This is a genomic window from Dactylosporangium sp. NPDC049525 (genome assembly GCF_040676755.1).
GTDB lineage: Bacteria > Actinomycetota > Actinomycetes > Mycobacteriales > Micromonosporaceae > Dactylosporangium.
Genome location: NZ_JBFAPO010000016.1, coordinates 113,475 through 203,466, shown reverse-complemented (window position 1 = coordinate 203,466; position 89,992 = coordinate 113,475). Strand labels below are relative to the sequence as shown.

At 71.6% G+C, this 89,992-nt stretch carries 83 protein-coding genes and 1 pseudogene (1 of these 84 running past the window's edge); 41 read left to right on the top strand and 43 right to left on the bottom strand.

Annotation, left to right across the window (positions count from 1 at the left end; all coding sequences use genetic code 11):
• Nucleotides 1–626: 626 nt before the first annotated feature.
• Entirely contained in the window at nt 627–1,118 is a 492-nt protein-coding gene (locus AB0K00_RS24035; protein WP_363523721.1) for a MarR family transcriptional regulator, read from the bottom strand.
• Nucleotides 1,119–1,168: 50 nt separating this feature from the next.
• Here AB0K00_RS24035 and AB0K00_RS24030 point away from each other — a divergent pair, with 50 nt between their 5' ends.
• Nucleotides 1,169–1,663, top strand: coding sequence for an SRPBCC family protein (locus tag AB0K00_RS24030; protein WP_363523720.1), 495 nt, complete (start codon nt 1,169–1,171; stop codon nt 1,661–1,663).
• On the opposite strand, the gene AB0K00_RS24025 is transcribed toward AB0K00_RS24030, so the two are convergent.
• The 7 genes from AB0K00_RS24025 to AB0K00_RS23995 form a co-directional block, all read right to left on the bottom strand.
• Nucleotides 1,626–2,405 (bottom strand): HAD-IIA family hydrolase, encoded by a 780-nt coding sequence (locus AB0K00_RS24025; RefSeq protein ID WP_033363003.1) that lies wholly within the window; start codon nt 2,403–2,405, stop codon nt 1,626–1,628. The genes AB0K00_RS24030 and AB0K00_RS24025 overlap by 38 nt on opposite strands.
• A gap of 31 nt (nt 2,406–2,436) precedes the next feature.
• Nucleotides 2,437–3,444 carry a ferrochelatase gene (locus AB0K00_RS24020; protein ID WP_363523719.1) on the bottom strand — a complete coding sequence of 336 codons (1,008 nt, stop codon included), beginning with the start codon at nt 3,442–3,444 and terminating at the stop codon, nt 2,437–2,439.
• A 22-nt stretch (nt 3,445–3,466) separates the two neighbouring features.
• Nucleotides 3,467–4,237, bottom strand: coding sequence for an enoyl-ACP reductase FabI (fabI, locus tag AB0K00_RS24015; RefSeq protein WP_363523718.1), 771 nt, complete (start codon nt 4,235–4,237; stop codon nt 3,467–3,469).
• Between the two features lie 26 nt (nt 4,238–4,263).
• A complete protein-coding gene (locus AB0K00_RS24010) occupies nt 4,264–4,968 on the bottom strand; it encodes a beta-ketoacyl-ACP reductase (protein WP_363523717.1) in 705 nt (234 codons plus the stop codon).
• Between the two features lie 631 nt (nt 4,969–5,599).
• Nucleotides 5,600–6,550 carry a VWA domain-containing protein gene (locus AB0K00_RS24005; RefSeq protein WP_363523716.1) on the bottom strand — a complete coding sequence of 317 codons (951 nt, stop codon included), beginning with the start codon at nt 6,548–6,550 and terminating at the stop codon, nt 5,600–5,602.
• Nucleotides 6,547–7,452, bottom strand: a complete 906-nt coding sequence (locus tag AB0K00_RS24000) for a DUF58 domain-containing protein (protein WP_363523715.1) — start codon at nt 7,450–7,452, stop codon at nt 6,547–6,549. Before AB0K00_RS24000 ends, AB0K00_RS24005 begins: the two co-directional genes overlap by 4 nt.
• Before the next feature lie 3 nt (nt 7,453–7,455).
• Entirely contained in the window at nt 7,456–8,553 is a 1,098-nt protein-coding gene (locus tag AB0K00_RS23995; protein WP_363523714.1) for a MoxR family ATPase, read from the bottom strand.
• 286 nt (nt 8,554–8,839) lie between these two features.
• Here AB0K00_RS23995 and AB0K00_RS23990 point away from each other — a divergent pair, with 286 nt between their 5' ends.
• The 3 genes from AB0K00_RS23990 to AB0K00_RS23980 are packed head-to-tail and all read left to right on the top strand — an operon-like array spanning nt 8,840 to nt 10,994.
• Nucleotides 8,840–9,046 carry a hypothetical protein gene (locus AB0K00_RS23990; RefSeq protein WP_363523713.1) on the top strand — a complete coding sequence of 69 codons (207 nt, stop codon included), beginning with the start codon at nt 8,840–8,842 and terminating at the stop codon, nt 9,044–9,046.
• Nucleotides 9,043–9,519 (top strand): PH domain-containing protein, encoded by a 477-nt coding sequence (locus tag AB0K00_RS23985; RefSeq protein ID WP_363523712.1) that lies wholly within the window; start codon nt 9,043–9,045, stop codon nt 9,517–9,519. Before AB0K00_RS23990 ends, AB0K00_RS23985 begins: the two co-directional genes overlap by 4 nt.
• Nucleotides 9,516–10,994 (top strand): PH domain-containing protein, encoded by a 1,479-nt coding sequence (locus tag AB0K00_RS23980; protein WP_363523711.1) that lies wholly within the window; start codon nt 9,516–9,518, stop codon nt 10,992–10,994. The genes AB0K00_RS23985 and AB0K00_RS23980 overlap by 4 nt, the downstream gene beginning before the upstream one ends.
• 44 nt (nt 10,995–11,038) lie before the next feature.
• On the opposite strand, the gene AB0K00_RS23975 is transcribed toward AB0K00_RS23980, so the two are convergent.
• Nucleotides 11,039–11,776, bottom strand: a complete 738-nt coding sequence (locus AB0K00_RS23975; RefSeq protein WP_363523710.1) for a Sir2 family NAD-dependent protein deacetylase — start codon at nt 11,774–11,776, stop codon at nt 11,039–11,041.
• A gap of 53 nt (nt 11,777–11,829) precedes the next feature.
• Here AB0K00_RS23975 and AB0K00_RS23970 point away from each other — a divergent pair, with 53 nt between their 5' ends.
• On the top strand, nt 11,830–12,234 hold the full coding sequence (locus AB0K00_RS23970) for a hotdog domain-containing protein (RefSeq protein WP_363523709.1): 405 nt from the start codon (nt 11,830–11,832) through the stop codon (nt 12,232–12,234).
• Here the strand turns inward: AB0K00_RS23970 and AB0K00_RS23965 are convergent.
• Together AB0K00_RS23965 and AB0K00_RS23960 are read right to left on the bottom strand one after the other, a co-directional pair.
• Nucleotides 12,231–14,243: a catalase gene (locus AB0K00_RS23965; RefSeq protein WP_363523708.1), complete on the bottom strand. Its 2,013-nt coding sequence runs from the start codon at nt 14,241–14,243 to the stop codon at nt 12,231–12,233. The genes AB0K00_RS23970 and AB0K00_RS23965 overlap by 4 nt on opposite strands.
• Before the next feature lie 29 nt (nt 14,244–14,272).
• Nucleotides 14,273–14,848, bottom strand: coding sequence for a TetR/AcrR family transcriptional regulator (locus tag AB0K00_RS23960; RefSeq protein ID WP_363523707.1), 576 nt, complete (start codon nt 14,846–14,848; stop codon nt 14,273–14,275).
• A gap of 66 nt (nt 14,849–14,914) precedes the next feature.
• On the opposite strand from AB0K00_RS23960, the gene AB0K00_RS23955 reads away from it, so the two are divergent.
• On the top strand, nt 14,915–15,967 hold the full coding sequence (locus AB0K00_RS23955; RefSeq protein ID WP_363523706.1) for an alpha/beta hydrolase: 1,053 nt from the start codon (nt 14,915–14,917) through the stop codon (nt 15,965–15,967).
• Here the strand turns inward: AB0K00_RS23955 and AB0K00_RS23950 are convergent.
• Together AB0K00_RS23950 and trmB are read right to left on the bottom strand one after the other, a co-directional pair.
• Nucleotides 15,964–18,480, bottom strand: coding sequence for a DUF3516 domain-containing protein (locus AB0K00_RS23950; RefSeq protein WP_363523705.1), 2,517 nt, complete (start codon nt 18,478–18,480; stop codon nt 15,964–15,966). The genes AB0K00_RS23955 and AB0K00_RS23950 overlap by 4 nt on opposite strands.
• Nucleotides 18,477–19,124, bottom strand: coding sequence for a tRNA (guanosine(46)-N7)-methyltransferase TrmB (gene trmB, locus AB0K00_RS23945; protein ID WP_363523704.1), 648 nt, complete (start codon nt 19,122–19,124; stop codon nt 18,477–18,479). The genes AB0K00_RS23950 and trmB overlap by 4 nt, the downstream gene beginning before the upstream one ends.
• A gap of 60 nt (nt 19,125–19,184) precedes the next feature.
• Here trmB and AB0K00_RS23940 point away from each other — a divergent pair, with 60 nt between their 5' ends.
• Nucleotides 19,185–19,667, top strand: a complete 483-nt coding sequence (locus tag AB0K00_RS23940; protein WP_363523703.1) for a cupin domain-containing protein — start codon at nt 19,185–19,187, stop codon at nt 19,665–19,667.
• A 60-nt stretch (nt 19,668–19,727) separates the two neighbouring features.
• On the opposite strand, the gene AB0K00_RS23935 is transcribed toward AB0K00_RS23940, so the two are convergent.
• Nucleotides 19,728–21,170 (bottom strand): aminopeptidase P family protein, encoded by a 1,443-nt coding sequence (locus AB0K00_RS23935; RefSeq protein WP_363523702.1) that lies wholly within the window; start codon nt 21,168–21,170, stop codon nt 19,728–19,730.
• A 112-nt stretch (nt 21,171–21,282) separates the two neighbouring features.
• On the opposite strand from AB0K00_RS23935, the gene asnB reads away from it, so the two are divergent.
• The 7 genes from asnB (at nt 21,283) to acnA (ending at nt 30,972) form a co-directional block, all read left to right on the top strand.
• On the top strand, nt 21,283–23,235 hold the full coding sequence (asnB, locus tag AB0K00_RS23930; RefSeq protein WP_363523701.1) for an asparagine synthase (glutamine-hydrolyzing): 1,953 nt from the start codon (nt 21,283–21,285) through the stop codon (nt 23,233–23,235).
• Between the two features lie 53 nt (nt 23,236–23,288).
• A complete protein-coding gene (locus tag AB0K00_RS23925; RefSeq protein WP_363523700.1) occupies nt 23,289–24,395 on the top strand; it encodes an ATP-binding protein in 1,107 nt (368 codons plus the stop codon).
• 12 nt (nt 24,396–24,407) lie between these two features.
• The gene (locus AB0K00_RS23920; protein ID WP_363523699.1) at nt 24,408–25,331 is read left to right on the top strand and encodes a PfkB family carbohydrate kinase; all 924 of its coding nucleotides are present in this window, start codon (nt 24,408–24,410) and stop codon (nt 25,329–25,331) included.
• Between the two features lie 647 nt (nt 25,332–25,978).
• Nucleotides 25,979–26,728, top strand: coding sequence for a hypothetical protein (locus AB0K00_RS23915; protein WP_363523698.1), 750 nt, complete (start codon nt 25,979–25,981; stop codon nt 26,726–26,728).
• A gap of 77 nt (nt 26,729–26,805) precedes the next feature.
• Entirely contained in the window at nt 26,806–27,333 is a 528-nt protein-coding gene (locus AB0K00_RS23910; RefSeq protein WP_363523697.1) for a YbhB/YbcL family Raf kinase inhibitor-like protein, read from the top strand.
• A gap of 113 nt (nt 27,334–27,446) precedes the next feature.
• Entirely contained in the window at nt 27,447–27,890 is a 444-nt protein-coding gene (locus tag AB0K00_RS23905; RefSeq protein WP_363523696.1) for a hypothetical protein, read from the top strand.
• A gap of 313 nt (nt 27,891–28,203) precedes the next feature.
• Entirely contained in the window at nt 28,204–30,972 is a 2,769-nt protein-coding gene (acnA, locus tag AB0K00_RS23900) for an aconitate hydratase AcnA (RefSeq protein WP_363523695.1), read from the top strand.
• 73 nt (nt 30,973–31,045) lie between these two features.
• Here acnA and AB0K00_RS23895 read toward each other — a convergent pair whose 3' ends face one another.
• Nucleotides 31,046–34,087, bottom strand: coding sequence for an Hsp70 family protein (locus AB0K00_RS23895; RefSeq protein ID WP_363523694.1), 3,042 nt, complete (start codon nt 34,085–34,087; stop codon nt 31,046–31,048).
• A gap of 101 nt (nt 34,088–34,188) precedes the next feature.
• Here AB0K00_RS23895 and AB0K00_RS23890 point away from each other — a divergent pair, with 101 nt between their 5' ends.
• Nucleotides 34,189–35,142 (top strand): quinone oxidoreductase, encoded by a 954-nt coding sequence (locus tag AB0K00_RS23890; RefSeq protein WP_363523693.1) that lies wholly within the window; start codon nt 34,189–34,191, stop codon nt 35,140–35,142.
• 85 nt (nt 35,143–35,227) lie between these two features.
• Entirely contained in the window at nt 35,228–36,790 is a 1,563-nt protein-coding gene (locus tag AB0K00_RS23885; protein ID WP_363523692.1) for an MFS transporter, read from the top strand.
• Nucleotides 36,791–36,892: 102 nt separating this feature from the next.
• On the opposite strand, the gene AB0K00_RS23880 is transcribed toward AB0K00_RS23885, so the two are convergent.
• Nucleotides 36,893–37,789: an RIO1 family regulatory kinase/ATPase gene (locus AB0K00_RS23880; RefSeq protein ID WP_363523691.1), complete on the bottom strand. Its 897-nt coding sequence runs from the start codon at nt 37,787–37,789 to the stop codon at nt 36,893–36,895.
• Between the two features lie 138 nt (nt 37,790–37,927).
• A complete protein-coding gene (locus tag AB0K00_RS23875) occupies nt 37,928–38,575 on the bottom strand; it encodes an HAD family hydrolase (RefSeq protein ID WP_363523690.1) in 648 nt (215 codons plus the stop codon).
• A 125-nt stretch (nt 38,576–38,700) separates the two neighbouring features.
• Here AB0K00_RS23875 and AB0K00_RS23870 point away from each other — a divergent pair, with 125 nt between their 5' ends.
• The 9 genes from AB0K00_RS23870 (at nt 38,701) to AB0K00_RS23830 (ending at nt 48,294) form a co-directional block, all read left to right on the top strand.
• Nucleotides 38,701–39,300 carry a helix-turn-helix domain-containing protein gene (locus tag AB0K00_RS23870; protein ID WP_363523689.1) on the top strand — a complete coding sequence of 200 codons (600 nt, stop codon included), beginning with the start codon at nt 38,701–38,703 and terminating at the stop codon, nt 39,298–39,300.
• Nucleotides 39,301–39,378: 78 nt separating this feature from the next.
• Entirely contained in the window at nt 39,379–40,320 is a 942-nt protein-coding gene (locus AB0K00_RS23865) for a TIGR04222 domain-containing membrane protein (protein WP_363523688.1), read from the top strand.
• Nucleotides 40,317–41,177, top strand: a complete 861-nt coding sequence (locus AB0K00_RS23860) for a DUF692 domain-containing protein (RefSeq protein ID WP_363523687.1) — start codon at nt 40,317–40,319, stop codon at nt 41,175–41,177. Before AB0K00_RS23865 ends, AB0K00_RS23860 begins: the two co-directional genes overlap by 4 nt.
• Nucleotides 41,174–41,581, top strand: a complete 408-nt coding sequence (locus AB0K00_RS23855; RefSeq protein ID WP_363523686.1) for a hypothetical protein — start codon at nt 41,174–41,176, stop codon at nt 41,579–41,581. The genes AB0K00_RS23860 and AB0K00_RS23855 overlap by 4 nt, the downstream gene beginning before the upstream one ends.
• Nucleotides 41,562–42,323 carry an SDR family oxidoreductase gene (locus tag AB0K00_RS23850; RefSeq protein WP_363523685.1) on the top strand — a complete coding sequence of 254 codons (762 nt, stop codon included), beginning with the start codon at nt 41,562–41,564 and terminating at the stop codon, nt 42,321–42,323. The genes AB0K00_RS23855 and AB0K00_RS23850 overlap by 20 nt, the downstream gene beginning before the upstream one ends.
• Before the next feature lie 114 nt (nt 42,324–42,437).
• On the top strand, nt 42,438–44,123 hold the full coding sequence (locus tag AB0K00_RS23845; RefSeq protein ID WP_363523684.1) for a S8 family serine peptidase: 1,686 nt from the start codon (nt 42,438–42,440) through the stop codon (nt 44,121–44,123).
• Between the two features lie 6 nt (nt 44,124–44,129).
• Entirely contained in the window at nt 44,130–44,579 is a 450-nt protein-coding gene (locus AB0K00_RS23840) for a hypothetical protein (protein ID WP_363523683.1), read from the top strand.
• A 53-nt stretch (nt 44,580–44,632) separates the two neighbouring features.
• Nucleotides 44,633–47,437 (top strand): CHAT domain-containing protein, encoded by a 2,805-nt coding sequence (locus AB0K00_RS23835; RefSeq protein WP_363523682.1) that lies wholly within the window; start codon nt 44,633–44,635, stop codon nt 47,435–47,437.
• 71 nt (nt 47,438–47,508) lie between these two features.
• Nucleotides 47,509–48,294, top strand: coding sequence for a caspase family protein (locus tag AB0K00_RS23830; protein ID WP_363523681.1), 786 nt, complete (start codon nt 47,509–47,511; stop codon nt 48,292–48,294).
• A gap of 2,228 nt (nt 48,295–50,522) precedes the next feature.
• Here AB0K00_RS23830 and AB0K00_RS23825 read toward each other — a convergent pair.
• The 3 genes from AB0K00_RS23825 to AB0K00_RS23815 are packed head-to-tail and all read right to left on the bottom strand — an operon-like array spanning nt 50,523 to nt 53,478.
• The gene (locus AB0K00_RS23825) at nt 50,523–52,460 is read right to left on the bottom strand and encodes an ABC transporter ATP-binding protein (protein ID WP_363523680.1); all 1,938 of its coding nucleotides are present in this window, start codon (nt 52,458–52,460) and stop codon (nt 50,523–50,525) included.
• A gap of 56 nt (nt 52,461–52,516) precedes the next feature.
• A complete protein-coding gene (locus AB0K00_RS23820; RefSeq protein WP_363523679.1) occupies nt 52,517–53,257 on the bottom strand; it encodes an enoyl-CoA hydratase/isomerase family protein in 741 nt (246 codons plus the stop codon).
• On the bottom strand, nt 53,254–53,478 hold the full coding sequence (locus AB0K00_RS23815) for a helix-turn-helix domain-containing protein (RefSeq protein ID WP_033359767.1): 225 nt from the start codon (nt 53,476–53,478) through the stop codon (nt 53,254–53,256). The genes AB0K00_RS23820 and AB0K00_RS23815 overlap by 4 nt, the downstream gene beginning before the upstream one ends.
• A gap of 714 nt (nt 53,479–54,192) precedes the next feature.
• Between AB0K00_RS23815 and AB0K00_RS23810 the strand changes: the two genes are divergently transcribed.
• Nucleotides 54,193–54,948, top strand: coding sequence for a hypothetical protein (locus AB0K00_RS23810; protein WP_363523678.1), 756 nt, complete (start codon nt 54,193–54,195; stop codon nt 54,946–54,948).
• A gap of 4 nt (nt 54,949–54,952) precedes the next feature.
• On the opposite strand, the gene AB0K00_RS23805 is transcribed toward AB0K00_RS23810, so the two are convergent.
• Nucleotides 54,953–56,551 carry an ABC-F family ATP-binding cassette domain-containing protein gene (locus AB0K00_RS23805; RefSeq protein WP_363523677.1) on the bottom strand — a complete coding sequence of 533 codons (1,599 nt, stop codon included), beginning with the start codon at nt 56,549–56,551 and terminating at the stop codon, nt 54,953–54,955.
• A 211-nt stretch (nt 56,552–56,762) separates the two neighbouring features.
• On the opposite strand from AB0K00_RS23805, the gene AB0K00_RS23800 reads away from it, so the two are divergent.
• The 5 genes from AB0K00_RS23800 (at nt 56,763) to AB0K00_RS23780 (ending at nt 60,184) form a co-directional block, all read left to right on the top strand.
• On the top strand, nt 56,763–57,710 hold the full coding sequence (locus AB0K00_RS23800; RefSeq protein WP_363523676.1) for a neutral zinc metallopeptidase: 948 nt from the start codon (nt 56,763–56,765) through the stop codon (nt 57,708–57,710).
• Nucleotides 57,707–58,381: a DNA alkylation repair protein gene (locus tag AB0K00_RS23795; RefSeq protein WP_363523675.1), complete on the top strand. Its 675-nt coding sequence runs from the start codon at nt 57,707–57,709 to the stop codon at nt 58,379–58,381. The genes AB0K00_RS23800 and AB0K00_RS23795 overlap by 4 nt, the downstream gene beginning before the upstream one ends.
• Nucleotides 58,382–58,523: 142 nt before the next feature.
• On the top strand, nt 58,524–59,123 hold the full coding sequence (locus AB0K00_RS23790) for a LysE family transporter (RefSeq protein ID WP_363523730.1): 600 nt from the start codon (nt 58,524–58,526) through the stop codon (nt 59,121–59,123).
• 30 nt (nt 59,124–59,153) lie between these two features.
• Nucleotides 59,154–59,642, top strand: coding sequence for a sigma-70 family RNA polymerase sigma factor (locus tag AB0K00_RS23785; protein WP_363523674.1), 489 nt, complete (start codon nt 59,154–59,156; stop codon nt 59,640–59,642).
• Entirely contained in the window at nt 59,639–60,184 is a 546-nt protein-coding gene (locus AB0K00_RS23780; protein WP_363523673.1) for a permease-like cell division protein FtsX, read from the top strand. The genes AB0K00_RS23785 and AB0K00_RS23780 overlap by 4 nt, the downstream gene beginning before the upstream one ends.
• Here the strand turns inward: AB0K00_RS23780 and AB0K00_RS23775 are convergent.
• From AB0K00_RS23775 to AB0K00_RS23740, 8 genes and pseudogenes are all read right to left on the bottom strand, one after another.
• Nucleotides 60,181–60,495: pseudogene (locus tag AB0K00_RS23775) on the bottom strand (metal-sulfur cluster assembly factor); the annotation flags it as partial. The gene AB0K00_RS23780 and the pseudogene AB0K00_RS23775 overlap by 4 nt on opposite strands.
• Before the next feature lie 8 nt (nt 60,496–60,503).
• Complete coding sequence (gene sufU, locus AB0K00_RS23770) at nt 60,504–60,968, bottom strand: Fe-S cluster assembly sulfur transfer protein SufU (RefSeq protein ID WP_363523672.1); 465 nt, start codon at nt 60,966–60,968, stop codon at nt 60,504–60,506.
• The gene (locus tag AB0K00_RS23765) at nt 60,965–62,212 is read right to left on the bottom strand and encodes a cysteine desulfurase (RefSeq protein WP_363523671.1); all 1,248 of its coding nucleotides are present in this window, start codon (nt 62,210–62,212) and stop codon (nt 60,965–60,967) included. The genes sufU and AB0K00_RS23765 overlap by 4 nt, the downstream gene beginning before the upstream one ends.
• A 7-nt stretch (nt 62,213–62,219) precedes the next feature.
• A complete protein-coding gene (gene sufC, locus AB0K00_RS23760) occupies nt 62,220–62,996 on the bottom strand; it encodes a Fe-S cluster assembly ATPase SufC (RefSeq protein WP_363523670.1) in 777 nt (258 codons plus the stop codon).
• Nucleotides 62,993–63,319 (bottom strand): non-heme iron oxygenase ferredoxin subunit, encoded by a 327-nt coding sequence (locus tag AB0K00_RS23755; RefSeq protein WP_363523669.1) that lies wholly within the window; start codon nt 63,317–63,319, stop codon nt 62,993–62,995. Before AB0K00_RS23755 ends, sufC begins: the two co-directional genes overlap by 4 nt.
• Nucleotides 63,316–64,458, bottom strand: coding sequence for a Fe-S cluster assembly protein SufD (sufD, locus tag AB0K00_RS23750; protein WP_363523668.1), 1,143 nt, complete (start codon nt 64,456–64,458; stop codon nt 63,316–63,318). Before sufD ends, AB0K00_RS23755 begins: the two co-directional genes overlap by 4 nt.
• A 168-nt stretch (nt 64,459–64,626) precedes the next feature.
• Entirely contained in the window at nt 64,627–66,033 is a 1,407-nt protein-coding gene (sufB, locus tag AB0K00_RS23745) for a Fe-S cluster assembly protein SufB (protein WP_363523667.1), read from the bottom strand.
• Nucleotides 66,030–66,761 (bottom strand): ArsR family transcriptional regulator, encoded by a 732-nt coding sequence (locus tag AB0K00_RS23740; protein ID WP_363523729.1) that lies wholly within the window; start codon nt 66,759–66,761, stop codon nt 66,030–66,032. Before AB0K00_RS23740 ends, sufB begins: the two co-directional genes overlap by 4 nt.
• Before the next feature lie 250 nt (nt 66,762–67,011).
• Here AB0K00_RS23740 and AB0K00_RS23735 point away from each other — a divergent pair, with 250 nt between their 5' ends.
• Nucleotides 67,012–67,989, top strand: coding sequence for a COX15/CtaA family protein (locus AB0K00_RS23735; protein ID WP_363523728.1), 978 nt, complete (start codon nt 67,012–67,014; stop codon nt 67,987–67,989).
• Here AB0K00_RS23735 and AB0K00_RS23730 read toward each other — a convergent pair.
• The 3 genes from AB0K00_RS23730 to AB0K00_RS23720 all read right to left on the bottom strand — a co-directional run bounded on the left by AB0K00_RS23730 (nt 67,956) and on the right by AB0K00_RS23720 (nt 69,592).
• On the bottom strand, nt 67,956–68,489 hold the full coding sequence (locus AB0K00_RS23730; RefSeq protein WP_363523666.1) for a GNAT family protein: 534 nt from the start codon (nt 68,487–68,489) through the stop codon (nt 67,956–67,958). The two genes, AB0K00_RS23735 and AB0K00_RS23730, sit on opposite strands and share 34 nt — an antisense overlap.
• Complete coding sequence (locus tag AB0K00_RS23725; protein ID WP_363523665.1) at nt 68,440–69,150, bottom strand: DUF4184 family protein; 711 nt, start codon at nt 69,148–69,150, stop codon at nt 68,440–68,442. Before AB0K00_RS23725 ends, AB0K00_RS23730 begins: the two co-directional genes overlap by 50 nt.
• Nucleotides 69,151–69,214: 64 nt before the next feature.
• Nucleotides 69,215–69,592, bottom strand: coding sequence for a VOC family protein (locus AB0K00_RS23720; protein WP_363523664.1), 378 nt, complete (start codon nt 69,590–69,592; stop codon nt 69,215–69,217).
• A 108-nt stretch (nt 69,593–69,700) separates the two neighbouring features.
• On the opposite strand from AB0K00_RS23720, the gene AB0K00_RS23715 reads away from it, so the two are divergent.
• On the top strand, nt 69,701–70,015 hold the full coding sequence (locus AB0K00_RS23715; protein WP_363523663.1) for a hypothetical protein: 315 nt from the start codon (nt 69,701–69,703) through the stop codon (nt 70,013–70,015).
• 4 nt (nt 70,016–70,019) lie between these two features.
• Here the strand turns inward: AB0K00_RS23715 and AB0K00_RS23710 are convergent, their stop codons facing one another.
• From AB0K00_RS23710 to AB0K00_RS23690, 5 genes are read right to left on the bottom strand one after another with little or no spacing between them, the layout of a single operon-like run.
• Nucleotides 70,020–71,444, bottom strand: a complete 1,425-nt coding sequence (locus AB0K00_RS23710) for a benzaldehyde dehydrogenase (RefSeq protein ID WP_363523662.1) — start codon at nt 71,442–71,444, stop codon at nt 70,020–70,022.
• Nucleotides 71,437–72,195 carry an ABC transporter ATP-binding protein gene (locus AB0K00_RS23705; protein ID WP_363523661.1) on the bottom strand — a complete coding sequence of 253 codons (759 nt, stop codon included), beginning with the start codon at nt 72,193–72,195 and terminating at the stop codon, nt 71,437–71,439. The genes AB0K00_RS23710 and AB0K00_RS23705 overlap by 8 nt, the downstream gene beginning before the upstream one ends.
• On the bottom strand, nt 72,195–72,947 hold the full coding sequence (locus AB0K00_RS23700) for an ABC transporter permease subunit (protein WP_363523660.1): 753 nt from the start codon (nt 72,945–72,947) through the stop codon (nt 72,195–72,197). The genes AB0K00_RS23705 and AB0K00_RS23700 overlap by 1 nt, the downstream gene beginning before the upstream one ends.
• Entirely contained in the window at nt 72,944–73,693 is a 750-nt protein-coding gene (locus AB0K00_RS23695; RefSeq protein ID WP_363523659.1) for an ABC transporter permease, read from the bottom strand. The genes AB0K00_RS23700 and AB0K00_RS23695 overlap by 4 nt, the downstream gene beginning before the upstream one ends.
• Nucleotides 73,690–74,667 carry an ABC transporter substrate-binding protein gene (locus tag AB0K00_RS23690; protein ID WP_363523658.1) on the bottom strand — a complete coding sequence of 326 codons (978 nt, stop codon included), beginning with the start codon at nt 74,665–74,667 and terminating at the stop codon, nt 73,690–73,692. The genes AB0K00_RS23695 and AB0K00_RS23690 overlap by 4 nt, the downstream gene beginning before the upstream one ends.
• A gap of 161 nt (nt 74,668–74,828) precedes the next feature.
• On the opposite strand from AB0K00_RS23690, the gene AB0K00_RS23685 reads away from it, so the two are divergent.
• The 4 genes from AB0K00_RS23685 to AB0K00_RS23670 all read left to right on the top strand — a co-directional run bounded on the left by AB0K00_RS23685 (nt 74,829) and on the right by AB0K00_RS23670 (nt 78,423).
• Nucleotides 74,829–75,623, top strand: coding sequence for a CoA transferase subunit A (locus AB0K00_RS23685; protein WP_363523657.1), 795 nt, complete (start codon nt 74,829–74,831; stop codon nt 75,621–75,623).
• A complete protein-coding gene (locus tag AB0K00_RS23680; RefSeq protein ID WP_363523656.1) occupies nt 75,620–76,369 on the top strand; it encodes a CoA-transferase in 750 nt (249 codons plus the stop codon). Before AB0K00_RS23685 ends, AB0K00_RS23680 begins: the two co-directional genes overlap by 4 nt.
• Nucleotides 76,370–76,495: 126 nt before the next feature.
• The gene (pcaB, locus tag AB0K00_RS23675; RefSeq protein ID WP_363523655.1) at nt 76,496–77,641 is read left to right on the top strand and encodes a 3-carboxy-cis,cis-muconate cycloisomerase; all 1,146 of its coding nucleotides are present in this window, start codon (nt 76,496–76,498) and stop codon (nt 77,639–77,641) included.
• Nucleotides 77,638–78,423, top strand: a complete 786-nt coding sequence (locus AB0K00_RS23670) for an IclR family transcriptional regulator C-terminal domain-containing protein (protein WP_363523654.1) — start codon at nt 77,638–77,640, stop codon at nt 78,421–78,423. The genes pcaB and AB0K00_RS23670 overlap by 4 nt, the downstream gene beginning before the upstream one ends.
• 61 nt (nt 78,424–78,484) lie before the next feature.
• On the opposite strand, the gene AB0K00_RS23665 is transcribed toward AB0K00_RS23670, so the two are convergent.
• The 6 genes from AB0K00_RS23665 to AB0K00_RS23640 form a co-directional block, all read right to left on the bottom strand.
• Nucleotides 78,485–79,243, bottom strand: a complete 759-nt coding sequence (locus AB0K00_RS23665; protein WP_363523653.1) for a TIGR03089 family protein — start codon at nt 79,241–79,243, stop codon at nt 78,485–78,487.
• A gap of 24 nt (nt 79,244–79,267) precedes the next feature.
• The gene (locus AB0K00_RS23660) at nt 79,268–79,894 is read right to left on the bottom strand and encodes a hypothetical protein (RefSeq protein WP_363523652.1); all 627 of its coding nucleotides are present in this window, start codon (nt 79,892–79,894) and stop codon (nt 79,268–79,270) included.
• 71 nt (nt 79,895–79,965) lie between these two features.
• Entirely contained in the window at nt 79,966–80,802 is an 837-nt protein-coding gene (locus AB0K00_RS23655; protein ID WP_363523651.1) for an undecaprenyl-diphosphate phosphatase, read from the bottom strand.
• Complete coding sequence (locus tag AB0K00_RS23650; RefSeq protein WP_363523650.1) at nt 80,799–81,728, bottom strand: hypothetical protein; 930 nt, start codon at nt 81,726–81,728, stop codon at nt 80,799–80,801. Before AB0K00_RS23650 ends, AB0K00_RS23655 begins: the two co-directional genes overlap by 4 nt.
• Before the next feature lie 19 nt (nt 81,729–81,747).
• The gene (locus AB0K00_RS23645; RefSeq protein ID WP_363523727.1) at nt 81,748–82,071 is read right to left on the bottom strand and encodes a hypothetical protein; all 324 of its coding nucleotides are present in this window, start codon (nt 82,069–82,071) and stop codon (nt 81,748–81,750) included.
• Nucleotides 82,072–82,371: 300 nt separating this feature from the next.
• Entirely contained in the window at nt 82,372–83,286 is a 915-nt protein-coding gene (locus AB0K00_RS23640; protein ID WP_363523726.1) for a heme o synthase, read from the bottom strand.
• 590 nt (nt 83,287–83,876) lie between these two features.
• Here AB0K00_RS23640 and tkt point away from each other — a divergent pair.
• The 4 genes in view from tkt to zwf are tightly spaced (at most 54 nt apart) and all read left to right on the top strand, a layout consistent with a single transcriptional unit that may run on beyond the window.
• Nucleotides 83,877–86,018 (top strand): transketolase, encoded by a 2,142-nt coding sequence (gene tkt / locus AB0K00_RS23635; RefSeq protein WP_363523649.1) that lies wholly within the window; start codon nt 83,877–83,879, stop codon nt 86,016–86,018.
• 32 nt (nt 86,019–86,050) lie between these two features.
• Nucleotides 86,051–87,160 (top strand): transaldolase, encoded by a 1,110-nt coding sequence (gene tal / locus AB0K00_RS23630; protein ID WP_363523648.1) that lies wholly within the window; start codon nt 86,051–86,053, stop codon nt 87,158–87,160.
• A gap of 54 nt (nt 87,161–87,214) precedes the next feature.
• The gene (locus tag AB0K00_RS23625; protein WP_363523647.1) at nt 87,215–88,891 is read left to right on the top strand and encodes a glucose-6-phosphate isomerase; all 1,677 of its coding nucleotides are present in this window, start codon (nt 87,215–87,217) and stop codon (nt 88,889–88,891) included.
• 5 nt (nt 88,892–88,896) lie between these two features.
• On the top strand, nt 88,897–89,992 hold the 5' portion of the coding sequence (gene zwf, locus AB0K00_RS23620; RefSeq protein WP_363523646.1) for a glucose-6-phosphate dehydrogenase. The gene runs 422 nt beyond the window's last position; the window shows 1,096 of its 1,518 coding nt (coding positions 1–1,096); the start codon lies at nt 88,897–88,899; its stop codon lies beyond the right edge, outside the window.

Below are 89,992 nucleotides of genomic sequence, written 5' to 3'. Positions count from 1 at the left end.
GCGCCCCCCCTCTCCCACTGCCCGGGAGCGGCGATCCCGCCCCCGCAATGCTGCCGCGCCTCCGGCGCGGCGGCGGGGGTTCCCACCCGCGGCCCCCATGCGCCGCTCCGCGACGCACTCCCCGGCCAGCGCGAGTGGTCGGGTCGGGGCGCTGCGCTTCCTAGGCCCGCCGGGGTCACCCTCTCGCACGGGCTGGAGCGGGGCAGCCGCCGCTGCAATGCTGCCGCGCCTCCGGCGCGGCGGCGGGGGTTCCCACCCGCAGCCCCCATACTCGCTGCGCTCGCACTCTCGTAGCCAGCCCAAGTGGACGGGTCGGGGCGCTGCGCTTCCCAGGTCCGTCGGGGTCACCCTCTCCTACGGGGCTGGATTTGGGCGGCCGCCGCTGCAATGCTGCCGCGCCATCGGTGCGGCGGCGGGGGTTCCCACCCGCGGGGCCATGCGCCGCGGAGCGGCGCACTCTCCGGCGAGCGCAAGGGGTGAAACGCGTTCGGGTTTCGTTGTTTTCTGGAGCGGAATGGTGTTCGGCGGAAGGCCTGTCCGCTTCAGGAAAAACTGCGGAAAGGGCGTTGGTTCGGGTTGTGGCACGCTGGGTGGCCGCGCGGTGGCATGCGCGAGGGGTGGGTGGGTTATTCGAAGCGGGCGAGGAGTTTGCGGGCGATTGCGTCCAGGTGGTGGCGTTCGTCGGGGGTGAGGTCTGACAGGAGGGTGGACTCGTTGGCGACGTGGATTGTTGTCACCTCGTCGGCCAGGGCGACGCCCTGGGGGGTCAGGGCGATCAGCATGCTGCGGCGGTCCTCGTGGTTGGCGCGGCGTTCGATCAGGCCCGCGGCTTCGAGGCGGTCCAGGCGGTTCGTCATTCCGGCGCGCGACAGCATGAGGACGTCCGACAACGCCGACGGGGTCAGGACGTAGGGTGCGCCGGAGCGGCGGAGGGCGGCCAGGACGTCGTACTCGCCACGCTGCAGGCCGAAGCGGGTGAACGTCTCGTCGACGGCGCGACCGAGGTGCGCGAAGAGCCTGCCGAGCCGGCCGAACGTCTCCATGGCGGCCAGGTCGAGCTCGGGGCGTTCACGGCGCCACTGCGCCATGATGCGGTCCACGTCGTCGGGCGTCGCCATGCCGACATTCTATGGATCTCCAGATAGTTCGACGTCGTATTATCAGACGCATGACTACTTTTCAGCAGCAGGCGCTGCGGCTGCATGCCGAGATCGTGATCGAGCGGCCGGCGCAGGTCGTGTGGGATGTGCTCGCCGACTACGGCAACGACGCGGCGTGGCGGCGGGGCGTCACGTCGATGGTGCCGACGCCCGCCGGGCCGGTGCACGTGGGCACGACGACCGACGAGCACATGCGGGTGGCCGGTGGGAGGTACCACAACCTCGGCGTCGTCACGGCGGTCGGGCCGGGGCTGCGGTTCGCGTGGCGCACCACCAGCGGGGCGGACGCCGACGGCTCCCGCACGGTCACGCCCACCGCCGCCGGCGCCTGCCTGGTGCACCTGGAGCTCAACGTCCGCCTGCACGGCGCGCAGCGTCTCGCGGCACCGCTGTTCCGCGCGACGCTGCGGCGCAACCTCACCGCGGACGTCGAACGCCTCCGCGGGCTGGTGGAATCGGAGGCGGTTACACCTCGTCGATCAGGTGCGCGACCGACGGGATGATGCGCGACGGCCGGTAGGGGTAGCGCTCCACGTCCGTCACCGTCGAGATGCCGCTGAGGACCAGGATCGTCTCCAGGCCGGCCTCGAGGCCGCACAGGACGTCGGTGTCCATGCGGTCGCCGATCATCGCGGTGGTCTCGGAATGCGCGTCGATGCTGTTGAGGGCGGAGCGCATCATCATCGGGTTGGGCTTGCCGATGAAGTAGGGCTCGATGCCGGTCGCCTTGGAGATCAGGGCGGCGACGGCGCCGCACGCCGGCAGGGCGCCCTCGTTGGAGGGGCCGGTGGCGTCGGGGTTGGTGCAGATGAAGCGGGCGCCGTCGTTGATGAGCCGGATCGCCTGCGTTATCGCCTCGAAGCTGTAGGTGCGGGTCTCGCCCAGCACCACGTAGTCCGGTTCGGTGTCGGTCAGGATGTAGCCGACCTCGTGCATGGCGGTGGTCAGGCCGGCCTCGCCGATGACGTAGGCGGTGCCGCCGGGGCGCTGGGTGTCCAGGAACTGGGCGGTGGCCAGGGCGGAGGTCCAGATCGCGGACTCGGGCACGTCGAAGCCGATGCGCCGCAGGCGGGCCTGCAGGTCGCGGGCCGTATAGATGGAGTTGTTGGTCAGGATCAGAAACGGCTTGCCGGACGAGCGCAGCCGGTTGACGAACTCCGGTGCGCCGGGCACGGGCTCGCCCTCGTGCACGAGGACCCCGTCCATGTCGGTGAGCCAGGACTCGATGGGCTTGCGTTCTCTCACGCGTCCATGCTCCCTCAGAAACGTTTCGGCACTATACGCGTTTCGGTGACACGCAGCAGTCGGATGGGCAGAAGTCCCAGGTGGGGACGGTTCCGAGGGCGTGACGAACGTTACTGTGAGCAAGCACGCGCTCATCGACGAGCTGTCGGATCATCGTCACGAACCGGGGGTCCACGCCAGGGGTGGCGGCGCGGGCGAAGGCCAGGTCGAGCTTCGCGGCGGTGTCGCGGGCCTCGTTGTCGAGGTCCCAGATCACCTCCAGGTGGTCGGAGATGAAGCCGATCGGGCTGACCACGACCTCCTTCACGCCGGCCTCGGCCAGCCGCGCGAGATGGTCGTTGACGTCCGGCTCGAGCCACGGCACCTGCGGCGGCCCGGAGCGGCTCTGCCACACCAGCTCCCACTCGAGCTCGGGGGCGGCCGCGGCGGCGACCAGGGACGCCGTTTCGAGCAGTTGCGCGCGGTACCGGCCGACCCCGCCCGGCCCGGACGCGTCGTTCATGGCGGTCGGGATCGAGTGGGCGGTGAAGACCAGCCGCGCGCTCAGGCGGGACGGCAGGGAGTCCAGCGCTGCGCGTACCGCGGCCGCATGTGACTCGACATACAACGGGTGGTCGTGGAAGTGGCGGATCTTGTCGATCACCGGGGCGTCCGCGCCGACGGCGTCCCGGGCCCGCGCGATGTCGTCCTGGTATTGGCGGCACGAGGAGTTCGAGCCGAACGGGCTGGTGACGAACGCGAGGGCGTGCCGGATCCCGTCGTCGCGCATCTGCCGCACGGTGGCTTCCAGGAACGGGTGCCAGTTGCGGTTGCCCCAGTACATCGGGAGATCCATCGCGGGGCGCAGCGCGTCCAGCAGCGCCCGGTTCTGCGCGTTGATCGGCGACACGCCGCCGAAGTGCCGGTAGTGCCCGGCGACGGCCTCCAGCCGCTCGGCCGGGATGCCACGCCCCCGCGTCACGTTTTCCAGGAAGGGCAGGACGTCCTCCTGCCCTTCCGGACCGCCGAACGAGACGAGCAGAAACGCGTCATAAGCCACGCGTCCCATTGTTACAACAGGGTCAGGACGATCCGACCGCGTGGTACCCGCCGTCGACGTGCACGATCTCGCCGGTCGTGGCCGGGAACCAGTCCGACAGCAGCGCACAGCACGCCTTCGCGGCGGCGACCTGGTCGTTGAGGTCCCAGCCGAGCGGCGCGGTCTTCGCCCATGACTCCTCGAACACCGCGAAGCCCGGGATGGACTTCGCCGCCATGGTACGAAGGGGACCCGCCGCGACCAGGTTCACCCGGATGCCACGGGGGCCGAGGTCCCGCGCCAGGTAGCGCGAGGTGGACTCCAGGCCCGCCTTGGCCACGCCCATCCAGTCGTAGACCGGCCACGCCTTGGTCGCGTCGAAGTCGAGGCCGACGATCGAGCCACCGGTGCCCATCAGCGGCAGGCACGCCACCGCGAGGGACTTGTAGGAGAACGTCGACACGTGCAGCGCGGTCGCCACGTCCTCCCACGGCGCCTCGAGGAACCCGCCGCCGAGGCAGCTGGCCGGGGCGAACCCGATCGAGTGCAGGACGCCGTCGAGGCCGTCGACGTGTTCCCGTACCTTGCCTTCCAGGCCCGCGAGGTGCTCGGGGTTGGTGACGTCGAGCTCGATGACCGGCGCCTCCTTCGGCAGCCGCTTCGCGATCCGCTCGACCAGCGAGAGCCGGCCGAACCCGGTCAGCACGACGGTCGCGCCCTGCTCCTGTGCGAGCTTGGCAACGGAGAAGGCGATCGACTGGTCGGTGATGATCCCGGTGATCAGCAGCCGCTTACCTTCGAGCAGTCCGCTCATGGTTCTCCTCTTGGGTTTCGGTGGCCTCAGTGGCCCATGCCCAGGCCGCCGTCGACGGGGATGACGGCGCCGCTGATGTACCCCGCCGAGTCGCTCGCGAGCCAGGTCACCGCGCCCGCCACCTCCTCGGGTTTCGCCATCCGGCCGAGCGGGATGGCCTTCTTGTACTCGGCCTGCGTCGCCTCGGGCAGCACGGCGGTCATGTCGGTCTCGATGAACCCGGGCGCCACCACGTTGGCGGTGATGTTGCGGCTGCCGAGCTCCCGCGTGATCGACCGGGCCATGCCGACCAGACCTGCCTTGCTCGCGGCATAGTTGACCTGGCCGGGCCCGCCGTACAGGCCGACGACGGACGAGATGAAGATGATCCGCCCCCACCTGGCCCGCAGCATCTTGCTCGAGGCGCGCTTCGCGACCCGGAACGAGCCGGTGAGGTTCGTGTCGATCACCCGGGTGAACTGGTCCTCGCTCATCCGCAGCAGCAGCGTGTCGTCGGTGATGCCGGCGTTGGCGACGAGCACCTCGACGGGGCCGAGCTCAGCCTCCACCGTCGTGAACGCGGCGTCCACGGCGGCATTGTCGGTGATGTCACACTGCACGCCGAACAGGCCGTCGGGGGCGCCGGAGCCCCGGTGGGTCACCGCGACCCTGTCGCCCTGCGCGGCGAAGGCCTGCGCGATTGCCAGCCCGATTCCTCGGTTACCGCCGGTGACCAGCACGGTCCTCGCCACGTTGCCGCCCTTCTGCGATGCCTGCGATTAGCTGTACGGAGATTAGGTGTTACTGACGGGTACCCGCCAACTCGCCGGTCGGCTGATGTGGGCTGTGAGGCGTGGCGCTACCATGAGCGCGTCTGCTCGTGATTCTTGCTGACCGCCCGGTGCGGCTGCTGCTCCCTGGAGGTGATCGCTGTGCGAAGTAGCGATCCTTCCAGTCGTGACTCGGTGTAGTCCCCTCCCCGGTCACGGCTCCGCGTGTCTGTTCTCTGTTCTTCTCGAGACACACCGTTGGGAGCACGTCATGAGCCGCTTCATCGCGCCCATTGGATTCTTCCTGGCCGCAATGTGGGTCGCCGCGCTTTTCTACATGGTAGGGGCGCACTAATCTTCCGCTGCGGCCTTCGGCCGTTAAGAGCAGTGGGGGATTCTCACCCCACACCCCCAATGCTCCCGCTGGTCGCACGCCCTGCGTCCTGAAGGGCGCGGGCGACTCACACGCATGCGCGTGGCGATTGAAGACCGGTGGTTCAGGTTGCGGGTCGTGCCAGGTCTGTCGTCCTATTCGCCTGCCCTGCGCCCGAGACGCGAAGGCAGGCCCATCCGCGAAGGGCCCGCACCGCGCCGTCGTCTTTGTTCTTGGCGGTTACGGCAGGCGGCTGCCCCAGAGAAGGCTCAGGCCGCCGGCTAGCAGGGCCAGGAGGAAGCCGGCGCCGAGGTACCACTGGGTGATTTCGCGGGGCTTGGTCTTGTAGCCGATGGAGCTGCCCATGTCGGTGTAGACGCGCTTGAGTTCTTCCTTGCTGGCGGCCTCGTAGAAGTAGCCCTTGGTGGTCTCGGCGACCTTCTGCAGCGACGCCCGGTCGACCGGGACCCGCTGGGGGGTGTTGCCGATGCGGACCACGCCCTCGTCGGTGCCGAAGGCGATCGTCGACACGGGCACGTTGGCCGCGGTGGCGGCGGCGGACGCGTCCTCCAGGGAGCGGCCGGCGGTGCGGAAGCCGTCGGACAGCAGCACGATGCGGGCCGGCGGCGGGCCTGAGGCGCCGTCCGCGGGGACGGTGCGGATCGCGTCGAGGCTGGTGAAGACGGCCTCGCCGGTCGCGGTCGACTCCTGCAGGGTGAGGCCGTCGATCGCCTGGAGCACCGAGTTGCGTTCCTTCGTCGGCGAGACCAGGACGCTGGCGGTCTTCGCGAAGGAGACCAGGCCGACGTTGAACGAGGCCGGCAGCTGCCTGACGAAGTCGGTGGCCGCGGACTTGGCGGCCTCGATGCGGGTCGGCTCCACGTCGGTGGCCTGCATCGACAGTGACACGTCGATGGCGAGCATGATGGTGGCCCGCTCGAGAGGTTCCTTCGTGTCGACGGATGGGCGGGCCATGCCGAAGCTGAGGATGAGCAGGCTCAGCAGGAACGCGGCGGCGCTGACATGGCGCCGGGCGCCGATGCCCTTGGGCACCAGGCTGCTGAGCAGGTCCACGTTGGTGAACTTCACGGCGAACGCGCGGCGGTGCAGTTGCCGCCAGACGTACACGCCGATGACGGCGAGGACGGGCAGCAGCGACAGCAGCCACCACGGTGAGAGCAAACGAATCATCGGGTCGTCCCCCTCGTCCGGGCGTGCCGCTGGGCGGCGACGAACCGGACGATGTCGAGCAGCCAGTCGGAGTCGGTGCGCAGTCTCAGGTGCGCGGCGTTGGCACCGCGTAGTGCCGAGGCTATCTCGGCGCGCTGGGCGGCGGCCGCGTGTGCGTAACGGTGGCGCAGCTTCGGGTCGGCGGTCTGTACCTCGTGCATCCGGCCGCTCTCGGGGTCCACGAGGGCGATCACGCCGACGTTGGGCAGTTCCAGCTCGCGCGGGTCGACGATCTCCACGGCCAGGAGGTCGTGGCGGACGCCGAGTTTGCGCAGCGGGCGGGCCCACTGGGCGACCGGGGTCATGAAGTCGGAGATGACGACCGCCATGCCGCGCCGGCGTGGTGGCCGGTTGAGCATGTCGACGAGGGCGCCGAGGTCGGCGCGGCCGGGCTGTGGCGCCGTCAGCGCGATCGCCCGCAGCAGGCCCTGCGCGTCCTTGCGGCCGGGTCGCGCCGGCAGCCGGTGCGTGGCGCCGGCGGTGCCGACGACGGCGCCGATCCGGTTGCCGCCGCGCACGGTCAGGTGGGCGACGGCGGCGGCCGCGGCGATCGCCAGGTCGCGCTTGAGGTAGCGGGCGGTGCCGAAGTCGAGGCTCGCGGACAGGTCGACGGCGAGCCAGGTCTCCAGCTCCCGGTCGGCGACGGTCTGCCGGACGTGCGGCAGCGTGGTGCGGGCCGTGACGGGCCAGTCCATGCGTCGCACGTCGTCGCCCGGCCGGTACTCCCGGGACTCGCCGGCTTCCGTGCCGGGGCCCGGCAGCAGGCCCAGATAGTCACCCTGGAGCAGACCGTCGAGCTTGCGGGTGACGAGCAGCTGCATGCGGTTGAGCACGACCTCGGCGCGGGCATCGTCCGTGGCCATGGATCAGCGGCCCGGCCAGGTGGTGATCGTGGTCGGCGGCGGCGCGGGGGTGCCCGGCCCCTGGCCGGCGGCGACGGCCTGCTGGCGCGGCGCGACGGTCGGTGGCGGCACCGCGGCGAGGACCCGCTTGACGATGTCGTCGGCGGAGATGTCGTCGGCGAGCGCGTCGTAGGACAGCACCAGGCGGTGGCGCAGGATGTCGGGCGCGATGTCCTGCACGTCCTGCGGCAGCGCGTAGTCACGGCCGCGCAGCAGCGCCAGGGCCCGGGACGCACGGACGATGCCGAGCGAGGCGCGAGGGCTCGCACCGTACTGGATGAGCTGCGCGACGTCGGCGAGCCCGTGCTCGGCCGGGGCCCGGGTCGCCACCACGAGCCGCACCGCGTAGTCGACGAGCGCGTTGTGCACGAACACGTCGTCGGCCTTGTCCTGCAGCGCCATCAGGTCGGTGGGGGTGAGCACGGCGACCGGCTCCGGGATCTTCACGCTGACCCGGTAGACGATCTCGCGCTCCTCGCTGTCGGTGGGATATCCCACCTGGATCTTCATCAGGAAGCGGTCGCGCTGCGCCTCGGGCAGGGGATAGACACCCTCCTGCTCGATCGGGTTCTGCGTGGCCATGACCAGGAACGGCCGCGGCACCTCATAGGTCTCGCCGCCGACCGACACCTGCTGCTCGGCCATGACCTCCAGCAGCGCCGACTGCACCTTGGCGGGCGCGCGGTTGATCTCGTCGGCGAGCAGGAAGTTGACGAACACCGGGCCGAGCTCGACGTCGAACTTCTCGCTGGACTGCCGGTAGATCCGGGTGCCGACGATGTCGGCGGGGACGAGGTCCGGGGTGAACTGGATGCGCGAGAACGTGCCGCCGACGACCCGGGCCAGGGTCTCCACGGCAAGGGTCTTCGCCACGCCGGGCACGCCCTCGAGGAGCACGTGGCCACGCGACAGCAGCGAGACGAACATGCGCTCGATCATGCGGTCCTGGCCGACGATGACCCGTTTGACCTCGAACAGGGCGCGCTCCAGCACGGTCGCGTCCTGAGCGGGTGTCGAGACCTGCCCGCCTGGCGGCGAGACAGGGTTGCTCGGCTGGGTCACCGGTCCTCCACTCATGCTGGCATTCAGACGACTCCAAGCGTCGCACGCCGGACCAACCGAACGCGATCCGACGTCACTGGGAAGCTTCTGAGAGTCCGGGCAGTGACCGATTTTTACTGATTTTTCCGAAAACCGGCTAGTGATTCTCCGGGAATTTCGGATCGGACACCTCGGGTGACTGGACATCACCCGTACCCGGGTGGGTACGATTCACCCCGTCGCCGGGCGGCTTCCCCCGTGGCCGCCCGGCGCTCATCCTCTCCCCCACCGCTGGCACACTGGCCGCGTGGACCCCCTCATCTGCTCCGCCAAGGGCTGCCGCGCCCCGGCGACGTGGCAGCTGCGCTGGAACAATCCGAAGCTGCACACCCCCGACCGCCGCAAGGTATGGCTCGCGTGTGACACGCACCGCACCACCCTCGGTGACTTCCTGACCGCTCGCGGTTTTCTGCGCGACACGATCCCGGTGCCCCCGGCTACGCTCGAACCGTGACCGCGCCGCCTGACACCGTCTCATGGCGGTCGATCTCGCCCCGCTACTTCTGGCTGCGCCTGGGCGTCCTGGCCGCCTGGACCCTGGCGTTCGTGGTCGCGGCGGCGGTCGCCGCGCTTCTGGTCAGCGCATGGTTTCTCCTGATCGCGTTCGCCGGTGTGGCACTGGGCGGGCTCCGCGCCGTGTTCATGCGCCGCTCGATTCGCGCCTGGGGCTATGCGGAACGCGCCGAGGACCTCCTCGTGCGGCACGGACTGCTGGTGCGGCGACTGTCGATCGTCCCGTACGCGCGGATGCAGTTCGTCGACGTCACCGCCGGCCCGCTCGAGCGCGCCGCCGGCCTCGCCACCGTCACCCTGCACACCGCCGCCGCGGCCAGCGACGCCTCCGTCCCCGGGCTCGAGGCGGCCGAGGCGACCCGGCTGCGGGACCGGCTCGCCGCCCTCGGCGAGATCCGCGAAGAGGGCCTGTGAGGCAACGACTCCACCCGCTGACCCCACTGCTGAAGGGGGCCAAGCTGGTGGCGTTCGCCGCCGTCGCCGTCTCCTGGCGTGGCCTGAGCGACCTGGGCCCGCTGCACTGGCTCGCCGCGATGGGCGCGATCCTCGTCGTCGCGGTCCTCGTCTCCGCCGTCGTCTGGCTCGTCACCGGCTACGAGATCGTCGGCCGGGAGCTGCGGGTGCACGAGGGGCTGATCTCCCGGCGTACCAGAACGATCCCGCTCGAACGGGTCCAGGCCATCGACGTGGTCCGCCCTCTCCTCGCCCGCGTCTTCGGGCTCGCCGAGCTGCGCCTGGAGGTGATCGGCGCCGGCAAGACCGAGGCGCCGCTGGCCTACCTGACCGTCGCCGGCGCGGCCAACCTCCGGTCCGACCTCATCGGGCTGTCCACCGGCGTACCGCATGCACCCGCCGACGACACGGACGTGGCCGGTGTCTTCACCGTCGTGAACCGGCGGCTGCTGCAGGCCCAGCTGCTCACCCCGCAGGCCCTGGCGGTGCCCGTCGGCGTCGGTTTCGTCGCCTGGCAGGCGTCCCTCGACCCGGCCTGGACCCTGATCGGCGCCGCCAGCACGATCACCGCGTTCCTCGGCGTCTTCCAGGTCCCGGTGCGCCGGGTCCTGGACGAGTGGGACTTCACCATCGGCACCGACGCCGCCGCGCTGCGGGTGCGCCAGGGCCTGCTCAACAAGCGCAGCCAGACCGTCCCGCCGCGCCGCGTCCAGGGTCTCAAGGTGACGTGGCCGCTGCTGTGGCGCCCGGCCGGCTGGGCCCGGGCCCGCATCGACGTGGCCGGTTACGCCGGCCACGGCGAGGAGCAGCTGCGCGCCGGCACCCTCGTGCCCGTCGCCGCCTCCGCCGACACCCTCGCCGTGGCCGCCGGCATCCTCGGCGCCGCCGTGCACGCCACCGTGGCCGCGCCGCCGGTGGACGCCGGCGCCCTCGCGGTCGCCGGCCCGCCCCGCCGCGCCCGCTGGCTGGCGCCCCTGGCGTGGTCCCGCATCGGCATCGCCGTCACCGGCACGGTCGTCGCCGTCCGCGAGGGCGTCCTGACCCGCGAGCTGGTCGTGGTGCCCCTGATCCGCGTGCAGAGTGTCCGGGTCACGCAGGGCCCGCTGCAGCGCGCCCTCGACCTTGCCACCGTCCACGTGGACACGGCGGGTGGCCTGCACGCGGTCGGCCGGCACCGGGCCACCGCCGACGCGTATGCCCTCGCCGACCTGGTGGCCACCAGCTCCCGGGCCGCCCGCCGGGCCGCCGCCCGCCCCCGGATCTCCCTGCTGAAGCCGCCCGCCGCCGAGCCGGCCGGCGAACCGCCTGCCGCCGAGCCGGCCGGCGAACCGCCCGCCGCCGAGCCAGCCGGCGAACTGCCCGCACCCCCGCCGCCCGAACCTCCGCCGCCGGCCGGACCAGCTCCCACGCCCCCGCCGCCCGATCCTGGTCCGTGACGATCAACGCCGCGTGCGGGTGGAGCGAACGCCTGCCGTGACGGTCAGGCGGCGGCGTGGGCGAGGCTGGGGAGCACCTCGCCGATCGGGTCGCGGACGACCATGTCGGCGACGGCGTCATACGGGGTCTCGGCCGCGTTGACGATGACGACCATCGCGCCGGCCTTGCGGGCGACGTCGACCAGGCCGGCCGCCGGGTGCACGGTCAGGGACGTGCCGACGGCCAGGAACACGTCGCAGCCCATCGCGGCCTCGGCGGCGGCCTCCAGGGTCGCCAGGTTCATCGCCTGGCCGAAGGAGATCGTCGCGGACTTCAGCAGGCCACCGCAGCTCAGGCAGGCGGGGTCGGGGTCGCCGGCGGTGACCCGGGCCAGGGTGTCGGGCATCGGACGGCGCTCCTCGCAGCCCAGGCACTCGGTCTGCGACAGGGTGCCGTGCAGCTCGATGACGTTCGAGGCGCCGGCGCGCTGGTGCAGGCCGTCGATGTTCTGGGTGATCACGGCGGTGAGCTTGCCGGCTCGTTCCAGGTCGACGAGGGCGTGGTGCGCGGCGTTGGGCACGGCGGTCCAGGCCGGGTTGTGCAGCCGCTCCTGCCAGGCGCGGCGGCGGACCTGCGGGTCGGCGACGTAGTGCTCGATCGAGGAGAGTTTCATCGCCTCGGGGTCGCGGGTCCAGACGCCGTCGGGACCGCGGAAGTCGGGGATGCCGGAGTCGGTGGAGATGCCGGCGCCGGTGAGGGCGACGACGGCGCCGGCGTCGATCCAGGCCGCAAGGTCACGCATGCGCCCGACTGTAGCGGCGGTGTTTTCGCCTCGAAACTCATTACTGTGGGGCCATGGGCTTCTCTGTGGACGCGGCACCTTGGGTGGGCGCGGTCGCCCGGGTCGAGCTGACCGTCACCGACGCCGACACGGCGCAGTCGCTGGGGTCGGGTGACGTGCCGGTGCTCGGCACCCCGAAGGTGCTGGCGCTCGCCGAGGCGGCGACCGTCGGCGCGCTGGTCCGGCGGCTCCCGCCGGGGTGGACGACGGTCGGGACGCGGGTCGAGCTGGAGCACCGGGCGCCGACCCCGATCGGCGGCAAGGTCACCGTCGAGGCGCGGCTGGCGAAGGCCGACGGGCGCAAGCTGGTCTTCGAGATCCTTGCCCGGGACGGCGGCCAGGTCGTCGCGGAGGGCCGCGTCGAGCGGGTGCTCGTCGAGCGGCACCGGTTCCTGGAGAAGGCGCTCGGCAGCGCCTAGGCGGGGATCGCGGACACGTCCCGGTCGAAGTTGCGGTGGGTGGCGAGGGCGGCGAGCAGCCGCTCGCCCGGGTCGGCGTCGAGCACCAGCGCCGGGTCCGGGTCGTCCAGGGGGATATGGGCGCGGCGCAGCACGTCCTCGCCGGTGCCGGACGCCGCAACCGCCTTGCCGTGCTTGTAGGCCTCGGCCGCGAAGTTGACCGCGACGCCGTCGGCGGCCAGCGTCAGCGCGCCGTCGGGGACGGCGACCGCGTCGTAGAGCACCGAGGCGACGGTGTTCATCGCCCGGGTGACCTCCATCGGCAGGCCGTCGTCGGTGTCGACGGTGCCGTCGACGGGGGCGAGCAGCTCGACGGTCACGCCCTGCGCGCCGAGGACGTCGCGGAGCCGGACGACGGCCCGGGCCGAGACGCCGTCGCCGACGAGGACCGCGACCTTGCGGGTGGCGACGGCGTTGGGTGCGGTCACCGCCTGGCTCAGCGCGGCCGAGCTGCGGCCGTGGTTGTCGACGGACTTGACCGGTTCCTCGACGCCGATGCCGGCGGCGACCGCCACCGCCAGGTCGTGGTCGACGCGGTTGAGGTGCTCGACCATCCGGACCCGGATGGCCATGGTGTCGACCTTGCCGAGTTCGAAGCGGTACGCGGCGACGATGTGCGCCCGTTCCCACGTCGACATGCTGTTCCAGAACAGGGTCGCCTGGCTGTAGTGGTCGGCGAAGGTGACGCTGCGCTTGCGTTCCTTGGGGCCGTCGACCATCTCCGGCACGTGCCCGAACCCGGAGCCGCGGGCCGGCAGGTCGCCGCCGAGGGAGTTGGGCAGGTAGTTGGCCCGACCCACGGGCACCCGCTGCTGGTGCAGGCCGTCCTGCTGGTGGTTGCGGACCGGCGCGTGCGGCCGGTTGATCGGCAGCTGGGCGAAGTTGGGGCCGCCGAGGCGGGTCAGCTGGGTGTCGAGGTACGAGAACAGCCGCGCCTGCAGCAGCGGGTCGTCGGTGAAGTCGATGCCGGGCACGACGTTGCCGACGCAGAAGGCGACCTGCTCGGTCTCGGCGAAGAAGTTGTCCGGGTTGCGGTTGAGCGTGAGCCGGCCGACGGGGGTGACCGGCACCAGTTCCTCGGGGATGAGTTTCGTGGCGTCCAGCAGGTCGATGTCGTCGAACGCGAACGCCTGCTCCTGCGGGATGAGCTGCACGCCGAGCTCCCACTGCGGGAAAACGCCGGCCTCGATCGACTCCCACAGGTCGCGGCGGTTGAAGTCGGGGTCCTTGCCGGAGATCTTCTGCGCCTCGTCGAAGACCAGGGAGTGGGTACCGAGCGCCGGCGTCCAGTGGAACTTCACGAAGGTGCTGTGCCCGTGGCCGTTGACGAGGCGGAAGGTGTGCACGCCGAAGCCCTGCATCATCCGGTAGGAACGCGGCAGCGCCCGGTCCGACATGAGCCAGATCAGGTGGTGCATCGTCTCGGGCTGCAGCGACACGAAGTCCCAGAACGCGTCGTGCGCGGATGCGGCCTGCGGCATCTCGTGGTGCGGCTCCGGCTTGAGGGCGTGCACCAGGTCGGGGAACTTGATGCCGTCCTGGATGAAGAAGACCGGCATGTTGTTGCCGACGAGGTCGAAGTTGCCCTGCCGGGTGTAGAACTTCGTGGCGAAGCCGCGCACGTCCCGCGGGGTGTCGGTGGAGCCGCGGGAGCCCTGCACGGTGGAGAACCGCACGAAGACGGGCGTCTCGGCGTCCGGGTCGGTGAGGAAGTCGGCGGTGGTGTACTCGTCCAGGGGCTCGTAGACCTTGAACACGCCGTGCGCCCCGGCGCCGCGGGCGTGCACGACGCGCTCCGGGATGCGTTCGTGGTCGAAGCGCATGAGCTTCTCCCGGAGGTGGAAGTCCTCCAGGAGGCTCGGCCCGCGGGCACCGGCACGCAACGAGTTGTCGGTGTCGGCGATGGGGATGCCCTGGTCGGTGCTCAGCGCGCCGTCGTTGAACGCCCGGTGGTCCGATGTGGCGGTCATACTCCAAGGGCTACCGCGGTTCGCGGCTTTTACACACGTTCGGCGGCATCTTCACCGGTCCGGATCCGTGCTGCGACCTCCTGCAGCGCCGCCGCCAGCGCGGAGCCGTCGACGCCACGCCCCGGGGCGACGAGGTGCTGCACGACCACGCCGGTGAGCAGCGCCTGGTAGAGGGCACCCGTGCCGGGACTGCCGCCGAAAAGCTCGGCGAGGCCCTCCTGGGCGGCCGTCAGGGAGTGCTGCCACCGCTCGTGCAGCTCGGGCAGCACGGCGAGCTGCGCGACCACCTCGAACTGGAGCTTCCACAGCGCGGGCTGGGCCTCGACGGAGGCGATGATCCGGGTCCAGATCGCCACGAACCGGGTCCGCGGGTCGAGCGCGGCGTCGCCGTCGTCGCGCAGCGCGGTCTCGAGCGCGGTGCCCCAGGTCTCCATGGCCTGGTCGAGCGCGGCGTTGAGCAGCGCGTCGGTGGTGCCGAAGTGGTAGCCGATCGCGGCGAGGCTCACGCCGGCCGCCGAGGCGACGTCGCGCGCGGTGGTGCGCGCGTAGCCCTTGTCGAGCAGGCACTGCAGCGCCCCGTCCAGCAGCTTCTCCTTGTTGCCCATGCACTGATCATACGTCTCACACAAACGTCTTGCACATTTGTCTGACACGGGTGTACCGTTCGGGGCATGACAATCACACTGGTCGTTCTCGCCGCGCTCGCCCTCGTCGCCGCCGCCCCCCTCGCGGTCCGGGCCGTCCTCAAGCACCGGGTCGCCGCGAAGGCCCGCATCGACTCCCCGAACGGCATCGTCGAGGGGCGCTACGTGCGCATCGGCGGCGTCGAGCAGTGGCTGCAGATCCGCGGCGAGGACCGGGCCAACCCGGTGCTGCTGGTGGTGCACGGCGGCCCAGGCTCGCCGTATTCGGTGTTCACCGCCGCCCTGCGCGAGTGGGAGCGGCACTTCACGGTCGTGCACTGGGACCGCCGCGGCTGCGGCCGCACGCTGCGCCGCAACGGCAGGCCCAGCGCCGGGGAGCTGACCTTCGAGCGCATGGTCGCAGACGGCATCGAGGTCGCCGAGCACGTCCGCGCCCACCTCGGCAAGGACACGGTGATCCTGATGGCCGGCTCGATGGGCACGATCGTCGGGCTGCCGATGGCGCGGCAGCGCCCCGACCTGTTCAGCGCGTATGTCGGCAGCGACTTCTACGTCGACATGCTCGCCAACGAGCGCCAGGGCCGGGCCGACACCCTGGAGCGCCTGCGCGCCGCCGGTAACAAGCGCGGCGTGGCCACCCTCGAGGCACTCGACCCGGACCCCCGCACCTGGGACGTGAAGGCGTGGGGCCGGCGCATGCAGTGGTCGATGGGCACCGACCCGGCCAACCCCAACGGCGGGCTCAAGACCCTGTTCTCGCTGCTGCTGACGAAGCCCGACTACTCACTGCTGGACGTGATCGCCTGGCTGCGGGGGTTCGCCGCGGTCCGCGACGCGATGTTCGCCCAGTTCATGCAGTTCGACGCCCGCGCCGAGGGCACTCGGCTGGAGATCCCGTTCCACCTGTTCCAGGGCGCGCAGGACGTCGTCACCCTCACCGGGCCGGCGGTGGAGTTCTTCGCCGAGGTCGACGCCCCGGCAAAGTCCCTGGTCCTCATCGACGGCGCGTCGCACTTCGCCGCCTTCACCCACCCCGCCGAGTTCCTGGCGGCGCTGCGGACCGTGCCAGCGGCCCGCTAACCCTCCGACATGGGGCCGACGGCCATGACGCGGATCGCGGCGAAGCCCGTCGCGTCCGAATCGGCCAGGTCGACCTCGGCGGTGATCCCCCAGTCGCGGTCGCCCGCGGGGTCGTCGAAGATCTGGCGCACGAACCACCGGTCCGGCTTCTGCTCGATCACGAGCAGGGCCGGACCTCTGGCGTCCGGGCCGACGCCGAGGGAGTCGTACTCGTCGAAGTAGTCCTCGATCGCGTCCTGCCAGTCGTCGGCGCTGAACCCGTGCTCGCCGTCGAGGTCGCCGAGCTCGTCGAAGCGGCGCAGCGCGGCCAGCTCCACCCGGCGGAACAGCGCGTTGCGGACCAGGACGCGGAAGGCGCGCAGGTTTCGGGTGACGGCCGGCGGGCGGTCGTCCAGGACGGTCGGCTCGCCGTCAGCGGTGGGGTTGCGCAGCCGCTCCCACTCGTCGATGAGGCTCGAGTCGACCTGCCGGACGAGCTCGCCGAGCCACTCGATGATGTCGGTGAGCTCCTCGGTGCGGGCGTCCTCGGGGACCGTCTGGCGCAGCGCCTTGAACGCGTCCGCCAGGTACCGCAGGACGAGCCCCTCGGAGCGGGACAGGCTGTAGAACCCGACGTACTCGACGAAGGTCATCGCGCGCTCGTACATGTCGCGGACCACGGACTTCGGGTTCACCTGGTAGTCGGCGACCCACGGGTGGCCCTGCTTGTACAGGTTGTACGCGGCGTCCAGCAGCTCCTGCAGCGGCTTCGGGTGGGTGACGGAGTCGAGCAGGTCCATGCGCTGCTCGTACTCGATGCCCTCGGCCTTCATCGCGGCCACGGCCTCGCCGCGGGCCTTGAACTGCTGCGCCGACAGGATCTGCCGCGGATCGTCCAGGGTCGACTCGATGACGGACAGCACGTCGAGGGCGTACGCGGGCGCCTCACGGTCGAGCAGCTCGATCGCTGCCAGCGCGAACGGCGACAGCGGCTGGTTGAGCGCGAAGTCCATCTGCAGGTCGACGGTGAGCCGGACCCGCCGGCCCTCCTCGTCGGGCTCGGCGAGCTGCTCGACGACCCCACCGGCGAGCAGCGCCCGGTAGATGGCAATCGCCCGGCGGACGAGGCGGCGCTGCGAGTGCACGTCCTCGTGGTTCTCGGTCAGCAGGTGCCGCATCGCGGCGAACGCGTCGCCGGGGCGGCTGATCACGTTGAGCAGCATCGCGTGCGACACCTGGAAACTGGAGCGCAGCGGCTCCGGCTCGGCGTCGACGAGCCGGTCGAACGTCGGCCTCCCCCAGCCGATCGAGCCCTCCGGCGGCTTCTTGCGCACCACCTTGCGGCGTTTCTTCGGGTCGTCGCCGGCCTTCGCCAGGGCCCGCTCGTTGTCGATGACGTGATCCGGCGCCTGCACCACGACGGTGCCGATGGTGTCGAAGCCGGCCCGCCCGGCCCGGCCGGCGATCTGGTGGAACTCTCGGGCGTAGAGCAGCCGGGTCTTCTGCCCGTCGTACTTGGACAACGCGGTGAACAGCACGGTGCGGATGGGCACGTTGATGCCGACGCCGAGGGTGTCGGTGCCGCAGATCACCTTCAGCAGCCCGGCCTGCGCGAGGGTCTCCACGAGGCGGCGGTACTTGGGGAGCATGCCGGCGTGGTGGACGCCGATCCCGTGCCGCACCAGCCGCGACAGCGTCTTGCCGAACCCGGCGGTGAACCGGAACCGGCCGATCGCCTCGGCGATCATGTCCTTCTCCGCGCGGGTCGACACGTTGATGCTCATCAGTGCCTGCGCCCGCTCCAGCGCCGACGCCTGGGTGAAGTGCACGATGTAGACCGGTGCCTGCTTGGTGCTCAGCAGCTCCTCGATCGTCTCGTGCAGCGGGTCCGTGGAGTAGTTGAACATCAGCGGCACGGGCCGTTCGGCGTTCTTCACCACGGCGGTGGGCCGGCCGGTGCGCCCCGACAGGTCATCGACGAAGCGGGTGACGTCACCGAGGGTCGCCGACATGAGCACGAACTGCGCCTGCGGCAGCTCGATCAGCGGCACCTGCCACGCCCAGCCCCGGTCGGGCTCGGCGTAGAAGTGAAACTCGTCCATGACGACCAGGCCCGCGTCCGCCGCGGCGCCGTCGCGCAGCGCGATGTTCGCGAGGATCTCCGCCGTGCAGCAGATGATCGGCGCGTCGGCGTTGACCGACGCGTCGCCGGTGAGCATGCCGACGTTCTCCGCCCCGAACATCGCGACCAGGGCGAAGAACTTCTCCGACACGAGCGCCTTGATCGGTGCGGTGTAGAACGTGGTGCGGTCCGTGGCGAGCGCGGCGAAGTGCGCCCCGGCGGCGACGAGGCTCTTGCCGGAGCCGGTGGGGGTGGACAGGATCAGGTTCGCCCCGGAGACGATCTCCATGAGGGACTCTTCCTGGTGCGGGTACAGCTCCAGGCCCTGTTCCTTGGCCCACCCGGCGAACGCGTCGAAGACGGCGTCCGGGTCCCCGCCCCGCGGGACCCTGGCGGCCAGCCCCGCGCTCACGACTTCACGAACATCAGGTCGGCGGGCGTGCGCCCGGCGGCGAGGGCCCGCTGCTCGAACTTCGTGACCGGCCTGCTCTGCGGGCGCGGCGCGTAGCCGTCGAACCGGTTGCGCAGCGCCGGCTCGGCGGTCAGCGTCTCCAGCATCGACTCGGCGTAGCCGAGGTCGTCGGTCGCGCAGTGCAGCAGCCCACCGGCCCGCAGCTTCGCGCTGAGCAGCGCCACGTGCACCGGCTGGATGAGCCGCCGCTTGTGGTGCCGCGCCTTCGGCCACGGATCGGGGAAGAACACGTGGACCGCGTCGAGGGACGCGTCCGGGATGTGTTCGCGGCACAGGTCGAGGGCGTCCACGCTCACCACGCTCAGATTCGTCAGGCCGTGCTGCTCGATGTTGGCGAGCAGGTTCGCCACACCCGGGGTGTGGATCTCGACCGCGAGGTAGCGCCGCCCAGGGTCGGTGGCCGCCATCTCGAGGGTCGCCTCACCCATCCCGGACCCGATCTCCAGGACGTCGACGGCGTCACCCGGGGTGAACCCGTGCCGCTCGGAGAGCCGGTCGAGCGCGTCGAAGTGCCGACCACTGAGCCGCCCCCGGCGCGGATGAAAAGTCCGGATGGGCTTACGGGTGCGTTCGATGGTCTTCACGGGATCAACAGCCTACCCGGCGCAGGCCGGCTCCCCCTCTCGGCGCCGTATTGTGAAGGTATGTCCTATCCACCGCCGTACTATCTCGGGCCTACCGGCGAGCACTCCGCCACCTACCGTCCGGCGGCCACGCCACCGGACTTCACGTATGCCAACGGCAACACCGTGCACTACCTCGCCACCGGCGCGTCGACGCACGGGCAGTTCGGCCTGTACCGCTGGGAGATGGGTCCGCAGCCGAGCGGCCCCGATCCGCATTACCACCGCTCGATCTCCGAGTCGTTCTACATCCTGTCCGGCTCGGTGCGCATCTACGACGGCAAGGAGTGGATCACCACCGTCCCGGGGGACTGGGTCCACGTCCCCGAGGGCGGCATCCACGCCTTCCGCAACGAGTCCGGCGAACCGGCCTCGATGCTGCTGCACTTCTCCCCCGGCGCGCCCCGCGAGGCGTACTTCGAGGGGCTGCCGAACCTGTCGTCCCTGACCGAGCTGGAACGCGACGAGTTCATGCTGACCCACGACACCTTCTGGCTCTCCTAGCCGGGCAGGCTCCTGGCCGGGCATTTCCGTAGCCGGGCATTCTCGTAGCCGGGCAGGCTCCTAGCCGGGCAGGCGGGGGCCTGCCTCGCGCTGGGCGGCGAGCCACGACTCGACGGCGTCCGCGGAGCGGGGCAGCGCCTCCGACATGACGACGGCGCCGGTCGGGGTGACCAGGACGTCGTCCTCGATGCGGACGCCGATGCCGTGCAGCTCGGCGGGGACGAGCTCGTCGTCCGGCTGGAAGTACAGGCCGGGCTCGACGGTCAGCACGTAACCCGCCTCCAGGACACCCTCGCGGTAACGCTCCTTGCGGGCGGTGGCGCAGTCGTGCACGTCGAGGCCGAGCATGTGACCGAAGCCGTGCAGGGTCCACCGCCGGTAGAAGATGCACTGGGGGTCCATCGCCTCGTCCACGCTGACCGGCAGGATCCCCAGGCCGTGCAGGCCCTCGGCGAGGACCCGCATGCACGCCTGGTGCACGTCGTCGAACTTCGTGCCGGCCTTGATGACGTCGATGCCGGCCTGCTGGGAGTGGAAGACCAGGTCGTAGATCTGGCGCTGGAGCGGGCTGAACGTGCCGGAGACCGGGACCGTGCGGGTCACGTCGGCGGTGTACAGGTTGCGGTTCTCCACGCCCATGTCCAGCAGCAGCAGGTCACCGGGGCGGGTCCGGCCGTCGTTGCGGGTCCAGTGCAGGATCGCGCCGTGCGCGCCGTTGCCGACGATGGAGCCGTAGCCGACGGTGTTGCCGTCGTGGCGGGCGCGGAGGTTGAAGACGCCGTCGATGAGGCGCTCGCTGACGGGACGGTCGGCGGGCAGGATGCGGGCGACGTCCTCGAAGCCGCGGGTGGTCGCGTCGATCGCGTCCTGCAGCTGCTCCACCTCCCAGGCGTCCTTCACGAGGCGGAGCTCCCCCAGTACCGTGGCCAACTCGGCGTCACGGTCAGGTGCGGCGGACCTGATGCCGGCGTCGACCGCCGCGTCATAGCCCCGCAGGACCCTGGTGCGGCCGGGCGCGGCGTCGTCGAGGGCGGCCGCGAGGTCGTCGAGGTGCGCGGTCTGCAGCTGCAGCTCGGTGGCCTTCTCCGCGAGCGTGTGCCGCCGGCCGATCCACAGCTCGCCGTGGTTGCGGTCACGGAAGAACTCGTCGGTGTCGTGCGGTGAACGCGGCCGCAGGTAGAGGGTCGCGTCGTGCCCGCCGTCGGTGGGGCGCAGCACGAGGACGGCCTCGGGGTCGTGCTCGCCGGTGAGCCACACGTGCTCGGTGCCCGGGCGGAACGGGTGGAACGTGTCGTTGGAGCGGACCTTCTCCACACCGGTCGGGATGACCAACGTCTCACCGGGGAAAGCGGCGGACAGCTCGCCGCGGCGCTTGGCGTGATCCGGCGCCTCGGGGCGTGGGGCGACGTCGAGGGTCGAGTCGCGCCAGCCGGTGCGCATGAACTCGATGAACCGGTCCGGGAAGTCCGGATCGTGCGACTGGCCACCCGCTGTCTCGTCCATCTCCGCCCGTCCTATCGCTGCGAATTCGTGCTCCTCCTGCGACGGTACAGCGTGCGAGACTTTCTCCTGGAAAGCGCCTCAGCAAGCGAAGCGCGAGCGGAGCGGAGGACGGATGGCTGGTCTACTCACCTTCGTCAGCGCCCGTGGGCGCGCGGCAGGGCACCGGGACGCGATCGTCGACGCGCTGGAGCTGCTGCGGCACCGCGGGCCCGACGACGCCAACGTGGTCGTCACCGACGACGTCGTGTTCGGCGCCGACCGGCTCGCTGTGAAAGACCTCACCGGCGGGCGGCAGCCGGTGTCGTTCCCGTCGATGGGCGTGACCCGCGGGCGCTATCTCATCGTGTTCGACGGCGCGGTCTACAACGCCGACGCGCTGCGCGCGGAGCTGGTCGAGGACCGGGGCGCCGACTTCGCCACCGAGTCGGAGGCCGAGGTCATCCTCGCCGCGTATCACCACTGGGGCCCCAGCGCCGTCAGCCGGCTGCGGGGCATGTTCGCGTTCGTGATCTGGGACAGTTCGGCCCGCCGGGCGTTCGGTGCCCGCGACCCGTATGGGATCAAACCGCTGTACCAGCTGACCACCGGCGACGGCGTCTACCTCGCGTCGGAACGCAAGGCGCTGCTGCCTTTCGTCGCCGAGGACCGCCGCGGCGAGGTCGACCCGGCGAACCTGCAGCACTACCTGACGATGCAATACGTGCCCGAGCCGAGCACCATGCACCCCGACATCCGGCGGCTGGGCGCGGGCGAGTCGTTCGTGTACACCCCGGGCGGCCCGCTGGCGAACCGCCGCTACAGCCAACTGGACCTGCGCCCCACCCCGACCGGCGACGAGGACGGCCTGGTCCGGCGGATCACCGAAGGGCTCCGCGACAGCGTCCACACGCACCTGAAGGCCGACGTGCCGGTCGGGGCGTTCCTGTCCAGCGGCATCGATTCGACCGCGATCGTGGCGCTCGCCGCCGAGGTCAGGCCCGGCATCCGCACCTACACCGTGGGCTATGACCTCGCGCAGTTCTCCGAGATCGAGGTCGCCGAGCAGTCGGCCAGGACCCTCGGCGTGCCCAACACGGCGACCATCGTGACCCCCGCGGACCTGATGCGGGCGCTGCCGCGGATCGTGTGGCACCTCGACGACCCCGTCGCCGACCCGGCGCTCGTCCCGCTGTTCCTGCTCGCCGAGCGGGCCGCCCGCGACGTGACCGTCGTCCTCGGCGGCGACGGCGCCGACGAGCTGTTCGGCGGCTACCCGATCTACCGCGAGCCGCTGTCGCTGTCGAGCGTCAGCCACCTGCCCGACTCGATGCAGCGGGGGCTGCGGGCGGTGTCACGGGTCATCCCGCAAGGGGTGAAGGGCAAAAGCTTCCTGGAGCGCGGCACCACTCCGATCGAGGAGCGGTATTACGGCAACGCGCGGGTCTTCACCGAGGAGGAGAAGGCCGCGCTGCTGCGGCACTACGCGGCCGACATCCGGCACACCGACGTCACCGCCCCGGTCTTCAAGGAGGCCAGCGCGCTCGACGACGTCACCACGATGCAGTACATCGACCTGTACACGTGGCTGCGCGGCGACATCCTCGTCCAGGCCGACCGGATGACGATGGCGCACGGGCTGCAGCTGCGGACCCCGTTCCTGGACCGGGCCGTGTTCGAGGTGGCCTCGACGCTGCCGAGCGACCTGAAGGTGCCGCCGCGTTCCCAGGAAACCAAGGTCGCACTGCGCCGCGCCCTCGCCGGGATCGTCCCGGAGCCGATCGTGAACCGCAAGAAGCTCGGCTTCCCGGTGCCGATCCGGCCGTGGCTGCGCACCGAGATGCACGACTGGGCATATGGTGTCCTCGACTCCTCCGGCGCCGGGGACCTGATCGACCTCGACGTGGTGCGGGGCCTGCTCAAGGCGCACCGCAAGAAGGAGGCCGACCACTCCCGCAAGATCTGGACGGTGCTGGTCTTCTGCATGTGGCACGCCGTGTTCGTCACCGGCACGCTCAAACCAGTGATCCCCGACGCGGTGTCGCACCGCAACACGGTCCCCGAGGGGCTGGGGTTAGATCCCTGGTGATCTCCACGGCTTCGCCTGTCGCGGGGCTGACCGGCGCCTAGCGTCGGCAGGCGATGCTGCTCAAGTTCAGGCTCCAGAATCACCGCTCGGTCCGTGACATCCAGGAGCTGACCCTGCTCTCCGGCCCCGACGGCGGCTTCGGCGTGCCCCTCGGCCACGGCGGGACCCTGCGGGTGTCGCCACTGTGCGGCGTCTTCGGCGGGACCGCCGCCGGCAAGTCGACCGTCCTGCGCGCCATGTCGACGATGCGGTCGCTCGCAGTGTCCGGCAGTGACGTCCGCGACGCCACGCAACGCTTCGAGCCGTTCCAGCTCGACCCGGCCGCGCGGCTGCTGCCGACCCGGTTCGAGGTCGAGTTCCTGGTCGACGGCGTCCGCTACGTCTACGGCTGCGCCTACAAGCGCGACGAGATCGCCGGGGAGTGGCTGCACGCCACCGACCGCGACCGGCGGCGGGTCTGGTACGAGCGGGACCGCACCGGATTCCGCTGCCTGCCGGAGAGCCGCCTGGAGCACCTCGCAGCCGCCTGCGAGCCCGGCGTGACGCTGCTGTCCGTCGGCGCCGACGTCGAGCACCCGTGGCTGGCGCCGGTCGCGGCCTGGCTGCACGGCATCCGGACGGTGCGGCTGTCACCCGGCACCCGGCTCGCCGGCGGCCTGGCGCACCTCGCCGACCGGTGGAGCGAGCAACTGACGCTGCTCATCAGCCACGCGGACCTCGGCGTCGTCGGGGTCGACCGGGACCTGCTGCGGCTGGTGCACGCCGGCCGGTCCGGGCCCGTGGCACTCGGCGGCTGGGCCGAGTCGGACGGCACCATCGCCTGGCTGGACCTGCTCGCGGCGCTGCTGCCGATGCTGGACCGCGGCGGGGTACTACTCGTCGACGACCTCGACGGCGCCGTGCACCCCGACCTGGCCGCGGAGGCGCTGCGGCTGCTGCGCGACCGGGACCTCAACCCCGCCAGGGCGCAACTGGTGTTCACCGCCCGCGCCCCGTTCGGCCCCGGCAGCGACGGCCTGCCGGTCCTCGACCCGGAGCAGATCTGGTATGCGGCGAAGGATCCCGACGGCGCGACCACGCTCGGCCGCGACCCGTCCCCCAGCCATCTGGGCCCGGGCGACCTCGCCCGCGAACTGTGGCTGGCGCGTCAGCCGAAATGATGTACTGGCCGGATGACGGGACACGCGGTGGTCATCGGTGAGGCCCTGGTCGACCTGCTGGAGTCCGGCGACCCCATCGCCTACCACCCGGCCATCGGCGGGGCGCCGCTGAACGTGGCGGTCGGCATCGCCCGCCTCGGCTCGCCCGGCATCGTCGATTTTGCCGGGTCCGTGGGCGACGATCCGTGGGCGGGCCGGATCCTGGACTTCCTGGCCGCGTCCGGGGTCGGCACCAGCGGCGTGGTGAGCGTGCCCGGAGTCGCGACCACCCTCGCGGTCACCACGTTCCGCGGGATTGAGCCGACGTTCCGCTTCTACGGCGAACCGCCGTCCTACGGCCTGCTCGACGCCAGCAACGTCGACGTCGACCTGGTGGCCGCGGCCGGGCTGCTCTACTGCGGCTCGATGTGCCTGCTCAGCCCGCCCGTCCTGGCCGCGGCGCGCAAGGCGTGGTCGACACCGGGCCCGGTGCGGGTCTTCGACCCGAACGTGCGACCCGTCGTCGGCGTCGACCCGGCCGTGGTGGCCGAGTTCGCCGCGACCGCCGACCTGGTCAAACTCAGCTCCGCCGACGCGACCGCGCTGTGGGGCGAGTCGCCGGAGCGGGCCGCGGCGCGCCTGCTCACGCTCGGCGCCGGCGCGGTCGTGGTGACTATCGGCGCGGAGGGCGCCCTGGTCGCGCACGGCGCCGCCACGGCGCGGGTGGCCGCTCCGAATGTCGCCGCGATCGACGCCACGGGCGCGGGCGACGCGACCATGGCCGGCTTGTCGTGGGGGATTCTCGAGCACGGCCTGCCGAGCGATCTGGCGGGCTGGGAGCGGCTGACCCGGGTCGCGGTGCACGTCGCGGGGCTGGTCTGCGAGTCCCGCGGCGGCGCCGTGTCGATGCCGACGCTCGAAGCCTTGCGGGAGCGCTTCCCTTCGCTGGACCTGTGACCGGTCGCTGGTCGCTGGGTTTGGTGACCGGTCGCTGGGTCTGTGGCCGAGGCCAGGTCTGTGACCGGGGCGAGCGCCCTCGCTGACCCGGCGACCCCGGAACCCCCTCGCTGGACCCGCGACCCGAGGCGGCGGTGGATCTGCGACCCGCCGAGCGAAGGCAGCGCTACCCAGCGTCCGAAGGCGCAGCGTCCTGCTCTCCTCGCCGGCCCGTGCGACCGCTGCGTGCCCTCGCCGCGCTGTGACCCGGGGCAGCGTCTGCCAACCCTCGCTGGTCCTGCCACTTACCTCTCGCTGGTCCTGCGACCTCTGCGCTTCCCTCGCCGCCCTTGCGACGTAGCGCTGCCTTCGGACGCTGAGTAGCGCTGCCTTCGCTCGACTGGTCCTGCGACCCCGCCCGGCAGCGCCCTCTCTGCCTCGCTGGACGCGTGACCTGGGCTACGTCGCGCGTGACCCGGGCGGCGCTGCTTTCACCCCGCTGGCCCAGTGACCCGGGCATTGCCGTCGATCGCGTCCGTCGGCCGGGCTCCGGTGGCGGCGTTCTGCTTCACCAAACCGTACACCGGCCATCCAAATCGGCGGGTCATCCAGTAATTGCATCGTAACTCATGTCGGTGGATGGATGTGTGGTTCGTACACTTGCTGGTGTGACGCCGGAGCAGCTCGGTCGGTATGTGCGTGGCAGCCGGATCGCGGCCGCCGCCATTGCCGTGGTGCTCGTCGGGCTGCGGGTCGGCTACGAGTTCGGGGTGACCGAGGCGCACACGCCGGTGTGGCTGGCGATCACGCTGCTGTTGGCGCCGGTTGTGCTGCTCAGCGGGGCGTTCATCGGGTTCGGGATCGCGCTGCGGCCGGTCATGCAGCCGCCGCCGTCGGCGCTGCGGGTCCGCGGCGACGCGTTCGTGGTGCCCGGTTCCCCGATCTGGCTCGGCCGGGCGACGATGGCGTGGGCGCTGCTCGGCACCCTGTTCCTGGAGAGCGACCCGACCGCGCCGCTCGGCCTGCGGGTGACGTTGAACGCGCTCGCCGTCCTGCTCATCGCCCTCGCCGCCGTGCCGCTGCTGCGCGGGCCGCGGATCATCGTGAGCCCCGACGGCCTCACGATCCGTGCCGGCGGTAACCGCCGGGTGCGGTGGGACGACCTGGTCAAGGTGCCGCAGCAGCCGCTGCCGCTGACCGTGCGCAGTCCGAAGCTGGCGCTGAGCATCCGCCGGCCGGGCCGGGTGGAGCCCGGCTGGTTGCTGGTCCCCCTGGAGATGCTCGCCGTCGAGCCGGTCTTCCTCGGCTCGGTGGTCGAACACTATGTGGAGCATCCCGACCGGCGCGCCGCGATCGGCACCGAGGCGGAATACGCAAGGCTCACCGGTACCTCACCCGCATCCGAAGCAGGCTCTTGAACTGCGTCACTTGAGCGCTCTGGTCGTTGGGTAAGAGGATCTGGTTAGGAGCAAAGCCCAGCACTAGGAGCGTGCGCATGACCGACCGACCCCGCCCGCCGTCGCCCTATGACTCACTGCCAGCGGTGCCGGCGTTCGCGTTGACCAGCGAGGACCTCACCGACGGCGGCACGCTGCCCGACGCGCAGGTCTACGAGCGCGGCAACACCTCACCACACCTGAGCTGGTCGGGCTTCCCGGCCGGGACCAAGAGTTTCGCCCTGACCTGCTACGACCCGGACGCCCCGACGGGCGGCGGGTTCTGGCACTGGATCGTCTACAACCTGCCGGCGGATGTCACCGAACTGCCGACGGGCGCCGGCACCGGCGACAAGGACGGCCTGCCCGACGAGGCGATCCACGCCCGCAACGACTACGGCACCCGCGACTTCGGCGGCGCGGCGCCGCCGCCGAAGGACGACCCGCACCGGTACTTCTTCGCGGTGCACGCCCTGGACGTCGACGCCCTCGACATCGGCGCCGACGCCTCCGCGAACGTCGTGGGCTTCAACGTGGTCGCGCACACGATCGCCCGCGCGGTGCTGATCTCCTCGTTCGGGTTCTGACCCCCTGTTCGTACGGCCGGGGTCGGAACCCGGCCGTACGAACGGCGCCGAACACGGCCAGGTGGCAAATCGGCGGCAAGGGTCCTGCAAGGCCGGTCGCGCACAGTGGTGGAGTGGATCCCCTACTCCTCGTCCGGCGCGTGCCGGCGCATCGCCTCGCCGCGACCCGGCGCATCACCGCCCGCTGGGGCACGCCGGCCACGTCCGAGGGCGCGCCGGCCACGTCCGAGGGCACGCCGGCTACGACCGAGGACGCGCCGGCCACGTCCGAGGTGCAGTGGTGGGAGCTGGTCGACCCTGCCTGCGACGACGAACACCCCGCGGCCGCTCTCGCCGCCGTACGACCCGACGGGACCACGGTCACGCTCGTCGGTGTGGCCGCCCCACCCGGCCGCCACGACCTCGCCGTACAGGTCCTGCAGGGGCTCGTCGACGCGCTGCGGGCCGGGTCTGCGCTGCGGCTCGCGGCGGCGCTCCCGCCGCACGGTCACGAGGTGCTGCGCCAGGCGGGCTTCCAGCCCGGCCTCACCGACGTCTCGTGGGCCGTGGATCTCTGAGACCGGCCCGACTGTCCGCTTCTCCACAGCGAGCTGCAAGCGGCACTGCAAGCGCCAATGCAAGCGCCAATGCAAGCGCCAATGCAAGCGGCAACTGCAAGCGGTAACTGCAAGCGATCCGAACTCCACGCTGCGGCCCTAGGGGCTGCCCGCCGGGCGATTTCGGCGTGGGTGAATCATGTTTCACAGCTTGGTACACGCTTGCGGGTTTAACAAGACGGACGTACGGTTTTCTTGGTTGATGACGACCGGGCTGCCCGGTTGCGGAAGACTTGCCCTGACACCCGCCTGATTGACTTTAGGGAGCAACGCCGTGGCGAGCCTCGACACGTTCGGAGCCAAGAGCCAGCTGAGCGTCGGTGACGCCAGCTACGAGATCTTCAAGGTCGACAAGGTCGAAGGCGCCGAGCGCCTGCCCTACAGCCTGAAGATCCTCCTCGAGAACCTGCTGCGCACCGAGGACGGCGCCAACATCACCGCCGAGCACATCCGTGCGCTCGGCGCGTGGGACGCCACCGCGGAGCCCAGCGTGGAGATCCAGTTCACCCCCGCCCGGGTGCTGATGCAGGACTTCACCGGCGTGCCGTGCGTGGTCGACCTGGCCACCATGCGCGAGGCCGTGGTGGAGCTCGGCGGCGACCCGACCCGGGTCAACCCCCTGGCCCCCGCCGAGCTGGTCATCGACCACTCGGTCATCGCCGACCTGTTCGGCCGGCCGGACGCCTTCGAGCGCAACGTCGAGCTGGAATACGGCCGCAACAAGGAGCGCTACCAGTTCCTGCGCTGGGGTCAGACCGCGTTCAACGAGTTCAAGGTCGTGCCGCCGGGCACCGGCATCGTGCACCAGGTCAACATCGAATACCTCGCCCCGGTGGTCATGCCCCGCAAGGGCCAGGCCTACCCGGACACGGTCGTCGGCACCGACTCGCACACCACGATGGTCAACGGCCTGGGCGTCGTCGGCTGGGGCGTCGGCGGCATCGAGGCCGAGGCCGCGATGCTCGGCCAGCCCGTGTCGATGCTGATCCCGCGGGTCGTCGGGTTCAAGCTCAGCGGCGAGCTGCCGGAGGGCTGCACCGCCACCGACCTGGTCCTCGTCATCACGGAGAAGCTGCGCAAGCACGGCGTCGTCGGCAAGTTCGTCGAGTTCTACGGCCCCGGCGTCAGCGCGGTACCCCTCGCGAACCGCGCCACGATCGGCAACATGAGCCCCGAGTACGGCTCGACGGTCGCGATCTTCCCGGTCGACGACGAGACGATCAAGTACCTTCGCCTGACCGGCCGCGACGAGGCGCAGGTCGCCCTGGTCGAGACGTACGCGAAGGAGCAGGGCCTCTGGCACGACCCGGCCGCCGAGCCGGACTACTCGGAGCGTCTCGAGCTGGACCTGTCGACGATCGAGCCGTCCCTCGCGGGCCCGAAGCGCCCGCAGGACCGAGTGCCCCTGAAGACTGCCAAGTCGCTCTTCCGGGGTGTACTGGGTGACTACGTGGCTGACGGCGGCATCGAGGGTCCCGCCGACGAGGCGAGCGCGGAGTCCTTCCCGGCCAGCGACCCGCCCGCCAACCACGTGCAGTCCAACGGCGACAAGCCGCACGACCGCGTGTCCGCCGCGCGGGGCGCGAACGGCCGGCAGTCGAAGCCGGTGCAGGTCGGCGACTTCGAGCTCGACCACGGCGCCGTCGTCATCGCCGCGATCACCTCGTGCACGAACACCTCCAACCCGCAGGTCATGATCGGCGCGGGCCTGCTCGCCCGCAACGCCGTCGAGCGGGGCCTCACCACCAAGCCGTGGGTGAAGACGACCCTGGCACCCGGCTCGAAGGTCGTCACCGACTACTACGACCGGGCGGGCCTCACCGCATATCTGAACAAGCTCGGCTTCAACCTCGTCGGCTACGGCTGCACCACGTGCATCGGCAACTCCGGCCCGCTGCCGGAGGCGGTCAGCGCCGCCGTCAACGAGCACGACCTGAGCGTCGTGTCGGTGCTGTCCGGCAACCGCAACTTCGAGGGCCGCATCAACCCCGACGTGAAGATGAACTACCTCGCGTCGCCGCCGCTGGTGGTCGCCTACGCCCTCGCCGGCACGATGGACCTGGACCTCACCAGCGAGCCGCTCGGCACCGGCGCCGACGGCGAGCCGGTCTACCTGCGCGACATCTGGCCGTCGCCGAAGGAGATCGAGGACACCATCGCCGCGGCGATCGGCAGCGACCTGTACAAGTCGCGCTACGCCGACGTGTTCGCCGGTGACGAGGCGTGGCAGTCGCTGCCGACCCCGACCGGCAGCACGTTCGAGTGGGACACCCAGTCGACCTACGTGCGCAAGCCCCCGTACTTCGAGGGCATGGCCACCTCGCCGTCCCCGGTCACCGACATCAGCGGCGCCCGGGTCCTGGCGAAGCTCGGCGACTCGGTCACCACCGACCACATCTCCCCGGCCGGCTCGATCAAGGCCGACTCCCCCGCCGGGAAGTACCTCGCGGAGCATGGCGTGGACCGGAAGGACTTCAACTCCTACGGCTCGCGCCGCGGCAACCACGAGGTGATGATCCGCGGCACGTTCGCGAACATCCGGCTGCGCAACCAGCTCGCCCCCGGCACCGAGGGCGGCGTCACCGTCAACCACCTCACCGGTGAGCAGACCACCATCTACGACGCCTCCGTCGCGTACGCGGAGACCGGCACGCCGCTGGTGATCCTCGCCGGCAAGGAGTACGGCTCCGGCTCCTCCCGCGACTGGGCCGCGAAGGGCACCGCACTGCTCGGTGTCCGCACCGTGATCGCGGAGAGCTACGAGCGCATCCACCGCTCGAACCTCATCGGGATGGGCGTGCTGCCGCTGCAGTACCCGCAGGGTCAGAACGCCGAGTCGCTGGGCCTCACCGGCACCGAGACCTTCACGGTCACCGGCGTCGAGCAGCTCAACGACGGCGACACCCCCCGCACCGTCAAGGTCACCACCGACACGGGCGTCGACTTCGACGCCGTCGTGCGCATCGACACCCCCGGCGAGGCGGACTACTACCGCCACGGCGGCATCCTGCAGTACGTCCTGCGCAAGATGATCGAGGCGTAGCGGGTTTCGTTGCTCCGGCTGACGGGCCGGTCATCCTCCGCGGATGGCCGGCCCTCGCCTACTTGGCAGGGACCTACTTGGCGGGGACCCCGAAGCGGTACACGGTCCGGTTCTCCTGGTCGATCAGCACGATGGTGTCGCCGCTGAACGAGGAGTCGTATGCGCTGGCGTCGGTGGCGTAGTCGGCCGCGGCGGCGACCTTCCCGTCGCTGAGGTTGACCAGCGCGACGACCTGGATCGACGTGGTGCCGGAGTTTCGGATCGTCTGCATCACGATCCGCCCGCCGGCGCCGGCGTCCGACGACTGGTTGAGCAGCTCGCCGCCGAGCTTCGTCTTGTCGTTGCCGTTGGCCGGGTCGAGGATCACCGGCTCCTGCATGCCGGTGAAGGCGCCGGAGCCCATGACGAGCTTGCCGTCCAGGACATACCAGTTGGGCTCGTTCTTCATCGGCTTCGTCCAGCGCGTCTTGCCGTCGTCGGTGCCGACCGCGACCACCGCGTCCTTGTCGGTCTTGACGCAGACCAGCTTCTCGCCGCACGGGCGGAAGTCCTCGATCTTGGTGCCGGTGGAGGTCTTGAACTCCCATGCCTGGGCGAAGTTGTCCAGCCGGTAGGCGACGATCGAGGTATCGGAGTCCTTCTTCTTGAACATCGCCACCCCGCCGTAGACCAGCCAGGGCAGGTCGCCGTCGGAGGCGATGGTGCCGCTGGCCTTGACCGCGCCGCTGGCGGTGTCGATCGTGGCCGCCTTGCCCTCGGTCTGCATCTGCACGATCACCCCCGGGTCGGTGTCGATCGACTCCTGGAAGGGGATCGGATCCTGGAACGTCAGCCCGTAACTCGGCACGACCGCGCCGCTGGGCTTCGCGCCGGGCCAGGTCAGCACCGGCTTCACCAGGCGGTCACCGGTGGTGATGAAGCCGCCCTTGCCCGGGTGCGTCCACCGCGCCTTGCCGGTGAGCAGGTCGGTGCGCTGCACGGCGGTGTTGCCGTCGCGGATCTCGGTGATCGCGTCGGTGCCGATGTAGAACAGGTCGATCTTCTGGTCCCACTTGTCGATCCACTTGACCGAGTGGTCGCCGAGGTCAATCACGGCCCTGGAGTCGTCGTCGTCGCGCTGGGTGTCGCTCTCCCCGTCGACGATCAGCAGGTTGCCGACCTGGCGCAGGGCGATCTCCGTCGGGTCCATCGCCACGTTGACGATCCAGCGGGTCTTCCCGGCCGGCTCGAACGCCTCGACGTCGACCTTGCCCGCGTTGCCCACGGCGGTGAACACGACGCCGTTGCCGGCGAGGGCGGTGAACTTGCCGTCGCCGCCGATCTTCAGTGGCTCGCCCGGCGTGAGCCCGTCGATCTTCGCGTTCTTCGGCTTGCCGTCCGCGCCGGTGGTCGTGACGTCCGGGAAGTTGTCCTTCGCGGCCTCGAACTGGCCGCCGATCCAGCTGAAGATCTTGGTGCCGCCCCACAGGCAGCCGCCGATCAGGGACAGCACGATGACGAGCGCGATCCACGGACCGGTGCGCCGGCGCGGACGGACCGGCGGGGGCGGGGTGAACGCGGGCTGCCCGCCGGGCGGAAACGTCGTGCCGCTGAACCCGCCGGCGCCGAACGCCTGCCCGCCGATGCCGGCCGGGACGCCAGGGCGCGCGAGTCCGGGGGGCGGGCCGCCGGGCGTGCCGGAGCCCGGGGCGCCGAACGCGGACGGCTGGGATCCCGGCCTGACCCCGGGCGGCGCGGCGGCACCGAACGCCGCCGGGCCGGCCGGACCTGACGGACCGCCAGGGGCTCCACCCTGACCGGGGCCGAAGGTGCCGGGCGGCGAGGCGGGCGCCGTCGGGGACTGGGTGGCGAAGGTCTGTGACAGGCCCGCCGGCGAGCCATAGGCACCCGGGGACGTCGGCACGCTGGAGGGCTGGAACGGCACCGAGACGGGGAACGAGGTGGAGCCGCCGCCGGGTGAGACGGGCGTGCCGGACACCGGCCGGGGCGGCGGGACCTGGGCGCCCTCGAAGAGCTGCTGCGGCGGGGTGGCGATGGCGAGCATGCCGCCATAGGCGACCGGCAGCTCGGGCTGCTCCGGGACGACCGGCGCGACGCCGAAGCGGGCGTGCAGCCGGCTCGCGACGAGCGGGATGCGGGACGAGCCACCGACGAGGAAGATGCCCGCGAGCTGGCGGACGTCGACGCCGGCGCGCTCCAGGACGCGGCGGGTCTCGTCGACGGCACGGTCGATGAGCGGGCCCGCGACGCGCTCGAGCTCCTCGCGGGTGATGTGCAGCGCCTCTTCGGTGCCCGGCACATGGATCGGGGCGGAGGACGCGCGCGACAGCATCTCCTTGGCGGCGCGGACCTCATTCCACAGGGCGCGGCGGTCACGGTGGGCGGCGGTGCTGTCGGGGTTGGCGAGGCGCTGCCAGATCTCCGGGTTGCGCAGGTTGATCAGCTGGCCGAGGTGGCCGACGAGGGCCGCGTCGATGTCGACGCCGCCGAGGTCGTCGAGGCCGCCGACGCCGAGCACGCGCAGGCCACCGGCGTTGCCCGCGCCGGGCGCCTCGCGGCGGACCACGGACACGTCGAGGGTGCCGCCGCCGAAGTCGAACACGGCCAGGGACTGCAGCGGCGCGACCTGCTGGCCGAGGACGCGCAGGCAGTAGGTGGCGGCGGCGATGGGCTCGTCGACGAGGACGACGGGGCCGAGGTTGGCGGCGCGGGCCGCCTCGAGCAGGACGCCGCGGCGCTGGCCGCCCCAGTCGGCGGGGCAGGTGAGCACGGTGGAGCCGACCGGGTTGACGCCCGCCTGCAGCGACTCGTCGGCGACCCGCTTGAGCAGGGCGGCGAGCATCTCCACGACGGTGACCTCGGAGTCGCCGAGCAGGACCGCGCCCGCGTCGACGCTGCGCTTCGGATACGGCTCGAAGCGTGACGGGGCGAGCTGCGACAGCCGCTCCGCGTCCCGCCCGACGGAGAGCCGGCCGGTCTCGTCGGCATAGATGCCGGACGCCATCACCGGTGAGCCGTCGAACAGCAGCGCGCGGGGTGCCTCGTCGCCGCGGCGGACGACCGCGACGGTGTGACATGTGCCCAGATCGATCGCGAGACGATGGGTCGGCCCCACGTGCTCACCTCCAAAGACCCCGGGATCGTACGGCAGCGGTACGACATTTCCGATCGGCGGTTTGGGGTAGACAGGAAGCCGACACAGAAACGGGAGGGTCAATGCGCGCGGTGGTGTTTGAGGAGCACGGCGACCAGTCGGTGCTGAAGGTCAAGGAGATCCCCGAGCCGACTCCTGGGCCTGGTGAGGTGCTGGTGCTGGTTGAGGCCAGCGGGGTCAACTTCATGGACGTCTATCAGCGCACCGGCACCTATCAGGTCGCGCTGCCGTTCACGCTCGGCAGCGAGGGCGCCGGCACGGTGCTGCACCTCGGCGACGGGGTCGAGGGGCTCTCCCCCGGCGACCGGGTCGCGTGGACGGGCGTGCCCGGCAGCCACGCCCAGCAGGCGGTCGTCCCGGCGGACCGGCTGGTGCCCGTACCGGACGGGATCAGCACCGAACAGGCGGCCGCGGCGATCCTGCAGGGGCTCACCGCGCACTACCTGACGCACGACTCCTACGCGGTGCGCGGCGGTGACACCGTCCTGGTGCACGCCGCCGCCGGTGGGGTGGGCCGGCTGCTGACCAGGATCGTGACGCACCTCGGCGGCCGGGTCGTGGCGACCGCGGGCACCGACGAGAAGCGGCACATCGCCAGGGCCGACGGCGCCGTGCGGGCCGTGGCGTACGCCGACGCCCTCGCCGCCGTCAAGGAGGTCAGCGACGGCGCCGCAGCGGTGTACGACGGCGTGGGCAAGGACACGTTCGACACCAGCCTGGAAGCCCTGCGGCCGCGGGGCACGCTGGTGCTGTTCGGCGCGGCCAGCGGCAAGGTGCCGCCGTTCGACCCGCTGCGGCTGATGAAGGGCTCATATTCGCTCACCCGCCCCACGCTCGGACATTTCATCGCGGCTCGGCACGAGCTGCTGGAGCGCGCCGGGACGCTGTTCGACTGGATCGCCGACGGGGTCGTGGAGGTCGCCGTCACCGGGCGGTACCCGCTCGACGACGTCCGGGACGCCTATGCCGCCCTCGAAGGCCGCAGGACCACCGGGAAGGTGCTCATTATTCCGTGATCGTGATCTCAAGCGGCGGGCCTGCGTGAACCCGGGAAAAGTTCCCCGACTAGACCTTTGAATGGTCAGAGGAGGGGAGCACGCAATGAGCCATGTTTCGGCGGAGCCGCACGGCAGGCACGAGCAGCCGGCACCACCCGCACGCCACGAGGCCGCGGAGACGACACCGCTGCACGCCTACCCCCGCCGCTGGCTCGCGCTGGTGATCATCGCGGTGGCGCAGCTGATGGTCGTGCTGGACGCCACCGTGGTCAACGTCGCGCTCCCGCACGCCAAGACCGACCTGGGCATCAGCGACGCCAACCAGCAGTGGGTGGTGACCGCGTACACGCTGACGTTCGGCGGCCTGCTGCTGCTCGGCGGCCGGATCGCGGACTACTGGGGCCGCAAGCGGACGTTCGTGGTCGGCATCCTCGGCTTCGCGATCGCCTCCGCGCTCGGCGGCGGCGCGTGGGACGAGACGTCGCTGTTCCTGGCCCGCGCCCTGCAGGGCGTCTTCGGCGCGCTGCTCGCCCCGGCGTCCCTCGCCCTGCTCAGCGTGCTGTTCGTCGACGCGAAGGAGCGGGCGAAGGCGTTCGGCGTGTACGGCGCGATCGCCGGCGGTGGTGCCGCGCTCGGCCTGGTCCTCGGCGGGATCCTCACCGAGTACGCGAACTGGCGCTGGTGCCTGCTCGTCAACATCCCGGTGGCGCTGATCGCGATCGCCCTGGCGGTGCGGATCGTCCCGGAGAGCAAGGCGCACGGCAACACGAAATACGACATCCCGGGCGCGGTGCTCGCGACCCTGGGCCTGGGCCTGCTGGTGTACGGCTTCACCAAGGCCGGCGAGACCGACGCGCAGCAGCAGCTGAAGTACGGCTGGACCTCCCCCGTCACCCTCGGCCTGATCGGCGTGGCGCTGCTGTTGCTGGCGCTGTTCGTGGTCGTCGAGACGCGGATCAAGAACCCGCTGCTGCCGATGCGGATCGTGCTGCAGCGCACCCGCGGCGGCGCGTATCTGGCGTCCACGCTCATCGGTGCCGGGTTCATCGGCGCGGTGTTCTTCGTCAGCCTGTACTTCCAGATCGTGCTGCACTACACGCCGCTGCAGTCCGGTCTGCGGACGCTGCCGATCAGCGTCGGCGTCCTGATCGCCGCCGGCCTGTCCAGCGGGCTGCTGCCGAAGATCGGCCCGAAGCCGATCATGGCCACGGGCGGGGTCGTCGCGGCGGTCGGCATGATCCTGCTGACCCGCATCGGCGTGGACACCTCCTACGCCACCCACGTCCTGCCCTCGATGCTGATCCTGGGCTTCGGCCTGGGCTGCACGTTCGTGCCGCTGGGCAACATCGCGCTGGTCGGCGTCGACGAGCACGACGCGGGCGCGGCGAGCGCCGTGGTCAACGCCAGCCAGCAGGTCGGCGGGTCGCTCGGCACGGCGCTGCTGAACACGGTGGCGATCACCGCCGCCACGTCCTACTTCACCGACCACCCGCCGACGGCCCCCGACAAGGCGCAGGCCACGCAGCTGGAGTCGATGGTGCACGGCTACGTGACGGCGTTCTGGTGGGGCTCGGCCCTGCTGGTCGTCGCCGCCGTGATCGTCATCGTCTTCATCAAGGCGGGCAAGGACGACGTCCCTGCCGAGGGCGCCGTCCACATGGGCTGAGCAAGGTAGAAACCCTGCACAGACGGAAGCGGCGGAACGACCCTCCCCGCCGCTTTCAACCGCGGCCCGCCCGGTCACGAACCGGGCGGGCCACGCGTTTTCTCACACGCGCATTCCCGCGTCGTGCAGCAGCTCCACGATCAGCGGCTCCGGGTCGACGTCGAAGCCCTTGCCGGTGAACCACTTCGCCATGTTGGCGACGTCGCGGGCCAGGAACTCCGGCCCCTTCGGGTTGATCACCACGTCGACGATCTGCGGCAGGTCGATGATGACCAGCCGCCCCTCGTGGACGAGGGTGTTGTAGGGCGACAGGTCCCCGTGCGCCACGCCCGCGCGGGCGAGGACCCGCAACCCGTCGACCAGCTGCCACCACAGGTCGGTGAGCATGTCCTGGTCGGGCCGGGTCTGGGCGAGCCGGGGCGCGGCCGTGCCGTCGGCGTCGCCGATGAACTCCAGCATGAGCTCCGTGCCGAGCAGCTGCACCGGGTACGGGACGGCGACGCCCAGCTCCCACAGCTGCGCGAGCGCGGCGAACTCGGCCTGCGCCCACTGTCCCGCGATCGCCTCCCGCCCGAACGCGGTGCGCCCGGCCATCGCGCGGGTGACCCGGGACTCGCGGACCCGGCGGCCCTCGAGGTAGCCGGAGTCGCGGTGGAAGAGGCGGTGCTCGGAGGACCGGTACCGCTTCGCGGCGAGCAGCACCCGCCGGTCGGTGTCCGGAATCCCGCGCTCCACCAGGTGGACGTCGGCTTCCTTACCGGTCTTGAGCACGCCCCGGTCGGTGTCCTTGGCGGCGTGTTCGGTGATCACCCAGTCGGGGATCGGGGCGGGTCCGTGCTGCACGCCGGGCGCGCTCCACGAGGACCAGCCGGTCTCCTCCTCCACGACGTCCCAGGTGGCGTCGGTGGACGGTGAGGAGCGCTTTACGAAAGTCGGGTCGTCGTCGTCGAACTTGCGGCGGCGGCGAGTGGACGTGCCAAAAGAGTCGTTGTCACGCAACGCGAGGTCTCCAGGATTGAGATGAAGGCGGAAGTCGGCATGCGGAATCGCGCCGTGACGGCAGCCATACTTACCAACCCCCTCTCAATCCGAAGTTCCCGAGCACTCTCCCGCACCTGCGCGGGCCGCGCAACCCATTTACCGCGCGGCCATGACCTCGGCGATCGCGGCGATCACCCCGTCGGCGGTGCGGGTCGGCGCGTAGCGGGGCTCCGCCCACCGGCGCCCGCGGTGCAGCCAGACGCTGCGCAGCCCGACACCCGCCGCACCCCCTATGTCGGCCTCGGGGCTGTCGCCGATGAGCCACGCACCCCCGAGCCGCATCCGCGCCCGTTCTGCCGCGATTGCGAAGATTCGCGGATTGGGCTTGCGCACGCCGACGTCCTCGGAGATGACCCAGTCCGCGAGGTACCGGTCCAGCCCGGTCTTGCGCAGCTTCTCCTCCTGCTGGCGGGTCTCGCCGTTGGTGACGACGACCGGCACCCAGCCGGCGTCCTCGGCGATCGCCAGCGCGCACGCCGTGAGCGGGTCGAGCCGCACCCGGCTCATCAGCTCGCCACGGATCTCCTCGACCAGGTCGATCGCGGCCTCACGCAGCCCGTAGCGCTCCTTGACGGCCTCCGCGACGTCCCACGTGGACCCCATTCCGTCGGCGTCCACGGACAGCAGCCAGTCAAGGTCGTACTCGGGCGCGTCCACCCTGCCCAGGAAGTCACTGGCCCATGCGCGGAACGCCCCGGCCCTGTCCAGCAGGGTGTCGTCCAGGGAGAGCAACAACAGGGGCACGCGGGCAGGTTACGTGACCGGAATGACATCTAACAGATGCTGTTTTCACCGGATCTGCTCCGTGGGCCGTCGGCAACGGGCGGAGCAAGGTGCCAAACCGTATGTACGGCTTGCATAATCAGTGCGTGCCCAGGGTGAGTCAGGATCAGCTCGACGCGCGCCGGAAGGAGATTCTCACCGGCGCGCGGACCTGTTTCGCCCGTCACGGCTACGAGGGCGCCACCGTCCGCCGGCTCGAAGAGGAGATCGGCCTGTCCCGCGGTGCGATCTTCCACCACTTCCGGGACAAGGACTCGCTCTTCCTCGCCGTGGCCGAGGACGACGCCGCGACCATGGTAGCCACCGTGGCCCAGCACGGCCTGGTGCAGGTCATGCGGGACCTGCTGGACCGCGCCGCGGCGAACGGCAGCGGCGGCGCCGAGCACGAGACCGACGTCGCCGGGTGGCTCGGCAGCCAGCTGGAGGTGTCCCGGCGGCTGCGCACCGACCCCGAGTTCGCGAAACGGTGGGCGGCCCGCTCCGAGGCGGTCGCTGAGGCGACCCGCGAGCGGCTCCACCGCCAGCTGGAGGCGGGCGTGCTGCGCGCCGACGTACCGATCGGGATCCTCGCGCAGTTCCTCGAGCTCGCCTACGACGGGCTCGTGCTGCACCTCGCGACCGGCCGGCCGGTCCAGGACCTCGAGGCCGTCCTCAACCTGGTCGAGGCCGCGGTCCGAAGGTCGTGATGACATCGGTCACAAGGTTTCCTCAAGTGTCTTTCCGGTGACAAGCGTTCCTCGACATCCGGACCCACACTGAGCCCCATGAGGACATCGACCGTGGCGGGACCCGGGGACACCTGGGGCATCGCGGGCCCGGACTTCCTTTGGCTGTACGCCGGGCTCGCCGCACTCGCGATCATCACCGCGTTCATCTGGCGCCGCGGTTACCTGCGCGGCCCCTCACTGCGCCGGGCCCGGGACCTGACCGCGACCCAGGCCGCGCTGCTCAACGGCGACCGCCGGCTGGCCGTCTACAGCTCCCTCGCCGCCCTGCGCGCCGCGGGCGCCATCGACACCGACAGCCGGGGCACGCTCCGGCAGCTCGACCACCCCCCGGCCGGCGCCAGCGAGCTCGACCGGACCGTCCACGCCGCCGCCGGCCGCGGCCTCACCGCCCGCACCGTGCAGACCGACACCGCCGTCGTCCACGTGCTCAAGCGCACCGAGGAGCAGCTGACCCTGGCGGGCTGGCTGCTCGACGAGGACCGCCGCCGCGCCGTGCGGATGGCCGCGCTCATCGTCTTCGCCGTCGTCGCGATCGGGGTCGCCCGCATCGTCGCCGGCATCCTCAACGACCGCCCGACCGCCTTCCTGATGCTGCTGGTCATCCCGGTCGTCTTCATCGCGTTCCTGTTCCTGCGGGTCCCCCGGATCACCACCAACGCCAAGCGGCTGCTGAGCCGGATGCGGATGCAGGCGCTGCACCTGGCGCCGCGGCAGTCGCCGTCCTGGTCGACCTACGGCCCGGAGGCGGCCGCGCTCAGCATCGGGCTCTTCGGCGCCGGCGCGTTCTTCTTCGCCGACCCCGAGTTCGCCGAGGCGGCCGAGCTGCAGCGGCACGTCGCCTCCAGTGGTGGCGGCAGCGACTACAGCGGCTGGAGCTCCGGCTCCGACTCGAGCTCGTCCAGCAGCTGCTCGTCCAGCTCCAGCTCGTGCGGCGGCGGCTCGAGCTGCGGTGGCGGCGGCGGAGGGTGCGGGGGATGACCACCCCCGCGGCCGGCCCGGGCACCGCCGGCCCGCCCGCCGGCACGTCCACGGTCGGCATCGGCTGGCGGCCGGAGATCGCCGGATACGTCGCAGCCCTGCCTGGGCTGCGGTTCACCGAGGTCGTCGCGGAGTCCGTACACCTCGAACACCCGCCGCCACTGCTCATGCAGCTCGTCGAGCGCGGCGTGCGGGTCGTGCCGCACGGCGTGAAGCTGTCCCTCGGCGGGGCCGAGCCGATCGACGACGCCCGCGCCAGGCACCTGTCCCAGTGCGCGGAGCTGCTGCGCTCGCCGTTGGTCAGCGAGCACATCGCGTTCGTGCGGGCGGGCGGCGTCGAAGCGGGGCACCTGCTGCCGGTGCCCCGCACCCGGGCGGCGGTCGACGCGGTCGTCGCCAACGTCCGGCGCACCCAGGCGGCGCTCGGCGGCGTCACCCTCGCCCTGGAGCCGATCGCCGCGCTGTTCGACTGGCCCGACCCGGAGCTGACCGAGGCGCAGTTCCTCACCGAGATCCTCGACCGGACCGGCTGCGCGCTGCTGCTCGACGTCGCCAACGTGCACGCCAACGCCCGCAACCGCGGCTCCGTTGCCAGCGACCTGCTCGACGGACTGCCCCTCGAACGGATCGCCTACGTGCACGTCGCCGGCGGCGCCGAACACGACGGCTTCTACCACGACACCCACACCGACCCGACCCCGCCGGAGGTCCTCGACCTGGTCAAGGAGCTGTGCGCGCGAACCACCCCACCGGCCCTGATGCTCGAACGCGACGGCCACTACCCGCCCGCTGCCGACCTGACCCGCGAGCTCGACGCCCTCAGCGCCGCGGCCGGCCTGCCCCGGATCACGCCGTGACCTTGGCCGAGCAGCAGCGGGCATTGGTCGACGCGCTCGTCGCCGGCGGTGACGTCCCTGCGGGTTTCGCCGCGGCAGGTGTACTGGCAACGCGCGCCGCCCTCCGCCGCAAACGGGCCGGCGAGGTGGCCCGGGCATGGCCGTTCCTCGCCGCGTCCTTCGGCGAGCAGTGGTACGCGGCGTTCGGCGCCTGGGCCGCCGGCCGCCCGCCGCAGGGTTCGCTGCGCGACGGCTGGGACTTCGCCCGCACCGTCCAGGACACCCTGTCACCCCTCGCCCGCGACGAGCTCGCCGGCCGCGAGGCCGCCTTCAGCTACGACGGCACCTGCGCCCCGGTCCCCCGCAACCGGCTGGCGGCGAGGGTCCGGCTTCTACTATCGCGGCATGGATCTCGGCCTGCGTGACCGCGTCTACGTCCTGACCGGCGCCTCCCGGGGCCTCGGGTTCGCCACCGCCGAGGCCCTCGTCCGCGACGGCGCCAGGGTCGTCGTCTCCGGCCGCACCGCGGACACGGTCGACGCCGCCGTCGCCGCGCTCGGCGAGGACCACGCCGCGGGAATCACCGGCGACCTCGGCGACCCCGGCACCGGCCCGCGGCTCGTGGCGGCCGCCCAGGAACGGTTCGGCCGGCTCGACGGCGCGCTCATCTCCGTCGGCGGGCCACCCCGCGGCACCGCGACCGGCACCGGCGAGGACGCCTGGGTCGCCGCGTTCCACACGATCTTCCTCGGCACCGTCCGGCTCGCCCGGCTCGTCGCCGAGACCATCGGCAGCGTCCCGGCGGGCGGGGACGCCGCGATCGGCGTCGTGCTGTCGACGTCGGTCCGTGTCCCGCTCGGCGGCCTCGCGATCTCCAACGGGCTGCGGCCCGGCCTCGCCGGGTTCGCCAAGGACCTCGCCACGGAGCTCGGCCCCCGCGGCATCCGGGTCGTGTCGCTGCTGCCCGGCCGGCTGCTCACCGACCGTAACCTGGAGCTGCTGGGCAGCCCGGCCGCGCAGGCGGAGGCCGCGGCGGTGATCCCCCTGCGCCGGCTCGGCGACCCCGCCGAGTTCGGGCGGGTCGCCGCGTTCCTGCTGTCGCCGGCGGCGAGCTACCTGACCGGCGTCGCCGTGCCCGTCGACGGCGGCGTGATCAGCGCGTTCTGAAATTCTTGTATCAGGGGCCGTCCGGGCGCTCTCTAGTCAAGTGAGACGGCGCTGTCATCAGTCGGGCGGCGCCCCGCGGGGATGGAGAGCCACATGCAGTTACGCTGCCGACGGATGACGGGGGACGCGCTGCCCGATCTCGGCGACGACAGCGGTTCGCCGCCGTCGACGCCCTGGCTGCCCTCGGCAGCGGTGCTGCGCCGCCACGGCGCCCGCATCCTGCAGCCGGGCGACGGCGCGTCCGCGCCGACCGTGTATCGCGCCGGTGTGCTCCTGTCGACCGAGCCGGCGGAGCAACCCGATGCCCTCGAACACTGCAACCGGACGCTCGCCGCGACCGGCATGCGCCTCACCGCCGACCACGGCGGCCCGGACGGGCCGGTCAGGGAGCGGGCCGTCCGGCGGCGGGTGCGGGCCGTGCAGCTCGTCGCGGCGCACGGCGCCGACCCCGAGGCCATCGACGCGTGGGCCGCGCTGAAGGCGCTGCGGGCCAGCGGCCACGGCGCCCACCTGTCCCTCGACCACCTGCTCTTCGGTGCCTCCATCGGAGGGGTACCGATGACCGAGGGCTCGCCGATGACCGAGGGCTCGCCCATGACCGAAGGCTCTCCCATGACGGAGGGCTCTCCGATGACGGAGGGGTCCCCCATGACGGAGGGCTCGCCGATGACCGAGGGCTCCCCCATGACGGAGGGGTCCCCGATGACCGAGGGCAGCGCCTGGCGCTTCGCCGGCGGCGCCGGCCGCCAGCCGGTCGACCTGGTCCTCCAGCCGCCCCGCCGGCGCACCATCGACGAGCTCGGCGACCGGCGTCCCGTCGTCGCGATCCTCGACACCGGCATCGCCCCGCACGAGTGGCTCGACGTCCCCGCACCGGCCGGCTCGGCGCTGCCCGCGGACGGGTTCACCGCCGTCGACGCCGAGCTGCAGGCCACGATCCTCGCCGCGCAGGACCAGCTCATCGCCGACGGTCACCGGCTGCAGCGGCTCCGCGACGCGTGGGAGCGGCAGATCAGCACCGGCTCCGTCGCCGGCGAGCTCGGCAGCCACACCGGCCACGGCACGTTCATCGGCGGCCTCGTGCGGCAGGTCGCCCCCGACGCGACCGTCCTGCAGATCCGGGTCATGCACAGCGACGGCGTCGTCTACGAAAGCGACCTGCTCATCGCCCTCGACCGGCTCGCCGACCAGGTCGAAGCCGCCCAGGCCGGCACCGGCGGCGCGATGGTCGACGTCGTGTGCCTCTCCCTCGGCTACTACGTGGAGAACGCGGCCGACACCACGTACACCATCCGCCTGCAGGAACACGTGGACCGGCTGCTCGCCGCGGGGGTCGTCGTGGTCGCCGCCGCCGGCAACCACGCCACCTCCCGCGAGTTCTACCCCGCGGCCCTGCCCAGCGACGCGGAGCTGCCGGTGATGAGCGTCGGCGCGTTCCAGCCCAACGACGCCAAGGCCATGTTCAGCAACGACGGCCCGTGGGTCCGCTACTGGGCACCGGGGTCGGCGCTGGTCAGCACGTACCCGAAGATCCAGGGCAGCCGGGGCGCCGCCTTCGCGACCCCGGCCGGCAACGCCGGCGGCCGGCCCACGCGCCGCGAGACCCTCGACGCCGACGACTACACCCGCGGGTTCGCCTCGTGGAGCGGCAGCTCGTTCGCCGCCGGGCTCGGCGCCGCCGAGGTCGCCGCGCTGCTGCTCGCGAACGCGGCCGAGGACCCGCAGCTTCGCCTCGAGCAGCTCGACGCGAAGTCCACCGTGCAACGGGCGCTCCGGGCACTCGACGGGTTCCCGGGGTAGGGCCCGATGGACGACGACGCGCTCCTCGCCGACCTGCGCCGCATCGCCGGCCTGGTCGACCCTGTCCCCGCTGACCTGCTCTTCTCCCTCAGCGTCACCGGCTTCGACATCGAGGTCTGCCGTCTCGTCCCGCAACCCCCCGCCGGCGTGCTGGCGGGGGTCCGCGGCGACGAGGAGACGACCCGCGCCACGTTCGAGTCCGCCAGCCTGACGATCATGGTCGAGTGGACCGCCGCCGCGGGCGGCACCGTCCGCCTCGACGGCTGGCTCGCCCCGCCGTCACCCTGCCGCATCGAGCTGCGCACCGTGGACGGCCCGCAGACGATGGACACCGACGAGGGCGGCCGCTTCGCCGCGCAGCGCGTGACCCGGGGCGAGGTGCAGATCCGGGTACACCCGACCGACCAAGAAGCCGATGGCGGCCGGACGGTGGTGACGCCATCGTTCGTGGTGTAGCCGAGGAACCGCCCAGCCCGGTCGACCCGCGCGGACCCGCGCGGGCTACAGGCATGCCCGACGCCGTTCCCGACCCCAGGGTGGTGGCCCGGGCGGTGCGGCTGCACCGCTCCGCGGTGCGGGCCGGCGCCGCCGGGCAGCCCGCAACCGCCGCGAGACGCGCCACGGAGGCGCTCCGGCTCCTCGGCTGGCCGGGCGACGAGCCGTCGACGCCCGCCCTCGCCGCGCGGCTCCTGCTGACCCTCGCCCACGCCGAGGCCGAGCAGGGCCGCACCGACCTGGGCCTGGAGCTGCTCGACCGGGCCGAGTCCTTCGCCGACCTCACCGACGTCGGCACCGTCCTGCAGCAGCGCGGCCTGCTCCTGCTCCGCGTCGGCGAGATCGACGCCGCGCTGAAGCTGCTCGACGCCGCCGTCCCCGTCCTGCAGGAGCACGGCGAGCCCGCCGTCCTCGCCCGCACCCTGCTCAACCGCGGCGTCGTGCACCTCACCGCCGGCCGGGTCCGCCTCGCCCGCGCCGACCTGCTCCTCTGCCGCGACCTCGCCGGCGCCCACGGCCTGGACCTGCTCGCCGCCAAGGTCGAACACAACCTCGGCTACTGCGACCTCGCCGGCGGCGACGTGCCCGCGGCGCTGCAGACGTTCGACACGGCCGCCGACTCGCTGCGCCGGCTGGGCGCCGACGGCTTCCTCGCCATCTCCATGCTCGACCGGGGCCGCGCCCTCCTCGGCGCCGGCCTGGACACCGCCGCCGCCGAGGAGCTCGACCAGGCCATCGAGCTGCTCAAACGCCACCGCCTCAGCCAGGACCTCGGCGAGGCCGAACTCGCCCGCGCCCAGGCCGCCCTGGGCAGCGGCGACCTGGCCGCGGCGGCGGTGTGGAGCGCCCGCGCCAGGGCCCGCTTCACCCGGCGCCGCAACCGCGCCTGGGCCGCGTTGGCAGCCTCACTGCAGGTCCGCGTCGATTTGGCCGCCGCCGCCAGAACCCAGCTGCCACTGCCGCCACCCGCAGCCGCACCGCCGCCGCCCGCCACCGCACGGCCCGCCACCACGCCATCGCTGGTCCCCTCTGCGGCTGCCGTGCCTGCCGCGTCGGCGGCTGCGGGGGCGTCGTCCGAGGCACCCTCCCGGACGTCGTCTGAGTCGTCGTCAAACGGGGCGTCCGGTCTGCCGGCCGAAGCCGAAGCCACAATGGCCGCCGCCGAAGCCGCTGCGGCTGCCGAGGTCAGAGCCGCGGCCAGGGCGGCGCGGCGCAAGCTGCTCGCCGTCGCCAGGCGGGCCACCCGGCTCGCGGCGACGCTGCGGGAACTCGGCCTGCGCCACGACGCCGGCAGCGCCGAACTGCTCGCCCTGCGGGCCCGGGTCGCCGCCGGCGACATCCCCACCGTCGAGCAACGCGTCGCGGCGCGGCGGACCCTGCCGGCCGACGTCCCCCTCGACACGCACCTCCTGCGCCGCCTCACCCGCGCCGAACTGCACCGCGCCGACGGCCGCGCCCCCGCCGCCCTCGACGAGCTGCGCAAGGGCCTCGCCACGCTGCAGGAGCACCGGCGCCGGTTCGGCAGCCTGGAGCTGCAGAGCAGCGTCGCCGCGCTCGGCGCGGACCTCGGCACGTACGGGCTGGACATCTCCTGGTCCCTCGGCCCGCCGAACCTCGTCTTCAACTGGTCGGAACGCTCGCGCGCCCAGTCGTTCCGGATCCGCTCGGTGCTGCCGCCGCAGGACCCGCAGGCGGCGGAGGCCCTCGCGGAGCTGCGCCAGCTGCGCCGCGCGGTCCGCCTCGCCGAGCTCGACGGCCGCCCCGAGCCGCTGCTGCGAACCCGCTGCGCCGAGCTCGAGCAGCGCATCCGCCGGCAGGGCTGGTGGGCGGGCGACACCGAGGAGCGGCACGGCGCCGCCACCGACGCCGCGGTCCTGGCCGAGCTCGCCGGCGCCGGCCAGTGCATGGTCAGCTACCTCGTGCGCCGCGACCGGCTGCACGCCCTCGTCCTCGCCGGCGGGACGATCACGTCCGTCGAGCTCGGCGCCTACGCCCCCGTCGCCGAGTCGGTCCGGCGCCTGCTCAGCGACCTCGACACCGCCGCCGACCGGCGCCTGCCGGCGAAACTCGCGGCGGTGGTGCGGGCCAGCGCCGACCGGCAGGCCGCCACCCTCGACCAGGCGTTGATCGCTCCGGTACGCGCAGCGCTCGGCTCCCACGACGTGGTGCTCGTGCCAACCAGACAGCTCGCCGTCCTGCCCTGGGGTCTCCTGCCCAGCCTGCGCAGACGCCCCGTGGCGGTGGCGCCGTCGGCTTCGGTGTGGCTCGCTGCCCGTACCGTGGACAACGCCGGAGCGACAGGCGCGCCGCTGCTCGTCGCCGGTCCCGACCTCGTGCACGCCGACGCAGAGATCGCCGCGATCGCCGCGCTCTACCCGCAGGGCCGGGTCCTGCGAGGCGCCGCCGCCACCGCGACCAGCGTCCTGGCCGGCATGGACGCGGCGCCGGTCGTCCACGTCGCCGCGCACGGCTACCACGACACGCAGAACGTCCTGTTCTCCCGGCTCGAGCTCGGCGACGGCCCGCTCCTGGCGTACGAGCTGCAACGCCTCGGCACCGCCCCCAGCCAGGTCGTGCTCTCCGCCTGCGACGTCGGCCGCGCCGTCGTGCGGGCCGGCGACGAACTCGTCGGCTTCACCGCCGCCCTGCTGCACGCCGGCACCGCCAACGTCGTGGCCAGCGTCGCCCGGATCCCCGACGAGCTCGGCCCCAAGGTCATGGCGCACTACCACCACGCCGTCGCGGCCGGCGTCTCCCCCGCCCGCGCCCTGGCCGACCTGCCAGAGGCGACCCCGTTCGTCTGCTTCGGCGCCGGCTGAACCTAATCGCCTCCCTGTGACGCCTTCACTACAGAAGGTTCCATCGTTTCGACGTGTTCACGGGGGACACCATGAAACTCGCACTCTGCGTCGGCATCAACGACTACCCGGGCGTCTCCAACGACCTGTACGGCTGCCGCAACGACGCCGCCGACTGGACCGACGCCCTGACCGCCCGCGGCTTCGACGTGCGCACCCTGCTCGACAGCGCCGCATCCGGCGCCGCGATCCGCACCGGCATCGCCGACCTGCTGTCCCGCACGTCCGCCGGCGACGCGGTCGTCATCACGTACTCCGGCCACGGCACCTGGGTCCCGGACCTCGACGGCGACGAGCCCGACCACCGCGACGAGGCCATCTGCCCGCACGACATCGCCGCCAACGGCCCACTGCTCGACGACGAACTGTCCACGCTGTTCAGCACGGCCGCCCCCGGCGTGCGCACGGTGCTCATCTCCGACTCGTGCCACTCGGGAACCCTGACCCGGCTGAGCCGCCCCCTCGGCGACAGCCGCTGCTCGAGCCGCTTCCTCGCCCCGTCGACGTTCCTGCCCCCGCCCGCCATCCCTCCCGCCGGCCTCCCGGGCCGCGGCGCACTCCGGGCCCACCCCCGCTCCGCGGCGCTGCTGCTGGCCGCGTGCCGCGACACCGAGTACTCCTACGACGCCACGTTCTCCGGCCGCCCCAACGGCGCCTTCACGTACGTGGCGCTCACCGCCCTCGCAGACCTGCCGGCGGGTGCGACGTACCGGGACTGGCTCAGGGCGATCCGGGCACAACTGCCCAGCCAGAACTACCCGCAGACCCCGGCCCTGCAGGCCACCGCCGCGCAGTTCGCCTGGCCCCTGCTCGCCTGAGCACACCACCCCGCCAAGGCCGCACATTTTCCCGAAGAACCAATCGACAATCCCCCATCAAACGCGAGCCGTGGCTAACACATTGACCAATCTCGACGTCTGTCAAGTGTGATGATGAGCACCATCGATCGCATGCGCAGAACGCCCGGACACGCCGGAACACGCCCGAGAATGCCCATTGCATACTGTCGCTCCGCCACCCGGCACGACCGGACCACGTCGCCCGCGGCACTACCACGCCGAGCCATCAAGCGCGAACACTCCCAGCCGGACGCACGGCATGTCCGTTTCGCGCCGAACGTACGGATGCCGGCGCAGCACTCTGGCACGCGCACGGCTCGCAGGCCCGGGCGGGGGCGCACATCGACACCGTGTGATCTACCCGGGCTCTGAAGGTCCTCGGCTCATGCACTTCGCGCGGCGGTCGCCGGCGAACAGGGATCCACCGGATTGTGGGGATCCGGCGAGTGCTGGCGTCTGCGGGCGGTTCGGATCGGACCGGGATGCGTGCCGGGCCAGGCGCTCGTCACCATGATCGCGGAACTTCGGTGGCCGCCCAGGCCCAGCGAGTTTCCGCGCTCACACCGCCCGACTGCCGGCACGCCACCGCGGCACGCCAGCGGGCCGGCGCCGCGGCGGGAGGGAGCCACCTGAGTGCGGCGATGAGGACGAGGCGCCTGCGGGAGAGGCCGGCGCGCGCTCGCAGGCGGCCGGTCCTCGCGTTCCGGGATGGTGCCGGATCCCGCGACGCCGCAGCGCGTCCGGATGCAGTCGCAGGCGTAGCCCTGATCGGCCACGAGCACGTCCGACGTCTCCGAACCCCGCGCCGGGCCGGGGCAGGATGACCCTGATCGCGCCCGACGGGATGCGACAGCTGCGGGCTGGCGCCATCCTGACCAGGAGTGAGCCGGCCCGCACACCTGCGACGCACAGCCCCTTTCCGGGGCGTCGGCCGCATGCCGGTGCGCGCGGACGAGGAACCGCGCTGATCGTCCATCCACGGGCCGGCCGTCGTCACGAACTGGGCCACCGCAAGGAACCGTCCCAGGTCATGTACGCGCTCCGCCGTCGCAACCGTTCATGACAGATCGTCCATGACCCGTGCCGTTCCGGCCGATCCCCGCTGCGCAGCCCCGGCCCGCAACGTCCACGAGGACCCCGGCGATCCCCGACAGCACCCACCCGGCCCGAATACCTTCCGGCCTCGGGCAACAGCGGTCCGTTCACCGTCCTACGACGCGTCGACCCATCCGTCACGACGAACCGTCAACGATCGCCACCTACATGAGCGGCAGGGCACGCCCTGGGCGCTGCCGCCGGTTGACGCCACGTTGCCGGCCGGAGAGGTGACGGCGCGGCGTTGCCGGGGAGGTGACGGCACGTTTCCGGTCAGACGGTGGGGGCGGGCCGGAGAAGCGACGGCACGGCCCGCCCGGAGAAGCGACGACACGGCCCGCCCGGGGAGGTGACGACACGGCCGGAGAAGCGACGACACGGTCCGGCCAGGGAGGCGACGGCACGGCCCGCCCGGAGAAGCGACGACACGGCCCGCCCGGGGAGGCGACGGCACGGCCCGCCCGGAGAAGCGACGACACGGCCCGCCCGGGGAGGCGACGGCACGGCCCGCCCGGAGAAGCGACGACACAGTCCGGCCGGGGAGGTGGCGGCGCGGCGTTGCCGGGGAGGTGGCGGCACGTTTCCGGTCAGACGGCGGGAGCGGGCCGGAGAAGCGACGGCACGGTCCGGCCGGGGAGGTGGCGGCACGGCGTTGCCGGAGAGGTGACGGCACGGTCCGGCCGCAGAGGTGACGGCACGTTTCCGGTCAGACGGTGGGAGCGGGCCGCAGAGGTGACAGCACGGCGTTGCCGGGGCCGGAGAGGCGACGGCACGGTCCGACCGGAGAGGCGACGGCACGGCGTTGCCGGGGAGGTAGCGGCACGTTTCCGGTCAGACGGTGGGTGCGGCCGGGGAGGTGGCGGCACGGCGTTGCCGGGCAGGTGACGGACGGTGGGAGCGGGCCGGAGAGGTGACGGCACGGCGTTGCCGGCCGGAGAAGCGACGGCACGGTCCGGCCAGAGAGGCGACGGCACCGCGTTGCCCCGGCCGGAGAGGCGACGGCACGGTACGGCCGGGGAGGCGACAGCACGGCGTTGCCGGCCGGGGAGGTGGCGGCACGTTTCCGGTCAGACGGCGGGAGCGGGCCGGGGAGGTGACGGCGCGGTTCCGGGTCAGGCGGTGGGAGCGGGAAGGAGGGGGTCGGGCGGGAAGGGGGCGGCGTCGGGTAGCGGGGAGTCGGGGATGGCGAACTGGGTCCGGTACAGCTCCGCATACAAGCCGGCCGCCGCGACCAGCGAGTCGTGGGTGCCGTGCTCGACGATGCGGCCGTCGTCGACGACCAGGATCTGGTCGGCGTCGCGGATCGTGGACAGGCGGTGGGCGATGACGAGGGCGGTGCGCCCAGTGAGGGCCTCGGCGAGGGCGCGCTGGACGGCGGCCTCGGACTCGGAGTCGAGGTGGGCAGTGGCCTCGTCGAGGATGACGATGGACGGGGCCTTGAGCAGGAGGCGGGCGATCGCGATGCGTTGCTTCTCGCCGCCGGAGAAGCGGTAGCCGCGCTCGCCGACGACGGTGTCGAGGCCTTCCGGGAGGGAGTCGACGAGGTCGCCGACCTGGGCGCGGCGCAGCGCGGTGCGGATCTCCTCGTCGGTGGCGTCGGGCTTCGCGTAGCGCAGGTTGTCGGCGATGCTCTCGTGGAAGAGGTGGGAGTCCTGGGTGACGACGCCGATGGCGTCGCGCAGGGACTGCAGGGTGGCGTCGCGGACGTCGACGTCGCCGACGAGGACCGCGCCGCCGCTGGTGTCGTAGATGCGCGGGACGAGCATGGCGGTGGTGGACTTGCCGGCGCCGGAGGGGCCCACGAGCGCGACCATCTGGCCCGGCTCGACGGTGAAGGAGACGCCCTTGAGGACCTCGTCGGTGACGGTGCGGTCCAGCGACGCGACGTCCTCCAGGGACGCGAGGGAGACCTCGGACGCGCTCGGGTAGCGGAAGTGGACGTCGCGGAACTCGACCTTCGCGGCGCCGGGCGGCAGCGGGCGGGCGTCGGGGCGCTCGGCGATGCCGGGGGCGAGGTCGAGGACCTCGAAGACCCGCTCGAACGAGACCAGCGCGCTCATCACGTCGACCCGGACGTTGGACAGCGCGGTCAGCGGACCGTAGAGCCGGCTGAGCAGCAGCGCGAGGGTGACGACGGTGCCGGCGGTGATCTGGCCGTGCACGGCGAACCAGCCGCCGAGCCCATAGGTGAGGGCCTGCGCGAGCGAGGCGACGAGCAGCATGCTGACGAAGAACACGCGGCTGAACATGGCGGTCTGGATGCCGATGTCGCGGACTCGGCCGGCCCGGTCGGCGAAGCGGGACGCCTCGGTCTCCGGCCGGCCGAACAGCTTGACCAGCAGGGCGCCGGCGACGCCGAAGCGCTCGGTCATCGTCGCGTTCATGGTGGCGTCGAGCTGATAGGCCTCGCGGGTGAGCCCGGCGAGGCGCTTGCCGACGCGGCGGGCCGGGAGGATGAAGACCGGCAGCATGACCAGCGACAGCAGGGTCACCTGCCAGGACAGGGTGAGCATCACCGCGGCGGTGAGGACGAGCTGGATGACGTTGCTGACGACGCCGGACAGGGTCGAGGTGAACGCGCGCTGGGCGCCCTGCACGTCGTTGTTGAGCCGGCTGACGAGGGCGCCGGTCTGGGTGCGGGTGAAGAACTGCAGCGGCATGAGCTGCACGTGACCGTAGACCTGGGTGCGCAGCGACAGGATGATGCCCTCGCCGATGCGGGCCGAATACCACCGCTGGACGAGCGACAGCAGCGCGTCGACGACGGCGAGCGCGCCGATGAGCAGCGCGACCCGCACGATCGCCGCGCCGGCGTCGGGACCACCGGCGTTGATCTTGTTGATGACGTCGCCGGCGAGATACGGCGTGGCGACGCCGATGGCCGCGCCGAGCACGACGGTGACCAGGAAGACACTGATGTCACTGCGATAGGGCCGGGCGAAGGCGAGGATCCGCTTCGCCGTGCCGCGGGCCAGTCGCTTGCCCGCCAGCTCATCGGCCTTGCGCAGGGCACGCAGCGTCTCCCAGCCAGCCATGCCACTCGAACTCATCGCCACCCCCGGTCGGAACCTTGAGCACAAGCATGCCCCGGGGGTACGACAAAAACTTATTCGCCCGCGCCCGCCAGATCCTGGATCCGCCGGACCTGCGCGGCCCGCTCGACCGCCTCCTGCTGGGCGAAGGTGTGCCCGCCGGCCGCGGCGATCAGCGCCTTGATCTCCACGACCGCGTCCCGCGAACCCGCGAGGACGGCCGCGGTCAGGTCACTCACGGCGTCGGAGAGCGCGGAGAACGGCACCACCACGTTGGCGAGACCGATCTGCGAGGCCTCGGCGGCCGGCACGCGCCGGCCGGTCACGCACAGCTCCAGGGCTCGCGCATAACCGACCAGCTCGACGAGCCGCTTCGTGCCCCCGAGGTCCGGGACGAGCCCGAGCGTGACCTCGGCCATGCAGAACTTGACGTCCTCGGCCACGACCCGGAAGTCACAGGCGAGGGCGAGCTGGAAACCGGCGCCGATGGCGTGGCCGTGCACCGCCGCGATCGAGATGAGCGACGGCTGCCGCAGCCACGCGAACGCCTCCTGATATTGCGCGATCTGCGCTTCGGAGACGCCGCCGAGCATCGTCGCGGCCACCGAGGTGTCGAGCCCGGCTGAGAAGGCCCGCCCGGATCCGCGGACGATCACCACCCGCACGTCGCCCGGCAGTGACCGGCCGAACGCGCGGAGGTCGGTCCACAACGCTGGGGTCTGGGCGTTGAGGACCTCGGGCCGGTCCAACGTCACCGTCGCAACCGGCCCATCGACGTCGAAACGAGCCTCTCCCGACGTGGGAGTGGCGTTCACGCCTTCTTGCGGCGCCGGGCACCGCCACGCTGACGAAGCTGAACGCCAGATTCGGTCAGCACCCGGTGCACGAATCCATAGGAACGACCGGTGGAAGCGGCGAGCGCGCGGATACTCTCACCGTTGGTGTACCGCTTCACGAGGTCCTTCGCCAGTGTCTGCCTTTCGGCGCCGACGATCCGGCGACCCTTCTCGGTGCTGGTGGTGGCGGTGGCTGCCATGCTGATCCCTCACGTCCCAGACAGAGCGGTTGGTGCGGTCCCACCTATTAGACCGCCTCGAACGATCATGCGCTAGATATCGACGGCACGCCAACCGACACGCACAGCATTGTCGCCTACCCGATACCGTGATGCGCCGTGATGAGCGAACCCCCCACCGACCGACCATGGACTGCGCATCGTGAGCGTCGCGATGCGCTCTGTTGGGTTGTCCTCGGCCTGTGCGGACTCGCGCTCGCCGCGCTTGCGGTGCAGCTCGACGCCCGTCTGGGCACCGCCAGCGCCCCCTTCCTCGGCAGGTACAAGATCAGGGTCGGGCCGGGCAGCGTGCTGGCGCCACTGGTGGCCGCGGCGGTACTGTGGTCTGCGTCACGTGGCGCCATCCAGCGACGATCATGGCGAAAAATTCAGCTATTCGGGTACATCGCCGGCCTGACGTGGGCTATCGCTTTGGCGCTTGTCGATGGCTGGTCGGGTCTTACGAAAGCTCTGGGCTCGCCGGAGGAATACCTGGGTGATGTAAGGCGGGTGGGTGCCGATCCGCTGGCATACCTCAGACATTTCACGGCCGACGCACCGGCGCACTCCGTCGCCTCCCGGGGCCATCCGCCGGGTCCCGTACTGTTTTTGTGGCTGGCCGACCAAATCGGTGTCGACAACCACGTCGTCCTCGGATTCCTGATCACCGCCCTATCGGCGCTGACGATTCCGTTGGTGTTGTCGGCGGTCCGCGACTCGGTCGGCGAACCGGCCGCCCGGCGGTACCTGCCGGTGCTCGTGCTGGCCCCGTACGCGATCTGGGTGGCGGTGAGCCTCGACGGCCTGGTCGCCACGCTCGGCGCCGCGGCCATCGTCGCGGGCCTGCGCGCCAGCCGCACCAGGGTTCGCAGGCTGCAGGCCACGGCGTGGGCCCTCGCCGCCGGCCTGCTGACCGGTGTCGCGGCGCTGTTCTCGTACTCCGCGCCGTGGCTGGGCCTGTCGATCGTGTTCATCTACTTCGCCAGACGGCGGGCGTTCCTGAACGTGGTCACGGGCATCGGCGCACTCGCGCCCGTCCTGACCGCGCAGCTGCTCGGCTTCAGCTGGGCCGACGGCCTGGTCACCGCGGAGACCGACTACGCCAGCCGGGTCGCGCCCTACCGGTCGGTGCTGTGGTGGAGCGCGATCAGCGTGGTCGTGCTGCTGCTGGCCACCGGGCCGGCGATCGTCGCCAGCGCGCGCAAGGTCCGCAACACCGCCGCCTGGCCGTTCCTGGTGGGCGCCGGCGCGGCCGTGGTGTTCTCCATCGCGGCCGGCCTGGCCCGCGGCGGCGTCGAGCACGCCTGGCTGCCGTTCTTCCCGTGGCTGACCGTCGCCGCGGTGGCGCCCGAGAAGCCCGGCGGCGAGCTGCCCCCGACCCCGCTGCTGCTCACGGCAGTGGGGGCAGTCCTCGCGATCGTCGTGGAGGCCCTGCTGATAACACCCTGGTAAGGGCTCAGGCGAGCTCGACCAGTTCGAGGAGGTCGTCGCTCCACGCGTCCTCGACGCCGTCGGGCAGCAGGATCGCCCGGTCCGGCTTGAGCGCCGTTACCGCGCCCGGGTCGTGCGTGACGAGCACGATCGCCCCCGGGTAGCGCGCGATCGCGTCCAGGACCTGCTCCCGGCTGATCGGGTCGAGGTTGTTCGTCGGCTCGTCGAGCAGCAGCACGTTGGCGCCGGAGCAGACCAGCGTCGCCAGGGCGAGCCGGGTCTTCTCCCCGCCGGACAGCACCCCGGCGGGCTTGTCGACGTCGTCGCCGGTGAACAGGAACGCGCCGAGGATCTTGCGCAGCTCGGTGTCGTTCTGGTCCGGGGCGGCGGAGCGCATCAGCTCCAGGATGGTCCGGTCGACGTCGAGCTGCTCGTGCTCCTGGGCGTAGTACCCGCGCTGCAGGCCGTGCCCCTCGTGCACCTCACCGCTGTCCGGCGAGAGCTCCCCGGCCAGCATCCGCAGCAGCGTGGTCTTGCCGGCGCCGTTGAGCCCGAGGATCGCCACCCGGGAGCCGCGGTCGACGGCCACGTCGACGTCCATGAAGATCTCGAGCGACCCGTACGACTTCGACAGCCCGGACGCCGTCAGCGGGGTCTTGCCGCACGGCTTCGGGTTGGGGAAGCGCACCTTCGCGACCCTGTCGGAGACCCGGACCTCTTCGAGATCGCCCAGCATGCGCTCGGCCCGGCGGGCCATGTTCTGCGCGGCGATGGTCTTGGTGGCCTTGGCCCGCATCTTGTCCGCCTGCGCGAACAGGGCGCCGGCCTTCTTCTCCGCGTTGGCCCGCTCGCGCTTGCGGCGCTTCTCGTCGGTCTCGCGCTGCTGCTGGTACAGCTTCCAGTTCAGGTTGTAGAAGTCGATCGTGGCGCGGTTGGCATCGAGGTACCACACCTTGTTGACGATCGCGTCGAGCATGTCGACGTCGTGGGAGATGACGACCAGGCCGCCCTTGTGGCTGGACAGGAAGTTCCGCAGCCAGGTGATGGAGTCCGAGTCGAGGTGGTTGGTCGGCTCGTCCAGCAGCAGGATGCCGCCGCCGGTCGCGGCCGCGTCGCGGAACAGGATGCGGGCCAGCTCGATGCGGCGCCGCTGACCGCCGGACAGCGTGCCGATGGTCTGCGCGAGGACCCGGTCGGGCAGGCCCAGGTTGGCACAGATCCGGGCGGCCTCGGCCTCGGCCGCGTAACCGCCGAGCCCGGCGAACTGGTCCTCGAGCTGCCCGTACCGCCGGATCAGCCGGTCGTCATCGCCCAGACGAGCCTCGAGGGCCTTCATCTCGGCATAGATGGTGTCCAGGCCGCGGGCGGACAGGACCCGGTCGCGGGCGGTCACCTCAAGGTCGCCGGTGCGCGGGTCCTGCGGCAGGTAGCCGACGGGGCCACGGCTGTCCACCAGACCCGCGTGCGGGGTGCCCTCACCCGCGAGGACCTTGAGGGTGGTGGTCTTCCCGGCACCGTTGCGGCCGACGAGACCGATGCGGTCGCCGGGCTGGATGCGGAGGTTGATGTCGCTGAGGAGGATGCGCGCGCCCGCGCGCAGCTCAAGACCCGTGGTCGTGATCACAGGAAGGACTCGCTCTCGAAATATTCAAAGGGAAGGTGGACAGACTCCAGGTTCAGAACTGGGGTCACTCCCTCTGAGTACGAGTCACCCGCATATCGTACCGTGCGCACCGCGCAGGACCGCCACACGATTACGTCACAAGATCATCGGGTACCGGTCGGAGCAGACACCGGTCGATCCCGCAAGGTCCCCCCGTACGAAGAGGTGTGCCATGGAGTTCAACGACGATGCCGACCTCGACAGCAGCCAGGTCAACGACCTGCGCGGGTCGACCAGTGGTGGCGGCGGTGGCGGTGGCGGCGGTATCGGCGGCATCCCCATCCCCATCGGTGGGGGCGGCAAGATGGGCCTCATCATCACCCTGATCGTGCTCGCGCTGGTGATCTGCGGCGGCGGCGGCCTCTTCGGCAGCGGCATCCTCGGCGGCGGGGGCGGCGGCGACCAGCAGGCCGACAACTCCGACATCGAGAAGCGCTGCGACAAGTCCAACAAGGACCGGTTCAACGACGCCGACTGCCGCAACCTGCTCTACATCAACTCCGTCCAGGCGTACTGGAAGACCGAGATGCCGCTGGCGTTCGGCAAGGAGTACCAGCCGGTGAAGACGAACTACTTCAACGGCGCCGTCAACACCGGCTGCGGCCAGGCCGACTCCGGCGTCGGGCCGTTCTACTGCCCCACCGACAGCCAGGTGTACATCGACCTCACCTTCTACAACGAGCTCTCCAGCCGCTTCGGGGCCAAGGGCGAGTTCGCCGCGCCGTACGTGATCGCGCACGAGTACGGCCACCACATCCAGAACCTGCTCGGCACCAACGCCAAGGTCCAGCAGGGCGACACCGGCCCCACGTCGGGCTCGGTGCGCCTGGAGCTGCAGGCCGACTGCTACGCCGGGACCTGGGCCTTCCACGCCACGGAGACCAAGGACAAAGAGGGCGACGCGGTGCTCTTCAAGAGCATCACCCAGCAGGACATCGATGAGGCGCTGGAAGCGGCCCAGGCGATCGGCGACGACACCATCCAGAAGAAGTCCGGCAGCGGCGTGAACCCCGACGCGTTCACCCACGGCACGTCCGCGCAGCGCCAGAAGTGGTTCAAGATCGGCTTCGACAAGGGCGACCCGAAGCAGTGCGACACGTTCGCCACCAGCAGCCTGTGACGCAAGCACGTCTGATCGACGACCTCGCCGCGGTCTACCGGGAGCACGCAGCCCCCGGTCAGGCCGCGGCGATGCGCGCGTACATGCGGGACCAGTTCGAGTTCCTCGGCCTGCCGAGCCCGCTGCGGCGGCAGTTGGCCAGGCCGTTCCTGACGGCGCCGGGCGACCCCCTGGAAGTCGCGCAGGCATGCTGGGAGCTGCCGGAGCGGGAGTTCCAGTACTTCGCCTGCGATTTGCTGACCCGCCACGCGAAGACGCTCACCCCGGCCGCCCTGCCGACCCTGCGGACGCTCATCACCACGAAATCGTGGTGGGACACCGTCGACGCGCTCGCCGCCAACGTCGTCGGCCCCGTCGTCAGCGGCGATCAGACCCCGATGGACGCCTGGGCCGCCGACGACGACCTGTGGGTGGCGCGCACCGCGATCCTGCACCAGCTGCGGTACCGCGCCGCCACGGACGCCGAGCGGCTCTTCGCGTACTGCACCCGATGGCGGCACGAACAGGACTTCTTCATCCGCAAGGGGATCGGCTGGGCGCTGCGTGAATACGCGAAGACCGACCCTGCCGCGGTCCGCCGCTACGTCGCCGACCACCCGGACCTGTCCGGATTGTCCCAGCGGGAGGCGCTGAAAAATATCGGTCGCGACGGGGAGCAGCCGTCGGCATGATGCTCGCCATGAGCCGATGCCGACCCGCCGCAGTCCCCGCCCCCGCCGGCGAAGGGACCATGCGACAGGCCGGCACCCCGACGGAGGCGAGCCGCAAGCAGCGCTCGTGATCCCCGGCCTCGGCGAGATCATCCTCTCGGGGATGCTCGCCGGTTACGGGGTGGCGGTCCCGGTCGGTGCCATCGGCGCCCTGATCGCCGGCCTCGCCGCCCGCTCCGGCTGGAGGACCGGCGCCGGCGCCGCGCTGGGCGTCGCCACCGCCGACGGGATCTATGCGGTCGTCGCGGTCCTCGGCGGCGCCGCCCTCGCGGGGCTGATCGCACCGATCTCGACGCCTCTGCGTTGGGTCGCGGCGGTGGTACTCCTGGCGCTCGCCGCCAAGACCGCCGTCGACGCACTCAGGCACCGTCGCGACGCGGCGCGGGCCCGCGACACCGACGGCAGGATGAGCCGCCCGGCCGGCGCGTATTTCGCGCTGCTCGGCCTCACCCTGCTCAACCCGGCGACCATCGTCTACTTCGGTGCGCTGGTCCTCGGCCGGCGCGCCGACGACGGCCTGTCCGCCGCGGGCGAGACCGTGTGGGTCCTGGCCGCGTTCGTGGCGTCGGCGAGCTGGCAGCTGCTGATCGCCGGTGGTGGCACCCTGCTCGGGAAGGTGCTCACCAGCCCGCGCGGCCGGCTGTGGACCGCGCTGACGTCGAGCGCGGTCATCGCGGTTCTGGCAGTCATCCTGGTGCTGTGACCTTTCCCCGCCGTCGGACGTGATGTCTGCATGAGGGATGCCGACGGGTTCGCCGAGTGTTACGCGCTGCAGTTCCGGCCGATAGCCGCACAGCTCAGCGTGTACCTCGGCGACCTCGACGAGGCACGTGACCTGACCCAGGAGGCGTTCGTGCGCGCCTGGCAGCGCTGGGACCGCATCAGCCGATACGAGGAGCCCGCCGCCTGGATCCGCCGGGTGGCGTGGAACCTCGCCACGTCCCGCCTGCGCCGCCTGCGCACCGCGCTGCGGCACCAGGGCATGCTGCGGGTCGAGCCGATGCCCGAACCGGGCGAGCACGGCGTGGCGATCCGGGACGCGCTCACGGACCTGCCCGACGGGCAGCGTCGGGCGGTGGTGCTGCACTACCTGGTCGGGTTGCCGGTGGCCGAGGTCGCGGAGCTGTGCCGGGTCCGTGAGGGCACCGTCCGCACGTGGCTGTACCGGGCCCGGCACTCCCTCGCCGCCAGTCTCCACGACTATCGAGAGGTGCCACGGTGACACACGATCTGCGGGACGCGCTGCGTGCCGAATACGAACTGGCCCACGACGCGATCCGGCCCGACGGGGTGGCCGCGGTCCGCGCGACCGCGAGCCGGCAACGGCGCCGGCAGGCCCTCGCCGGGGCGGCCGCGCTGGCCGTAGCGCTGTCCGGTGGGGTGGCCGCGTGGCGGCTCGCGCCGGGCGACGACCCGCCGCAGGTGGTCGCCGACAGCTGCGGCCGGCCCGGCGTCGACGTGGCGGTGTTCCTCCGCATGAACATCACCGACGAGCAGGCCATCGAGCTCGACCGGACGCTGCGGAACTCCCCCGAGGTCTACTGCCTGGTCTTCGAGACCAAGGACGAGGCCTGGGAGCATTTCAAGCGCGCGTTCAGCGACGCGCCGGACCTCGTCGCGGCGACGAAGCCCGACCAGATCCTGGAGAACTACCGGTTCCGGGTCGCGAAGGCCGCGGAGTCCGACGTGATCGAGCAGAGGATCCGCGCGATCGGGGAGATCGTGGAGTACCTCTGCTCCTGCCCGACGGCCAAACCCCGCTAGACGTTGAAGCCGAGGGCACGCAGCTGGTCGCGGCCCTCGTCGCTGATCTTGTCCGGGCCCCACGGCGGCAGCCACACCCAGTTGATCCGGATGTCGCTGACCAGACCGCCGCCCGGGCCGGTGGTCAGCGCCTGACGGGTCTGGTCCTCGATGACGTCGGTCAGCGGGCAGGCCGCGGACGTCAGTGTCATGTCGAGGGTCGCGACGTTCTCCTCGTCGACGTGGATGCCATACACGAGGCCCAGGTCGACGACGTTGATCCCCAGCTCGGGGTCGACGACGTCCTTCATCGCCTCTTCGATGTCGGCGAGCACCGCGGTCATGCCTTCTCCTCGTCTGGGCCTTCTTCAGCAACAACTGCCCTGGTGAGCGCGTCCTTGTATGCCATCCATGGCAGCAACGCGCACTTGACCCGGGCAGGGTATTTCGCCACGCCGGCGAACGCCACCGCGTCCTCCAGCAACTCCTCGTCCGGCTCGACCTGGCCGCGGCCGCCCATGAGCTCGGCGAACGCCTCATGCCTGCGCAGCGAGTCCTGCACGGTGCCGCCCTTGAGCAGCTCGTGCAGGATGCTCGCGGAGGCCTGGCTGATCGAGCAGCCCATGCCCTCGTAGGAGACGTCCGCGACGGTGTCGCCCTTGATCGACACGCGCAGCGTCACCTCGTCACCGCAGGTCGGGTTGACGTGGTGGGCCTCCGCGTCGAACGGCTCGCGCAGGCCACGGCCGTGCGGCCGCTTGTAATGATCCAGGATGATCTCCTGGTAGAGCTGGTCGAGCTTCATGCGAAGACCTTCCGCACCCGCTCCAGCCCGCGCACCAGCGCGTCGATCTCGGCCGTCGTCGTGTACAGGTAGAACGACGCCCGCGTGGTCGCCGGCACGCCGAAGCGCACGCAGGTGGGCCGCGCGCAGTGGTGCCCGACCCGGACCTGCACGCCCTCGTCGTCGAGGATCTGCCCGACGTCGTGCGGGTGGATCCCGTCGACGGTGAAGGAGATCGTCGCCCCGCGGTCGGCGGTGTCCGTCGGCCCGATGACCCGCACGTCCGGCGTCGCGGCGAGGGCGTCGAGAGCGTAGGCGGTGAGCTGCTTCTCGTACACCTGGATCGCGTCCATGCCGACGGCCGTCAGGTAGTCCACGGCGGCGCCGAGCCCGACCGCCTCCGCGATCGGCGGGGTGCCGGCCTCGAAGCGGGCCGGGGGCGGCATGAACGTCGAGCCGGTCATCGCCACCGTCTCGATCATCGAGCCGCCGCCCAGGAACGGGGGCATGGCGTCGAGCAGCTCGAAGCGTCCCCACAGGGCGCCGATGCCGGTCGGGCCGAGCATCTTGTGCCCGGTGAACGCGACGAAGTCGGCGCCGAGCGCGGTCACGTCGACGGGGATGTGCGGCACCGACTGGGAGCCGTCCAGCAGCACCAGCGCGCCGACCTGCCGGGCCCGGGCGACGAGGACGTCGACGGGGTTGATCGTGCCGAGCAGGTTGGAGTAGTGCACCACCGACACGAGCTTCGTGCGCTCGTTGATCAGCTCCTCGAGCTGGGACAGGTCGAGCCGGCCCTCGTCGGTGAGCCCGAACCAGCGCAGCGTCGCGCCGGTGCGCTGCGCGAGCAGCTGCCACGGCACGATGTTGGAGTGGTGCTCCATCTCGGTGATCACGATCTCGTCACCGGGTCCGAGGCGCAGGCGCGGGTCCTGCGCACCGGCGGTGAAGGAGTGCGCGACGAGGTTGATCGCCTCGGTCGAGTTCTTCGTGAACACGATCTCGGCCGCGGTGCCCGCCCCGACGAACGCCGCGACCTTCTCGCGGGCGCCCTCGAACGCCTCGGTCGCCTCGGTGCCGAGCGTGTGCACGGACCGGGCGACGTTGGCGTTGTGCAGCTCGTAGTGTTCCCGGACCGCGTCGATCACCTGGCGAGGCTTCTGCGACGTGTTCCCGGAGTCGAGGTAGACGAGCGGGTTGCCGTTGACCTCCCGATCCAGGATCGGGAAGTCCTTGCGTACCGCGTCAACATCCAGCGCGTTCATAATTCCCCTATGCGTGGGTCGCGGGTCCCGCACCCGCCAGGTAGCGCTCGTAGCCTTCGGCCTCGAGCTGCTCTGCGAGCTCCGGCCCGCCCTCTTCGACGATGCGGCCACCGACGAAGACGTGGACGTGGTCGGGCTTGATGTACCGGAGGATCCGGGTGTAGTGCGTGATGAGCAGCAGGCCGGTGTCGCCCGACTCGCGGACCCGGTTGACGCCCTCGCTGACGACGCGCAGCGCGTCGATGTCGAGGCCGGAGTCGGTCTCGTCGAGCACCGCGATCTTCGGCTTGAGCAGCTCCAGCTGCATGATCTCGTGGCGCTTCTTCTCACCGCCGGAGAAGCCCTCGTTGACGTTGCGCTGGGCGAACGCCGGGTCCATCTGCAGCTTCTCCATGGCGCCGCGCAGCTCGCCGGCCCAGGTGCGCAGCTTCGGCGCCTCGCCGTCGATCGCGGTCTTCGCCGTGCGCAGGAAGTTGGCGACGGAGACGCCGGGGACCTCGACCGGATACTGCATGGCGAGGAACAGCCCGGCGCGGGCGCGCTCGTCGACGGTCATCTGCAGGACGTCCTGCCCGTCGAGGACCACGCTGCCGCCGGTGACCTGGTAGCGCGGGTGACCGGCGATCGAATACGCCAGGGTGGACTTGCCGGAGCCGTTGGGGCCCATGATGGCGTGGGTCTCCCCCGCCCGGACGGTCAGATCGACCCCGGCGAGGATCGGCTTCAGCTCGCCGTCGGGCAGCTTCACCGACACCTGCAGGTTGCTGATCTCCAGCGTGCTCACTGCGTCACTCCATTACTGGGATTCAAGTCGATGTACACGTCGCCGTCGCGGATCTCGACGGGGTAGACCGGGACCGGTTCGGTCGCCGGCAGGCCGCTCGGCTCGCCGGTGCGCAGGTCGAAGCGCGAGCCGTGCAGCCAGCACTCCAGGGTGCAGCCGTCGACCTCGCCCTCGGACAGCGCGACCGCGGCGTGCGAGCACTCGTCATAGGCGGCGTAGAAGTTGTCGTCATCGGCATGGACGAGCGCGATCTCGGTCCCTTCGACCTCGAACTGCTGCACCGTCCCCTTCGCCACGTCCGCGACCGCACATACTTTGATCACGTGCCGGCCGCCTCGAGCCGAGAGTCGATGACCTCACCCAGCCGGTCGCGCAGCGACTCGACCGGGATCTTGTGCAGCAGCTCGGCGAAGAAGCCGCGAACCACGAGCTTGCGGGCCTGGTCGTCCGGGATGCCCCGGGACATCAGGTAGAACAGCTGCTCGTCGTCGAAGCGCCCGGTGGTGCTGGCGTGACCGGCGCCGACGACCTCGCCGGTCTCGATCTCCAGGTTGGGCACCGAGTCGGCGCGCGCCCCGTCGGTCAGCACCAGGTTGCGGTTGATCTCATACGTGTCGGTGCCGGTCGCCTCGGCGCGGATGAGCACGTCGCCGACCCACACGGTGTGCGAGTCCTGGCCCTGCAGCGCGCCCCGGTAGGACACGAAGCTGCGGCAGTCCGGCACCGAGTGGTCGACCAGCAGCCGGTGCTCCAGGTGCTGGCCGGCGTCGGCGAAGTAGAGCCCGAACGCGTCGATCTCGCCGCCCCGGCCGGTGTAGTCGACGCTGGTGTACTGCCGCACGACGTTGCCGCCGAGCGTCACCTGGATGTGCGTGACCTTGGCGTCGCGGCCGAGCCGGAACCGGATGTGCTGCGCCTGGACGGCGTCGGTGTCCCAGTCGGTGACGGTGACCAGGGTGAGCCGGGCCGCGTCGCCGACGAGCACCTCGACGTTGTCGGCGAGGGTGACCGAGCCGACCTGCTCCAGCACGACGGTCGCCTCGGCGAGCCGGCCGACCTCGACCACGGTGTGGCCGAACGCGACCTCGGTGGTGGTGCCGACCAGCCGCACCACGGCGGCGGTCTCCAGCACGGCGTTCGCCGCGACGGACACGACCAGCGCGTCGGCGGCCGAGCCGGCGGCGAGCGCGCTGATCCGGTCGAACGGGGTCAGCGCCGAGCCGACCCGCGGGTCGGTGCGGTCGACGGTCACGACGGTCACGCCCGCGGGCAGCTCACCGGCCTCGACCTTCGGCGCCGCGACGCCCGCTTCGGTGACCGCCGTCGCGAGGCCGCGAAGGCGCTTGAGCGGGGTGAACCGCCACTCCTCCTCCCGGCCGGTGAGGGCCGGGAAGTCCGCGACGTCGAACGATCGGACCTGCTGCGCGCGGGTCTTCGGTGGAACCAGTACGGGGGCGCTCATTCCGCCGCCTCCGCTTCGCTCCAGCGTCGGCCTGAGCCAAAACTGACACACCATGAGCGGCCCGAGCCGCTTCGCTGGCCGCTCATTCCGCCGCCTCCGCTTCGCTCCAGCGTCGGCCTGAGCCAAAACTGACACACGATGAGCGGCCCGAGCCGCTTCGCTGGCCGCTCATCCGACCGCGCCCTCCATCTGCATCTCGATGAGCCGGTTGAGCTCCAACGCATACTCCATGGGCAGTTCCTTGGCGATCGGCTCGATGAAGCCGCGCACGATCATCGCCATCGCCTCGTCCTCGGTGAGGCCGCGGGACATCAGGTAGAACAGCTGGTCGTCGCTGATCTTCGAGACGGTCGCCTCGTGCCCCATCGACACGTCGTCCTCGCGGATGTCGACGTAGGGATACGTGTCGGAGCGGGAGATCGTGTCGACGAGCAGCGCGTCGCACTTCACCGTCGAGCGGGAGTGGTGCGAGCCCTCCAGGACCTGGACCAGGCCACGGTAGGAGGTGCGGCCGCCGCCACGGGCGATCGACTTCGACACGATGGTCGAGGACGTGTGCGGCGCGGCGTGCACCATCTTGGCGCCGGCGTCCTGGTGCTGGCCCTCGCCGGCCATCGCGACCGACATGACCTCACCCTTGGCGTGCTCGCCGATCATGTAGACCGCCGGGTACTTCATGGTGACCTTGGAGCCGAGGTTGCCGTCGATCCACTCCATCGTCGCGCCCTCGTGGCACACGGCGCGCTTGGTGACCAGGTTGTAGACGTTGGTCGACCAGTTCTGGATCGTGGTGTAGCGGCAGCGCCCGCCCTTCTTCACGATGATCTCCACGACCGCGGAGTGCAGCGAGTCCGAGGAGTAGATCGGCGCGGTGCAGCCCTCGACGTAGTGGACGTAGGCGTCCTCGTCGACGATGATCAGCGTCCGCTCGAACTGGCCCATGTTCTCGGTGTTGATCCGGAAGTAGGCCTGCAGCGGGATCTCCACCTTCACGCCCTTGGGCACGTAGATGAAGCTGCCGCCGGACCACACCGAGGTGTTGAGCGCGGCGAACTTGTTGTCGCCGACCGGGATCACGGTGCCGAAGTACTCCTTGAACACGTCCTCGTGCTCGCGCAGCGCGGTGTCCGTGTCGAGGAAGAGCACGCCCTGCTCCTCAAGGTCCTCGCGGATCTTGTGGTAGACGACCTCCGACTCGTACTGCGCGGCGACGCCGGCGACGAGACGCTGCTTCTCCGCCTCGGGGATGCCGAGCCGGTCATAGGTGCTCTTGATGTCGTCCGGGAGGTCTTCCCAGCTCGCCGCCTGCTTCTCGGTCGAGCGGACGAAATACTTGATGTTGTCGAAGTCGATGTGCGACAGGTCCGCGCCCCACGCCGGCATCGGCTTGCGGTCGAACAGGCGCAGGCCCTTGAGACGAAGGTCGAGCATCCACTGGGGTTCGCTCTTCTTCGCCGAGATGTCGCGCACGACGTCCTCGTTCAGGCCACGGCGTGCCGTGGCACCCGCGCTGTCCGAGTCGGCCCAGCCGTACTCGTACCGGCCGAGGCCGGCAAGCTGATCGGCAGTGGTCATCTCACGTTCCTTTGCCTATCGGGACGGACCCTATCGATTCGGCCACCGGGAACCGGTGCCGGAATGTGGGTGGTGCAGATGCCATCGCCGTTGGCGATGGTCGCGAGCCTTTGGACGTGCGTGCCGACCAGGCGGGAGATCACCTGGGTCTCGGCCTCGCACAGCTCGGAGAACTCGGCGGCGACGTGCGCCACCGGGCAGTGGTGCTGGCACAGCTGCCCGCCGGTCGCGATGGTCGTCGCGCCCGCAGCGTAGCCCTCGGCGGTCAGCGCCTTGGCGAGGGCCTCGGCCCTGGCGAGAGGGTCGTCGCCGGCCTCCGCCATCGCGGCCTTGCAGCGCTCCTCGAGCCCGGCGACCTGCGCCATGGCGAACGCGGCCACCGCGGAGGGCCCGTGGTGCTCGGCGATCCAGCGCAGCGCGGACGTGGCAAGATCGTCATAGGTGTGCGGCAGCGACTCGCGCGCCGCGGCGGTCAGCGTGAACACCCGCGCGGGCCGTCCGCGCCCACGGCGCCCACGGTCGGGGCGCTCCCGGCTCTCGACGAGCCCCTCGGCGAGCATCGCGTCGAGGTGCCGGCGGATCCCGGCCGCGCTCAGCCCGAGGGCTAGCCCCAGCTCGGTCGCCGTGGCCGACCCCTGCTGCAGCAGCAGCTCCGTGACCCGGTCACGGGTGCGCACGTCAAGCGGTGGGCACGCGTCAGCGGCGACAGACCCCTGCGCCACCTCCACGTTTTTCACAACACCAACGTTACGTAATTCGCCGGACCCTGGCAAACCGCCCCCCGGGTGATCCAACGCACGAAAGGTAAGCCTCGCCTTACTAACCTTGGGCAGCGCGGACGCGCACAGTCCTCGGCAAGCGAGCCGCCGGTCTGCCCGACGGCTCCGCGGAGCGCGAATCGCGGCCCGACCCCGCGGCCTGAGTGACCGTGGCGGGAGGGGATATGTAGCCGCGCGTAGTATCGGCCGCGTGTTGGGGATGTTGTCGTCGCTGCTCGATCGGCCTGTGGTGCTGCGCCGGGCGGCGCTGGCCACGCTGGTCGCCAATGTCGGGATCGTGTGCACGGGCGGGCTCGTCCGGTTGACCGGATCGGGGCTCGGCTGCCCGACCTGGCCGCGGTGCACCGAGGCGTCGTATGTGACGACCCAGGCCATGGGGCACCACGGAATCATCGAGTTCGGCAACCGGACCCTGACGTTCGTGCTCGGGCTCATCGCCGTCGTCGCGCTGCTCGCCGCGTGGCGCCAGCGCCGCCGGGTGCCGGGGCTCCTGGCCGCCGCGGTGTGGATGATGGCCGGGATCGCGTTCCAGGGGGTGCTCGGCGGGATCACCGTGCGGATGGCGCTCAACCCGTGGACCGTGATGGCGCACTTCCTGGCGTCGATGGCGCTGATCGCCCTGGCGTACGTCTTCTGGCACCGCACCCGGGACGTCCCGCCGCGCTGGACCGCGCCGGCGGCGATCCGCACCGCCGGGGTCGTGATCACCGCGGTGTCCGCGGTGGTGCTGGTGCTGGGCACGATCGTGACAGGTAGCGGGCCGCACTCCGGCGACACGAAGGCCGCCCGGACCGGCTTCGACCCGGCCACCGTCTCCCAGCTGCACGGCGATGCCGTGTTCGTGCTCGTCGGGCTGACCCTGGCGGTGTGGCTCGGGCTCCGCGCGCTCGGCGCGCCGCTACGGGTCACCCGCGCCGCGGCAGTGCTCCTGCTGGTCGAGCTGGGCCAGGGTGTCGTCGGGTTCGTGCAGTACTTCACCGGGCTGCCCTGGCCCGTCGTGCTGCTGCACATGCTCGGCGCCTGCCTGGTGTGGACCGCCACGCTGGGCCTGCTGCTGTCCACCCTGCCGGGCAAAGCACCGCATTCCGAAAAAGGCACAGCGGAAAAAGGCACCGCGGAAAAGGGCAACGAGCAGCCGCTGGTCTACGAGGGCCACTCCGAGGCGAGCACCGCGTAGAGCAGGTCGTCCGTCCACTCGCCCTTCCAGTAGCTGGCCCGCACCAGCAGGCCCTCGCGGCGGAAGCCGAGCCGTTCGAGGAGCCGGGCCGAGCGTTCGTTGCGGGCGTCGAGGGACGCGTGCACCCGGTGCAGACCCTCCTCCACCAGGAGGTGCCGCACGACCCGGTGGACGGCCTCGGTCGCGTAGCCGCGGCCCTGGAAGGCGGGCGCGAACGTGAACCCGATCTCCGCCTGCCGGCCGCCGTCGCCCCGGTTGACGCCGACGTCGCCGAGCAGGAGCCCGTTGCCGCGGCCCTCCACGGCGTACTGGAACCAGCCCTCCCGCTCCGGGTCGAGGTGCGCGCTCTCGGTGACGAACGCGAGGGCGTCGCCGAGCGGATAGGGGGCGTCCCACGACTGATACCGGGCGACGTCCGGGTCCGAACGGTAAGCGGCGAGCGCGGCGGCGTCACCCGCGTGGAACCGTCGCAACAGCAGCCGGTCTGTCTCCAGGAGCACCCACGAAGTGTAGTGCCACGGACGCCGCGAGCAGAGCGATCATCGCCGATACGATCAGCCGCACGACGAACACGTGCGGCCCGCCGTAGGCGAGGCTCGCGGTGATGAACGCGCCGGCCGCGAACGCCTCGACCGCCACCGACCAGAACAGCAGCGGCCGGCGGGGCACGACCGGGGGCGGCCCGTGCCACTCGCGGATGAGGTGCCGGCGCCCCACGTACCAGAGGAACAACGGCAACAACAGCAGTGCGGCATAGTCACTGAGGTCGCGGACGGTGCGCCACGACCCGATCACACCGGGGTGGGTGACCAGGTCCCACAGCAGGTGGCTGGCGTCGCCGAGCAGCGCCGACACCGCCGTGACCCACCACGGGTGCCGCACCCGGCGCAGGGCGCCGTACTCGCGCAACGACCCCGGCAGGTGCGCCGCGACGGTGGGCGCGCCGAGCCGGATCAGCCACGCGACGACCACCGTGACCGGCAGGCCCCACCAGAACATGGCCGCGACCGTGTGACTGCGGACGATGACCGCGCCGCCCAGCGCGTAGGCGATGTCGGGGGCGGTCGCGCCGACGGCGAGGGCGACCCCGTCGAACCAGCGCGGCCGCCACAGCTTCAGCGGCAGGACGGCCAGGGGATGCGTCGGGAGGGTCGCGGGCACGACGCCGACACTGCCGCACCCGGCGCCCGAACCGGCTGCCCTGCACCGGACCCCCACAACACCTTCACGGGTGCCGTTCGTCCTCGGACCGGGTCACGCAGAACTCGTTGCCGGCCGGGTCGAGCAGGACCGCCCAGCCGCCCCCGTCGGCCACCCGGTGATCCGCCGCGACGACGGCACCGAGCGTGACGAGCCGGTCGATCTCGTCGTCCCGGCTCCGGTCGCCGGGCTGCAGGCACACGTGCACCCGGTTCTTGAGCGTTTTCGGCTCCGGTACGGCCTGGAAGAACAGCCGGGGACCGCCGGACGGCTCGATCACGACCTCGTCGTCGCCCGGGGCACAGTCCGGATGGACGGGGTGGCCGATCACGCCCGCCCAGAAGGCCGCGAGCGCATACGGGTCGGCGCAGTCGAAGGAAACGTTGCGGATGAACGACACCATGGACTGCACCTTAAGCGTAGAAAATCCGTGAACTCCATCTCATTGCCGTGTTGTAAATTCATCTGCACGTTCTTTGGCCACAGATCTTTCATGTGTAACGATTCTGCAATGGGGCAACAGGAACCGCTCATCATGCAGATCTACTGCCGCCTGGAAGTCGCGGTCAATGACCCTGACGTCATCGCCAAGCTCGCCGGACAGCAGCTCCGCGAGGCGGATATCGACTGGTCACGCAAGGAGGAGGACCTCGAGGAGGCGGTCCACCAACTTGAGTCGGACCTGCAAGAGGCATTGGCCTGTGTCGTTGAGCAGAACCGCATGACCGAGCACCTGCCGGGGGTCGAGCCGCGCGGCGGTCTGGTGTTCACGGCGTTCGGCAAGCCGGACGACCGTTTCCGCCCGGGCTTCACCGACTTTCTCTGAGGCGCTAGAACGGGTAGGGGGCGATCGTGCCGCGGACCGTGATCCACCGCAGGTCGGTGTAGGCGTCCGCGTTCGATCCGCCCCCGGCCCGCGCCCCCGTGCCCGAGTCGCGGACCCCGCCGAAGGGCGCGACCGCCTCGTCGTTCACCGTCTGGTCGTTGACGTGCACGATCCCCGTCGGGATCCGTTCGGCGAGCGCCAGGCCACGCATCGGGTCGCCGGTGAGGATGCCCAGCGACAGCCCGTAGTCGGAGTCGGCGGCGAGGGCGACGGCCTCGTCCTCGGTGGTGAACCGCACGACCGGCGCGACCGGGCCGAACACCTCCTGCCGGTAGGCGGGCGCGTCGACGCCGACCCGGTCCAGCACCGTCGGCCGGTAGAACAGCCCGTCGTAGGTGCCGCCGGCGGCGAGCCGGGACCCGTCGCCGACGGTCGCCTCCACCAGGCGGTGCACCTTGTCGCGCTGGCCGGCGTCGATGAGCGGGCCGAGCGCCACCTGGCCGGTCCACGGGTCGCCGACCGGCAGGGCGTCGGCGTGCGCGGCGAGGCGCTGGACGTATTCGTCGGCGATGGCGGCGTGTACCAGGTGCCGCCCCGCCGTCATGCAGATCTGGCCGGAGTGCAGGTAGGAGCTCCACGCGCCGGCGGACACCGCGAGGTCCAGGTCGGCGTCGGGCAGCACCACCAGGGCGGAGTTGCCGCCGAGCTCCAGGTGGACGCGTTTGAGGTGGCGCCCGGCGAGCTCGGCGACGGACCGGCCGGCGGCGGTGGAGCCGGTGAACGCGATGACCCTGGTCGCCGGGTGCGCGACGAGTTCGGCGCCGACGTCGGGGCCGCCGGGCAGGACGTGCAGCAGCCCGTCGGGCAGGCCCGCCTCGCGCAGCAGCGCGGCGATCGCGAACCCGCCGCCGACGGCGGTGCGCGGGTCCGGTTTCAGCACGACCGCGTTGCCGACGGCGAGCGCCGGCGCGACGGCGCGGATCGCGAGGATCAGCGGGAAGTTGAACGGGGCGATGACACCGACGACCCCGACCGGCGAGCGCCGGGCCAGGCTGAGCCGGGGCTGGGCGCTGGGCAGGATGTCGCCGAGCGGCCGGGACGCGAGGGCCGCCGCCTCGTAGCACTCCTGCGCCGCGACGTGCGTCTCGACGCCCGCCTTCGCGGGCACCGACCCGGCCTCCCGGACCAGCCACTCCGCCACGTCGGCGGCGCGGGACTCGAACAGCGCGCCGGCCCGGCGCAGCACCCCGGCGCGCTCCTCGAAGCCGGTCGCGGCCCAGGCGGGCTGGGCCGCGGCGGCCTCGCGGCAGGCCCGGCCGACGTCGCCGGTCGAGGCGAGCCCGACCTGGCCGAGGACGGCCCCGGTCGCCGGTTCGACGACGTCGCGGAGACCGGCGCCCAGGGGACGCCCGTCAAGCAGATCAGCCATGGGTCCTCTTCGCTTGCTGGATGTGGGTGTACACGCGGCCGCGCAGCTCGACGAAGCGCGGCGCGGCGCGGGTGGTCAGCTGGTCGCGTTCGTCGGGCAGGTCCACGTCGAGGGTGTCGAGGATCGTCGTCGGCGCCGCCGACAGCACGATGACCCGCTGCCCCAGGTAGACGGCCTCGTCGATGTCGTGGGTGACGAACAGCAGGGTCACGCCCAGGCGCCGCCACACGTCGCGGATCAGGTCCTCCAGGTCGGCGCGGGTCTGCGCGTCGACGGCCGCGAACGGCTCGTCCATGAGCAGCACCTTCGGTTCGAACGCGATGGCGCGGGCGATCGCGACCCGCTGCTGCATGCCGCCGGACAGCTGCCACGGGTAGGCGTCGCGGGCGTCGGCCAGCCCGACCGCGGCGAGGGCCTCCTTGACCAGGCCCGGCTTGCGGGGGCCGGACAGCGGCAGCCCCACGTTCTCGTGGACGCGCAGCCACGGGAAGAGGCTGCGGCCGTACTCCTGGAACACCACGGCCAACCCGTCGGGCGGGCCGTCGACGAGCCGGCCGGCGACCCTGACCTCGCCGGCGGTCGGGTGCAGCAGCCCCGCGACGCAGCGCAGCAGCGTGGTCTTGCCGCAGCCGGACGGGCCGACGAGGCACGCGAACTCGCCGTCGTCGAGCTTGAACGTCAGGTCCGCCAGGGCCTCGACCCGGCGGCCCTGCCCGTCGTACACCTTTTGCAGCCCGCTGACCTCCAGCATCACCACTCCTTCTCAGCGGCTCGCTGCCCGTGGTACCACGCCAGCACCGACCGCTCCACCAGCCGGAACAGCGCGGCGAGGGCGACGCCGAGCAGGCCGAGCAGGAGCACGCCGCTCCACATCTCCGGGATCTGGAAGCCCCGCTGGAACTGCACGACGGTGAACCCGAGGCCGCTCTGCGCGGCGAACATCTCGCTGATGACCATGAGGATCACGCCGATCGACAGGGCCTGCCGGGCGCCGGTCACGATCTGCGGCGAGGCGGCCCGCAGCACCATCCGCCGTACCGGCGGGACGCGGTAGACCGCGCAGGTGTCGGCGAGGATCCCGTCGACGGCGCGCACCCCCTCGACCGTGTTGAGCAGGATCGGCCAGACGCAGCCGGACACGATGACGAGCACCTTCATCAGGTCGCCGATCCCGGCGATCAGGATCAGGATCGGCACCAGCACCGGCGGCGGGATCGCCCGCATGAACTCCAGGACCGGTTCGACCGTCTCCCGCACCGCCGGATGCCGGCCGATGACGACGCCGGCGGCGATCCCGAGCAGCAGGGCCACGGCGTAGCCGGCGGCGAGCCGGGCGAGGCTGGGCAGCACGTCGTCGACGATCCGCGGGCCGAACCAGGTGTCGGCGAACGCGACCAGGATGGTGCGCAGCGGCGGCCGGTAGAAGTCCTTCGAACCGGCGGACAGCACCCACCACCCGGCGAACAGGACGGCCGGCAGCGCCAGCACCTTGACCGCTTTCATACGGCGACCCGCTGCGACGGGTGCCAGCGCAGCAGCCGCCGCTCCCCCGACCTGGTGGCGAGGTTGACGGCGACGCCGAGCAGGCCGGTGACGACGACCAGGGCGTACATCGCGGGGACGGCGCCGCTGCTCTGCGCGACCGCGATCTGCTTGCCGAGACCGGGCGTGCCGATGATCAGCTCGCCGGTGATGGTCAGGATCAACGCGACCGACGTGGCGAGCCGGATCCCGGTGACGGTGTACGGCAGCGCCGTCGGCCACACCAGCGCGCGCAGCCGCCGCCACCGCGACAGGTGCAGGCTGCGGGCCGTGTCGCGGGCGACCGGGTCGATGTCGGCGACGCCGTGCAGGACCTGGACGAGCACCTGCCAGAACGACGCGTACACGACCAGCAGCAGCGTCGCGGTGCGGCCGGTGCCGTACAGCAGCACCGCGAGGGGGATCAGCGCGACGGACGGGATCGGCCGCAGGAACTCCACCGTCGAGGCGGTCAGCGCCCGCAGCAGCGGCACCGAGCCGATGAGCATCCCCGCCGCGACCCCGCTGGCGACGGCGATGGCCAGCCCGAGCGCCCACGTCTGGAGGGTGTCCAGCAGCGCGGACCAGAACGCGGCGTGGCGCACCTCCTCGTTGAGGGCGACGGCGATGCGGCTGGCGGGCGGCAGGTACCGGGCCGGGACGAGCCCGAGCCGTGGCGCCACCTCGAGCAGCGCCACGAACCCGGCGGCGCCGAGCAGCCCTCTCACGGCAGCAGCTCGTCCAGCGCCGGCGCCTTTTCGAGGAGCTTGTCCTGGACGGCGAGGTCGGTCAGCGTCTGCACCGACGCCTTGTTGACCTCCGCCGGCCAGGCGGGCAGCGTGATCTTCGCGGTCACGTCGGCGGCGATCTGCGTGTAGGTGCCGATGATCGCCCGGACCTCGTCGGGGTGCGCGGCGGCGTAGGCGAGGGACTCCGCCATCGCCTCCTTGAACCGCTTGACCAGGTCCGGGTTCTTGGCGATGAGCTCCTGCGACGTGAAGTAGGTCGCGACGGTGAGGTCGGCGGCGGCGTCGACGTAGTTGGAGGCCACCAGGCGGGCGCCCTGCGCCTTCGCGGCGGTGACGAACGGCTCGACGACCCAGATCGCGTCGACCCGGCCGGCGGCGAGCGCGGCCGGCTGGTCGGGGAACGCGAGCTCGACGAACTTCACCGCGGCCGGGTCTCCCCCGGCCTTTCGGACGGAGGCGCGCACGGTGGTGTCGCCGATGTTCTTCAGCGTATTGACCGCGACGGTCTTGCCGACGAGGTCCTTCGCCGACTGGATCGGGCTGTCGGCCTTGACCAGCACGCCGCCGAAGTCGGCGCCGTCCTTGCCGGTCGAGGCGACGCCGTTGCTGACCATCTTGATCGGCAGGCCGCGGGACTTCGCCAGGATCAGCGAGGTCACGTTGCTGAAGCCGAACTGGAACTGGCCGCTGACCACGCCGGGCACGATGGCGGCGCCGCCCTGGCTGGTCGACAGGGTGAGGTCGATGTTGCGGCCGCTGAAGAAGCCCTTCTGCTTGCCGAGGTAGATGGGGGCGACGTCGACGATCGCGATGACGCCGGCGGCGACCTTGTCGGGCTGGACAGGCTGGCCGGGTGCGGCCGGGGTGGGTGTCCCGGTGCTGGAGTTGCCGCCGCACCCGGCGGCGGCGAGCAGCAACGCGGCGGACAGGGGTATGGCGGCGAGGCGGCGCATCGAGGCTCCATCCATCCAAAAAGGGGTGTTCGGATGACGAACTTCTGTGCGTTCAGCGAAACTCTTCCCGACCGTAGAACGCTTGACTGCCGGCGCGCAAGGTTCCTAGGCTTCCGTTCTGAGAACATCTGTGCGGTATGCGAACAGGCGGGGGTGGCGGCGTGGCCGAGCTGATGTCGCTGTCCGAGGCCGTCGCCGCGCTGGTCCACGACGGCGACACCGTGGCCCTGGAGGGCTTCACCCACCTCATCCCGGTCGCCGCCGGGCACGAGATCATCCGCCAGCGCCGCCGCGACCTCACGCTCGTGCGGATGACCCCGGATCTGGTGTACGACCAGATGATCGGCGCCGGGTGCGCCCGGAAGCTGATCTTCTCGTGGGGCGGCAACCCTGGCGTCGGCTCGCTGCACCGCTTCCGCGACGCCGTCGAGCGGCAGTGGCCCGGCCCTCTCGAACTGGAGGAGCACAGCCACGCCGGGATGGCCAACCGATACGTGGCCGGCGCGTCCGGGCTGCCGTTCGCCGTCCTGCGCGGCTACCGCGGCACCGACCTGCTGGCGCAGACCGCGACCGTCCGGCCGATCACGTGCCCGTTCACCGGCGAGGTCCTGACCGCGGTGCCGGCCCTCAACCCCGACGTGACCGTCGTGCACGCCCAGCGCGCCGACCGGCGCGGCAACGTCCAGCTGTGGGGCATCACCGGCGTGCAGAAGGAAGCGGTCCTCGCCGCCCGGCGCAGCCTCGTCACGGTCGAGGAGGTCGTCGACACCCTCGACCCGCGCCCGGGTGCGGTCGTCCTGCCGTCCTGGGTCGTCACCGCCGTCGCCGTCACGCCCGGCGGTGCCCGGCCGTCCTACGCGCAGGGCTACTACGACCGCGACAACGACGCGTACCGCTCCTGGGACGCCGTCAGCCGCGACCGCGCGACCTTCCTGGGCTGGTTGGAGCGGCTGTGAACTACTCCCCCGACGACATGATGACCGTCGCCGCCGCCCGCGCGCTGCGGGGACGCACCGCGTGCTTCGTCGGGATCGGCCTGCCCAGCGTCGCGGCCAACCTCGCCCGCCGCACCGGCAACCCCGATCTCGTCCTGGTCTACGAGTCCGGCACGATCGGCGCCCGGCCGACCCGCCCGCCGCTGTCGATCGGTGACGGCGAGCTCGCCGAGACCGCCGACACCGTCGTCAGCGTGCCCGAGATGTTCAACTACTGGCTCCAGCCGGGCCGCATCGACGTCGGGTTCCTCGGCGCTGCCCAGCTCGACGAGCGCGCCAACATCAACACGACCGTCATCGGCGCGTACGGCGCACCCACCGTCCGGCTGCCCGGCGCCGGCGGCGCACCGGAGATCGCCGCCTCGTGCCGGGAGGTGTTCGTGGTGCTCCGCCAGAGCGCCCGGACGTTCGTGCCGAAGGTCGACTTCCGCACCTCCGTCGGCTACGGCGACGGCCCCGGCAGCCGCGCCGCGCTCGGCCTGCCCGGCCGCGGGCCGGTGCTCGTCATCACCGACCTCGGGATCCTCGCGCCCGACCCGGCGACGTGCACGCTGCGGCTGACCCACCTGCACCCGGGGGTCACGGTCGAGCGGGTCCGCGCCGCGACCGGCTGGGACCTGGCCGTCGCACCCGCGCTGGAGCACACCCCGCCGCCGAGCGCCGAGGAGCTCGCGGCGCTGCGCGCGTTGTCAGGCGGTTCGCCATGATCCGCCAATGTCGGTCATCACCCTCCCGCAGCTCGATAGAGTCGGGACCGCGCGACACTGCAGTCCGCGAGCCGCTCGTCACGGCGACGGCGGCGACCGGTCCGACACCCCACCTCCAGGGCGAACATGAACTCATCGAGCTTGTTTGACGGCGTCCTGGCCCGCGGCGAGGTCGCCGCGGCCGTCGGCGACGACGCGTGGCTGACCGCGATGCTCCAGGTCGAGGCGGCCCTCGCGCAGGTGCAGGCGTTCAGCGGCCTGATCCCGCAGGCCGACGCCGACGCGATCGCCGGCTGCGCCCGGCCCGAACACTTCGACGCCGCCGACCTCGGTGCCCGGGCCGCCGCCAGCGGCAACCCCGTCGTGCCCCTCGTCGAGACACTGCGGGCCCTTGCCGGGCCCGCCGGGCCGTCCGTCCACCTCGGCGCCACCAGCCAGGACATCCTCGACACCGCCGGGATGCTGGTCGCCGCGCAGGCGCTGCGGCCGCTGCTCGCCGACCTCGCCGGCTGCGCCGAACAGGCCGCCCGGCTGGCCCGCGAGCACCGCGACACCCGCATGATCGGCCGGACGCTGCTGCGGCAGGCGGTGCCGACCACGTTCGGGCTGAAGGCCGCCGGCTGGCTCAGCGGTCTCGACGCCGCCCGCTGGCGCCTGGAGCAGGTGCGACGGGAGCGCCTCGCGGTCCAGTTCGGCGGGGCCGCCGGGACCCTCGCCCCGTTCGGCGCCGACGGGCCCGACGTCGTCGAGGGCCTCGCCACGCTCCTCGGCCTCGCCGAGCCGGTCCTGCCCTGGCACACCGAACGCACCCGCGTCGCCGAGCTCGCCGGTGCGCTCGGCGCCGCCGCCGGGATCGTCGCGAAGGTCGCCCGGGACCTGACCCTCATGGCGCAGGACGAGGTCGACGAGGCCTCCGACAGCACGCCGGGCGGCTCGTCGGCGATGCCGCACAAACGCAACCCGATCGCCGCCGTCTGCGCCCTCGGCAGCGCCGGCTCGGCACCGGGCCTGGTCGCCAGCCTCCTCGCCGCGATGGCGCACGAACACGAGCGGGCCGCCGGCGCCTGGCACGCGGAGTGGCGGCCCCTGCGCGAGCTGTTCGTCTGTACCGGCTCGGCGGCGGCGTGGCTGCGGGCCGCGCTGGAGCGGCTGCTCGTCCACCCCGACGTCATGCGCGCCAACCTGACCCGCGGCACCCGGTCCGACGAGCATCCAGACGCCGCTGGTGTACTGGTGGACCGCGCACTGCAGGCACACGCGAAAGGCCCATGATGGAACCCGGTCCGGAGCGTGGCCCCGACTTCGTGCAGTCCCTGGAACGCGGGCTCGCCGTCATCAGGGCCTTCAACGCCGCCCGGCCCGAGCTGACCCTCACCGAGGTCGCCGCCGCCACCGGCGTCACCCGGGCCGCCGCGCGGCGGTTCCTGCTGACCCTCGGCGAGCTCGGATACGTGCGCAACGACGGCCGGCAGTTCTCCCTCACGCCGAGGGTCCTGGAGCTCGGGTACGCGTACCTGTCGGGCCTGTCACTGCCCGCCGTCGCCGAACCCCACCTGGAGTCCCTCGTCGCCGAGGTCAACGAGTCCTCGTCGGTCTCCGTCCTGGACGGCGACGACATTGTCTACGTCGCCCGCGTGCCCACGTCACGAATCATGACGGTGACGATCAGCGTCGGGACCCGCTTCCCCGCCTACGCGACGTCGATGGGCCGGGTCATGCTCGCCGGCCTGCCCCCGGACGACCTGGAGGCGTACCTGGCGAAGGTCCGCCTGGAACGCCTGACCGCCCGCACCGTCACCACCACGGCCGCCCTGCTCACCGAGATCAACCGGGCCCGGTCGCAGGGCTGGGCGCTCGTCGACCAGGAGCTGGAGGAGGGCCTGCGCTCCGTCGCCGCCCCGATCCGCGACCGGACCGGCCGGACGGTGGCGGCGCTGAACATCTCCGCCGCGGCGAGCCGCAACTCGGTCGAGTCGATCCGGCGCACCCTGGTGCCGCCGCTGGTCGCCACGGCCGCCCGCATCGAGGCCGACCTGCCCGCCCGCCGCTTCTGAGTCAGGCGCCGGCGGCTGAGTCAGGCGCCCGCGGCCGAGTCAGGCGCCCGCCGGTTCTGCGTCAGGCGGCGCGGCCGAAGACCCGGGTCGCGCTCTCCGCCGAGGAGATCTCGTCGAGGCGGAGCGGGTCCGTGCACAGGATGATCGACGCGCCCACCGACAGCGGCGCCAGGAGCCACTTCACCGGGTGCTCGTGCTCGGTGGCGTCCACGACGACCCGGTCGCCGGCGCGCAGGTCCTGCATACCGGCGATCTCCCGGGCGATGCTGCCCCACTGCCCGTAGGTGGTGCCGTCGCCGCTGGCCGCCGAGCCGGTCCGCACCAGCGCGGGTGCCGGGACGTCAGCCGGGTACGGCGCGACGGCGTCGTCGAAGTCGCGCCAGCCGATGACGTCGCGCGGGTCGCCGGAGTCCCCGCCGCCGAACACGAACCGGTGCGGCGCCTCGGGGATGTCCTCCAGCCACGAGCCGAGCCGCTCGCGGGCGGCGAACACCACGTCGAACGGCACCCCCGCGTCCGGGCCGACCGCGGGCAGCCCCGCGGTCGCGGACAGGTGGAACGACACCGTGACCCCGAGCGACCACGCCCCGAGCAGGGCGGCGGCCGTGCGCCAGTGCGGCGGCAGCAGCACCGCGGCGCGGCTGCCGGAGCCCAGGCCGCAGTCGTGCAGCAGTCCCGCGGTGCGGGCGGACCAGCCGCCGAGCTCGGCCGCGGTCAGCGCGGTGCGCCGGCCGTCCGGGTCGTAGTGCGTGAGCAGTGGCACGGCGACACCGGCGGCTCCTGCACCCGCGGGTCGCGACAGCGCAGCGGCGTCAGTCACCAGACCACCGTAGCTGGCGCCGGGTCACAGCATCCTGACGGACGCGGAGCGGGCGATCTCCGGTGCCGTGGGCGGCAGCGAGTCGTACTTCCTCAGCAGGGCGTGCACGACGAAGACGTACGGGGTCTGCGAGACCAGCCCGGTGACCGTCGCCGTGACCCGGGTGCAGCCCTTCCCCGGCGCGACCGCCAGCCACGTCCAGCCCGGCTGCGGCCCGATCAGCAGCTCCTGCGACATCCACGTCAGCTGGTACTCGACGAGGGCGGGATCGCCGATGTTCCACCAGCTGACGGTGGCCGACGTGGTGCCCGGCAGCACCGACGCGCCGTTGACGACGCCGGGGCGGACCACGCCGGTGCACTCGGTCGGGCTCAGGCTCGGGGTGGGGTAGCTGCGGCTGACCTTCGGCAGCGGCGAGATCGACGCGATGGGGCCGCGGGCCGGGGCGCCGGTGGTCATGCCGGCGGACGGGTCGACGGCGTCGCCCTTCGAGTACACCGTCTTCTGCGGCAGGTCGAGGACCTTGCCGTCCTTCTTCGCCCCGGCACCGCCGGGGTCCGACCCGCCGAGGCCGGGCAGGGCGCCGCACCCGGCCACCCCGGCGAGGAGCGCCGAGGCCAGGACGAGGGCCGCACCGAGCCGCCGTTTCACATGGGGCTCATCGGCGGCCCGGGCAACGTTCTTAGGTCGCCGTTCTCAGGTCGGTTCTTAGGTCGCCGTTCTCAGGTCGCCTCGATCGTGCCGGTGCCGACGAGGACGAGCAGGAGGGTGCCGAGGGCGACCCGGTACACGATGAAGACGGTGTACGTGTGCCGCGCCACGAACTTCAGCAGCCACGCGACCGCCAGGTAGCCGACGGCGCCGCTGACCAGGGTCGCGGTGATCGTGGCCGGCCAGCCCACGCCGGTGGCGATGTTGTCGTGCTCGTCGGCGATCTGCAAGGCCCCGGCGGCGAGCAGCGCGGGGATGGACAGGAAGAACGACAGCCTGGTGACGGTGACCCGGTCGAAGTCGCGCAGCAGACCCGCCGACATGGTCGCGCCCGACCGGGAGACGCCGGGGATCAGCGCCAGGGCCTGGGCGGTGCCGATGATCAGGGTGTCCTTCCACGTCACGTCGGCCTCGTGGCGCTGCTGGGTGGCGGCCCGGTCGGCGAACCACATGACCCCGGAGAACGCGATCAGCGCCCCGCCGACGAACCACAGGCTGCGCAGCGTGGTCTCGATCTGGTCCTTGAAGAGCAGCCCGATGATCGCGACCGGGATCGAGCCGAGGATCACCGACCAGCCGAAGCGGTAGTCGGCGTCATCGCGGCGGGACCGGTCGAACAGCCCCCGGAGGAACGCGGGCACGATCCGGGCGATGTCGCGGCGCAGGTAGAACGCGGTCGCGAGGACGGCGCCGGTCTGGATGATCGCGGTGAAGGCGGTGATGTCGGGGTCGTCGATCGAGTACCCGAGCAGCTTCTCGAGGATGGTGAGATGGCCGGTGCTGGAGATCGGCAGGAACTCGGTCAGCCCTTCGACGGCACCGAGGAGGATCGCCTCGAAGATGTTCACGCGCTGCCCGGGTGGTCGGCGCGAGGCGCGGGCAGCCGGTCGGCGATCGCGGCGGCGAGGCGGTGCGGGGCGTCCGCGGTGGTGGTCAGGAACAGCGACGGCTCGGTCAGCTCGACCTCGATGACGACGGGGTCGCCGGACGGGGTCGGCAGCAGGTCGACGCGGGCGTAGAGCAGGGCGGCCCGGTCGAACGGCAGCGCCGCCAGGACCCGCTCGGCGAGGGCGTGCTCGGCCGGCGACGGTGTCCTCGGCGTGATGGACTCCTCCTGGTACAGCGTCTCCACGCCCTCGTCGGGTCCGGTGAGGATCGGGCCCTTGCGGATCGCGTGGCTGAACTCGCCGGCGATGAACAGCAGCGCGGTCTCACCGGCGGTGTCGACGTCGGCGAGGTACGGCTGGACCATGACCAGCCGCCCGGCGGCCTGCAGCCGTGCGATGTGGGCGGTGGCGAGGTCGGCCTGCTCCGGCAGCCGGTAGCGCCCGGTGTCGACGCTGCCGACGCTCACCGCCGGCTTGACCACGATCTCTGCGTCGCCGGTGTCCAGGTGTACGGGGTCGCCCGGCTCGACCCACGTGGTCGGGACGATGGGGATGCCCGTGTCGGCGAGCTGGCGCAGGTATCGCTTGTCGGTGTTCCAGGCGATGACGTCGGCCGCGTTGGCCAGCTGCGGCACGGACTCGGCCCAGGCGGTGAACTCGGCCCGGCGCTTCGGGTAGTCCCAGGTGTTGCGCACCACTGCGAGGTCGAACGCCGACCAGTCGACGGCGGGGTCGTCCCAGACGGCCGGGACGCCGGTGATGCCCGCGGCGGCGAGGGCCGGCACGAGGCTCTGGTCGTCGGGGTCGAGGTCGGGCAGTTCGGCGCAGGTAACGAGAGCGACCCGGGCACCTGCCCGGGTCGCGGAACATGACTGTTCGATGATCACTCAGCGAAGATAGGCGACCCTAGCGGGAAAGGACACGCCGCCCCATGGAGCGCCAGAGATCGTTGCTGGGCCGCATCTGCTCGAGCAGCTCGCGCTCCCAGGCGTTCTCGATCGTGACGCCGGCCTGTGCGCAGGCGGAGCGTGCGATGTCAGTGCCCTCGGCCATCTGGTCGCCCCAGACGCCGTCCTCCCCGACGAGCACGATGCGGGCACCGCGCCGGCCGACATACTCGATGACTGCCTTGGCGCCGCCGTGGTCGTCCGCGAAGGACTTGATGCCGGTGATGAGGCTGCCCGGCACCGGGCGGCTCAGGGTCATCGTCGTATCGGAACCATCTGCCATGACGGCCACACTAAAGGGGTAACCCGCCACTCGTGGGTGAACCAGGGCCCTGGTGTGATCGTAGTTACTGACAGGTTTAGTTCACCGGGGGTTCGTTTTGCCCCGACAGAACCCGTTAAAACCGGATATTCAGGTGCCTGTTTCCTACTCTGATTGAGAGATGTGCATCACGTGAAGTAACGCGACGCGCGGTGTGCCAAAAATTCGGGCGTTTCCAGGTTAAGTCCCGCTTAGGTCCACATTTTGCAGAGATCAAGTCGGGGCTGACGCGCAACTGCTATGGACCCGCGTGCAACGAAATCACTGGATGAAAACGTCTACTCCGATCGCCACGCACAGCAGCGTGAGATACGTGACCGACCAGTGGAACAGGCGCATCGGCTTGAGCGGCTCGCCGCGGCGCGCCCGGCCGTCCAGCCGATGGGCCTCCAGCAGCAGCAACGCGCCCACGATGACCGCGACGGCCCCGTAGACCGGGGTCATCCCGAACGGCCACAGCGCCACCGAGGCGGCCACCGTCAGCCAGCTGTAGATCACCGTCTCCAGGCCGACGCGGCGCATGCTGGCCACGACCGGGAGCATCGGGATGCCGGCGCGGGCGTAGTCGTCCTTGAACTTGATCGCCAGGGCGTAGAAGTGCGGCGGCTGCCACAGGAAGACCACCGCGAACATGACCCAGGCCGGCCAGGCCAGCCCGCCGGTGACCGCGGCCCAGCCGATCAGCACCGGCGCCGCGCCGCACGCGCCGCCCCAGACCGTGTTCTGCGGGGTGGTGCGCTTCAGCCACAGCGTGTAGACGAGGTCGTAGTAGGCGATCGCCCCGACGGTGAGCAGCGTCGCCAGCAGGTTGGTGAAGGTCGCCATCAGCACCGTGGACAGCGCCGCCAGGGTCAGCCCGAAGATCAGCACGGCCCGCGGGGTGATGCTGTGCGTGGCCAGGGGCCGGCGCGAGGTGCGCTTCATCAGCGGGTCGATGTCGCGGTCGATGTAGCAGTTGAGCGCGTTGGCGGCACCGGCGGCGAGCGAGCCGCCGACCAGCACCACGGCCATCAGCCACAGCGACGGCACGCCACGGTCCGCGAGCAGCATCGCCGGGACGGTCGTGATGAGCAGCAGCTCGACGATGCGGGGCTTGGTCAGCGAGACATAGGCCTTGACGACGGCGCCGAGCCGGGCGCGGCGTCCGGCCGCCTGCTCCCGCTGTGCCCGGGCCAGTGCCGCCGCCGTGGTGGGGCGGGCCGGCCTGGAGGGATCCGCCGCCGCGCCCTGGGGGACCGCCGCACGGTCGACGAGCTGCGTCACGTCTGGAGAGCCACCTTCCGGCATCGGCCGCACCTGGGACACCGCCTGCCTTCGGACCCGGCCGGATGGCGGCGCGGGAGGGGACACGGCGGAGCCGAGGGTCCCGCCGAGACCGGCGGGCTATCGCATACTAGAACAGGATCAACGCAGGCCAGACGGGACCCCGGCACAGACGCCGGCACCCGCCCTGAACCCGCCGCGACGGCCCGCGCGACACCGCCCGCGAGGCCCGGCCGCGCCCGCGGCATCCCGGCGTCCGCTTCGAGCAAAAGTTTCGCGCAGGGCTGAACCGATCAAGGTTTGCCGCCCATGTCACACATCCGCGCAGTCGCGCGGCCGTGAACCTCCATGCGGCCATCGACTACCGTTGCCGCAGGCAGTGTCGCCGATGTCCGAAACATGGTCGACTGCGCGTGGGGCTACCCGTTCGTGGGTAGGGTCGATCTGAACAGCACCCTGCAACACCCCTCTGGCAACCCTCGTTCGACAGGAGCAGCACAGCCGTGAGCGCTGAAGAGGTCAAGGGTCCCGAGCTTTCCTGGTCCGACATCGACCGGCGAGCGGTCGACACGGTGCGGGTCCTCGCCATGGACGCCGTCGAGAAGTCCGGCAACGGCCACCCCGGCACGGCGATGAGCCTGGCACCCGCGGCCTACCTGCTGTTCCAGAAGGTCATGAAGCACGACCCGACCGACCCGAACTGGATCGGCCGCGATCGCTTCGTGCTCTCCTGTGGACACTCGAGCCTGACTCTATATATCCAGCTGTATCTCTCCGGCTACGGCCTGAGCCTCGACGACCTCAGGTCGCTGCGGCAGTGGGGCTCCCTCACGCCCGGCCACCCGGAGCACGGGCACACGTCCGGTGTGGAGACCACCACCGGACCGCTCGGCCAGGGCCTGGGCAATGCGGTCGGCATGGCGATGGCGGCCCGCCGCGAGCGCGGCCTGTTCGACCCCGAGCCGGCCACCGGTGACAGCCTGTTCGACCACCACGTCTACGTGCTGTGCTCCGACGGCGACATCGAGGAGGGCATCAGCCACGAGGTCAGCGCGATCGCCGGCCACCAGAAGCTGGGCAACCTCGTCGTCATCTATGACGACAACGAGATCTCGATCGAGGACGACACCAAGGTCGCCAAGAGCGAGGACGTCGCCGCCCGCTATGAGGCGTATGGCTTCCACGTGCAGACCGTCGACTGGCGCGCCGGTCACGACGCCGGCGACGGCGTCTACGCCGAGGACGTCGAGGCGCTGTGGGCCGCGATCCTGGCCGCGAAGGCCGAGACGAGCCGGCCGTCGTTCATCGCGCTGCGCACGATCATCGGCTGGCCCGCCCCGAAGAAGCAGAACACCGGCAAGATCCACGGCTCGGCGCTCGGCGCCGACGAGGTCGCCGCGACCAAGCAGATCCTCGGCTTCGACGCGCAGCAGACGTTCGAGGTCTCCGCCGATGTCCTCGCGCACACCCGCGCCGCCATCGAGCGCGGCCGCGAGCTGCACGCCGAGTGGGACAAGGGCTTCGAGGCGTGGAAGGGCACCGCCGGCGACCGCGTCACCCTGCTGGAGCGGCTCTTCTCCGGCCAGCTGCCGGTCGGCTGGGAGAAGGCGCTGCCGGAGTTCCCCGCGAGCGAGAAGGGCATCGCCACCCGCAAGGCCTCCGGTGACACGCTCGGCGCGCTCGCCGCGGTCCTGCCGGAGCTGTGGGGCGGCTCCGCCGACCTCGCCGAGAGCAACAACACCACCATGGAGGGCGAGCCGTCGTTCCTGCCCACCGAGTTCGGCACGAAGGTGTTCCCGGGCAACGAATACGGGCGGACGCTGCACTTCGGCATCCGTGAGCACGGCATGGGCGCGATCCTCAACGGCATCAAGCTGCACGGCCCGACCCGGCCCTACGGCGGCACGTTCCTGGTGTTCTCCGACTACATGCGGCCCTCGGTGCGCCTCGCCGCCCTCATGAAGCTCCCGGTCGTCTACGTGTGGACGCACGACTCGATCGGCCTCGGCGAGGACGGCCCGACGCACCAGCCGGTGGAGCACCTGACGGCGCTGCGCGCGATCCCCGGCCTGTCCGTGGTCCGCCCCGCCGACGCCAACGAGACCGCGTGGGCGTGGCGGCGGGCACTGGAGGTCACCGACCACCCGGTCGCCCTCGCCCTGAGCCGGCAGAACCTGCCGACCCTCGACCGCACGGAATACGCGTCGGCGGAGGGCACCGCCAAGGGCGGCTACATCCTCAAGGACGCCTCCAACGGCCAGCCGCAGGTGATCATCATCGCGACCGGCTCCGAGGTGCAGCTGGCCGTCGGCGCGCAGCAGCGTCTCGAGGCGGAGGGCACCCCGACCCGCGTCGTGTCGATGCCCTGCCAGGAGTGGTTCATGGAGCAGGACCTGGCATACCGCCACAAGGTCCTCCCGACCGGGGTCAAGGCCAAGGTCACCGTCGAGGCCGGCATCGCCATGTCGTGGCAGCACATCCTCGGCGACCACGGCGTGGCCGTGAGCATCGAGCACTACGGCGCGAGCGCCCCCCACACGGTGCTGTTCGAGCAGTTCGGCTTCACCGTCGACAAGGTCGTCGCGGCCGCGCACGCCTCGCTCGCCAAGGTCGGCGAGATCACCGGCACCACCACCGGTAGCTGAGCCACCGGTACCTGAGTAAGAGGAGCAAAGCGATGAGTTCCGATCGGCTGGCCGAGCTCTCCGCCGCGGGTGTGGCGGTCTGGCTCGACGACCTCTCCCGCCAGCGGCTGAGTGGTGGCGGCCTCGACAAGCTGCGCCGTGAGCAGCACGTCGTGGGCGTCACCACCAACCCCACCATTTTTGCCAAGGCGCTGTCCTCCGCCGAGGACTACGCCGACCAGGTCAAGGACCTCGCCCTGCGCGACGCGCAGGTCAACGAGGCGATGCGCATGCTCATGACGTATGACGTGCGCTGGGCCTGCGACGTCATGCACCCCGCCGCCGACGCCAGCAAGGGCATCGACGGCCGGGTCTCCATCGAGGTCGACCCGGGCCTCGCCGCCGACACCGACCGCACCATCGCCGAGGCGAAGGCGCTGTGGTGGCTCGTCGACCGGCCCAACCTGTTCATCAAGATCCCAGCAACCAAGGAAGGCCTGCCGGCGATCACCGCCGTGCTCGCCGAGGGCATCAGCGTCAACGTGACCCTGATCTTCTCCCTGGAGCGCTACGAGGCCGTCATGAACGCGTTCTTCGCCGGCCTCGAGCAGGCGAAGGCCAACGGCCACGACCTGTCCAAGATCGGTTCGGTCGCGTCGTTCTTCGTGTCGCGCGTCGACACCGAATACGACAAGCGGCTCGACAAGATCGGCTCCGAGGAGGCGAAGGCGCTCAAGGGCAAGGCCGCGATCGCCAACGCGAAGCTCGCGTACCAGAAGTACGAGGAGCTGTTCTCCACCGAGCGCTGGCAGGCCCTCGCCGACGCCGGCGCGCACCCGCAGCGGCCGCTGTGGGCGTCGACGTCGACGAAGAACCCCGAATACCGCGACGTCATCTACGTCGAGGAGCTCGTGGCGCCCGGCACGGTCAACACGATGCCCGAGTCGGTCATCCACGCGTTCGCCGACCACGGCGAGGTTCGCCTCGACGCGATCACCGGCTCCTACGCGGAGGCGCGGCAGGTCATGGACGCCCTCGCGGCCATTGGCATCGACTACGACGACGTCGTGCAGGTGCTCGAGCGCGAAGGCGTCGAGAAGTTCAGCGTCAGCGGCAACGAGATGATCGAGACCGTCCGGTCGGCGCTCGAAGCCGCCAAGTAGGGCTCGCGGTTTCAGTAGGCTGGTCAACTGGCCGGTCATCTATGGAGGGTGCGGGTGTCTGATCTTCTCGACGACGTCACCGCGGCGGCCGGGCTCACGGTGTTCGGCGCCGCGGCCGTCGCCGGTGGGATCGGCACCCGTGCCCTACCCGGTCTCCCCGACTGGTCCCCCGACTATGACGTGATGCCCCGGGTGACCGCGCTCCGGGCGGAGCTGCGGGCCCTCGGCCTCGACCGCGTCGTCCTCGCCGACGGTGACGCCGCGGCCCCCACCGCCCGCGCCGCCGAGGCGATCACCCGCACCCTCGGCGTGCCGCTCACGGTCCTCTCCGGCACCGACCCGCACGGCGTCGCCACCGCCGTCGCCGACCGCCTGCAGCGCACCGTGGTCGTGCTGACCTCGACCTCACCCACCTCGACGTCGCTGGCGACCGACAGCCACCGGCGGGCCTATCTGCAGGCGTTCGAGGACCACGGGATCCAGGACGTCGACCGCCGGTTCGTCTTCGTCGCCGTCCCCGGCTCGCCGCTCGCGACGATCGCCCTCGAGATGGGCGCGCAGCTGTTCCTCGCCCAGCCGGGCGCGCTGTCCGCGCATTCGCTGGTGCCCGCCGGGCTCGCCGGCGCCGACATCGGCGACCTGGTCGAGCAGGCGTTCGCGCTGGCCGAGCCGCCGCGACGCAGGTCGGCGCCGGCCGGGTTCGCGCTGCCGGCCACCGGCTTCACCCCGGCCCTGCCCGCGCCCACCGGCACCGGCTTCGCCCCGGCGCTGTCCACGCCCACCGGCTTCATCCCGGCCCCGTCCGCGCCGATCGGCGAGGCCCTCCCCGCGGAGCAGTTCGAGCGGCCGGCCGCCGCGCTCGGGGCCGCCCTTGCCGCCGCCGTCGCCGCGGGACGGGACAAGCTCGCCCTCGCCCCCGACGGCAGCGGGATCGTCGGGCTCGGCGAATGGATCGCGGACCTGCTCACCACCGCCGGGTCGCGGGCCGTCCCGGTCGTGCTGGAGACGCCGAGCAGCTGGGGGCACGAAGGGCCGGACGTGCTCAGCGTGACCGTCGGCGGGGCCCTGGTCTCCGGGGTCATGCCCGGTGGTGGCATCGCCCCCGACCTCGCCGTCAACGGGCCGCTCGGCGCCCAGCTCCTTGCCTGGGAGCAGGCGCTCACCGTCGCCGGCCTCATCGACCCGGCCGCTCCCACCGGCACCGGCGGGTCCTCCTCCCCGGAGGGCGTCCTGCGGGTGCTCGACACCGGGCTGCCGCCGCAGGCGCCCGCGTTCGTCGACGGGGCTGTCGAGGTCCACGGCGCCGTCACGGCGACGACCCTGATCGGGGCCCTGGACGAGTTCGCGCGGGCCGTGCCTCCCGGGGCGACCCTGGCGGTGCACGCGCACCTCGACCGGACCGCTGACGCCGCTGCCCTCGCGGTGCGCACCGGACTTGCCGGCCGGGTCAACCGGGCCGTGACGTTCGCCTGGGGCGGGGCACCCGTCCAGCCCGCTACGGGCGTCGGAGGCGCCGGCGGTACACCTGCTGCAACGACGATCCAGATCACCGGTGCCGTCCCGGAGGACCTGCGGGTCCCCGGGCGCCCTTACACGTTCGGCGACCTCCAGGCCGCTGAGGCCGCCGACGACCGTCAGGCCCTGCTCGACCGGGGCGTGCCGCTGCTCCGACTGCACCTGACCGACCGGAATTCCGGTATCGACCAATTGTTGGCCGCCCTCGGAGGGTGAGTGTGATGACCAATCCCTTGCGGGACCCGCAGGACCGGCGACTGCCTCGGATTCCCGAGCCATGTGCGCTGGTCATCTTCGGTGTCACCGGTGATCTTGCCCGCAAGAAACTCATCCCGGCGGTCTACGACCTGGCCAACCGGGGACTCCTGCCGCCGAGCTTCGCCGTGCTCGGCTTCGCCCGGCGCGACTGGGGCGACGGCGACTTCGAGGACCTCGCCCGCAAGGCCGCCCAGAGCGGCGCCCGCACCGCGTGGCGTGAGGAGGTCTGGGCCCGCCTCGCCGGCAACATCAAGTTCGTGCCCGGCTCGTTCGAGGACGACGCGGCGTTCGACCACCTGGCGCAGACCCTCGACGACCTGCACGAAGAGTCCGGCATCCCGGGCAACGCGGCGTTCTACCTGTCGATCCCGCCGTCGGCGTTCCCGGTCGTGCTCAAGCAGCTCGAGCGCACCGGCATGTCCGACAACGCGAAGTCCGGCGGCTGGCGGCGCGTCGTGGTCGAGAAGCCGTTCGGCTACAACCTGACCTCGGCCCGGCAGCTCAACGACCTCGTCGACGACGCGTTCACCGCGCAGGACGTGTTCCGCATCGACCACTACCTCGGCAAGGAGACGGTCCAGAACATCCTGGCGCTGCGCTTCGCGAACAACCTGTTCGAGCCGGTGTGGAACTCCAACTACGTCGACTCGGTGCAGATCACGATGGCCGAGGACGTCGGCATCGGCACCCGCGCCGGGTTCTACGACACCGTCGGCACCGCCCGCGACGTGGTGCAGAACCACCTGATGCAGCTGCTGGCCCTGGTCGCGATGGAGGAGCCGACGGCGTTCTCCGCGAGCGCGATCCGCACCGAGAAGCTCAAGGTGCTCAACGCGATCACGGTGCCCACGGACGTGTTTACCAACACGGTGCGCGGGCAGTACCTGACCGGCTGGGTGGCGGGCGAGCGCGTCCCCGGCTATCTGGAGGAGAAGGACGTTCCCGCGGAGTCGAAGACGGAGACGTACGTAGCGATGCGCCTCGGCGTCCAGAACCGTCGCTGGGCCGGGGTGCCGTTCTACGTCCGGGCCGGCAAGCGCATGCCGCGCCGCGTCACCG

What these genes read in the sequence shown, in the direction of transcription:
- AB0K00_RS23720 (WP_363523664.1), bottom strand. Translation starts at nt 69,592, where the DNA reads ATGGTGTCGTTCATCCGCAACGTTTCCTTCGACTGCGCCGACCCGTAT.
- AB0K00_RS23970 (WP_363523709.1), top strand. Translation starts at nt 11,830, where the DNA reads ATGGGCTTCTCTGTGGACGCGGCACCTTGGGTGGGCGCGGTCGCCCGG.
- AB0K00_RS23975 (WP_363523710.1), bottom strand. Translation starts at nt 11,776, where the DNA reads ATGCGTGACCTTGCGGCCTGGATCGACGCCGGCGCCGTCGTCGCCCTC.
- AB0K00_RS23890 (WP_363523693.1), top strand. Translation starts at nt 34,189, where the DNA reads ATGCGCGCGGTGGTGTTTGAGGAGCACGGCGACCAGTCGGTGCTGAAG.
- AB0K00_RS24000 (WP_363523715.1), bottom strand. Translation starts at nt 7,452, where the DNA reads ATGGCCACGGACGATGCCCGCGCCGAGGTCGTGCTCAACCGCATGCAG.
- AB0K00_RS23715 (WP_363523663.1), top strand. Translation starts at nt 69,701, where the DNA reads ATGGGGCAACAGGAACCGCTCATCATGCAGATCTACTGCCGCCTGGAA.
- AB0K00_RS23885 (WP_363523692.1), top strand. Translation starts at nt 35,228, where the DNA reads ATGAGCCATGTTTCGGCGGAGCCGCACGGCAGGCACGAGCAGCCGGCA.
- AB0K00_RS23825 (WP_363523680.1), bottom strand. Translation starts at nt 52,460, where the DNA reads ATGAGTTCGAGTGGCATGGCTGGCTGGGAGACGCTGCGTGCCCTGCGC.
- AB0K00_RS23790 (WP_363523730.1), top strand. Translation starts at nt 58,524, where the DNA reads ATGCTCGCCGGTTACGGGGTGGCGGTCCCGGTCGGTGCCATCGGCGCC.
- AB0K00_RS23960 (WP_363523707.1), bottom strand. Translation starts at nt 14,848, where the DNA reads ATGGGCAACAAGGAGAAGCTGCTGGACGGGGCGCTGCAGTGCCTGCTC.
- AB0K00_RS23710 (WP_363523662.1), bottom strand. Translation starts at nt 71,444, where the DNA reads ATGGCTGATCTGCTTGACGGGCGTCCCCTGGGCGCCGGTCTCCGCGAC.
- sufB (WP_363523667.1), bottom strand. Translation starts at nt 66,033, where the DNA reads ATGACCACTGCCGATCAGCTTGCCGGCCTCGGCCGGTACGAGTACGGC.
- AB0K00_RS24030 (WP_363523720.1), top strand. Translation starts at nt 1,169, where the DNA reads ATGACTACTTTTCAGCAGCAGGCGCTGCGGCTGCATGCCGAGATCGTG.
- AB0K00_RS23765 (WP_363523671.1), bottom strand. Translation starts at nt 62,212, where the DNA reads ATGAACGCGCTGGATGTTGACGCGGTACGCAAGGACTTCCCGATCCTG.
- AB0K00_RS23840 (WP_363523683.1), top strand. Translation starts at nt 44,130, where the DNA reads ATGGACGACGACGCGCTCCTCGCCGACCTGCGCCGCATCGCCGGCCTG.
- AB0K00_RS23865 (WP_363523688.1), top strand. Translation starts at nt 39,379, where the DNA reads ATGAGGACATCGACCGTGGCGGGACCCGGGGACACCTGGGGCATCGCG.
- AB0K00_RS23925 (WP_363523700.1), top strand. Translation starts at nt 23,289, where the DNA reads ATGCTGCTCAAGTTCAGGCTCCAGAATCACCGCTCGGTCCGTGACATC.
- asnB (WP_363523701.1), top strand. Translation starts at nt 21,283, where the DNA reads ATGGCTGGTCTACTCACCTTCGTCAGCGCCCGTGGGCGCGCGGCAGGG.
- AB0K00_RS23965 (WP_363523708.1), bottom strand. Translation starts at nt 14,243, where the DNA reads ATGACCGCCACATCGGACCACCGGGCGTTCAACGACGGCGCGCTGAGC.
- AB0K00_RS23815 (WP_033359767.1), bottom strand. Translation starts at nt 53,478, where the DNA reads ATGGCAGCCACCGCCACCACCAGCACCGAGAAGGGTCGCCGGATCGTC.
- AB0K00_RS23735 (WP_363523728.1), top strand. Translation starts at nt 67,012, where the DNA reads ATGTTGTCGTCGCTGCTCGATCGGCCTGTGGTGCTGCGCCGGGCGGCG.
- tal (WP_363523648.1), top strand. Translation starts at nt 86,051, where the DNA reads ATGAGTTCCGATCGGCTGGCCGAGCTCTCCGCCGCGGGTGTGGCGGTC.
- AB0K00_RS23705 (WP_363523661.1), bottom strand. Translation starts at nt 72,195, where the DNA reads ATGCTGGAGGTCAGCGGGCTGCAAAAGGTGTACGACGGGCAGGGCCGC.
- AB0K00_RS23700 (WP_363523660.1), bottom strand. Translation starts at nt 72,947, where the DNA reads ATGAAAGCGGTCAAGGTGCTGGCGCTGCCGGCCGTCCTGTTCGCCGGG.
- AB0K00_RS23940 (WP_363523703.1), top strand. Translation starts at nt 19,185, where the DNA reads ATGTCCTATCCACCGCCGTACTATCTCGGGCCTACCGGCGAGCACTCC.
- AB0K00_RS23860 (WP_363523687.1), top strand. Translation starts at nt 40,317, where the DNA reads ATGACCACCCCCGCGGCCGGCCCGGGCACCGCCGGCCCGCCCGCCGGC.
- fabI (WP_363523718.1), bottom strand. Translation starts at nt 4,237, where the DNA reads ATGAGCGGACTGCTCGAAGGTAAGCGGCTGCTGATCACCGGGATCATC.
- AB0K00_RS23785 (WP_363523674.1), top strand. Translation starts at nt 59,154, where the DNA reads ATGAGGGATGCCGACGGGTTCGCCGAGTGTTACGCGCTGCAGTTCCGG.
- sufD (WP_363523668.1), bottom strand. Translation starts at nt 64,458, where the DNA reads ATGAGCGCCCCCGTACTGGTTCCACCGAAGACCCGCGCGCAGCAGGTC.
- AB0K00_RS23935 (WP_363523702.1), bottom strand. Translation starts at nt 21,170, where the DNA reads ATGGACGAGACAGCGGGTGGCCAGTCGCACGATCCGGACTTCCCGGAC.
- AB0K00_RS23835 (WP_363523682.1), top strand. Translation starts at nt 44,633, where the DNA reads ATGCCCGACGCCGTTCCCGACCCCAGGGTGGTGGCCCGGGCGGTGCGG.
- AB0K00_RS23955 (WP_363523706.1), top strand. Translation starts at nt 14,915, where the DNA reads ATGACAATCACACTGGTCGTTCTCGCCGCGCTCGCCCTCGTCGCCGCC.
- AB0K00_RS23830 (WP_363523681.1), top strand. Translation starts at nt 47,509, where the DNA reads ATGAAACTCGCACTCTGCGTCGGCATCAACGACTACCCGGGCGTCTCC.
- AB0K00_RS23850 (WP_363523685.1), top strand. Translation starts at nt 41,562, where the DNA reads ATGGATCTCGGCCTGCGTGACCGCGTCTACGTCCTGACCGGCGCCTCC.
- AB0K00_RS23670 (WP_363523654.1), top strand. Translation starts at nt 77,638, where the DNA reads ATGATGGAACCCGGTCCGGAGCGTGGCCCCGACTTCGTGCAGTCCCTG.
- AB0K00_RS23690 (WP_363523658.1), bottom strand. Translation starts at nt 74,667, where the DNA reads ATGCGCCGCCTCGCCGCCATACCCCTGTCCGCCGCGTTGCTGCTCGCC.
- sufU (WP_363523672.1), bottom strand. Translation starts at nt 60,968, where the DNA reads ATGAAGCTCGACCAGCTCTACCAGGAGATCATCCTGGATCATTACAAG.
- AB0K00_RS23920 (WP_363523699.1), top strand. Translation starts at nt 24,408, where the DNA reads ATGACGGGACACGCGGTGGTCATCGGTGAGGCCCTGGTCGACCTGCTG.
- AB0K00_RS23645 (WP_363523727.1), bottom strand. Translation starts at nt 82,071, where the DNA reads ATGGCAGATGGTTCCGATACGACGATGACCCTGAGCCGCCCGGTGCCG.
- AB0K00_RS24035 (WP_363523721.1), bottom strand. Translation starts at nt 1,118, where the DNA reads ATGGCGACGCCCGACGACGTGGACCGCATCATGGCGCAGTGGCGCCGT.
- AB0K00_RS23845 (WP_363523684.1), top strand. Translation starts at nt 42,438, where the DNA reads ATGACGGGGGACGCGCTGCCCGATCTCGGCGACGACAGCGGTTCGCCG.
- AB0K00_RS24005 (WP_363523716.1), bottom strand. Translation starts at nt 6,550, where the DNA reads ATGATTCGTTTGCTCTCACCGTGGTGGCTGCTGTCGCTGCTGCCCGTC.
- AB0K00_RS23910 (WP_363523697.1), top strand. Translation starts at nt 26,806, where the DNA reads ATGACCGACCGACCCCGCCCGCCGTCGCCCTATGACTCACTGCCAGCG.
- pcaB (WP_363523655.1), top strand. Translation starts at nt 76,496, where the DNA reads ATGAACTCATCGAGCTTGTTTGACGGCGTCCTGGCCCGCGGCGAGGTC.
- AB0K00_RS23800 (WP_363523676.1), top strand. Translation starts at nt 56,763, where the DNA reads ATGGAGTTCAACGACGATGCCGACCTCGACAGCAGCCAGGTCAACGAC.